The sequence below is a fragment of the Pelorhabdus sp. sgz311001 genome, from assembly GCF_055901755.1.
On record NZ_JBVXUT010000001.1, the window covers coordinates 1 to 112,740 of the forward strand.

Sequence of the window (112,740 nt, forward strand, 5' to 3'; positions counted from 1 at the left end):
ACGATAGCTATGGGGTTCCACCTGTTCCCATCCCGAACACAGAAGTTAAGCCCATATACGTCGAAAGTACTTGGCTGGCGACGGCCTGGGAGGATAGATAGTTGCTGATTTCAAAAAACCACTTCGTAATGAAGTGGTTTTTTGTTGTATAGAATTGGTCAATGACTATATGCAATCCTATATAAAGTTATAGTGATATAGTTTATACAGAGATATTCGATAGATATATAAATCAGATTTATTTAGCCTGATCTACAGATACGGTAAATTATCGTCTAATTTAGGTATAAAAAATTACCGTCAGCGATTTTTTTATCACTGACGGCTGTTTTTCTATTAGTTTCATAGTATATGTAGTTATCTACTATATCCGGTTAGAGCGTGATTGGAGACACCAATGAACAATACCTAGAACAAGCAAAGTTGCTAAGAAAATACTGCCGTCCTGCAAAGTCAATCCTTCCGAGCTTAGAATCAATAATTTGCGAACAATAGCGGCAATGGCTACTTCAATAAAAATAGTCGTTTTAATTTTTTCACCGCGCAAATGACGAATTTCCGAGTTCAGCAGTTCTGATAATGTCCATAAGATGAGTAGTGATCCTAATGAGTGAATTGCTGCCGTGCTAAGGTCGCCGCCGCCAAAAATATTAGATATCTCTGAGAAGAACATATACAGAGCAATAATAACAGTAATCACTAAAGCCAAACAAAAGAACATGTGCAACAGTAATGTAAATCGCTTCATATAATTTGCTACTAAACACTCAAAATGATTACTATTTTCTTGACAATTAGCTGGTTCAAAGTCTTTCAACAAATAAAAACAACTCCTTGTTGATAATATTTATTTTATTTGTTATTATAGCATAAAATGAAGTAAATAAAAAACCTCTAATACAAAATTTCAATTCTTTTTTGCATTAGAGGTCTTTCGTGCCCAATATAATTTAGTATGATATTACTTTACGCGGGAGAAAATACTAAGAACTTTTGCTCCAGTACTGCGAACGCGACGGAACGGAGTAATGCTTACTTTAATTTTTGGCTTCATGTCACGTTCAGAACCAAAATCTCCCCGCTTAATATTCGTTGTTTTTAGTTTATCAGGGTGAAGATATTCTTTCATTGTTTGAATGGCTCGGTCGGGACGGCTTTGTTCTTCACAAGTATAAATATCAATTGCGGCAAAGCCTCGATCAGGATAGGTGTGGACAGTCATATGACTTCCCGCGAGTAGCGCGAGAACAGTGAGGCCTTGGGGCTCAAAAGTCTTATGAGAAAAATCAAGTAATGTCAAATTGGCATTTTTCAGCGCGGCAAGTACTGCAGTTTGAATAAATTCAATACTGTTGAGATCTTTAAAACTGCAGCCATAGAAATCGGCAGTAATATGTCTTCCGATGGATTTCAACAATTGTCGCCCCCTTAGTCAGTCTCTAAAATAGTACATAATCCTATTATACAACTTTTCATTTTAAATCGCGAGTAAAAAAATGTCCAGTGATTTTTATTGGTAACTGGGAAAATAATTTCTGGTAAGAGCTGCAATTTTGCTGTAAAATAATAAGGCAAAATGAAAATTTTCACTAATGGTTTAGTAAGGAGTGACTTTTATGAATAAAGTACAATTGGCTTCTGGAGTATATTATGTAGGAGCAATCGATTGGAATCTGCGCGATTTTCATGGCTATACAACACCGCGCGGTGTAACCTACAATTCCTACTTGATTGTTGATGAAAAAATCTGTCTCATTGATAATGTCAAAGAGTACATGAGTGATGAACTGATTGCGCGTATTTCGGAAATTGTTGATATTGCCGATATCGACTATGTAGTTACAAACCATGTAGAGCCAGATCATTCCGGCTCTTTGCCGCGGATTATGGAACTGGCGCCAAAAGCAAAAGTTGTTTTGACAGCACAAGGCCGTCCGGAAGTGATCAAGCATTATGGCAAAGAATATGATTTTATGATTGTTAAGCAAGGGGATACTTTAGACCTTGGCAAAAACAAGCTGCATTTTATGCCACTTCCGATGTTGCATTGGCCTGATTCTATGGCCTGCTATCTTGACGGCGAAAAAATTCTCTTTTCAAATGACGCCTTCGGTCAGCATGTATGTTCCTCAAAATTGTTTGATGACGAAAATGACTTGACAGTAGCGCTAAAAGAAGCAGCTAAATACTATGCGAATATTCTTATGCCTTATACACGTTTGATTCCTAAAGCAGCAAAAGCAGTAAAGGAACTTGACTTGAAGATGATTGCGCCTAGCCATGGTTTAGTGTGGCGCAGTCATGTAGAAGATATTCTCACTAAGTACGAACAATGGGGAACAGGGCATAAAGAAAATAAAGTCATTATCGTGTATGATACCATGTGGGGCGCTACCGATAAAATGGCAAAGTATGTACTTGAAGGGATTGCTTCAACAGGTCTGCAGGTTAAACTTTATAAAACTTCCGTGGCAGATCGCAGTGATATTATGCTTGATCTCTTAGATGCAAAAGGTTTAGTTGTGGGATCTTCAACGCTCAATAATAGTGTCATTCCACTAGTAGGCGCTTTTTTAGTCTATTTGAAAGGCTTGAATCCATTTGGTAAGCGCTTAGCTGGATCTTTTGGCACTTATGGCTGGAACGGCGGCGCCCAGGGAGATATTAATGAATTTTTAGGAAAAACAAACTTTGATCGTTTTAATGAAGGCTTATTTGTAAAATGGAAGGCTGATCAAGCTGAGCTTGACCAATGCTTTGAATATGGCGTGGCCTTTGGGAAAAAGATACTAGAAGAGTACTAAGAAAAAGGGCTGAGAAGCCCTTTTTCAACTATAAAGGAGAAGTGTATGGGACAGAAAAAACGAAAAGAAGGGCAGCCTACGAATGGAATCTGCCGGGTAGTGTTACGTCGCGGCGGAACGCATCGAGTGGAGGAAGGACATCCTTGGATTTTTCAAAGTGAGATTGATTATATTGACGGCGAATTTGAACCAGGCGACATTGTTGATGTCTATTCTAGCAGGCAGTATTTTATTGGCCGTGGCTTTATCAATCCTCAGTCGCAGATTATTGTTCGGATTCTTAGCAGAGAACCAGAGACGATCGACTATGATTTTTTCAAAAAAAGGATTCAAACGGCTTGGCAGTATCGGCAGCAGTTTTTAGCAGAACCGGAATATTGTCGGTTAATTTACGGCGAAGCCGATTTTATGCCAGGTTTGATTATTGATAAATTTGGCGATATTTTTGTTCTACAGACTTTAGCCTTGGGAATTGATGTCCATAAGCAAACGATTCTTGCCGTTTTAGAAGAACTCTTTGCTCCGACAGGAATTTATGAGAGAAATGATGTGCCTGTTCGCAAGTTAGAGGGTCTCCCACTTCAGACCGGTTATTTGAAAGGTGATTTCCCTACGACGATTACAGTTAAGGAAAACGGCTTTACTTTTCAGGCTGACGTGGCTCAGGGACAGAAAACCGGTTTCTTTTATGATCAGCGGGAGAATCGGGCCTTTTTGCAACAGCTTGTAAAAGATCAGGATGTACTGGATTGCTTCTGTCACACAGGTTCTTTTGCCGTACATGCAGCGAGTTATGGGGCGAAAAGCGTAACGTCTGTTGACATTTCCGCTGAAGCAATTGAACTGGCCAAACAAAATGCCGCTTTGAATCAAGTAGAGGAAAAGTGTAATTTCGTAGTAGCCAATGCGTTTGATTATTTACGGACGATTTCCGATGAAAAGAAAACTTACGATGTGGTCATTCTGGATCCGCCAGCCTTTACCAAAAGTCGTAATGCCATTGACGGCGCAATCAGAGGATATAAGGAAATCAACTTGCGCGGGTTAAAGCTAGTTCGTCCCGGCGGTTTCCTTATTACTTGTTCTTGCTCATTCCATATGGAACGCGAACTCTTTCATGAGGTTGTGCTTGCTGCCGCTAATGATGCGAAACGTACAATTCGGGAAGTGGAATATCGCACGCAGGCTAAAGATCATCCGATTTTGCCAGCATCCCCAGAAACACATTACTTAAAGTTTCTTGTTGTACAAGTTTTTTAGCAAAATTTGAATTTTAACGATACAATGTATAAATTAAAGGATTTTGTAGCAAAACAAATATAAACGATCTAAAATGGACTATTTCTACGGAAATAGTCCATTGTTAAAAGTCAAAAGGTCAAATAAAATAAGGATAAAGGTCAGTAAAAGTCAAAGAGAAAAGCGAGGTGATTTTATGAGCAATGTAGCCGATATGATTGAACAGTTTATATTGCGAAAATTGTCTGGCCAAAAAGACGACATGCTGATTTTAAAACGTAATGAGCTGGCAAGCTGGATTGATTGCGCTCCGTCCCAAGTAAGCTACGTACTCAGTACGCGGTTTACGATTGATCGCGGTTATATCGTTGAGTCGCGGCGCGGCTCTGGCGGCTTTGTCCGTATCGCTCGCCTTCCCTTTGCTGAAATCGTTCATCATGAGACTAGAAGGATTGATGATGAGAATTTGTCGAAAGACGAAGCGATCGCTTTAATTGGCAGGTTAAAGGAACAGAATTTTATTACTCAGCGTGAAGCTGCTCTAATTGAATACTTTTTTACTATTTTTTATGATAAAGTCAGCTCGGCAGATCGGCCCCAACTAATTCGTTCCGTCTTATTAGTTCTCGCCAGACAGTCCGAGCGCAGCGGGGAGTGAATTCGATGTTATGTGAACGGTGTCAGAAACGACAGGCAAGTATGCATATTACAAAGATTGTTAATGGACAGAAACAAGAGCAGCATCTTTGCGAAGAATGCGCCAAAGAATCAGAAATGCTCGTTTTTGCCGTAACCCCTCATGTCTTTACTGTGCAGGATTTTTTGAAAGGTATGTTTCATCCTGTTAGCCATCAAGAGCCGAAATCAGCCGTGGCTTGCCCCGAATGCGGTATGACTTATCAGGATTTTAGCCGTAGCGGAAAAATTGGCTGCGGCACCTGCTATAAGGTTTTTGCCCAAGATTTAGAACCGGTGATTCGCCGGATTCATGGCACTAGCGCTCATACTGGCAAGGTGCCGCGGCGCAGCGGCGAAGTGTTGGAAGTTAGACAGAAGCTAAAACGACTTCGCCAATCCTTAGAAAAAGCTGTAGAGCGAGAAGAATATGAAGCTGCAGCGTCTTTCCGTGATGAAATTCGCGCCCTAGAAAGTGAGATCAATGCTTTTGAAGGAGGCGAACAGGCATGAGTGATTTTTCGCAGGAAATTCTTCAGCCGTGGATGCTCGGCGGCGGCCCGGAAAGTGATGTGATTTTAGCAAGTCGTATCCGCTTAGCTCGCAATTTAGCAGGCGTTCCCTTTCCAAATCGCAATGAGGCTGGCGAATTGCAGAAAGTAATGCAAACTGTTTGTGCTACGAAACAATCTTTAGAGCGATACGGACAACAATACCGAATTATCGCGATGGAAGGGCTTTCGCCGCTTGAACGCAGTATTTTAGTGGAGAAACATTTAATTAGTCCGCATCTTGTTGAAAATTTTTCAAATCGAGCAGCTCTTATTCGTTCTGACGCTTCTGTCAGTATTATGGTGAATGAAGAAGATCATCTACGGATTCAATGTATGGAACCAGGCCTTGATTTGACAAAGGCTTTGGCCAATGCCGATCAAGTCGATAATGTTCTCGAAGAAACATTAACCTTTGCGTTTAGTGAACAGTTAGGCTATTTAACGGCTTGTCCTACTAATGTCGGTACAGGGATGAGGGCTTCCTGCATGCTTCATTTACCAGCTCTTGTTCTAACCCAGCAAATCAATCGGATTATGGGCGCTGTTACACAGTTGGGGCTTGCTGTTCGCGGGATTTATGGCGAAGGCACGGAAACCATTGGCAATATTTTTCAAGTTTCGAATCAATTGACCTTAGGATATACAGAAGAGGAAATTGTTGACCGCTTAAGTGGTGTAGTATTACAGCTGGTTGGCCAGGAAAGAACGGCTCGGCAAATGTTGTTCAAACAATCAGAAGAGGCTTTGGCTGATCGGCTATGGCGAGCTTATGGTATTTTACGTTACGCTCGCACTATTACGGCAAAAGAAGCCTTGGCGAAACTCAGTGAAGTACGTCTCGGCGTCGATATGGGAATTATTAATGGGGTTGACCCGAGCATTTTTAACGAATTGCTTGTCTTTACACGACCAAATTATATGAGTAGAAAGTGCCAGGAACAGGGCGTTCCGGCCGAGGCTAGAGGTCAGCTGAGAGCAGCATTTATTCGCAATAGATTAGCACAAAATGAAGGAGGGAATCGATGATGTTGAATCGTTTTACTGAAAGAGCTAGACGGGTTTTATTATTAGCGCAGGAAGAAGCACAGAATTTTGGTCATCCCTATGTAGGCACAGAGCATTTGCTGCTAGGCCTTGTTGACGAGGGATCAGGGATTGCCGCGAAAGCTCTTGCTTCACTAGGTGTGCAGGCGGAAGCGATTCGCCAGCAGATTGAAGCGGTGATTGGCAGCAGCGGTGCGCAGCCAGCCAATGAAATTACTTATACGCCGCGAGCGAAGCATGTGCTAGAGCTTTCCTTCGAAGAAGCGCAGCAGTTTGGTCATAATTATATTGGGACGGAACATTTACTGCTTGGTCTGATCCGCGAGCAGGAAGGGATTGCCTCACAGGTTCTTGTCGGCATGGGGGCCGACCTCGCTGTCGTCAGAGAAGCTGTTTTAAAACTCTTAGGCGCCTATTCCATGGCTGGCCAGACGCCACAGCCGCAAGCGCCGAAAAGCAATAGCGCTGGCGGACAAACTCCTTCACTTGACGAATTTGGGCGTGATCTAAACAAGTTAGTGCAGGAAGGAAAAATTGATCCGGTTATTGGCCGCGACAAAGAAATTGAGCGAGTCATTCAAATTTTAAGTCGTCGGACTAAAAATAATCCCGTATTGATTGGCGAGCCTGGCGTAGGAAAAACTGCTATTGCTGAAGGATTGGCCGCTAAAATTATGGAAGGACGCGTACCGGAATTATTAAAAGATAAACGAGTCATTTCTTTAAATATTGCGTCCTTGGTAGCTGGATCTAAGTATCGCGGCGAATTTGAAGAACGGTTGAAAAAGGTAATGGAAGAAATTCGTCAAGCTGGTAATATTATCTTATTTGTCGATGAAATGCATACTCTTATTGGCGCTGGCGCTGCTGAGGGGGCTATTGATGCTGCTAATATTTTAAAACCGGCCTTGGCGCGCGGTGAACTGCAGGCAATTGGCGCGACAACACTTGATGAGTATAAAAAACATATTGAAAAAGATGCCGCCTTGGAACGACGTTTCCAACCGATTCAGGTGGGTGAACCAACTGAAGAAGACGCCATCGAAATTTTAAAGGGAATTCGCGACAAATATGAAGCGTTCCATCGCGCTAAAATTAGTGATGAAGCGATTATCGCCGCAGTCAAATTGTCACATCGCTATATTTCCGATCGCTTTTTACCGGATAAGGCCATTGACTTGATGGATGAAGCCGCATCACGTGTGAGAATTCAATCTATGTCGTTGCCGCCTGATTTATCTTCTTTGGAAAAACGTATCACCGCTATTCAGACGGAAAAAGAAGCGGCTATATCAACACAGGAGTTTGAACAAGCTGCTAAATTGCGTGATGAAGAGCAAAAACTAATCAAAGAGCTGGAACAGCGGCAAAAAGAGTGGAAGCAGCAGGGCAGCGGCCTAGTAGAGGTTACGGAAGACCATATTGCGGAAGTAGTAGCAAGTTGGACCGGGGTTCCCGTCAAAAAATTAACGGAAAGCGAGTCTGATCGTCTGCTACAGTTGGAAGAAATTCTTCATAAGCGCGTAATCGGTCAAGATGATGCAGTAAAAGCGGTTGCCAAAGCAGTACGGCGCGCCCGCGCTGGTCTTAAAGATCCGAAGCGTCCCATTGGTTCCTTTATTTTTCTTGGGCCCACAGGGGTTGGTAAAACGGAGCTAGCTAGAGCTTTGGCGGAAGCCATGTTCGGTGATGAAGAAGCGATGATTCGCCTGGATATGTCAGAGTATATGGAAAAACATACTGTATCACGGCTGGTAGGAGCGCCTCCTGGCTATGTAGGCTATGAAGAAGGCGGCCAATTAACAGACGCCGTGCGACGGAAGCCTTACTCGGTCATCTTACTCGACGAAATTGAAAAAGCTCATTATGATGTATTTAATATGTTGCTGCAGGTCTTAGAAGACGGACGGCTTACTGATAGTAAGGGGCGGACTGTTGACTTTAAAAACACAGTGATTATTATGACATCGAATGTGGGAGCGAAACATCTTAGAAAAGAAGGCTCCTCTCTGGGCTTTATGGCTGTGAAAGATGAGGCCAAAGAAAACGATCAGGCTAAAGCGCAGGTAATGGACGAAGTGAAACGGACTTTCCGGCCTGAATTTTTAAACCGTGTTGATGAAATGATTGTGTTCAGCAGTTTAAATGATCAAGATTTAGGCAAGATCGTTGATATTATGTTAGCTGATGTTGCAAAACGGTTGAAAGCCAGTGAGTTAGCTTTAGCGGTTGACGAAGCAGCGAAGCAGGAATTAATTAAAGAGGGACGCGATCACGCTTATGGCGCTAGACCGCTTCGCCGGGCGATTCAGAAGCTGGTAGAAGATGAAGTAGCGGAACTGATGCTCAAGGGGACAGTAAAGAGCGGCGATACGATTGCTGTTAGTGCTGATGAACAGCATAAACTGACCTTTGCGAAACAAGACTAAAGCAGGAAAGCGGCTTTGATAAAGCGAAAACAAGCACTCTAACGATCTTAGAGTGCTTGTTTCGCTCTACATGCATAGAAAGAGAGAGAAGGCGGAAAGTGGCTAAAAATAAAACAGTTTATGTTTGTCAGGAGTGTGGCCATGATTCTTTGAAGTGGCTGGGAAAATGTCCGGCTTGCGGCGCTTGGAACAGTATGGTAGAAGAGGTTGTCGTGAAGACAGCCGCTAAGGCTTTTCATGTGCCAGCAGCGAAGCCACAGCCGATTACAGCTGTCAATTCTGCCGCTCTACCGCGTTTTTCCATCGGTATGAAAGAATTTGATCGCGTTCTTGGCGGGGGGATTGTTCCTGGGGCATTGATTTTGCTCGGAGGCGATCCTGGTATCGGAAAATCTACTTTACTCTTGCAAGTAGCTGGTTTTGTTAGCCAGACGCAGGGGAAAGTTTTATATGTATCCGGTGAGGAGTCGGCAGCACAGACAAAGTTGCGGGCTGATCGATTAGGAACGCTGCAAGATCAGCTGCTAGTTATGACGGAAACGAATCTTACGGTTATTGAGACAGAAGCTGTAGCGATTCAACCGGCTCTACTAGTTATTGATTCGATTCAAACTATGTATAGTCCTGACCTTGATAGTGCGCCAGGCAGTGTCGCGCAAGTTAGGGAATCTACGGGCAAACTGATGCGATTAGCAAAGGAAAGTTCGATTCCTGTTGTGATTATTGGCCATGTCACTAAAGAGGGGAATATTGCGGGACCGCGTATGCTAGAACATATGGTGGATGTAGTTCTTTACCTGGAAGGCGAAAGAAACTATGCTTTTCGAGTACTTCGAGCCATCAAAAACCGCTTTGGCTCTACCAGTGAGAGTGGGCTGTTTAGTATGGAGGAAGAAGGCCTCGGGGAAGTGAAAAATCCTTCGTCGCTGCTCTTAGCCGAACGACCAGAAGATGCGCCAGGTTCTGTCGTCGTAGCTTGCCTCGAAGGTATTCGCCCGCTGCTAATTGAAGTGCAGGCGCTTGTGAGTACGACTGTGTTTGGTATGCCGCGACGGATGGCGGCGGGCTTTGATTATAACCGCTTAATCTTGCTAATGGCTGTTTTAGAAAAACGCTTGGGACTAAATCTCGGTAACCAAGATGCCTATGTCAATGCTGTAGGCGGCATTAAAGTCAATGAACCAGCAGCTGATTTGGCCATTGCGCTCGCTGTGGCCTCGAGTTTTCGGAATATCGCCGTTTCGCCACTCACTGTTGTCATGGGAGAAGTGGGGCTTACTGGCGAGGTGCGCATGGTTTCGCATATTGATCTTAGAATTCGCGAAGCGGCTAATCTGGGGTTTCAAAAATTTATTATTCCCCAGGGGAATGTAGACAGGGTGAAAGGCGACTATCATCTGATTGGCGTATCATCGATTCACCAGGCAATGGAGGCGGTATTTAGTGACTAAAGTGAAAGAAGAGCGCTTATGGGATGAACGTTTTATTGAAATCATGGGAAAACTAGCGCCAGGCACGCCGCTTAGAGAAGGGCTAGAAAGCATTCAGCGCGGTAAAATGGGCGCACTCGTACTGATCAATGATAATAAAGGCGCCATGGAGTTAGTGGATGGCGGCTTTGTGATTAATGCCGAGTTTACTCCTGCCGGAATTTATGAATTAGCGAAGATGGATGGTGCGATCGTGCTATCAGAAGATGGCAAAAAAATTTTAGTAGCCAATGCCCAGCTTGTACCAGAATACACGATCACTACAAGTGAAACAGGTACAAGGCATCGAACGGCCCAGCGCGTCGCTAGACAGACGGGCGCTTTAGTCATTGCCATTTCTCATCGGCGCAATATCATCACCGTCTATCTAGGAAATCGCCGTTATATTTTAAGTGAAATTTCCACGCTGCTCAATCGCGCCCATCAAGCTTTGCAAACGTTAGAGAAGTATCGTATTGTGCTCAATAAGGGATTATCGACACTGATCGCTTTGGAATTTGAGGATTTAGTCACATTAGGTGATGTGATTTCGCTTCTGATTCGCGCTGAGCATGTTAGTCGGATTGTACAGGAAGTGAAACGCTATATTGTCGAACTCGGTACGGAAGGACGCCTTGTGAGCATGCAGCTAGAAGAGCTGGAAGTGGAAAAAGATATCGTCGAAGTTTTACTGAAAGATTATGCGTTGCTAGAAGAAAATCAGACCGCCTGTCTTTTGCGCAAACAAATTGCTGAATTGCCGGAAGACCATTTGGAAGCGACTGTGTTAGGTCGGCTGCTTGGTTATAGTGTGACAGCCAATGCCTTAGATCTGCCAATGGTGCCGCGAGGCTATCGAATCTTAGCCCATATTCCTCGTCTGCCACAGCTTGTGATTCAAAATCTTGTGCAGCATTTTAACACCTTGCCCCGCATTGCTGGTGCAACGATTCAAGATCTTGATGATGTAGATGGAATCGGCGAATCGCGGGCTAAAATGATTAAAGACGGTTTGAAGCGAGTACGCGAGCAAGCGCTGTGGGAGCGACACAGCTAGGGACTTTTATATTTTGACATGTCGATATTTTCGATATAACGAGCGATCGCACGGTTCTCTTCAAGTCGGATAATGCGAAACCGCTGGTTTTGTTCCGTAATTACTTCATCGCCAACGGCAACGACAAGTGGTACATACATTAAAGTTTCGCCAGTTTGTTCGTGAATAATTAAGTAGTAGTCATAAACTTTTTGCGGCGGTTGCAGAGGTTTTGGTTGGATTCGAAGTAGCGGCCAAGGCGAAGCGGCATAGAATAAAACAGCGCCGCCGAAAAATACAAGAAAGCCGAGACAAAGATAAAGCAATAATTTTTTTTTCATGGCCGCCTCCTCGCCGCTTACGAGTCTTTCCTAGTTAGAATAGCCTTAAATTCTTGCCTTTATGTACTACAAGCGCGAGAAGATACTAAACGCGAGAAGACAATAAAAAAAGACGACAGGCTCTGTCGTCATTTGTTGCAAAATCACTATGATGTATGCCATTAGGTCAAGTTAAATACACCTAAAGTTTTTACATTTTTACACTCTTTCGTAATGACCTCATCTAAAGTTAGTCCAGTCAAATTGCAAAGGGCCGCTAAATAAAAGAGACTGTGGCCGATTTCTTTTGAAAGAATTTCCTGACAGGCAGGGCAGGGCGCTCCTGATAGATGGGTCTGCATATAATTTTTGAGTTCTTTAAATTCCGTATCTGCCGGAATTTGCTGTTTTTGAGCATGAATACTCACGCAGCCGCACTCGGTCACTGCTTTGGCTAGAGCACGATTCACGCGGGTCGTTGTTTCTTGATACTTTGTCATTACATCCATAACACTGCGGTGACGAATTAGGTATTCATCAACAACAGATTGAAAGTCTAAGCAATCATCTTCAGGCATGATTTGTGCACCTCACTTTGAAATCTATTATATAGAGGCCGCTAGGCAATTGTCAACAAAGAGCGTAATTTACAGAGAATTGACAAGTAGGGTCTCTTGTGCTACAATAGATAAATTTGACAATCAACCCTTCCTTTGTTATACTAAACTCATTATCTCTGTCTTTTCTGAAGGGATAAGGAGTATATATTTTTTCGGTTTTGGCAATACTATCCATTAGAAATTTGTTTTGAATTTTTTGGAAGAAAGGAGGTGCTAAGAGTTTGCTAGATAAGATTTTACGCTTTTCCTGTTCTTTGTTGGCCGCTGTTGGCGGTGTCGTTTTGACTGACAGGATTATGCCTTTTATTCAGGATTTGTTGAATGTGGATTTGCTCAATTATGGAATCTTCGGTATTACGCTGGCTACCTTGCTGCTTTTTATTCTAGGAGCAAGTATTGGCGCAATTATCGGATTTTTGCTGGCTCCTTACTTAATTAGTAATCTGTGGAAATTTACTTATTGGGTTGAAGCGCAATTGAACAAAATGCCTATGTATGATGTACTGGCCGGGTCCATTGGTTTGGCGATCGGTCTTATCATATCCAGTTTGCTTGGAGCGGCTTTTTTACCGTTGCCTATTGTCGGTAAATATATTCCTGGACTGCTTAGTATTATTTTAGGGTATTTGGGAATTAATGTGGCGATTCGCAAACGTGACGAGCTTGTAGCTCTGGTTACGGCGATTCCCTGGATGAATCGCGAGAAAACAAAAGAAAAGGCGGTTGCTGTATCATCAGCGAAAATTTTAGATACAAGTGTAATCATTGATGGTCGCATCGCTGATATTTGCAAAAGTGGTTTTATTGAAGGTACGTTGCTCATTCCTGGTTTTGTATTAGAAGAATTACAGCATATTGCCGATTCATCAGATTTGTTAAAACGAAATCGAGGACGGCGCGGCCTGGATATTTTAAATCGTATGCAAAAAGAATTAGGTCTGGTTGTTCAGATTGATTCCCATGATTTTGAAGATATTGCAGAAGTTGATGCTAAGCTAGTCAAGCTTGGCCAGTTATTAAACGCCAAAGTAATTACCAATGATTATAATCTTAACAAGGTTGCGGAACTGCAGGGTGTTTCTGTTCTTAATATTAATGAACTGTCTAATGCCGTAAAGCCTGTTGTACTGCCAGGCGAAGAGATGGTTGTGCATATTGTAAAAGATGGTAAAGAAAACGGTCAAGGTGTTGCCTATTTAGATGACGGCACGATGATTGTGGTTGATGGCGGTAAGCGTCACATGGGAGAAACAATTGGAGTTTTAGTTACATCGGTCTTACAAACGGCCGCAGGTCGGATGATTTTTGCCAAGCTTAAGGCAATGGAACGGGCCTTATAAATGACACTGGGAGGCTTATCAATGATAACGGCAATTATTGCCGCTGCCGGACAGGGAAAACGTATGGGGCTTAAGAGGAACAAGTTATTTGTTCCTCTTTTTCATGAGCCGATTCTAGTGCAAACTGCAAGAGTGTTGGCAAGTGTAGCTCTCATTGATTCCTTGGTGATTGTAGCGGAAAAAAATGAAATAGATGAAATTCACACGATGCTCCAGGAGGCGGCGCTCGCAAAACCCTGGAAAATCATTGCAGGCGGCAGTGAACGGCAGTATTCTATTGCCAATGCCTTAAACAGCCTTACTGATGACGGATTGGCAGTCATTCACGATGGCGCCAGGCCGTTAATTGATCCTGCCACGATTGTCAGTGCGATCGAACGGGCGAAAGTAGTAAAGGCTGTTGTGGTAGGCGTGCCAGTGAAAGATACGATTAAAGAAGTCGTTGCTGGTAAGATTCAGGAGACACCGGATCGGAAGCGCTTATGGGCGGTCCAAACGCCACAGGTTTTTGATACTGCCTTACTAAAAAAAGCTTATGAAGCCGCCGCAAGGGACGGAGTGCTTGGAACTGATGACGCTTCGCTTGTGGAACGATTGGGAGTGGCTGTAGAGATGGTGGAAGGCAAATACGAAAATATAAAAATTACTACGCCGGAAGATTTGACAGTGGCTAGGGCATTTTTGCAACAGCCAGTCTTGCCGCGCGTCGGCTTTGGTTATGACGTTCACGCCTTTTGTGAGGGGCGTCCGCTTATTTTAGGTGGTGTAGAAATTCCTTATCCGCTAGGTCTTAAGGGACATTCTGATGCGGATGTGTTGCTTCATGCGATTAAAGACGCTTTGCTCGGTGCCGCTGGGCTTGGTGATATTGGTCGCCATTTTCCTGATACAGATCCGCGGTATAAGGGGATTTCTAGTCTCATACTGCTAGAAGAAGTTTTTTCACTGCTAGAGCAGGAGGGGTATTACGTACATAATATTGATGCGACGATTATTGCGGAAGCACCCAAAATGGCGCCTCATATTGCGGCGATGAATCAAAAGATTGCTACAGCCCTACATACTGCCACAAAACAAGTCAATATAAAAGCAACTACAACAGAGAAACTTGGTTTTACCGGTCGCCAAGAGGGGATTGCCGCGCAAGCGATTGCTTCGATTATTCATGTATAAGCTGCTAAGCATTGCATATATTAGAAGCAAATGAATTTGCTTAGCGGAGGGATTTGCTGATGAGACGCAAAATACGCTTTCTTCTCATTCTGTTTAGTCTCACTCTTTTTGTCAGTCAGCCTTCAGTGGTTCAAGCAGCGGAAAATGGCTTTAAAGTAAATTTTTCTTTTGTCAGGCAAAATGACGGAACTACTTTGGGGGAAGTCTGGTATAATGATCAGATTTTTTGGCGGCTCGTCTGTTTGTCTGATGGCGTAAAAACAGCAGTTGGACAGGCTGAATCTCATACTACTTATATTGTGCCTGATATAAATAAAGGGTTTTTCTATCTGACGTTATATAGTCCTTGATTTTTTAAAAACTGAAAAAGGGCAAACTAACCGGGACAAAGGGGAAAAGTCCCGGTATTTTCCGTTTTTTTATTTTTTTTAGCAGGATGTTTTTGGCTAACAGCGAAGTAAAATAGTTCAGGAAGAGGAGGTTTCAATTGTGAATCAACAACAACCCATTCGCGTTCGGTTTGCCCCGAGTCCTACAGGACCCTTCCATATCGGCGGCGCCCGTTCGGCGTTATTTAATTGGCTACTAGCCAAACAAACCGGGGGCGTTTTTGTCCTGCGGATTGAAGATACTGACCTAGAGCGTTCGACCCGTGAATCGGAAGAAAATATTAAAGAAGCGCTCCGCTGGCTTGGTCTTACCTGGGATGAAGGGATTGATGCCGGCGGCGAGTATGGACCATACCGCCAGACCGAAAGACTTTCAATCTATCAGGAATATACGGAAAAACTTTTGGCAAGCGGCAAAGCCTACCACTGCTATTGCACTGATGCCGAGTTAGAAGAAGAGCGGCAAAAAGCAATGGAAAGCGGACAAATGCCGATTTACTCCGGTAAATGTAGTCATTTGACGCCCGAAGAAGAAGCGAAACTGGTCGCTGAAGGCCGTAAACCAGTCGTGCGGCTTCGCGTACCGGAAAATCAGCAGATTGTTTTTACTGATATGGTACGGGGAACAGTTTCTTTTGATTCGAATGGCGTCGGCGATTTTGTCGTTGTCAAATCAAATGGAATCCCTGTCTATAATTTTGCTGTTGTTCTTGATGATAGTCTGATGAAAATTACTCATGTTATTCGTGCCGAAGAACATTTATCCAATACGCCGCGGCAAGTTCTGATTTATGAAGCGTTAGGGTTACCTGTGCCAACTTTCGGCCATATTTCGCTCATTTTAGGTAAAGATAGAACGAAAATGAGTAAACGTCATGGCGCAACATCGGTGCAGCAGTACCGTGATCTCGGCTACTTGCCGGAAGCGCTTGACAATTTCCTTGCCTTACTTGGCTGGTCGCCTGTAGGCGAAGAAGAGTTTTTCTCTTTAGACGAACTTGTCAAAGCTTTTTCGATGGATCATGTGGCAAAGAATCCGGCTGTATTTGATATTGATAAGCTGAATTGGATCAATGCCCACTATATTCGTCAGGCAGCGCCAGAAAAAGTGCTCGAACTGGCTTGGCCGCATCTTATTGCCGCTGGTTGTGTGCAAGAAACCGTGAGTGAGACAGAAAAAGCTTGGCTCGTGAAAGTAACAGCTGTGCTGCAAGAATACATTAGTTATGGCGCTCAGCTTGTTGATCATATTGGCCTATTTTTAAATGATGAGTTTACCTTGGAAACGGAAGAAGCAAAAGCAGTTTTACGAGAAGAAACCGTTTCTAAAGTAATGGATTTGTTTGAAGCAAAACTGCTGGCTTTAGAGGAAGTCAATGAAAGTTCTGTGAAAGCTCTGATCAAAGCCTTGACGAAAGAGCTGAAATTAGGTGGGAAATTTGTCTATATGCCGCTGCGCGTAGCTTTGACAGGGCAGATGCATGGACCAGAACTGATCAGTGTGATTCCGCTATTAGGCAAAGAACGGACGCTACAACGAATGAAACGGACCTTGGCAACAGTCATTTGACATGACCAGACCTGTCGTATATAATTTTGGATAGAATCAACGGCTTTGAACAGGAGAGTAAGTACTAAAGTTTCTGCAGAGAGGCGAGGGCTTGGCTGTGAACCTTGCTGAAAGGATGGTACCGAAATGCACCTGGGAGCTGGAAAGCTGAAATCGAGTAGGCTTTCTCGGATTGCCCCGTTAACGGCGCTGCAAGGGTTTCTCTTAGAGAAACCAAAACAGAGTGGGACCACGGACCACCGTCTCTGTATGAGCCGGTGGTCTTTTTTTATGGCTTCAGACAAGTTTCTGAAGAAAGCGTAAAGGAGGAAGTCAATGTTTAATAGGCTGAGACGGGATATTCAGGTTGTGTTTGAGCGGGACCCAGCTGCACGCAGTGTAGTAGAAGTGCTCCTTTGTTATCCAGGATTGCATGCGATCTGGCTCCACCGGATTAGCCACAAGATGTATCGCCGCGGTTGGATTTTACTGCCTCGTATGATTTCTAATTTCGCCCGGTTTTTAACCGGAATAGAAATTCATCCAGGAGCAACGATTGGAGAAGGTTTATTTATTGACCATGGTACTGGCATAGTAATTGGCGAGACCGCGGAACTTGGTAAAAATGTTACTCTCTATCAAGGAGTCACCTTAGGGGGGACTGGCAAAGAAAAAGGGAAACGTCATCCGACGGTAGAGGATCATGTGATGGTAGCCAGCGGCGCTAAGGTGCTAGGTTCGATTCGAATTGGCGCTCATTCTAAGATTGGCGCAGGTTCCGTGGTACTCAAAGAGGTTCCGCCTCATTCGACGGTTGTGGGCATTCCTGGCATGGTTGTCTGTCGCTTTGGCGAGCGGATTGATAGTGAGTTTCCTTGTGAAGGAGTTTGTCCCAGAGAGAGTGATACGGACGAAGACGATGATGATGTAGATTTGAACCATAATGACTTACCAGACCCTGTAGCGGAAATGCTGCGTTGTATGCAGCAGCATATTGGGCGTTTGGAAAATCGAATTGAAGAATTAGAAGGAGCGTTGAAGAACGATGGCCATAAAAGTATTTAATACACTAACAAGACAAAAAGAAGAATTTGTCCCGGTTGAACCAGGCAAAGTTAAAATATATGTTTGCGGCATTACCCCTTATAATCATCCTCATATTGGCAATGCTCGTCCTTTTGTAACCTGGGATGTGATTCGTCGTTATTTTGCCTTTCGCGGCTATGAAGTAACTTATGTACAAAACTTTACCGATGTAGATGATAAGATCATTAACGCTGCCAATACGGAAAAGGTCTCCTGGGACACGATTGCGAATCGCTATATTGCATCTTATTTTGAAATTATGGATAGTTTGGGAATTCGGCGTGCCGATGTATATCCCCGTGTATCTGAGCACATGCCAGAAATTATTGCGGTAGTGCAAAAACTGATTGATAAAGGCTTTGCCTATGAGGTGGATGGCGATGTCTACTATAAGGTAGATCACTTTGATGACTATGGTAAACTGAGCGGTAGATCTCTTGATGACATGCAGGCAGGTGCTCGGGTCGATGTAGATGACCGCAAAGAAAATCCCATGGATTTTGCCTTGTGGAAAAAAGCAAAACCAGGTGAACCAGCTTGGGAAAGTCCGTGGGGGCAAGGGCGTCCTGGTTGGCATATTGAATGTAGCGCTATGTCAATTAAATATTTAGGTGAAACTTTCGATTTCCATGGCGGCGGTAGCGATTTGATTTTCCCGCATCACGAAAATGAAATTGCCCAGTCCGAAGCTTGCACCGGCCATTCCTTTGTGAATTATTGGTTGCACAATGGGTTTATTACAGTAAATGAAGAAAAAATGAGCAAATCCCTCGGTAACTTTTTCTTAGTACAGGATATTACGAAACACTACCGGCCAGAAGCGTTGCGCTTCTTTTTACTGGCGACGCATTATCGCAGTCCATTGGATTTCAGTGACGAACGCCTTGATGAAGCGACGCGCAGTTTGGAACGATTGGCATCGGCTTATCAGACGCTGCTCTATTTAGAAAGTACAGCAGCCAGTGCTGTAACGGAAGATTCCCATCAGATTACAGCTGCGGCTGAAACGGCAAAAGAAGAGTTTATCGCTGCTATGGATGATGATTTCAACACGGCTTTGGCTGTGAGCAGTCTTTTTGGTTTAGCCAAGGAAATTAATATTTATAATAGTAAAATTGCATCAGGAAAAATTTCCGGCGATCAGCAAGCGATTGCTGCCGTGAAAGCCATATACGAAGAATTAGCACAGGTCCTTGGGCTGCAAGAAGCTTTCGCGCAAAGCGGTCAAGTCGGCGAAGGCGAAAATGCTGAGCTGGTAGAGAATCTAATGGAACTTATTTTAACGATTCGTTCTGACGCGAGAAAAAATAAAGATTGGACTACAGCTGATCAGATTCGTGATCATCTGGCCAAGATTGGAATTACGGTGGAAGATTCACCGCAGGGAGCTAGGTGGAAGAAAGCGTGAAGTTTGAGCAGTTTTTAAAGCAGAAGCAAAGCACGCTAGTATTCGACGATGCTGGCGAACTGATAAAGCGCTATGATTATGACAAAACGGACGCCAAGAGTTTACCTCCCTTGATTTTGGCGTATATGGGAGATGCTTGGTTCGATCTTTTTGTGCGAACGAAGCTATTGTCTTTTGAACAAAGTAAGGTTCGCATTCTCCATGATTTTGACGCGGCGATTGTATCAGCGACGATGCAATCGCTCGCTCTTCACGCGTTAGAGAGGGAACTCACGGAAATAGAACAGAGTGTCGTTCGCCGCGGACGCAATGCGAAATCGACTGTGCCGAAAAGCGCTACGGTAAGAGATTATCGGGCTAGTACCGGTTTTGAAGCTTTATTAGGTTATTTATACATAACCAAGCAATTTGACCGGCTTACAGAAATGGGTGAAAAGGCTTTTGTAGTCATTGCCCGGGCAATGACTAACAGTAAAACCGAGCAAGATGAATGAAAGAGGTATAAAATAGTGAGTAAAGCAGATACAATTTTTATTGCCATGTGTCAAGATATCCTGCAAAATGGATATTCATCGGAAGGTCAAGAAGTAAGGGCAAAATGGGCCGACGGTGTGCCAGCTCATACCATTAAGCAGTTTGGTGTGGTGAATCGTTATAATTTAGCTGAGGAATTTCCGCTTCTGACGCTTCGACCAACGAATCTGAAAGCAGCGATTGACGAGATTCTCTGGATTTGGCAAAAAAAATCAAATTATATTCAGGATTTAAATAGTCATATCTGGGACAGCTGGGCCGATGAAACAGGCTCGATTGGCAAGGCCTATGGCTATCAGTTGAGTTTAAAGCATCAGTATAAAGAAGGCGAATTTGATCAAGTGGATCGCATTCTGTTTGATTTAAAGCATAATCCCTATAGTCGCCGTATTATAGCGAACATGTATAATCATAATGATTTACATGCCATGAATCTCTATCCTTGTGCCTACAGTATGACTTTTAATGTGACCGCAGGTAAGCTAAATGCGATTTTGAACCAGCGATCGCAAGACATACTAGTGGCGAATAATTGGAATGTAGCTCAGTATGCTATCCTTGTTCATATGTTTGCTCAGGCAAGCGGACTTAAAGTTGGTGAACTTGTTCATGTGATTGCTGATGCCCATATTTATGATCGTCATATTCCCTTGGTGGAGGAACTGATTGCACGCCCGACTTATGCGGCGCCAATTTTGCGGATCAATCCTGATATACAAGATTTTTATGCTTTTACAGTGGAAGATTTTGTTTTGGAAAATTATCAGAGCGGACAGCAAATTAAACAAATTCCTGTTGCGATTTAAAAAGGAGAAAAGCATGAAAGCAATTGTTGCGGCGGCTTCCGACTGGGGGATTGGCTATGAAGGTCAATTGCTGCAGTGGATTCCCGAAGATATGAAATTTTTTAAGGCAAAGACGCTGCAAAAGGTGGTTGTGATGGGACGGACGACCTTTGAGTCTCTGCCGGGAAAAGCCCCTTTGAAAGATCGAATTAATATTGTGTTAAGTAAACGTCAAGAGAAGCCTCATGATGCGGTGATTTTATGTCGGTCTCTGCCAGAATTATGGGAAGAGTTGAAGCAATATAATACGAATGATATTTTTGTGATTGGCGGCGCATCCGTATATCATTCGCTTCTGCCTTATTGCAGCGAAGCCTATGTAACTAAAATTTTTGCCGATTATCAGGCTGATAAGTATTTTGATAATCTTGATACGGCCCAAGAATGGAAGTTAGTTGAAACAAGTGAGATGCATGTTTATAAAGAACTTTCCTTTCAGTTTACGAAATATGAAAATCAACAGATTCTTGTCCCCCAATAAATGTTTGTGAACTTGTCATACATAATTTGATTTGCTTCGCGAAAAACTAAGAGGTGACAGCAAGTCGCTGAGGAGGAATAAAGTGTCACAGTCAGAGATTATTTGTGGCCGTAATAGTGTCAGTGAAGCCCTAAAAGGGCAGCGTTCCGTGAATAAAATTCTTGTTGCGAAAGGGGATCATCAAGGGTCCCTGAAGAGTATTATCGGACAAGCCTTAAAGCAGGGTATTATTGTACAAGAAATGGAATCAACTAAACTCACAGCGCTGGTTCCGGGAGAACAGCATCAGGGAATTGTCGCCTATGTGGCGCCGATTCAATACGTAGAAGTGGAAGATATTCTAGCGGCAGCTGCCGCTAAAGGCGAACCTCCCTTTCTCGTGATTCTTGACGAGCTGGAAGATCCCCATAACGTTGGCGCTATCTTACGTAGTGCTGATGCGGCAGGTTGTCATGGCATGCTTCTGCCAAAACGGCGTACGGCGCCGATTTCCGCAACTGTCGCTAAGACATCGGCCGGAGCGATTGAGTACGTGCCGATTGCGCGAATTGGTAATGTGGTACAAACTCTAGAAAAACTGAAAAAACAGGGGATTTGGATTGTCGGAGCTGATATGGATGGGGAAAAGAATTTTTATGAAGCGGATCTTACGGGGCCGATTGCTGTCGTTGTCGGCAGTGAAGGGCATGGCTTAAGCCGTTTGACGAAAGAAAGCTGTGACTTTCTTGTGAAAATCCCCATGAAAGGGCAAATGACGTCTTTAAATGCTTCAGTTGCTTGCTCTCTTCTGTTATATGAAGTATTAAGGCAGCGGGAGATGAAATAAGCGTGAAACAGCGGCGGAAAATTTTCTTTTTCCTTGCAGTGATAATCAGTGCGATTTGCGGCTATGCAGTTTTTGTTAATGCAGGCCTTGTTTATGCTGGTGTTACGGTAGAAGGTGTAGCTGTTGGCGGACTCACAGAAAGAGAAGTAGAGAATCTTGTACAGCTATGGCAGCAGGAAGATGAAAAGAAACCGCTGATGATTTCAGATGGCAGGTCTTCTTTTTTGCTCGAACGTAGTAAGGTTGATTTTTCTGTAGATGCGAAAGAAACGGCTGCTGCTGCCGCTGCGATTGGTCATGAAGGCGCTTATTGGGATCGAGTTCAAAAAATAAGTCAGGCTATTGTTTATGGTTGTCATATTCCGCTTAAAATTCATTATAATGAAAGTAAGCTCAATGATTTGATTGGACTTTGGCAACAGTCGATTGATAAACCGCCGCAAAATGCAGCAGTAAGCTTATTTCGGGGCGGGATTATTCCGGCGGAATCTGGTGCTCAGTTGGAGACTGAAGCGACGAAAAACTTAGTTCTTTCTAATCTACAGTCTGGCGGTGCTGTGGCCTTACCTGTTACGATCTTATCGCCCGCTATTACGGAAAAGGAAGTAGCTGCAGCTGGCTTTCATGAAGTGATCGGCTCCTTTCAGACCCAGTTTGATCCCGCTCAGAAAAATCGTAGTGATAACATTCGTTTAGCGGCGCGCCATTTAAACGGCAAAGTCCTTGCGGCAGGTGAAACCTTTTCCTTTAATGACACCGTAGGGCCGCGTGATAAAGAACATGGCTTTAAGGAAGCTTTAGAAATTGTCGGGAATGAATATGTTCCTGGGATTGGCGGCGGGATTTGCCAAGTTTCTTCTACTTTATACAATGCGGTTTTGCTGGCAAATTTAAAAATTGAAGAGCGTTATAATCATTCCAAGGCGCTAGGCTACGTGAAATTAGGCCGTGACGCTACGGTAGCCTATCAAGTCCTTGACTTTAAATTTACCAATACGACGGCAGAACCGCTCTTAATTACGGCCGAGGTAGTTGAAAACCGTTTGTCAGTCGGTTTGTTTAGCCGTATGAAACAGACTTGTCAGGTCGAAATTATTACGGAAGCGAAAAAAACACTTTTGCCTGGTGTTGTGCGAAAAGTAGATGAAAACCTTTTATTGGGAGAAACTGAGGTAGAGCGTCAGGGAACTCCCGGTTATGAAGTGACGACGCTGCGTCTTATTAAGAGAGAGAATGGAGAAGTGCAGCGCGAATTGATTGCTAAAGACCAGTATTTACCGGAGGATTCTATTGTTCGGATTGGATCTTGTCGGCCTGACTTTAGTAAGTGAAAAAGAGTGCAGGAGATTTGCTATGGGAAAGCGCCGCCAGGATTACTTACTTGTCGATGGATATAATGTCATTTTCGACTGGAAAGAGTTAAAAGATTATAAAGAGGATTTTGACCATGCCCGCGATCGTCTGGTGGATTGGCTAGCAAGTTATGGAGCCTTTAAGGGCTATAAGGTTCTTGTTGTGTTTGACGCCTATTCTTTTGTCGGACAAGAGCGCGTGTATCCTGTATATCCTAATCTTGAAGTCATTTTTACCAGCGAGAAAGAGACCGCTGACAGCTTTATTGAAAGAACGGCTTATCGCCTCGCTAAAGGGGGCATGACAGTCTACGTAGCGACGTCTGATGGGACGGAACAGCAGGTTATTCTTGGTGTCGGCGCTTATCGGATATCAGCTCGAGAACTGCGGCTTGATGTCTTAAAAACAGCAAAACGCATGAAAGAGCGCGCGAAAGGACAAGAACGGCAGACGGATCGCAATGAACTGGAAGGTCGGGTAAAGGACGAAGTGCGCGAAAAACTCAATGCGCTTCGATTGCAGCGCTGACAGGCCTTTCTTAAACAAGGCTTGACTAAAAACAGCTCCCTAAGGTATAATTTTTTTGTAGTAGCATGTACGAAAAGGTAGAAGCACTAAGAATTAGTGCATTTTCTTTTTTGCAGGTCAACTAGAAGAGTGGGGGCGATGGAATGCGGGCTAATACTCAACGCGATCTGTATGGTTGTTTTGAGAATATGACGGATGAAGATATTGTTATCGACGCCAAAGACAATAACAACTCAATCGCCCAGGAGTATTTGATAAACAAATACCGCAATTTCGTTCGAGCTAAGGCTAGGTCGTACTTTTTGATCGGTGCTGAGCGGGAAGATATTATCCAGGAAGGCATGATCGGCTTATATAAAGCAATTCGTGATTTTCGCAATGATAAATTGTCTTCTTTTCGGGCTTTTGCCGAGCTTTGCGTAACCAGGCAGATTATTACGGCAATTAAAACGGCGACAAGACAAAAGCATATTCCGTTAAATTCTTACGTTTCCTTAAATAAACCAATTTATGATGAAGATTCTGATCGTACGTTGCTAGATGTTTTGTCTGGATCGAAGATTTCTGATCCCGAAGAACTTGTAATTAGCCGGGAAGAATTTATTGATATTGAAGGAAAAATGTGCGAAATTCTCAGTGATTTGGAATGGAAAGTTCTCATGAGTTATTTAGATGGGAAATCCTATCAAGAAATTGCTGTTGAATTAGGACGCCATGTGAAATCTATCGATAATGCCTTACAGCGCGTGAAACGAAAATTGGAACGGTATTTAGACAATCGAAGTGACGATCCTGATGCGCGTAGCGTTTATAAAGGGTTGGCTGGGTTAAATAAAGAATTACAGGTTGAGTTGGCTGATTATAGCAGCGATCCAACGGATGATTAAAAGAGGGGCTCTTTGGGGAGTCTCTTTTTTTATAAGATTTTTAGATCTTTTTGAACCAAGTGAAGGATTTTCCTCTTAAACTGGCGAAACAGGTAAGGCATAAAAAGAGCATGGTGAGGGGGAGCTCAATGTCAGCCACATTGCGTGTGTTGGAATGCCTACGTGAAGTAGAAGCTACACCGAATAAGTTGGTCTTGATCGTGGGGAAGGCCGGTGCTGGTAAAAGCAAAATTTTACGAGAGTTAGGCGATACGAGAGGATTTCGTTACTTAGACTGCCGCTATCTGGTGACAGATGAGTTAATTGATCTTGTGCCGAAGGCGCGGCAAGAGCAGGCTGCAGGGATTATGGATGAGGTATTGCGCGGTTTTTCGGTTGAAACCTTTTTGCTAGATGGAATCGAATTGCTCTTTAAGCCAGTGCTTTGTTTAGAACCGCTTGCTATTTTGCGGCAACTCAGCCGGAAATATTCTTTAATTGTTGCTTGGCCGGGGGAATACAGTAATGGACAACTTATATTTTGTGACTGGCAGCTGAATAATCATTCTTTTGATGCCGCAAATCTTAGTATTATTGAATTGTAGTTTCCGGATTTTTGTAAAGAAGGGAAACGGCAAGAGATGCTTACATCTCCTGCCTTTTTTACTGTCTTTTTCGCAGATGATAAGAACATTCGGAGGTATTCGCTATGGTCCAACGCTATCATTTTTGCCCCTGGTGCGGCGGTTCGCTTCACTACCAGAAACAGCAAGAGCAAAATCGCCTTACCTGTGTACAGTGTGAAAAGATTTTTTATGAAAATCCGGTTGTTGGCGTAGCTGGTATCTTATTGAATGAGCAAGGGAGAGTGCTCTTAGGGCGCCGCAGTCTTACTAGTACTTACAGTGGTCTTTGGTGCATACCTTGCGGTTATGTCGAATATGATGAAGAGGTACGCGCGGCTTTGCAGCGAGAATTTCTGGAAGAAACAGGGCTGGTTGTAAAGCCTGGCCAAGTATTTACCGCTTTGTCTAATTTTCATAATCCGGCGCAGCATACGGTAGGAATTTGGTTTTGGGTAGAAAAATGTAGTGGTTTAGAGCAAGCGGGTGACGATTTGAGTGAAGTGGCTTATTTTTCGTTAGAGACCCTGCCGCCACTAGCATTTCCTACAGACCAACAGGTTCTTGCGATGCTGCTGAATCAAAGCAAGCAAAATAAGTGAAAGTTTATAGTTGAATGTAGGGGGATAAAGAAATCGTGCATGATATGATAATAGCAGTTATTTTAGGTATTGTAGAAGGAATTACGGAGTTTTTACCGATTTCATCGACAGGACATATGATTTTAACCGGTCATTTACTCGATTTTGATGGACCAGAGGCTAGTGTTTTTGAGGTCTTTATTCAGCTTGGGGCGATACTCGCTGTCGTTATGATTTATCGCGATCAATTTCGGCAGATGCTCACAAAATCTCACGGCGTAAGAAAAGGGCTGACTATAAAGCATGTAGCAGCCGGTATTTTGCCGGTTATGGCTGTAGGATATGTAGCCCATCACTTTATTAAAACGTACTTGTTTTCTACTGGCACAGTCATTATTGGCATGATTGTCGGCGCTTTATTTATGCTCTATGCGGAAAAACGCTCTGGCAGGCCTACTGTAACCAAAGCAGCAGATTTGACGATAAGACAGGCCATGGGAGTAGGGCTGTTTCAAATTTTAGCGCTTTGGCCGGGCTTTTCTCGCAGCGGCGCAACGATTGCCGGCGGCCTCTGTCTAGGTGTGAGTCGGATGGCTGCAGCAGAGTTTTCATTTATCATTGCTGTGCCGCTGATGATGGTTGCCTGCATTTATGACGTGCTCAAAGTATGGCAGTCTCTTTCGATGGAAAATATTCAGATGCTCGCAGTAGGCTTTGTTGTATCTTTTGTGGTTGCTTGGGCGGCCGTACTGTGGCTGCTTAAGTTTTTGAACCGTTCTAGTTTAGCCGCTTTCGCCTACTATCGCTTTTTATTAGCCGCTGTGTCGACTTGGTATTTCTTTTTCTAATTTTTTTTCAAAAAAGGCTTTACAAGTCATTTTGAGTATGGTATTATTTATTCTTGTCGGGGCAAGCAAACGACGACAGCGAAAAACGGTTTTATAACACAAAATAAAGTTTTGAAAAAAACTTAGAAAAAAGTGTTGACAAAGAAAACCGAAAGATGTATAATAAATCTTGTCGCTGAGAGCGAAAGCTTGAACGATGAACTGAAGATGCTGGTGTAGCTCAATAGGTAGAGCAGCTGACTTGTAATCAGCAGGTTGTGGGTTCAATTCCTATCACCAGCTCCAGCGTGGGTAGGTGGCCGAGCGGCTAAAGGCAGCAGACTGTAAATCTGCCTCTTAACGGATACGGTGGTTCGAATCCACCCCTGCCCACCACTTAAAATAATATCGTCGCGGGGTGGAGCAGCTGGCAGCTCGTCGGGCTCATAACCCGAAGGTCACAGGTTCAAGTCCTGTCCCCGCAACCATGAAGTTGACTGCTGGTGTAGCTCAGTCGGTAGAGCGTATCCTTGGTAAGGATAAGGTCACCGGTTCAATCCCGGTCATCAGCTCCAGATATATTTATTTGGCGGCGTAGCTCAGTTGGCTAGAGCATGCGGTTCATACCCGCAGTGTCCGGGGTTCAAATCCCTGCGCCGCCACCAAGTACACATAAAAATTCCCCGCTCAATGCGGGGTTTTTAATTTATATTATACATAAAACGGCAGGAATTTATCAAGGATAGTAGAAAAGTAACAATATTACTTTTTAGGGGGCACAAAGAAACTATGGCTAAGAAAAAGTTTGAAAGAACAAAACCGCATGTTAACATTGGAACCATTGGACACGTTGACCATGGTAAAACATCCTTAACAGCAGCAATCACGATGACGCTGGCAAAAGCAGGCGGCGCAGAGTTCATGGCATATGACATGATCGATAAAGCTCCTGAAGAAAGAGAACGCGGCATCACAATCAACACAGCTCACGTAGAATATGAAACAGAAAAACGCCACTATGCCCACGTTGACTGCCCAGGCCATGCTGACTATGTAAAAAACATGATCACCGGCGCAGCGCAGATGGACGGAGCAATCTTGGTAGTAAGTGCAGCTGACGGCCCGATGCCTCAGACTCGCGAACATATCCTTCTTTCCCGTCAGGTAGGCGTACCGGCAATGGTCGTATTCTTGAACAAGATGGACCTTGTAGATGACGCAGAACTGATCGAACTCGTAGAAATGGAAGTTCGTGAACTTCTCTCCAGTTATGAATTCCCTGGCGATGACATCCCTGTAATTGCAGGTTCTGCAGTAAAAGCTCTGGAATGCGCTTGTGGCAAACGCGATTGCGAATGGTGCGGCAAAATCCATGAACTGATGGATGCAGTAGATGAATACATTCCTACCCCTGTTCGTGATACGGACAAAACGTTCTTAATGCCAGTCGAAGACGTATTCACGATCACTGGTCGTGGTACAGTAGCAACAGGCCGTGTAGAACGTGGCGTAGTAAAAGTTGGCGATACAATTGAAATCGTCGGCATGCAGGAAAAAGCAAAATCTACGGTTGTAACAGGCGTAGAAATGTTCCGCAAACTTCTTGACAGCGCTGTAGCAGGCGACAACATCGGAGCACTGCTGCGTGGTGTTGAAAGAAAAGATATCGAACGCGGTCAAGTACTTGCCAAACCAGGTTCGATCAACCCTCATACGAAATATGCTGCTGAAGTATATGTACTGAGCAAAGAAGAAGGCGGCCGTCATACACCGTTCTTCAATGGTTACCGTCCACAGTTCTACTTCAGAACAACCGACGTAACTGGAGTTGTTACGCTTCCAGAAGGCGTAGAAATGGTAATGCCTGGCGACAACATTCGCATGAATATTGAACTTATTACCCCAATTGCAATGGAAGAAGGCCTTCGCTTTGCAATTCGTGAAGGCGGCCGTACGGTCGGCGCCGGTGTTGTTACTGCCATTAACGCGTAATAAATCGGACAAGACACGAAGCGGGGAAAGAGCCGCTTTGTGTCTTTCTTTTGCCTGGAAATAGTGTCGAGTGTATATTTTTGCTGAATTTGGCAATTGCTAAAGCAATAATTGCCTTCGCTTTCGCAAGAGGACTATTGACAGGCCATATGAATTATGCTAAATTATATTAGCGACATTTTGAAGTCTTATTCCATTTACTAGGTAAGAGAGGTGTAGAAGATGCGCAACGCAGTAACATTGGCCTGCACTGAATGCAAACAACGCAATTATCAGACCAATAAAAACAAGAAAAACGATCCGGATAGATTGGAACTGAACAAATACTGCAAGTTCTGTAAAAAACAGACTTTACACAAAGAAACAAAATAACTTATAATAGTTAGAGTGTTTAGTAGGGGTATAGCTCAATTGGTAGAGTAGCGGTCTCCAAAACCGTTGGTTGAGGGTTCAAGTCCTTCTGCCCCTGCCAAGTGTAATGCCGGATGTGTTAGGTAGTAAAGACGGGATGTGAATCATATGGCGATGCAAGAGGCGGCGGAGCCGCAAGGAGCTTCTCGTTTTAAAAAATTTTTAAGGGAAGTTAAGTCCGAACTTAAAAAAGTGTCGTGGCCCGATAAACAAGAACTTATTTCATATACAGGTATTGTATTTATTTCTGTTGTGGTAGTCGCTCTAGTTATTTGGGCGGTAGATAATGTTTTTAACGAAGTGCTGCGACTGATACTTAAGTAGGGGGTGGGGGACTGAATTGTCCCTTGGTAACGATGGAATCAGAAAAACATTGGTATGTCATTCATACTTATTCTGGCTATGAAAATAAAGTAATGGCCAATTTGGAACGAAAAGTTCACTCCATGGGAATGGAAAATGAGATTTATCGCATTCTTGTTCCGATGGAAGATGAAGTGGAAGTAAAAGACGGTCAGAAAAAGGTATCCAAGAAAAAAGTATTCCCAGGTTATGTACTTGTGGAAATGATCGTAACGGATCGCTCTTGGTATGTTGTCCGCAATACTCCAGGCGTTACCGGTTTTGTCGGTTCCGGAACCAAACCAATCCCTCTCAGCAACGCCGAAGTGAAGCATATCCTAAAATCAATGGGAATTGAAGAGCTTAAACCGAAACTCAATATAGAGTTGAATCAACGTGTGCGCATTACATCTGGCGCCTTTGAGAATTGGACTGCTACGGTGGTTGAAATTTACCCGGAACGTTCTAAGTTGAAACTTTTAGTAGATATGTTTGGGCGTGAAACTCCGGTTGAATTAGACTATACACAAGTGGAAAAGCTGTAACAAGACGGCTTCGGCTGTTTTGCAAGTGGGAGGATCTTTGATCCGGTGACCACATTTGTTATGTAAGGAGGTGTAACCATGGCTAAAAAGGTAATTAAATTAGTAAAATTACAAGTTCCCGCAGCGAAAGCGACTCCGGCGCCTCCGGTTGGTCCTGCTCTCGGTCAAGCTGGTGTCAATATTATGGCGTTTGTTAAGGACTTTAATGAAAGAACAGCCAAACAGGCCGGTCTAATTATTCCGGTTGAAATTACTGTTTTTGAAGATAGATCCTTTACGTTTATTACAAAAACTCCTCCGGCCGCAATTCTGTTGAAGAAAGCAGCTGGTATTGAAACCGCTTCCGGTGAACCGAACAAGAAGAAAGTAGCCAAGGTTTCTCGTACGAAAGTTCGCGAAATCGCTGAAAGCAAAATGGCTGACTTAAATGCTGCCTCGATCGAAGCTGCAATGCGTATGATCGAAGGTACTGCCCGTAGCATGGGTATTGATATTATTGATTAATGTTTGGTGATTGTGGGAGGATTTTCCGCTAAAACCACAAGGAGGTAAAGCGAATGCCGAAATTTGGTAAAAAATATCAAGAAGCTGCTAAGCTGATTGATGAAACAAAAGTCTATGAAGTAGAAGAAGCTGTTGAATTAGCAAAGAAAACAGCAACAGCAAAATTTGACGAAACTGTTGAATTAGCTGTAAAACTCGGCGTAGATCCTAAATACGCTGATCAACAGGTCCGTGGCGCAGTTGTTCTGCCGCATGGTACTGGTAAAAGCAAACGCGTACTCGTTTTTGCAAAAGGCGAGAAAGCAAAAGAAGCTGAAGCTGCTGGCGCTGACTTTGTTGGAGCTGAAGAGCTTGTAGCTAAAATTCAAGGCGGCTGGGCTGATTTTGATGTAGCTGTAGCAACGCCTGATATGATGGGAACAGTTGGTCGACTTGGTAAAATCCTCGGACCTCGCGGTTTAATGCCGAATCCGAAGGTTGGCACAGTCACTTTAGATGTTACCCGAGCTATTAATGAAATTAAAGCTGGTAAAATCGAGTATCGTACCGATAAAGCCGGAAATATACATGCACCGATTGGCAAAGTTTCCTTTGACAATTCGAAACTTGTGGAAAATCTTACAACTCTCATTGATACACTGGTGAAAGTGAAACCAGCAGCTGCTAAAGGGCAGTACTTGCGGGCCATCACTCTCAGCACGACAATGGGTCCTGGCATTAAAGTCAACCCGCTGAAGGCTTCCGGCAAAAAAGAATAGTTCTCGATTGGCTGTAGACTGCAGGTCCTCTGAAATGAGGGTAATATTGCCTGCTGAGGCCGGAATCCGTAACGCTTAATTACGTAAGTTACGACCTCCGGATCTACGCCGAGAGGTCTTTTTGTTTGTCTTTTAAGGGTTGATTGATTATGAAGGAGGTGTACAGATAAGTGGCAGTAACAAATGAAAAAAAGCAAGTTGTAGCTGAACTGAAAGAAAAATTAGCCGCTACGAAAGGCGCCGTGTTAGTAAACTATCGCGGTTTGACTGTAGCTCAGGATACAAAGCTTCGTCGGAAATTCCGTGAAGCAGGTGTAGAATACTTTGTTGCTAAAAATACAATGCTTCGCTTGGCAGCAGCTGAAGCTGGCATTGAAGGTCTTGATTCTCATCTGGAAGGACCTAGCGCAATTGCAATTTCTACAACGGATCCTGTGGCTCCGGCTAAAGTCGTTGCTGAGTTTTTGAAAGAAAACAAAGTAATGGAAATCAAAGCCGGCCTTGTAGAAGGTCAGGTTATTGACGCAGCAGGCGTAAAAGCGCTGGCAGATCTTCCTTCTCGCGAAGTTCTTCTTTCTCGCGTTTTGGCTGGTATGCAATCGCCAATCGTTGGCTTTGTCAACGTACTTCAAGGCAGCATCCGCAATCTCGTGTATGCGCTTGAAGCCGTTCGTCAACAGAAAGAATCAGCTTAAGATTTCTTAAGCCGTAGTAAGTAAGTAAAAAAACAAAACAAATAACGGAGGGTTTTTATAATGACTAAAGAACAAATCATGGAAGCTATTGAATCTATGACAGTATTGGAACTGTCCGAGCTTGTTAAAGCTTTAGAAGAAAAATTCGGTGTATCCGCAGCTGCTCCTGTAGCTGTTGCAGCTGCTCCTGCAGCTGGCGGCGCTGCTGCTGCTGAAGAAAAAACTGAATTCGACGTAATTTTGGCTAGCGCTGGCGCTTCCAAAATCAACGTAATCAAAGTTGTTCGCGAAGTAACTGGTCTTGGCCTCAAAGAAGCTAAAGAATTAGTTGATGGCGCACCTAAAGCTATTAAAGAAAAAGTTGCTAAAGCTGACGCTGACGCTCTGAAAGCTAAATTAGAAGAAGCTGGCGCAACTGTAGAAGTTAAATAATTTTGCAAAAGTCAGACGCCCGGAATTCTGGGCGTCTAATTTTTTTCATAATTATCTTGACTAATTCAACAAAACGTGATAACATTTTAAATTGCGATACGTAAATGTATTTTATCAAGATTTACGTTGCGAAAATGTATAAATTTTATATTGGCAGGAAATAGTAATATGGTGGAAGCTAAAGAACATTTCACCAATTAAAACAAGCAAGGTCCTTATGATGAAAGTTGAACCTTGCTTCTTTTTCGTATTTCTTGTTCTTAAGGCAGGATGTAATTCTGATTCGGTCTTAAGGTGAAAGATTTGTATGTTGAGTCAAAAAGGGCTAAGGGGTGAAGGATTTCATGTTCAATCCTGTTCCGGTGGGCAAGAGAGAAAGGTACAGTTATGCAAAAATTAATGAAGTGCTGGATATGCCCAACCTGATCGAACTTCAGAAGAATTCTTACCAATGGTTTTTGCGCGAAGGTTTACAAGAAATTTTTCATGATGTATCACCAATTCAAGATTTTACGGGAAACCTCGTATTATCCTTTGAAAATTTCACCTTGGGCGAACCAAAGTATGATGTGGAAGAATGCAAGGAGCGCGACGTAACTTATTCAGCGCCGCTTCGAGTCAATGTTCGCCTAATCAATCGTGAAACAGGCGAAATTAAAGAACAAGAAGTATTTATGGGCGATTTTCCGCTGATGACCGAAACGGGTACATTTATTATCAATGGGGCGGAACGTGTTATTGTTAGTCAGCTCGTTCGTTCGCCTGGCGTTTATTATGGTGAAACCATTGACACAAGCGGCAAAAAACTCTACAACGCCACAGTCATTCCTAATCGCGGAGCTTGGCTGGAGTTTGAAACAGATGCAAATGACGTGCTTTCCGTGCGGGTGGACCGTACGCGTAAGCTTCCTGCGACGATTTTGATTAGAGCGCTCGGTTATACGTCGGGCGTAGCGATTAATGAACTTTTCTATGATGACGCGCGGATTCGCGCGACGCTTGAACGCGATAATACAGATTCCAAAGAAGAAGCTTTAGTCGAAATTTACAAGCGTCTCCGTCCTGGCGAACCGCCAACGGTAGAAAATGCAACACAGCTTTTGGAATCGCTTTTCTTTGATCCGAAGCGCTATGACTTAGCGACGGTCGGTCGTTATAAATTAACTAAGAAATTAGGCTGGCGCCGCCGGCTTTATGGGAAAACCCTATATGAACCACTTGTAGATCGCGCTAGCGGCGAAATTATTTTGCCTGCTGACACGATTATGGATGAGACTGCTTGTGATACAGTGGAAGAAAGCGGTATTTTTCACAGTGAAACGTTGGAAGGTCGCTTAGTTGAAGTGAAAATTAAGCAAAAAGACGGAACGCCACTGAAAGTAATCTGCAATACGGGGCTGCCTTATCAGCACCGTACGATTACGAAGGAAGATATTCTTGCTTCTATCAGCTATTTGCTCAATCTAATGGAAGGCGTTGGCACAACGGATGATATTGATCATCTGGGCAATCGTCGTCTCCGTTCGGTTGGTGAATTGCTGCAGAATCAGTTCCGCATTGGCTTGTCTCGTATGGAACGCGTTGTAAAAGAACGTATGACCATTCAAGACGTTGATGTGATTACACCACAGGCTTTGATTAACATTCGACCTGTTGTAGCGGCAATTAAAGAATTTTTCGGTTCCAGCCAGTTGTCACAGTTTATGGATCAGACGAATCCACTGGCAGAACTTACCCATAAACGGCGTTTAAGCGCCTTGGGACCTGGCGGCTTAAGTCGTGAACGAGCTGGCTTTGAAGTCCGCGACGTTCACCATTCTCACTATGGTCGCATGTGTCCGATTGAAACGCCAGAAGGTCCGAATATCGGTCTGATTGGTTCTCTTTCTACGTTTGCCCGAATTAATGAATTCGGCTTTATTGAGACTCCTTACCGGAAAATCGATAAAGTAAATCGTAAAGTAACGGAAGATGTTTACTATCTGACTGCTGACGAAGAAGATGAAATGATTGTTGCTCAGGCCAACGAAGCGTTAGGCGACGATGGTTGGTTTAAAGAAGAAAGAGTAACAGCCCGTTCGAAACATGATACCCTCATTGTTCCGGCGGAAAAAGTAGATTATATGGACGTATCGCCAAAACAGGTGGTTTCCATTGCAACAGCGATGATCCCCTTCTTGGAAAATGATGATGCTAACCGTGCCTTAATGGGTGCGAACATGCAGCGTCAGGCTGTTCCTCTATTAAAAACTCAGGCGCCGCTTGTTGGTACTGGGATGGAGTATAAAGCAGCTTGTGACTCTGGTGTTTGCGTTCTAGCGAAACGGCCAGGCGTAATTGAACGTGTTACGGCCAATGAAGTTCATATTCGCACCGAAAGTGGCGCACTTGATACATACAAGCTCTTAAAGTATTTGCGTTCCAATCAGGGAACTTGTATCAATCAAAAGCCGATTGTATATCGCGGCGAAAAAGTAGTAAAAGGACAGGTACTTGCTGACGGACCGTCGACCGATAAAGGCGAGCTGGCTCTTGGTTATAATGTGCTTGTTGCGTTTATGCCTTGGGAAGGCTATAACTACGAAGATGCTATTCTTTTAAGTGAAAAACTTGTCAAAGAAGATATCTTTACATCCATTCATATTGAAGAATATGAATGCGATGCTCGTGATACAAAACTTGGACCGGAAGAAATTACTCGTGATATTCCTAACGTAGCCGAAGAAGTGTTGCGTGATCTTGATGATCAAGGGATTATCCGCGTTGGCGCTGAAGTACGGCCTGGCGATATTCTCGTTGGTAAGGTAACGCCGAAAGGGGAAACCGAATTAACTGCTGAAGAACGACTGCTTCGGGCAATTTTCGGTGAAAAAGCTCGCGAAGTGCGTGATACGTCACTTAGAGTACCTCATGGCGAAGCTGGTAAAATTGTTGACGTTAAGGTATTTACGCGAGAAAATGGCGATGAATTGCCACCAGGCGTCAATGAACTTGTCCGCGTTTATATTGCACAGAAACGTAAGATTTCTGAAGGCGATAAAATGGCCGGTCGTCATGGTAACAAAGGGGTTGTTTCCCGGATTATGCGGGAAGAGGATATGCCATTTTTACCAGACGGCACACCAGTACAGATTGTGTTAAATCCGCTCGGCGTACCATCTCGTATGAACATCGGTCAGGTTTTGGAAACACATTTAGGCTGGGCGGCTCACGTAATTGGTCTTAAAATTAAAGCTGGCGATTTGAATATTGCGGAAAAGCTAAAAGAAGTCAATTACGACGTTGATACGTATGGTCTGCCAAAACCCGATAAAGCGGGCGTTCATTTGGCAACACCTGTTTTCGACGGTGCAACCTATCAGGATATTTTAAACACGCTCCATGTTGCTGGCGCATCAGAAGATGGTAAAACCATTCTATATGATGGCCGTACGGGCGAACCTTTTGATAATAAAGTTACTGTTGGCTATGTGTATATGCTGAAATTAGCTCACTTAGTTGATGATAAAATTCATGCGCGTTCCACTGGTCCGTACTCACTTGTTACGCAGCAGCCGCTCGGCGGTAAAGCGCAATTTGGCGGCCAGCGCTTCGGCGAAATGGAAGTTTGGGCCCTGGAGGCCTATGGCGCCGCTTATACGCTGCAAGAGCTCTTGACAGTGAAATCTGATGACGTGGTTGGTCGTGTAAAAACATACGAAGCCATTGTCAAAGGCGAAAATGTACCGGAACCAGGCGTGCCTGAATCCTTTAAAGTACTAATTAAAGAACTCCAAAGTATTGGTCTCGATATTAAGATTCTTACAGAAGATGCTAAAGAAATTCAGATTCGCGACACCGATGATGATGTGCATGAAACAGCTCAAGAGCTGGAACTGAATCTGACCGGCGATGATATTAGCCATAGTTCCCACGGCTTGGCTAATAATGAAATGGTCGATGAAAATGCTGACGAACTGGAAGCAGGCGATCATTTAGGGCCGATTGAAGAAGAGCTTGATATTATTGCTGAAATCGGTGAAATGGATCATGACAGCGATTTGAAGCTGCCGCCGCGGGATGACGAAGACGATTTATAAGATTCATTCGTCGAAAAAACGAGGAAAAAGATCATCAGAACTTTGAGTAAGCTATGAAGGGAGCGATCCTCCTTGTTGGATGTAAACAATTTTGATTCGATGCGTATTGGATTAGCTTCACCTGATCAAATCCGCAAATGGTCTCACGGCGAAGTCAAAAAGCCGGAAACTATTAACTATCGTACCTTAAAACCCGAGCGGGAAGGCCTCTTTTGCGAAAAGATATTTGGACCAACACGCGATTGGGAATGTCATTGCGGCAAGTATAAGCGCATTCGCTATAAGGGCATTGTCTGCGATCGCTGCGGCGTCGAAGTAACCCGTTCGAAAGTTCGTCGGGAACGCATGGGCCATATTGAACTGGCTGCCCCTGTTTCGCATATTTGGTATTTTAAAGGAATTCCGAGCCGTATGGGGTTGATTCTTGACATCTCCCCGCGGTCTTTGGAAAAAGTTCTTTACTTTGCTTCTTATATCGTATTAGATCCTGGTGACACGCCGCTCATGAAACGGCAACTGCTGAATGAAAGCGAATACCGTGAGTATCGCGATAAATACGGCAGTGCCTTTAAAGTTGGCATGGGCGCTGAAGCGATTAAAAAACTTCTCGAAGAGCTTGATCTTGAGAAAATGAGTCGCGAGCTTCGCCAGGAACTGAAAGAAGTCAGCGGGCAGAGAAAGATCCGGGCGATTCGTCGCTTGGAGGTTTCCGAAGCCTTCAGAAAGTCAGGCAATCGTCCGGAGTGGATGATTATGGATGTTGTTCCGGTTATACCACCGGAACTGCGTCCGATGGTACAGCTTGACGGCGGACGTTTTGCCACTTCCGACCTCAATGATTTGTATCGTCGCGTGATCAACCGGAATAATCGATTGAAACGTTTGTTAGACCTCGGTGCGCCTGATATTATTGTACGCAACGAAAAACGGATGCTCCAGGAAGCTGTCGATGCTTTGATTGACAATGGCCGTCGCGGTCGTCCGGTTACCGGACCTGGCAATCGTCCGTTAAAATCTTTAAGTGATATGCTGAAAGGCAAACAAGGTCGTTTCCGTCAGAATCTACTGGGAAAACGTGTTGACTATTCTGGTCGTAGCGTTATCGTTGTCGGTCCGGAACTGAAACTCCATCAGTGCGGTCTGCCAAAAGAAATGGCTCTTGAGCTCTTTAAGCCTTTTGTTATGAAAAAACTGGTCAATGCCGGTCATGCTCATAATATCAAAAGCGCTAAACGGATGGTAGAACGCGTTCGTCCAGAAGTATGGGATGTCTTAGAAGAAGTTATTAAAGAACATCCTGTTCTCTTGAACCGTGCGCCAACACTTCATCGTCTGGGTATTCAGGCCTTTGAACCGGTTCTTTCCGAAGGCCGCGCCATCAAACTTCATCCGCTTGTTTGTACGGCTTATAACGCCGACTTCGACGGTGACCAAATGGCAGTTCACGTACCTCTTTCCGCTGAAGCGCAGTCAGAAGCCCGCCTACTCATGCTAGCGGCTCACAATATCTTGTCAACGAAAGACGGCAAGCCTGTTGTAACTCCGACGCAGGATATGGTTCTTGGCGCTTATTATTTGACGATTGAACGCCCTGGCGCTTTGGGAGAAGGAACTATTTTCTCCAATTCGACTGAAGCGTTACTGGCTTATCAGCAGAAAACGACGCATTTGCAAGCGCCTGTTAAAGTGCGTATGCCAGGTCATGGTCTTGTCAATACGACAATCGGTCGCTTGATCTTCAATGAAGCATTGCCAGAAGAACTTCGCTATTATTATCAAAAAGATGGCGAAACTTGTCTTGGTATCTTGATGGATAAAAAACAGCTTGGTAAACTTGTTGCGGAATGCTACCGTGTATTTGGCAATACGAAAACAGCTGATGTAATTGATAATGTAAAACGTCTCGGTTATGCTTTTGCTTGCCGAGCTGGTATGACAATTGCAATTTCCGATATTATTGTGCCAGAAGCGAAGAAAGATATTATTGCTGAGGCTGAACATGATGTCGACGTCATTGATAAGCAATTCCGTCGCGGCCTGATCACTGATGATGAACGTTATAAAAAAGTTATTACGCTTTGGACAAAAGCGACAGATGATGTAACACATGCTCTGATGAATTCACTTGATGAATTCAATCCTGTATACATGATGGCTACGTCTGGTGCTCGTGGTAACATTCAGCAGATTCGTCAGCTGGCTGGTATGCGCGGTTTGATGGCTGATCCTTCGGGACGTATCATCGATTTACCAATTAAAGCAAACTTCCGTGAAGGTCTTACCGTGTTAGAGTACTTTATTTCGACACATGGTGCTCGTAAAGGTTTGGCTGATACGGCTCTTCGTACGGCTGACTCCGGGTATCTTACCCGCCGTCTTGTTGACGTAGCGCAGGATGTAATTATCCGGGAAGAAGACTGCGATGTCATCGGTATCAATCTTGTTAGAGAACGGGCTCGACTGGCGCAAACAAGTGCTAGCGCTATTCACATGCTGAAAGACGCATTACTTGGCCGTGTCGTAGCTGAAGATATTGTCAGTCCGAAAGACGATAGCCTGTTAGTGGCTCATGATACAGTCCTTGCTGAAGCGCATCTTGATGTAATTGGCGAAAATGCCGTTGCTGAAATTAAGTTGCGCGGCAGAGAAGACGAATCAGAAGATATGAAAAACTCGGCTGAAATCGAAACGATTACCCTCGGTGAACCAGAAGAGCATACGCGTCAGCACCTGAAACAGGCGATGATTCGCGAAATGCTGGGCAAAAATACCACTGCTGCTGTAACAACAAATAGTGGCGAAGAAATTGTTCCCGCTGATACGCCGCTACTGGAAGAGCATATTGAAGCGATTCTAGCTAGCGATGTTAAAGAAGTTAAAGTGAGAAACAATAATATTCAAGGTATTTATGTAGAAGATATTACCGAAGGCAACAGCGTTATTGAAAAACTGAGTGATCGTCTGATTGGTCGTGTCGCAGCGGAAGATATTATTGATGAAACTACTGGCGAAGTACTTGTGCCGCTTAATGGCATGATGGACGAACTTCTGGCTGAAAAAGTAGCTAAGGTCAAAAAACGCGTTAAAATCCGTTCTGTTCTCAATTGTAAATCACGCTACGGCGTCTGCATTAAATGCTATGGCCGTAACTTGGCTACAGGCCATACGGTAGATGTAGGCGAAGCAGTTGGTATTATTGCCGCTCAGTCAATCGGCGAACCGGGCACACAGCTTACAATGCGTACATTCCATACCGGCGGTGTTGCCGGTGACGATATTACGCAGGGTCTGCCTCGTGTCGAAGAACTGTTCGAAGCGAGAAAGCCAAAACGGCAAGCGATTATTACCGAAGTGGACGGAACGGTTGAAGTTAAAGAAGTCAAAGGACAGAGAAAAGTTACGATTATTCCGTCTGGTGGCGGCGAAGAGCATATTTACAGCATCCCTTACGGCGCTCGTATGACAGTCCGCGATGGAATGACCGTAGAAGCTGGCGATCGCTTAACAGAAGGCGCAGTAAATCCTCATGATATTTTACGCGTCAGCGGTTTAAGAGCAACACAGCGCTACCTTGTCCATGAAGTACAGAAAGTTTATAAATCTCAAGGCGTTGAAATCAACGACAAGCATTTGGAAGTTATGGTTCGCCAAATGATGCATAAAGTCAAAGTGGAAGAAGCCGGTGATACGGAACTTCTGCCAGGCGAATATATCGATATTATTACTTTTGAAGAAGAAAACGCCAAAACCATGGAAAGCGGTGGCGAACCGGCTATTGCTCGTCCGATTCTCCTTGGTATTACCAAAGCTTCCTTGGCTACTGACTCTTTCTTATCGGCAGCTTCCTTCCAGGAAACGACTCGTGTCCTGACTGAAGCAGCGATTAAAGGTAAAGTCGATCCGCTCTTGGGCTTGAAAGAAAATGTTATTATTGGTAAGCTTGTACCGGCAGGAACAGGCATGAGCCGTTATAGCAATATCAAAACAATTAAACCTGTATCATCAGAAGAAAGCAATTCTTAATAGCTGAGGCAGGAGTTTAACACAAGAAAGCGCAGGTTTATCTGCGCTTTCTTGTTAAAATGATACACACGGAAGCGTGGGCATAAAAAGTATTGATTTTATTAGAAGAATAGTTGACATTGACTACTGGTAGTGATAAAATATCAGAGTGCCCAGAAGAAAAAAATATTTTTTCCGATGGTTGCTTGTCGCAAAGGAGTGAATTACGGTGTTGCAAAACCTGAAAAATGCCAAGAAAGTGATTGGAATTAAACAAGTCACCAAAGCCGTGGAAAAAGGGTTAGCAAATCGTGTGTGGGTGGCGGACGATGCGGAAGAACGTCTCGTTGAACCGCTCAAAACTCTTTGTAAGAGTAAAGGAGTTGCTCTCGAAGCGGGAATGACAATGGCTGAGCTTGGAAAGGCCTGTGCAATTGAGGTCGGTGCGGCGGCTGTAGCAGTTGTTGCTGAAGGGTAAGTTAAAAAATTTCATGTTTTCTTAAAGGAAATATGAAATTCTTTATAACTATCAATCTAAATTTTGGGAAGGAGGTGCCAGGATGCCAACAATTAACCAATTAGTACGCAAAAGCAGACAAACAATGGAGCAAAAATCCACTGCGCCGGCTTTGAAAGAAAGCCCGCAAAAACGTGGTGTTTGCACAAGAGTATATACAACGACTCCGAAAAAACCAAACTCCGCATTGCGTAAGGTTGCTCGTGTACGTTTAACTAACGGAATCGAAGTAACTGCTTACATCCCCGGTATCGGCCACAACTTGCAAGAACATAGCGTGGTTCTGATTCGTGGCGGTAGAGTAAAAGATTTACCAGGTGTTCGTTATCACATTATCCGCGGTGCGCTTGATACTGCAGGTGTGCAAAAACGAGGTCAGGGTAGATCGAAATACGGTGCGAAACGTGCGAAGAAATAAGACGCGTAACTAGGTTTGAGTTTTGAAGAAGGAGGGAATGTTCATGCCGAGAAAAGGTGCAGTACCAAAGCGTGACGTGTTACCAGATCCAGTATACAATTCTAAAATTGTTACTCGGTTCATTAATAAAGTAATGCTTGATGGTAAAAAAGGCGTTGCAGAAAGCATCGTTTATAATGCTTTTGAAATCGTAAGAGCAAAGACCGGTAAGGATCCGTTAGAAGTATTTGATCAGGCAATGAAAAATGTTATGCCTGTACTAGAAGTAAGAGCTCGTCGTGTTGGTGGTGCTAACTACCAGGTTCCTGTGGAAGTTCGCAGCGACCGTCGACTGACTCTGGGAATTCGTTGGATGGTTGATTACAGCCGTAAACGCGGTGAAAAAACCATGCACGAAAGATTGGCTGCCGAATTGATGGATGCAGCAAATAACACAGGTGCAGCAATTAAGAAAAAAGAAGATACCCATAAAATGGCGGAAGCCAATAAGGCGTTTGCTCATTATCGGTGGTAACAGTGAGGAGTGAAAGATAGTGGCCAGAAAGTTTACACTTGAAAATACGCGTAACATTGGCATCATGGCTCATATCGACGCTGGAAAAACCACTACCACAGAACGTATTCTGTTCTATACAGGCAGAGTGCATAAGATTGGCGAAGTACATGATGGCGCTGCGACGATGGACTGGATGGTGCAAGAACAAGAAAGAGGTATCACGATTACCTCGGCGGCCACTACAGCCCAGTGGAAAGGCCATCGCATTAACATCATTGACACACCAGGACACGTGGACTTTACAGTAGAAGTAGAACGGTCCCTGCGCGTTCTTGATGGCTCGGTAGCTGTCTTCTGTGCAAAGGGTGGCGTAGAGCCTCAGTCTGAAACCGTTTGGCGTCAGGCTGATAAATACAGCGTTCCCCGCATGGCTTATGTAAATAAAATGGATATTATCGGTGCTGATTTCTATCGCGTTGTCGATATGATGAAAGACCGTCTCCATGCTAATGCGGTTCCTATTCAATTGCCAATTGGCTTTGAAGATACCTATGTTGGCCTGATTGACCTTGTAGAAATGAAAGCTCATATCTACACCGACGATCTTGGCAAAACAAATGAAGAAGCAGACATTCCGGAAGATATGAAGGAATTGACTGATAAATATCGTCAGAACTTGCTTGATGCAGTTGCTGAAAGCGATGACGAATTAATGATGAAATATCTCGAAGGCGAAGAGTTTACTGTTGAAGAGATCAAAGCAGGGATTCGTAAAGCAACGATCGCTTGCAAAATGACTCCTGTTCTTTGTGGTTCTTCCTACAAAAACAAAGGCGTTCAGCCGCTGCTTGACGCAGTTGTCGACTTTATGCCGGCTCCAATCGATATCCCGGCTATTAAGGGTGTAAACCCTGATTCGGGTGAAGAGGACGAACGTGCATCGAGCGATGAACTTCCTTTCTCAGCTTTAGCCTTTAAAATTATGGCTGACCCTTATGTCGGCAAACTTGCTTTCTTCCGCGTTTACTCTGGTAAAATTTCTTCCGGTTCTTATGTGTTCAATTCTACTAAAGGTAAAAAAGAACGCATTGGCCGTATCCTTCAGATGCATGCCAACCATCGTGAAGAAATTGACACAGTGTATACAGGCGATATCGCTGCAGCTGTTGGTCTGAAAGACACAACGACTGGCGACACGCTTTGCGATGATAAGAGCCCTATTATTCTTGAGTCTATGGTATTCCCTGAGCCGGTTATCTCTGTAGCCGTTGAACCGAAAACCAAAGCTGACCAAGAAAAAATGGGTATTGCTCTGGCAAGACTTGCAGAAGAAGATCCTACTTTCCGGATGAATACTGATCAGGAAACTGGTCAAACAATCATTTCTGGTATGGGTGAACTTCACTTAGAAATCATTGTTGACCGTATGCTGCGTGAATTCAAGGTAGAATGCAACGTGGGTAAACCGCAGGTTGCTTACCGTGAAACAATCCGCAAGCAGGTTAAAGCGGAAGGTAAATTTGTTCGTCAGTCCGGTGGTCGTGGTCAATATGGTCATTGCTGGCTTGAACTTATTCCGCAAGAACCTGGTACTGGCTTTAGCTTTGAAAGCAAAATCGTTGGTGGTGCGATTCCTAGAGAATACATTTCACCAATTGAAGCTGGTATCAAAGAAGCCATGGAAAACGGCGTTGTAGCTGGTTATCCAATGGTAGATATCAAAGTTCAAGTATTTGACGGTTCTTACCATGACGTTGACTCCTCAGAAATGGCCTTTAAAATTGCTGGTTCCATGGGCTTCAAAGCCGGTGCTCAAAAAGCAAATCCAGTACTGTTAGAGCCTTATGAAAAAGTCGAAGTCATTGTTCCTGAAGAATACATGGGCGACGTTATCGGTGATTTGAATTCTCGTCGTGGTCGCATTGAAGGTATGGAATCTCGTGCTGGTGCTCAAAGCATCAAAGCCTATGTTCCTCTTGCTGAAATGTTTGGTTATGCAACAGATCTTCGTTCTCGGACGCAAGGTCGTGGCAACTACTCGATGGAATTCCATCATTATGAAGATGTTCCCAAAAATATTTCCGAAGCTATTGTCACGAAAGTGAAAGGCTAAATCGGAGCAAAAAAATAAGTCTTAGGAGGCAAAACTAATGGCTAAGAAAAAGTTTGAAAGAACAAAACCGCATGTTAACATTGGAACCATCGGTCACGTTGACCATGGTAAAACATCCTTAACAGCAGCAATCACGATGACGCTGGCAAAAGCAGGCGGCGCAGAGTTCATGGCATATGACATGATCGATAAAGCTCCTGAAGAAAGAGAACGCGGTATTACAATCAATACAGCTCACGTAGAATATGAAACTGAAAACCGCCACTATGCCCACGTTGACTGCCCAGGCCATGCTGACTATGTAAAAAACATGATCACCGGCGCAGCGCAGATGGACGGAGCAATCTTGGTAGTAAGTGCAGCTGACGGCCCGATGCCTCAGACTCGCGAACATATCCTTCTTTCCCGTCAGGTAGGCGTACCTGCAATGGTCGTATTCTTGAACAAGATGGACCTTGTAGATGACGCAGAACTGATCGAATTGGTAGAAATGGAAGTTCGTGAACTTCTCTCCAGTTATGAATTCCCTGGCGATGACATCCCTGTAATCGCAGGTTCTGCAGTAAAAGCTCTGGAATGCGCTTGTGGCAAACGCGATTGCGAATGGTGCGGCAAAATCCATGAACTGATGGATGCAGTAGATGAATACATTCCTACCCCTGTTCGTGATACGGACAAAACGTTCTTAATGCCAGTCGAAGACGTGTTCACGATCACGGGTCGTGGTACAGTAGCAACAGGCCGTGTAGAACGTGGCGTAGTAAAAGTTGGCGATACAATTGAAATCGTCGGCATGCAGGAAAAAGCAAAATCTACGGTTGTAACAGGCGTAGAAATGTTCCGCAAACTTCTTGACAGCGCTGTAGCAGGCGACAACATCGGAGCACTGCTGCGTGGTGTTGAAAGAAAAGATATCGAACGCGGTCAAGTACTTGCAAAACCAGGTTCGATTAACCCTCATACGAAATATGCTGCTGAAGTATATGTATTGAGCAAAGAAGAAGGCGGCCGTCATACACCGTTCTTCAATGGTTACCGTCCACAGTTCTACTTCAGAACAACTGACGTAACTGGAGTCGTTACGCTTCCAGAAGGCGTAGAAATGGTAATGCCTGGCGACAACATTCGCATGAATATTGAACTCATCACCCCGATTGCAATGGAAGAAGGACTTCGCTTTGCAATTCGTGAAGGCGGCCGTACTGTTGGCGCCGGTGTTGTTACTGCCATTAATGCATAAGAGATTTACAACCAAGGCTGCTGAGAGTGCGCTATGCACTCTTGGCGCAAGCCTTATGGAACAAGGCGATGAGGTGGAAGGTTGCTGGAAACAGGGGAATTTCCACTGAGAACTGTCCGTTCAATGAAACTGGGCGATAAGGAGGCAATAAAAAATGGCGAAACAACAAAAGATTCGCATTCGTTTAAAAGCATATGATCATAAGGCTCTTGATCAAAGTGCAGTAAAAATTGTAGACACAGCTAAGAGAAGTGGTGCCATGGTATCTGGTCCTATTCCTCTTCCGACAGAAAAAAATATCTTTACGATTCTTCGTTCACCTCATGTTAATAAAGACTCGCGTGAGCAATTCGAAATGCGTACTCACAAACGTCTGATTGACATTTTGGAACCAACTGCAAAGACTGTAGACGCTCTCATGCGTTTAGATCTTCCAGCTGGTGTGGACATTGAAATCAAGCTGTAGGAAGGAGGATGTAGAATATGGCTAAAGCAATTATTGGTAAAAAGATTGGCATGACCCAAATATTTACGGCTGAAGGAAAAGTAATTCCTGTAACAGTATTGGAAGCGGGAAACAACGTTGTACTTCAAAACAGAACAATTGAAAACGATGGCTATAATTCAGTCCAACTTGGTTTTGGCACTGTGAAAGATAAACATGTAACGAAACCGATGAAAGGCCACTTCGAAAAAGCTGGCGTGAAACCGGTTAAGTTTATCCGTGAACTGCGTTTGTCCGATCCTTCTGAATATACAGTAGGTCAGAGTGTTGGCGTCGATACGTTTGCTGAAGGTGACCTTGTTGATGTTACCGGCGTAAGCAAAGGTAAAGGTTTTGCCGGCGGTATCAAACGCCATAATTTCAGACGCGGACCTATGGGTCACGGCTCGAAATCCCACCGCGAACCTGGTTCTATCGGACCTAGAATGAGCGGCGGCGGCGGTAAAGTTTTCAAAGGCAAAAAACTGCCAGGTCGTATGGGCGGACAGCAAGTTACAGTTCAGCGCTTAGCAGTTGTCCGGGTTGATGAAGCTCGCAATCTGCTTCTCATCAAAGGTGCAATTCCGGGCCCTAAAGGCGGCTTTATTGTAATTAAAAACACTGTAAAACCGGGGAAATAACCCTGGACTGTAAGAAAGGAGGATGTACTACATGCCGAAAGTAGCAGTATATAATATCGCTGGTGAACAGACTGGCGAATTGGAATTAAATGATAACGTATTTAGCGTAGAAGTTCTTGACGCAGTGATGCATCAGGCAGTTGTTATGCAGCTGGCTAATCAGCGTCAGGGCAATGCTTCTACGAAAACAAGAGGATTGGTTCGTGGCGGCGGCAGAAAACCTTGGAAACAAAAAGGCACTGGCCGTGCTCGTTCCGGCAGCACCCGTTCTCCCATCTGGGTTGGCGGCGGTACTGTATTCGGACCTCTGCCGAGAAGCTATTCCTTCTCCATGCCGAGAAAAGCCCGCCGTTTGGCGATCAAAGGTGCTTTGACGGCGAAAGTGCAGGAAGGCGAATTGACAGTTGTTGATGCAATCAACTTTGCTGAACCTAAAACGAAAAGCGTTGTATCCATGCTCGCTAACTTGAAATCAGATAAGAAATCTCTGATTATCACAGCGGAACAGGATGAAACGGTAGAAAAATCTTCTCGTAACATTCCCGGCGTAAAAACGATTACGTCGAAAAGCTTAAATGTCTATGATATCCTCTATCATGACAAAGTAGTTATTACGAAAGATGCAGTCGCCAAGATTGAGGAGGTGCTTGCATAATGTCTAACGCACGCGATATCATCATCCGTCCTCTGATTACGGAAAAAACAACTGCTATGATGCAAGAAAACAAATTCACTTTTGTGGTTCGTTTAACTGCTAATAAAGTTGAAATCCGTCAGGCGATTGAAGAAGTTTTCAATGTAAAAGTATTAAAAGTTAACACGGTGCGCGTTCTTGGCAAAACCAAACGCATGGGCCGTACGCAGGGCAAACGCTCTGATTATAAAAAAGCGATCGTCACACTCGCTGCTGGCGAAACGATCCCATTCTTCGAAGGTGTTCTGTAAGTAAAATTTTAATGTAAAGGAGGGACACTTATGGCAACAAAAAGTTTTAAACCTTACGCTCCTGGTCGTCGTTTTATGACCGTTGCTGATTTTTCCGAAATTACAACGAATAAACCAGAACGTTCTCTCGTAGAACCTCTGAATAAATATGCCGGTCGTAATAATCAAGGTCGTTTGACAGTTCGTCATCAAGGCGGCGGTCATAAACGTTTATATCGTATCATCGATTTCAAACGTACGAAAGACGGCATTCCTGCCAAAGTGGCTACCATAGAATATGATCCTAACCGTTCTTCTCGCATTGCTCTTTTGAACTATGCAGACGGTGAAAAACGCTATATTATCGCACCGAATGGTTTGAAAATCGGCGATACTGTAGTAAGCGGTTCTGAATCCGATATTAAGACAGGCAACTGCCTGCCGCTGAAAAACATTCCAGTTGGTACTTTAGTACACAACATTGAACTCAAAATTGGCAAAGGCGCTCAGCTCGCTCGTTCCGCTGGTTCTGTAGCTCAGCTCATGGCTAAAGAAGGCGATCATGCATTGCTTCGTTTACCTTCTGGTGAAATCAGAAAAGTGCATGTAAACTGCCGGGCCACTGTTGGTCAGGTCGGCCATTTAGAACATGAAAACATTACGATTGGTAAAGCTGGTCGTTCTCGCTGGCTTGGGATTCGTCCTGCTAACCGCGGTGTTGCAATGAATCCTTGTGACCATCCACATGGTGGTGGTGAAGGTCGTTCGCCAGTCGGCCGCAAACATCCTGTTACTCCTTGGGGTAAACATGCGATGGGTGCTAAAACCCGCGTGAAGAAAGCTTCCGATAAGCTGATCGTGAAAAGACGTACGAAATAGATCGTAGAGAAGGGAGGCCAAAATAGGTGTCCAGATCCATTAAAAAAGGACCTTTTGTCCATGCCAGCTTGCTCAGCAAGATTAACGGCTTAAACGAAAAGAACGAAAAGAAAGTCATCAAAACCTGGTCGCGCGCTTCTACAATTCTGCCAAGCTTTGTAGGACATACCATTGCTGTACATGACGGTCGCAAACATGTGCCGGTTTATGTAACAGAAGATATGGTCGGCCATAAACTGGGTGAATTTGCACCGACTCGTACCTACAAAGGGCATGCAGGCAGCGAAAAATCATCCGGATTGAAGTAAGCCGAGAGGGGGATAAACTATGGAAGCCAAAGCAGTGGCGAAGCACATTCGAATTGCTCCTCGCAAAGTTCGCATCGTAATTGATTTAATTCGCGGTAAGAATGTTGGCGAAGCCTTCGCAATTTTGAAGCACGTGCCTAAAGTAGGATCCGAAGTGATCGAAAAAGTATTGAAATCAGCAGTTGCTAATGCTGAACACAATTGTGATATGAACGCTGACAATCTTTATGTAGCAGAAGCTTTTGTTGATCAAGGGCCAACACTAAAAAGAATCCATCCTCGTTCCAGAGGACAGGCGTTTAAAATTTTAAAACGTACGAGCCATGTTAGCATCGTCGTAAAAGAAAGATAAAAGGCGAAGGAGGGAAATAGAGTGGGTCAAAAAGTTAATCCGCATGGTCTTCGCCTTGGTATCATTAAAACGTGGGATGCGAAATGGTATGCCGGCAAAGACTTTGCAAAAAACTTACACGAAGATTTGAAAATTCGTAAATTCTTAAAACAGAAACTTTATGCTTCGGGAGTTGCTCTGATTGAAATCGAACGGGCGGCTAATCGGACGAAAGTTACGATTCATACAGCTAAACCGGGCATGGTAATTGGCCGCGGTGGCAGCGGAATTGAAGAAATCCGTAAAAATCTTGCAGCACTCACAGGCAAATCGATTGATGTAAATATTGCAGAAATCAAACATGCCGAATTAAGCGCAACGCTTGTTGCTGAAAATATTGCTTCCCAGCTTGAAAGACGTATTGCTTTCCGTCGGGCTATGAAACAGACCATCGGACGCACGATGCGTATGGGAGCAAAAGGTATTAAAGTTATGGTAGGCGGCCGTTTGGGCGGTGCAGAAATTGCCCGTAGTGAAAGCGTTCGTGAAGGAAGTATTCCTCTGCACACGCTTCGCGCCGACATTGATTATGGAACAGCTGAAGCTCATACTACTTATGGTCGTATCGGCGTAAAAGTCTGGATCTATAAAGGTGAAGTATTGCCTGAAGCAAAAAAGGCAGTCGCTACCGTTGAGGAAGGGAGCGAAAACTAATGCTGATCCCGAAAAGAGTGAAACATCGTAAACAGTTTCGCGGACGCATGAAAGGTCGCGCCAACAAAGGCAACACCGTAAGCCATGGCGAATTTGGCTTGGTTGCTTTAGAACCGTCCTGGATTACGAACCGTCAAATCGAAGCAGCCCGTATTGCTATGACTCGTTATATCAAACGTGGCGGTAAAGTTTGGATCAAAATATTCCCGGATAAACCCATCACGGCAAAACCGGCTGAAACCCGCATGGGTAGTGGTAAAGGTTCGCCTGAATACTGGGTAGCTGTTGTAAAACCGGGCCGCGTCATGTTCGAAATGGCTGGCGTACCGGAAGAAATTGCACGCGAAGCAATGCGTCTTGCGGCACATAAACTGCCGATCAAATCGAAATTTGTGACACGTGAAGAAACAGCAGCGCCGGAACAAGAAGTGGGTGGTGACGAATAATGAAGGTTAAAGACATCCGCGAATTCAGCGCAACTGAATTGGAACAAAAATTAGCTGGGCTTAAAGACGAACTTTTTAACCTCAGATTTCAGCACGCAACCGGTCAGCTCGAAAATCCGGTTCGCATTCGTGAAGTGAAAAAGACGATCGCCCGCATTAAAACAATTCAACGGGAACGTGAATTGAAAGCATAAAGCCTTAATTGATAGAACTCTTCAAGGAAGGGGGACGCTAGAACGTGTCTGAAATTAGAAACGATCGTAAAGTAAGAATTGGCAAGGTTGTCAGCGATAAAATGGATAAAACTGTTGTTGTTGCCGTAGAACGCCTTGTACAACATGCTCTTTATAAAAAATCGGTGAAACAAACCGTGAAATTTAAAGCCCATGACGAAAACAATGAAAGCCATATCGGCGACACTGTTAAGATTATGGAAACTCGTCCGTTATCAAAAGACAAACGCTGGAGAGTCGTGGAGATTCTGGAAAAAGCGAAATAATCTTATCTTAAAAGACTCGTCGATAAGGAGGGAAAACGATGATCCAACAACAAACCATTATGAACGTGGCTGATAACACTGGCGCGAAAAAACTGATGTGTATCCGCGTACTTGGCGGTTCTTACCGTAAATACGGCAACATCGGTGATGTGGTCGTCGCTGCTGTAAAAGATGCTGCACCAGGCGGTGTTGTAAAAAAAGGCGACGTTGTAAAAGCTGTTATTGTTCGTTCGCGTAAAGGTCTGCGTCGTCCCGACGGATCTTATATCCGTTTTGATGAAAATGCAGCAGTCGTAATCAAAGATGATAAGAGCCCCCGCGGCACTCGTATCTTTGGACCAGTAGCCAGAGAACTTCGTGAAAAAGATTTCATGAAAATCATCTCGTTGGCACCGGAAGTTATCTAGTACTAGTATAGGAGGTGTCCTGTTTTGTCCGAGACTGTGAAATTGCACGTCAAAAAAGGCGATACTGTAAAAGTATTGTCTGGTAAAGATAAAGGCAAACAGGGGAAAGTCATTGAAGCGCAGCCGAAAAAAGGCAAAATCGTTGTTGAAGGCGTAAGCAAAGTAAAACGCCACACGAAACCAAGCGCTAAAATGCCCCAGGGCGGCATTCTGGTAAAAGAGGCTGCTATTCATTCAGCCAAAGTAATGCTCGTTTGCCCAGCTTGTAACGAACCAACTCGCATCAAAAAAACCGCTCTTTCTAGCGGCGTTTTTGCGCGTACTTGCAAAAAGTGCGGCGAGATTATTGATAAAGATAAATAAAGCGGAAAGGAGGTATTCGTAAATGGCCCGCTTAAAAGATAAGTTTGTGAGCGAAATCGCTAAGGAAATGATGACAAAGTTCGGTTATAAGAACGTCATGGAAATTCCTAAAGTTGAAAAAATCGTAATTAACATGGGTGTTGGTGAAGCTGTCGGTAATCCGAAAGTTCTCGACGCAGCTGTAGCTGACCTTACGCAGATCGCTGGTCAGAAACCGGTTGTAACTCGTGCAAAAAAATCAATCGCTGCTTTTAAAATTCGTCAGGGTATGCCGATCGGAACGAAAGTCACCCTGCGCGGCGACAGAATGTACGAATTCCTTGATAAATTAATCAATGTTTCATTACCTCGCGTACGTGACTTCCGCGGCATTAGCCCGAAAGCATTTGACGGTCGTGGCAACTATACGCTCGGCGTAAAAGAACAATTGATTTTCCCGGAAATTGATTATGATAAGATCGATAAAATCCGCGGAATGGATATCATTATCGTAACGACAGCAAAGACGGACGAAGAAGCCCGTGAATTGCTCCGTTTGATGGGGATGCCGTTCAGCGCATAAAGGAGGGACACTCGTGGCCAAAAAGGCATTGATTGAAAAATGGAAACGCGAACCGAAATTCAGCGTTCGTAAATACAATAGATGCAAAGTTTGCGGTCGTCCGCACGGCTATATCCGCAAATTTGAATTGTGCCGTATCTGCTTCAGAGAATTGAGCTACAAAGGTGCTATCCCTGGAGTAACTAAAGCAAGCTGGTAAGCCATTGAGAAAGGAGGAAATCTGAAATGGTAATGACTGATCCTATCGCCGATCTACTGACTCGCATCCGTAATGCTAACTCGGTATATCATGATAAAGTTGAAATTCCTGCGTCGAATATTAAACGCGCTGTTGCCGAAATTCTAAAATCTGAAGGTTTTATTAAAGATTTTGAGTGCATTTCTGACAACAAGCAGGGCGTCATTCGCGTTAGCTTAAAATATGGCCCGAATCGGGAAAAAGTTATTAACGGAATTAAACGTATTTCTAAACCCGGACTTCGCGTATATGTGAAGAGCACTCACCTGCCTCGCGTATTAGGTGGTCTCGGAATTGCAGTAATTTCCACATCTAAAGGAATTATGACTGATAAACAAGCACGTAAAGAAGGCCTTGGCGGCGAAGTTATCGCGTACGTCTGGTAATCATTTTTTGACTAGGAGGTGCAAATATGTCTAGAATTGGTCGCATGCCTATTACCATTCCTAGCGGTGTAACCGTAAAGATGGAAGGCAATGTGGTGTCGGTAAAAGGCCCGAAAGGGGAACTTACTCGTACATTCCATCCTGATATGGCTCTTAAGATGGAAGAAAACACCATTATTGTAGAGCGTCCCAGTGACAATAAAACGCATAGATCCTTGCACGGCTTAACCCGTACGCTGTTAAACAACATGGTTGTAGGCGTAACTGCAGGATTTACGAAGACATTAGAAATTGCCGGTGTCGGCTATAGAGCAGCAAAAGCAGGTAATAAATTGAACCTTACATTAGGTTTCTCTCATCCTGTTGCGGTAGAACCGCCTGCAGGAATTACGATTGATGTTCCTGCTCCGAATAAAATCATTGTATCTGGTATTGATAAAGAAGTTGTTGGCGCAATTGCTGCTAACATTCGTTCCTTCCGTGAACCTGAACCTTACAAAGGCAAAGGCATCAAATATGAAGGCGAAAGAATCCGTCGTAAGATCGGTAAAGCCGGCGGTAAAGGTAAGAAATAAACGCGAAAGGAGTGACTACCTTGTTTCGTAAACAGAACAGCAAGAATGATGCTCGTTTAAAACGTCATTACAGAATGCGTAAAAACGTTGTTGGTACTGCTGAAAAGCCGCGCCTCAATGTATTTCGCAGCTTGAACCATATTTATGCACAGATCATTAACGATGAAACTGGCGTAACACTCGTATCAGCCAGCACGGTTGATAAAGAACTCAGCGCTTCCATCGAAAAAAGCGGCAATGCAGCAGCAGCTAAGCTTGTCGGCGCTGCAGTAGCAAAACGCGCTTTGGCAGCAGGTATTACGAAAGTTGTTTTTGATCGTGGCGGTTATATTTATCATGGTCGTGTTGCAGCATTAGCTGAAGGCGCCCGTGAAGCTGGTTTAGAGTTTTAGAAGAAGGAGGGACACCAGTGGCTAGAATAGATTATGCAAGTCTTGATTTAAAAGAAAAAGTGGTTTTCATTAACCGTGTAGCCAAAGTCGTAAAAGGCGGTCGTCGTTTTTCGTTCAGCGCACTCGTTGTAGTGGGCGATGAAAACGGTCATGTTGGTATGGGCCTTGGTAAAGCTGGCGAAGTACCGGAAGCAATTCGTAAAGGTATCGAAGACGCTAAGAAAAATCTGATTCAGGTTCCTATGGTAAATACAACCATTCCTCACCAAATTATTGGTGAATTCGGCGCCGGTCGTGTTTTATTGAAACCTGCTTCCGAAGGTACTGGAGTTATTGCCGGAGGTCCTGTCCGTGCCGTTCTTGAACTTGCCGGTATTCGCGACATCCTGACAAAATCGCTTGGATCTTCCAATGCAAATAACATGGTTCGCGCTACGCTAAAAGGCTTAGAACAATTGAAACGGGCCGAACGAGTTGCAGAACTTCGTGGCAAAACAGTCCAGGAACTTTTGGGTTAAGGAGGAATTGAAAGTGGCAAACATTAGCGTGACTCTTACCCGAAGCCTGATTGGCCGACCAGAAGACCAAAGAGCTACTGCAAAAGCTTTGGGACTGACGAAAATGCATAAAACTGTAGTAAAACAAGATACTCCGGCGATCAGAGGCATGATTCGCAAAATCGAGCATCTCGTTACAGTAGAAGAAGTACAAGACTAAACGAGGAGGTGTTACTGATGAAATTACATGAATTATCTCCTGCACCGGGATCGAAAAAAACTCGTACTCGCGTAGGTCGTGGCTTAGGTAGCGGTCTTGGCAAAACGAGTGGTAAAGGTCATAAAGGTCAGAATTCTCGGAGCGGCGGCGGTGTTCGCAGCGGTTTTGAAGGCGGTCAGATGCCTCTTTATCGTAGATTACCGAAACGCGGTTTCACAAATATTCATGCGCTTAAATTCGTAGAAGTAAATGTAGCACAGCTAAATCGTTTTGAAGATGGCGCTGTTGTTGATTATGTTGCTTTAATCGAAGCTGGCGTAATTAAAAATGTGTTGGACGGAGTTCGTATCCTCGGCAATGGTGAATTGACGAAAGCGTTGACTGTTAAAGCTCATGGCTTTAGTAAATCCGCTGTTGAAAAAATTCAAACTGCCGGTGGTAAAGTTGAGGTGATCTAGGTGCTAGAGGCCTTGTCCAATATCGTCAAGATTACCGAACTCAGACAAAAAATCGTTTTTACGCTTCTCATGTTCTTGGTGTTTCGGGCAGGAACGCATATTCCCGTTCCCGGTGTGAATGCTTCAGTTATTGAACAGCTTTTCACTTCAGGAAACTTGTTCGGTTTATTGGACCTATTCTCAGGCGGCGCCTTGAGCAAATTCTCGATTTTTGCCATGAGTATTACTCCTTATATTAATGCTTCCATCATCATGCAGCTTTTAACTGTTGTTGTGCCCACTTTTGAACAGTGGTCAAAGGAAGGCGAAGAAGGACGGAAAAAGATTACACAAATCACCCGTTACGGGACGGTGGTTCTTGGATTTATCCAAGCAATCGGTATGGCTTTTGGTTTAAAGCAGGCTATAATTGATCCTGGTATCGGTTCCATTTTTCTAATTGCACTAACCCTTACAGCAGGCACTACATTTTTGATGTGGCTCGGTGAGCAAATCACTGAAAAAGGAATTGGCAACGGAATTTCGCTGATTATTTTTGCTGGTATCGTATCAAGACTTCCTGATGGTATTCAGACCATCTATCAATATCTCTCAGCAGGCAGTATCAGCTGGTTCAATGTATTGCTCTTCGCTGTTATTGCGATTGCTATGATTGTGTTTGTTATTTTGATTCAACAAGGCCAGCGTAAAATTCCCGTGCAGTATGCAAAACGGGTTGTAGGCCGCAAAATGTATGGTGGTCATTCCACTCACATTCCGCTGAAAGTAAATCAAGCGGGTGTTATTCCAATAATCTTTGCGTCATCCGTGCTCATGTTCCCGGTAACCATTGCCCAGTTTATTGATGTTCCCTGGGTAAAAACCGTGGCAGGATATTTTGCGTGGGGCACGCCGCTGCAAACTAGTTTGTATGCACTGCTCATTATTTTCTTCACGTATTTCTATACTGCGGTTACCATGAACATATCGGATATGGCAGAGAACATGAAAAAATACGGTGGTTTTATTCCAGGATTACGCCCGGGGAAACCGACCGCTGATTATTTAGACCGCGTGATGACCAGAATTACTCTTGCCGGTTCAATTTTCTTGGCACTCATTGCGATACTGCCGAATTTCCTCGTCGCAGCAACCAATATTCAAGGAGTATATTTTGGCGGCACTGCCCTACTCATCGTCGTCGGCGTTGCGCTGGATACGATGAAGCAAATCGAGTCGCTCGTACTCGCGCGGCACTATCAAGGCTTCATGAAGTAGGAGGGGACGCAAAATGTATATCTTGTTAATGGGACCGCCTGGCGCCGGAAAAGGCACGCAAGCGGCTAAATTAGTAGAAAATATGGGCCTTGCTCATATTTCTACAGGCGATATGTTTCGTCAAGCAGTAAAAGAAGGAACGCCGCTTGGGCTTCAAGCGAAAGAATGCATGGATTCAGGCAAACTTGTTCCCGATAGCGTGACGATTGGTATCGTAAAAGAGCGGCTTGCCAAAGACGATTGTAAAAAAGGATTCATTCTTGATGGATTCCCGCGGACAATCGAACAAGCAGAAGCTCTGGGTCAGATTTTAGAGGAACTCAAGATCGCCTTGACCCGCGTGGTAAATATTAATGTTCCTCATCAAGAACTGGTTGGAAGGGTTACAGGACGGCGGATTTGCAAGGCTTGCGGCGCCACGTTCCATGTAACATTCAATCCTTCCACAAAAGGAGAGCTTTGCGATCAATGCGGTGGCTCCTTATATCAGCGGGCTGACGACAGTGAAGCAACGGTAACGAACCGCTTAGCTGTGTATGATGCGCAGACGCAGCCGCTTATTTCCTACTACGCCAATAAAGGCTTGTACAGTGAAATTGACGGACGCCAAGAAATTGACAAAGTCTATGCAGATGTACTTGCTAGTTTGAAGGTTGATCAGGCATGATTATTCTTAAATCAGAACGGGAGATCGCTTTTATGCGGGAAGCCGGCCAGATTGTAGCAGGAACTCTTGCGGCGATGCGCAAAGCGGCTGGTGTCGGAATTACGACCCTGGAACTGGATCAAATTGCCGAAAAATATATTAGAAGCTGTGGCGCTCTGCCGGCCTTTAAAGGCTATCAAGGCTTTCCTGGCACGATTTGCGCTTCAGTAAACGAAGAAGTTGTACATGGAATTCCGGGATTAAAAAAGTTAAAAAATGGCGATACTGTAAGTATTGATGTCGGCGCAGTCATCAACGGTTATAACGGCGATGCTGCGATTACATTGCCGATTGGCGATGTAGACGAAGACGTACTGAAACTGCTTAAGGTTACGGAAGAGTCGCTCTATAAGGGGATTGAACAGGCTAACGTCGGCAATCGCCTGAGCGATATCTCCCATGCCGTTCAGCAGCATGCAGAAAGTCATGGCTATGGTGTGGTACGTGATTTGGTTGGGCATGGCATTGGTCGAAAGATGCATGAAGATCCTCAAATACCGAATTATGGTATTCCTGGTCGCGGCCCACGGCTGAAATCTGGTATGACGCTTGCGATAGAGCCAATGATTAATTTAGGCACTCATGAGGTAAAAACTCTTGGCGATGGTTGGACAGTGGTTACCAGTGACAGCAAGTGGTCAGCGCACTTCGAACATACGATTGTGCTGACTGATCAGGGACCAGAAATCTTGACAAAATTATAGGAGGCGGCTGTGACTAAAACTCCTATAATTGGTCAAATCGTCGTATCACAAGCGGGGCGTGATCAAGGCCAAATTTATCAGGTGGTAGCAATCACAAAAGAAGGTAAACTTCTTTTGGCTGACGGACGGAAACGCGGTCTTGATCATTTAAAACAAAAAAATCCCCGGCACGTAAGAATAGTTCATTCTATTGCCACTGGCGAAGCGACGCAAGGTTCCTTTTCGGACCTCACTGTCCGCAATGCCATTGCCACATTATTACCAGATAAGCTGTAAAGCGGACGAGGAGGAAGATCTCGTGTCCAAACAAGACGTTATAGAGGTTGAAGGCAAAGTTATCGAAGCATTGCCGAATGCTATGTTCCAGGTAGAACTAGAAAATGGCCATGTCGTACTTGCTCATGTTTCGGGAAAGATCCGTATGAATTTCATCCGGATTTTGCCGGGAGATAAAGTAACGGTTGAGCTTACGCCTTATGATTTGAAACGCGGCCGGATTACCTACCGTTTTAAATAAGTTGTAACTTGACTTTCGACGATAGAAGACGTAGCCACATGACGAAGGAGGTTACCATAGTGAAAGTTAGACCGTCGGTCAAACCGATTTGCGAGAAATGCAAAGTTATTAAACGTAAAGGCCATGTTATGGTAATTTGCGAAAATCCGAAGCATAAACAAAAACAAGGATAGGAGGTGCAATCTCTATGGCACGTATTGCCGGAGTAGACTTGCCGCGCGATAAGCGAGTAGAAATCGCGTTAACTTATATTTATGGTATTGGTCTTACACTCTCAAAAGAAATTTTAGCAGCTACTGGCATTAATCCTGACACGCGAGTTCGCGATCTGACAGAAGAAGAAGTATCGAAGATCAGAGAAGCGCTTGATAAAGGATATAAAGTAGAAGGCGACTTACGCCGTGAAGAATCATTAAATATTAAACGTTTGATTGAAATCGGTTCTTACCGTGGCAAACGTCATCGTATGGGTCTTCCTGTACGCGGTCAGAAAACGAAAACAAACGCAAGAACTCGTAAAGGCCCGAAACGCGCAGTGGGCATGAAAAAGAAGAAGTAAAGGAGGGATAACACCGTGGTTGCTAAAAAAGTAGTAAGAACGAAAAGAAGAGAACGTAAAAACGTAGAATACGGCATTGCCCATATTCGCTCGACTTTTAACAATACAATTGTTACAATTACTGATACGAAAGGCAACGCTCTTTCATGGGCTAGTGCTGGCGGTCTGGGCTTCCGTGGCTCCAGAAAAAGCACTCCTTTCGCTGCTCAGATGGCTGCTGAAACAGCTGCTAAAGCAGCAATGGAACATGGTCTTAAACATTGCGAAGTCTATGTAAAAGGACCAGGATCCGGTCGTGAAGCAGCAATTCGTTCGCTTCAGGCTGCTGGTATTGAAGTTTCCAGCATTAAAGACGTGACTCCCATTCCGCATAACGGCTGCCGTCCGCCAAAACGTCGGAGAGTTTAATTAATCATAGGAGGTGTTACATTTAAATGGCAAGATATACAGGACCTGTTTGTAGATTATGCCGCCGCGAAGGCGAAAAATTATACTTAAAAGGCGATCGTTGTTACAGCGATAAATGCGGTATAAGCAAGCATGCTTATGCCCCTGGCCAGCACGGTCAAGGTCAAGGCCGTAAAAAAGTCTCTGAATATGGTATCCAGCTCAGAGAAAAACAAAAAACACGCCGCGTGTATGGTTTATTGGAACGTCAATTCCGTTCCTATTTTGACAAAGCCGACCGTCAAAAAGGCAACACTGGTGAAAACTTATTGGTGCTCTTAGAAAGACGTCTCGACAATGTTGTATACCGTATGGGTATGGCAGTAGGCCGCGTACAGGCGCGTCAGCTTGTTCGTCATGGTCACTTTACTGTTAACGGCAAAAAAGTTGACATTCCTTCTTTCCTTGTGAAAGCAGGCGATGTAATCCAAGTAAACGAAAGCAGCAAAGAATCTCCGCTGATTAAAGAAATTGGCGAAGCTTTGGCTAGCAAAACTGTTCCTGCCTGGATTGAAGCAAATGCAGCTGATTTCAGCGGCAAAATTACGCGCTACCCCAACAGGGAAGAAATCGACATTCCTATCCAAGAGCATTTGATTGTTGAGTTGTACTCTAGATAATTTGCCCTCGTAGTGGAGATGGCGTAACTCTAAAGAAGTGCGCAAGGAGGAGGGTTTTTTCGGATGATCGAAATCGAAAAACCGAAGATCGATATTGTAGAAATCAGTGAAGACGGTCGTTATGGCAAATTTGTATGGGAACCTTTGGAAAGAGGCTATGGAATTACCATGGGCAACAGTTTGCGCCGGGTGCTTTTATCGTCTCTTCCCGGGGCCGCTGTTACATCGGTCAAAATCGAAAATGTGCTTCATGAATTTTCTACCATTCCCGGAGTTCGGGAAGATGTGACCGTTATCATTTTGAATTTAAAAGAGCTGTGCCTGAAAATGCACACAGACGAGCCTAAAATCTTACGATTGGAAGCAAACGGTGAAGGAGAAGTTCTTGCAAGCGCGATTCAAGCGGATCCCGATGTAGAAATTCTCAATCCTGATTTGCATTTGGCAACCCTTGATGCGGGCGGTTCTTTAGTCATGGAGCTCAATGTAGAACGCGGTCGCGGCTATACGAGAGCAGACAAAAATAAGAAACCGGATCATGTCATTGGTATTATTCCAGTCGACTCGATTTTTACCCCCATCCCCAAAGTAAACTATAGTGTTACTCCCACCCGCGTTGGCAATGTGACTGACTACGACAAATTGACCTTGGAAGTCTGGACTAATGGCAGCATGAGACCGGAAGAAGCTGTCAGTAAAGCTGCCGGAATTATGGTAGCTCATCTGAAGTTGTTCCAAAACATGGCCGGAGCTCCAGTCGATGAGGATCATGTCGAGGGAACATTTAGCGAACCACCGGAAGATACGACGCCGAAAACAATGGATATGACCATTGAAGACCTCGATCTTTCCGTTCGTTCCTACAACTGCCTGAAACGGGCTGGGATTAATACGATTGCTGAACTTGTTCAGAAAACGGAAGATGATATGATGAAAGTGAGAAATCTTGGCCGTAAATCCATGGAAGAGGTCAAGAAAAAACTCATTGAATTGGGTCTCTCACTGGCAGAAAGTGAAGAATAAGGAGGGAAGAAAATGGCCTACAGAAAGTTAGGACGTGATTCCAGTGCTCGCAAAGCACTATTTCGCAGTATCGTAACTTCCTTCTTTGCACAGGAACGCATTGAAACGACCGAAGCTAAAGCAAAAGAAATGAGCAAACTGGTTGACCAGATGATTACTTTAGCAAAACGCGGCGATTTACATGCTCGCCGTCAGGTTCTAGCGTTCATCATGGACGAAGAAGTGACAAAAAAATTATTTGATACGATTGCACCGAAATATGCCGATCGTCAAGGCGGTTATACTCGGATGTATAAGCTCGGACCTCGTCGCGGTGACGCAGCTCCGATGGCAATCATCGAATTAGTATAAAGCAGCAGAGGCGGCCGAGAGGTCGCCTTTCATTCTATTTATTTTGGGAGTAAGGCGGTTTCGAATCATGGGAGAGTTTATTGAAGTCATTCATTTGAGCCATACTTACGAGGATCAAAATCAGCAAGTTTATACGGCTCTTGATGATTTGACTCTATCGATCAAAGCGGGAAGTTTTGTTGCCATCATCGGTACCAATGGTTCCGGTAAATCAACCCTTGCTAAACATTTTAACGGGCTCTTACTACCGTCAAGCGGAGCGTGTTTGATCGACGGAGTGAGTACAGCAGAACCTGAGGCGCTTTGGCCGATCCGTCAGAAGGTTGGCATGGTTTTTCAGAATCCTGATAATCAGATCGTAGCTGCCGTCGTCGAAGAAGATGTAGCTTTTGGCCCTGAGAATCTTGGCGTTCCATCGCCAGAAATCAGACAGCGAGTCGATAAGGCTCTAGCTGATGTGGCAATGACTGATTATGCCCACCATGCGCCGCATCTCTTGTCTGGCGGACAGAAGCAGCGCGTCGCTATTGCGGGAGTTCTTGCGATGGAGCCAAAATGTATCGTTTTAGATGAACCAACAGCCATGCTTGATCCATTAGGCCGCCAAGAAGTCTTGAAAACGGTGAAAGAACTGCATCAAACGAAACAGATGACCTGTATTTATATTACGCATTTTATGGAAGAAGCCATGGAGGCAGACCGTGTCATTGTTATGAAAGATGGCAAAATTGTCATGGATGGCGAACCTCATCAGGTCTTTCATCAAGTGGCGCTGTTACAGGAAATGGGGCTTGATGTACCCGTAGCGGCTCAAGTAGCCGAAGGTCTGCGGCAGAAGAAACATGCGATTCCGTCGCATATCATTAAAAGTGATGAACTTGCGGAGGCCCTATGTCCATCAACTTAACGAATATTACCTATACTTATATGGCTGGAACGCCCTTTGAACAGACAGCGTTAAAAAACGTGAATTTAACGATTGAAAAAGGCGAATTTATTGGAATCATTGGCCACACTGGTTCCGGTAAATCTACGCTGATTCAACATATGAATGGTTTATTAAAGCCGACAGGCGGTACCGTTACGCTTGACGGTATTGATATTCATCAAAAAAGCAAAGAAGCTAAAGCGGCAAAACGGCGGATTGGTATGGTCTTTCAGTATTCAGAGCATCAGTTATTTGAAGAGACTATTGCGGCTGATATTGCTTTTGGTCCTCGTAGTCAGGGACTCAGTGAGGAAGAAGTAGACCAGCGTGTTCGTCAGGCTATGGAATTTGTTAACCTTGATTATGATACCTTTGCCAACAGATCGCCTTTCCAACTTAGCGGCGGTCAAATGCGGCGTGTATCGATTGCGGGTATTGTGGCTTTGCAGCCTGATTATCTTATTCTTGACGAACCGTCAGCCGGTCTTGACCCTGGCGCTAGGCGGGAAGTTTTTGCAGAGATTGTCAAATACCATGAAACGATGCAAAGCACCATTATTCTTGTGTCACACAATATGGATGAAGTTGCTCAAGTAGCAAAACGTCTTATTGTGATGGATCAAGGGACGATTTTGATTGATGGACCAACGCGGGACGTCTTTATCAAACATCAGGAAGAATTGAAAGCAGTTGGTGTTGATGTACCGCCCGTTACGGCACTTATGGGAACGCTAAAAAGTAAGGGCCTTTCGGTGGATACATCGCTGCTGCTCGTGGAAGAGGCCATAGCTAGTGTGCATGAATCTCTCAGAAGGAGGGAGCGCCATGCTGACTGATATTACGTTAGGTCAATATTTCCCAGGAAATTCCTTTTTGCATCGTCTCGATCCACGGACAAAACTGTTGGGAACGCTAGTCTATATCATACTAGTGTTCACAGCCGATGCACCGATTGCCTACGGACTTCTTAGTGGTTTTGCTCTTATTGTTGCTTGGATTTCTGGTGTATCCTTTACGGTTCTAGTAAAATCGGTGAAACCTTTATGGATTATTATTCTACTCACTATGGCCGTTCATTTTTTTATGACGCCAGGACGGCAGATTTTCCAATACGCTTTTTTGACGATTACGGAAGAAGGCTTGCGCCAAGGGATTTTTATGGCGCTACGATTATTACTGCTCATTATTATGTCGTCGCTATTGACACTGACCACATCGCCGCTAGTGCTTACTGACGGCATTGAGCGACTGTTGCGTCCCTTTAAAGTCGTAGGCTTGCCAGCCCATGAATTGGCCATGATGATGACGATTGCGCTGCGCTTTATTCCTACGTTATTGGAAGAGACTGAGCGAATTATGAAAGCGCAAATGTCGAGAGGCGCTGAATTTGACTCAGGCAATTTAATCAAACGGGCGAAAAATCTCGTACCGCTGTTAGTACCACTCTTTGTGAGTGCCTTTCGACGGGCTGATGAACTTGCGACCGCCATGGAAGCTCGTTGCTATCGCGGTGGCGATCAACGGACTCGACTAAAAGAATTGCAATTGACAGGGCGAGATTGGCTAGGCATGGTGGCGCTGCTGCTCTTTAGCGGCCTCATCTTATCCCTGAAGCTGTTATAGGCGGGGAGGTCTTTATGCGTACGTTAAAACTAACCATTGCCTATGATGGTACAGCCTATCATGGATTTCAGCGTCAGCAGAATGCTGTGGCTGTGCAACAAGTACTGGAAAAAAAGTTAGAGCCGCTGTTTGGCCATAGCCTCGTGCTTCATGGTGCTGGCAGAACTGATGCGGGCGTTCATGCTGCCGGACAGGTTGTAAGCTTCACAACAACGGGAACGATTCCCGCAGAAAAAATTTGTCGAGCCGCTTCTTCCTTATTGCCTGCTGATATTGTGGTGATTGCAGCTGAGGAAGTAGCTGATTCGTTTCATGCCAGAAAATCGGCTGTAGCAAAAACCTATTTGTATCGCCTGTATCAAGGGGCGTTTGCCAATCCTTTTTGCCGCAACTATACCTGGCATATTCGTCACCCTCTGGCAGTTGACGAAATGCGCGAGGCCCTGCAACGGATTGAAGGGACCCATGATTTTTCTTCGTTTCGAGCGACTGGCAGTGTCATGACTGATCCGGTACGAACCATTTATGAAGCGAAGTGCATTGTCGAGAACGGTGGCATTTTTACCCTTTCTTTTACGGGAAACGGCTTTTTATATCATATGGTGCGTAATTTGACAGGCACGCTCGTGAATGTGGGGCTGGGGCGTTATCCGGGAGCCAGGATTACTGAAATTATGGCGGCAAAAGATCGTAAAGCTGCCGGAGTTACGGCGCCGGCGCAAGGATTATGCTTATTTCGGGTTTATTATGATCAAAAGCAAAGTTTTTCCGAAAATAATTCAGCTTTTCTTCCTGAGCCGCTTGACATTTAAGTTACAAAACAGTAAAATAATTTTATGAGATTTTTGCCATGTCTTCCATTAGCCCCGGAATTCAGGGAACCAAAAAAATTTCAGAGCAATTTGTTTGTGAGGAGGGATACAGCATGAAAACAACTTTTATGGCCAATGCAGGCAATATTACCCGCAAATGGTATGTTGTTGACGCAGAAGGTAAAACTTTGGGACGTCTTGCTGCAGAAGTAGCAAAAGTATTGCGTGGTAAGAATAAACCAACCTATACTCCCCATGTTGATACCGGCGATCATGTCATTATTATAAATGCAGAAAAAGTAGTATTAACTGGTAAGAAATTAATCCAGAAAACTTATTTCCGTCATTCCGGCTATGTAGGAGGTACAACCTTCGTAACAGCAGGAAGAATGCTTCAAAACCAACCGGCTAAAGTTTTAGAACATGCCATTAAAGGCATGTTGCCGAAAAACCGTTTGGGAAGCGACATGTATCGTAAATTGTACGTATATAGTGGATCTGAGCATCCTCATGCGGCTCAGCAGCCTGAAACTTTAGAATTCAACATTCGGTAAGAACTGGAAAGGAGGAACAAAAGAATGGCACTTGTAAGCTACTACGGCACAGGCCGCAGAAAAACCTCGGTTGCCAGAGTTCGTCTGGTTCCGGGAGAAGGAAATATTCTTGTGAACGAACGTCCGCTCAATGAATATTTCGGTCTTAAAACATTAGAACTCATCGTAAAACAGCCGTTAAATATTACTGATGTAATTGGTAAATATGATGTTCTGGCAAAAGTAGAAGGCGGCGGTATTTCTGGACAAGCTGGAGCAATCCGTCATGGTATTGCCCGCGCGCTCTTGAAAGTAGACGGTGAATTCCGTCCTGCTTTGAAAAAAGCTGGTCTTTTAACTCGCGATCCTCGCGAAAAAGAACGTCGGAAGTACGGTCTCAAAAAAGCCCGCAAAGCTTCTCAGTTCTCAAAACGTTAATATTTTCGAAACGACAAACCCGCGACAGCCAAGTGCTTCGCGGGTTTTCTTTATGAATCTGTCTTTTTACGTAAGACCGCCGTTGGTGCGCAGAACCGTTACGGCCTGTTCTACCATAGCTTCCGGTACAAAAGTGACAAGCGTAAATGGATGACTTCCTGCTAGGTCATTGCCACTGCGGCTGAAGCCGCTTACTGAGGGATCAGCGCCAAGGAGAACTCGGCGGGACTGGTTAGATTGGTTGGATTGATTTTCTGAAAACAACGTTAGGCCTGTAAGCGTTTCGGCTGAGGCGATGGCGCTGTCAATTGTGTAATTTTCACTTTCGCCGAAGCGGCTGTTACGTTTTATGTGCGTATCATGAAGTCCTAGCTTACTCAAAGCGGCCACTGCCTGTTCCGCTCTTTGTTTGGATGGGAAGAAGGCGATGACAGTTTGTTCTTGTTTAGTCATAGCTTTTCACTCCTTAAAGATATTGTGCCAGTTTGGTTGTTGACATCTTTCGCGTTTCGTAGAATAATAAAAAGTCTAACAACAGAAAACTGGAACCTGTTAAAGGATGTGCATTTATGCGTAGAGTTATGAAAAAAACTGTGAATACTTTCATCATTTTTTCCTGTTTATTACTTGCAGCAATTTATGTTGCTTTAACGTATTTTCAAGGCGTACCTGTCTTAAATTATCATCAGATCAATGACCGCGACCATAATGCGCTTACTGTAAGCAGCAGTGAGTTTGAGGCACAGATGGCTTATTTGGCGGATCATGGTTATCAAACTATTACACCTGATGAACTGGCTGATTATTTGCAGCTTGGTAAGCCCTTACCGCGAAAACCCATACTGATTACCATGGATGACGGCTATGAAGATAATTATCAAGTAGCTTATCCTATTTTGCAAAGATATCAGGCGAAAGCAACCATTTTTATTATTACTGATTTTGTAGGACGTTATGACCGTTATTTGACGTGGGAACAGATTGCGCAGATGAGCGCCCACGATATTGATTTTGAGAGCCATACTTTGAGCCATGTGGATTTAGCAACCGTATCGCCGACAGAAGCTCAAAAGCAGCTTACGGCTTCCAAAGCGGCCCTAGAATGGCATTTAGGCCGCCCAGTTAACTATTTAGCATATCCTGGCGGCGAATATAGTCAGCAAATTATTGATATGACGAAAGCGGCAGGCTATCGCGCGGCTTTTACGGTACACTTTGGCCGTGATCGTATTCACTCCACTTTATATACGCTTAATCGGATTCCTATTTTTGGCGGCAATAACCATACCTTTTGGCATTTTTGGCTGAGACTTAAGTTTACCGAAGTATTTACAGCTTTGGGAAATTTCAAAGCATATTTGTTGCAAGAAGGCGATCAAAGAATCGCTGGATTAATCTATATTCCTTAAACTCTATTAACAGCAAGAAAGACTGCCCAGCAATATGATTGCGGGCAGTCTTTTTGCTGTCTTATTTTTTTTGTAAGCCGTCTGTTGGTGCCAAGGAATCTTCGTAACAGAGCGCCAGCATATCAAATAAGATTTGGATCGATTTCGTATAGTTTTTGCCAGACACTCCGATGACAAATTGACAATCTGTGCTTTTGCAAAGCGATTCGCCACTGCAGTATTTCGTGAGCAGGGCACTTTCCATATGGCTTTCTTCACTGAGACAGTAGCCGGAAAGTTCCTGAGCTACTTCCTTGCCTGTGAGGGTACAACGACCAACTCGGTTCATAGTAATCGTTTCTCGCATATACAAAACCTCCCTAGAGGCAGGATACAGGAAAAATACTGCTATTTCTACCGTGATTTAGTTAATTTTTTCTTAATATTTGGTAAAGACGCTACATTATTCATGAGAAGAATTGAGATGTAGCGGTGCAGCAAGGGCCTCTTGGGCCATAGAAGGGCCGATATAGCCGTTTTTTGCCATAACATTTAATACGACAGCCTGGCGCTGTTTCGCTGCCGTAAAGTCCACGAAAGGCGAATAGAGTGACGGCGCGTTTGGCAGACCGGCCAATAAAGAGCTTTGGGCTAACGTCAAATCCGCTGGAGGCCGATCAAAATAGATTTTGGCGGCGCTTTTGATTCCATAAGCGCCAGAACCGAAGTAAATGGTATTCGCATACATCTCCAATATTTCTTCTTTCGAATAACGCAGTTCCATATCAATAGCAAGAATAAATTCTTCGGCTTTGCGGCCAAAGTTTTTATCTTGATTTAAAAACAAGTTTTTTATCAATTGCTGCGTAATGGTACTACCACCTTCGGTATAATTTCCTGTCTGAATATTGACTAGGGTGGCGCGCAGAATTCCTTCAATGTCGAAGCCATAGTGCCGATAAAAACGATTGTCTTCCACGGCAATCAGAGCTTGCTGAAAAGACAGGGGCATTTCTTGGATCTTTATATAATTTTTCCGATCTAATTTTGCTTCGACAGCTTGTTTTAACGCGAAAATGCGATACAGGCGATGATACAGACTGCTGCCTTGTTCGATTAGACGGCGGGATGAATCGGTATTTTCCTTCGTTTCTTCTGGCGATGCGGCCGAGGCGCCTATGCCGAACAGCGAGGTTGGATGAGATAAAGCACTCGGCAAGGTCGTTTTTTGCCACTGTTTTGGAATGAGGTTTGCGCCGCCAGCCCAGAAAAAAGCACCTAAAAAAGCAAAACATACGAGGAGTACAAACCGTTTTCTTGTCATAACTGCCTCCTTTCGGCTTGTCCTCTTTCTATTTTACATGAAGCGGAAGTCTTTGACCAGACTGAGACATAGCGGCCTTTTTTGCTGCATAGGGTGATACATAGGAGGGATCGCCATGATCGTATTGTTACGGCGGAAAAAGATTTTACAGGTCACCTTATGCGGTGTATTGGCATTGGCTTTACACTTTTTAGGGGTTTATCTGGCGGCAGATGAATTAGAGCAAGTTGATTTGACTAAACTCGCAGGTCATACTGTCATTATTGATCCTGGTCATGGCGGGATTGATAGCGGCGCCAGCGGTAACGGTATTGTAGAAAAAGAAATTAATCTAATTTTAGCGCAAGAAATGGCGCAAGTTCTGGCAAATTACGGCGCTGTTGTTACCCTAACCCGGGCGGAAGATGTAGATTACTATACGAAAGGGCGCGGCGGTAAGCGCCATGATTTGAAGGTTCGGATGAATATGATGGATCAAAGCGGCGCAGAACTCTTTATCAGTATTCATTTAAATGCTACGCCCTATAAAGAGGCCGAAGGAGCGCAGGTTTTTTATGGCGGGACTCTGCCAGAAAGCAAAGAATTAGCCGAAAATTTACAGAAAGCTCTTAAAATATTCCCGCCAGGCAACCGGCGCGAAAGTAAGCAGGATTTAGATATTTTAGTGTTGAATGGAACTCACATACCTGGTGTTTTGGTAGAATGCGGTTATGTAACGAATCAGGCGGAAGCCCATAAATTGAAAATGCAGGAATATCAACAAAAACTAGTTTGGCAAATTGCCAAAGGATTGGCGTATCATTTTACGCGAAAAGAAGCAAGATAATTTAGCTATAGAAATATTTTTTCAAGAAAACTATTGCATTATTATACATGAGTGGCGTATAATTATCAAAACGAGATAATTCAGGTACAGTGAACTTTTAGGAGGAATAAGATGTTTACCGAAAAAGAAGGAACTATTACATATCCGACTGGCTTTACAGCATCTGGCGTCAAAGCTGGTGTAAAGCAAAGCGGTAAGGAAGATATCGCCGTTATTTATAGCTCCGTTCCTGCGCAAGCAGCAGCGGTATTTACACAAAATTTGATGGCTGCAGCGCCTGTCATTGTGTCGAAGGAAACACTAGCATCAGGAACGGCCCAGGCGATTGTCGTCAATTCCGGTTGCGCCAATGCTTGCTCTGGGGAACAAGGACTGGCTGATGCGAAAGAAATGGCGCAGCTTACTGCGGAAAAACTGGGAATTGCAGCGAGCGAAGTTTTTGTCGCTTCTACTGGCGTAATTGGCGTAGCCATGCCGATGGATAAAATTAGAACAGGAATTACGGCAGCTGTCGGTTCCTTAGCCGAAAGCGGCGGCGAAAATGCTGTAAAAGCAATTATGACAACAGATACTTTTGCCAAATCAATCGTCTATGACCTGACTTTGGGTGGCAAAACGGTTAAAATTGCTGGGATAGCCAAAGGCGCTGGCATGATTCATCCTAATATGGCGACTATGCTTGGCTTTATTACGACCGATGCGGCTATTGCTGCGCCTGTATTGCAAGCGGCTCTAAAAGCGGCCGTCCAAGTGTCCTTCAATATGGTTTCTGTGGATGGAGATACAAGTACCAATGATATGGTTATTCTTCTCGCTAACGGACTGGCGGAAAATGGGCTTATTGATAGCGTAGATCATGCTGATTTTGCGGCATTCCAGGAAGCCTTAACAAGTCTTTGCACCTATTTGGCTAAACAAATTGCTCATGACGGAGAAGGCGCTACTAAATTTTTGGAACTTACCGTGAAGGGCGCCAAAGATTTTGCCGAAGGCAAACAAGTTGCTATGGCTGTGGCTAAATCGCCACTCGTAAAAACTGCTTTTTTTGGCGAAGATCCGAACTGGGGACGGATTCTTTGCGCGGTAGGTTACTCCGGCGTACCGCTTGATCCTACGAAAGTATCGCTAGCCATTGGTGGCGTCCCCATTGTAAAAGCCGGCCTTGGCGCTGCCTATGATGAAAAAGCCTTGCGCGATATTATGGCGGAAAGTGATATTCAAGTGGAAATTGATTTGGCACAAGGTGATACAGCCGTTACCGTTTGGAGTTGTGATTTCTCCTATGAATATGTGAAAATTAACGGTGAATATCATACCTGATACAATCAGGCTAGGTTTTCTTATTACAAGGAATCAGGCACGCCTTTGGGTGTGCCTCTTCCGTTAGAAAAGGATGGGGAACGATGAATATTGACAACGCAGCTGCGAAAGCGGCCGTACTTATTGAGGCTCTGCCTTATATGCAGCAATTTTTTGGTAAAACCATTGTCATTAAATATGGCGGTAACGCTATGATCAACCCTGAGCTAAAACACAGCGTCATGCAAGATATTATTCTCATGAAATATGTGGGCATGCGTCCTGTTGTAGTTCATGGCGGCGGCCCGGAAATTACGGCAACTTTAACTCAGCTCGGTAAAAAAAGCGAATTTGTCAGCGGTCTTCGCGTGACTGACGCCGAAACAGTGGGCATTGCCGAAATGGTACTTGTCGGCAAAATCAATACAGAAATCGTTACAATGCTGAATCAGCAGGGCGCAAAAGCAGTAGGCTTAAGCGGTAAGGACGCTAAATTGATGGTTGCCGAAAAGCATTTGGCGGAAGTCCATGAAAATGGAAAAACCAGTCTTGTTGATATTGGTTTTGTCGGTAATGTCAAAAAAGTGAATCCAGAATTATTACATACGCTATTAGATCAGAACTTTATTCCCGTTATTGCGCCGATTGCTGTGGGCGAAGATGGCGAGACTTATAATATTAATGCCGACTATGTAGCAGGCGAAATTGCTGGCGCCTTGAGGGCCGAAAAATTGATTCTGTTAACCGATGTAGAAGGTATTTACCGCGATTTTTCTGATAAGGATTCTTTAATTTCTACCTTGACGCGTCAGGAGGCGGAATCAATGGTTCGTAACCGCTCCATCGATGGCGGCATGATTCCGAAAGTAGAAACCTGCCTCAAGGCGCTCCGACAATGCGTGCCGAAAACGCATATTTTAGATGGTCGGGAAAAACATTCTATTTTGCTAGAAGTATTTACAAAAAATGGCGTAGGCACAGAAGTTGTGCAAGATGAAAGGGGACTTGACTTATGTCAAATACCAAGCAAGAAGTAATTACGAAAGATAAACAGTATTATATGCCTGTTTTCAATCGTTATCAGATGGTTATCTCCCATGGCGAAGGTCCTTATGTCTATGACAATGAAGGCAAAAAATATATCGACTTTCTCGGCGGTATTGCCGTAAATCTTCTAGGCCATGGTCACAAAGGGCTGGTAAAGGCTATTGCGGACCAAGCAGCTAAAGTGATTCATTGTTCTAATTTATATTACACGGCCGAACAAGCGCAGCTTGTAGAAGAGATTGCGAAACGGAGCGGTTTTGATAAAGTATTTCTGGCCAACAGCGGCGCTGAAGCCAATGAAGGCGCTTTAAAGCTGGCTAGAAAATATGGTAAAACCATCAGCTCTGACAAATATGAAATTATTAGCGCCGAACATTCTTTTCATGGTCGGACGCTGGCAACGCTTACAGTAACTGGCCAGCCGCATTATCAACACGGTTATGAGCCACTGCCTCAGGGTTTTGATTACGTTCCTTACAATGATCTTGCAGCGCTCGAAGCAAAAATTAGTGAAAAAACCTGTGCCGTTTTACTTGAGACCATTCAAGGCGAAGGCGGCGTACACGTACCAGCTCCCGGTTACTTGGAAGGCGTAAGAAAACTTTGCGATAATTATGGCGCTTTACTAATCTTCGATGAAATTCAATGCGGCATGGGCCGGACTGGCGAACTTTTTGCCTATCAGTATTACAAAGTACAGCCAGATATTGCGACTTTGGCAAAAGGGCTGGGCGGTGGCGTACCTATGGGCGCTTTTATGACGACAGATAAAATCGCTGCTGCGTTTACGGCAGGCGATCATGGTACGACTTTCGGCGGAAATCCTTTAGTCTGTGCTGCTAGTTTGGCTGTATTTAAAGCCATTGATGAAGAACATATTTTAGACAACGCCAAAAAAGTAGGCGCCTATATGAAAGCACAGCTCTTAGAACTCAAAAAAGCTTATCCGAAGTTGATCAAAGAAGTACGCGGCGAAGGCTTAATGCTGGGGGCTGAACTGACGAAACCAGGTAGAGAAATTGTAGAAGCTTGCCTTAATAAAGGCGTTATTATTAATTGTACAGCTGGAAATGTATTGCGTTTTGTACCACCTTTAATTATTACGGAAAGTCATGTTGATGAAGTTATGACCGTTTTAAAAGAAGTGCTGCAAAGTGAACCGGCTTAAAATATTGGAGGAAAGAGTATGTCTTTAGGAGGAAAGGATTTACTTTCGCTGCATGATCTGACTGTAGCAGAGATGCAGGAAATTTTTGATCTTACAGCTAAATTGAAGCAAGAACAAAAAGCAGGGATTGCCCATCCCATTTTAGAGGGCAAGACACTTGCGATGATTTTTCAAAAATCTTCAACGAGAACGAGAGTCTCTTTTGAAGTGGGCATGTATCAGCTTGGCGGTAGCGCTCTCTTTTTAAGCGCTAAGGATTTGCAGATTGGCCGCGGTGAGCCTGTAAAAGATACAGCTCGCGTTTTATCGCGCTATGTTGATGGCATCATGGTTCGTACCTATTCCCATGAACGGGTACAAGAACTGGCTGAATACGCTTCGGTGCCAGTCATCAACGCTTTAACGGATCTGATGCATCCTTGCCAGGTGCTTGCAGACTTATTTACAGCTATTGAGCATAAAGGGGATTTAAAAGGGAAAAAGCTTGCTTATATTGGCGATGGCAACAATATGGTCAACTCGCTGCTGCATGGCTGCGCCAAACTGGGTATGCATATTTCCGTCGCTTCCCCAAAAGGGTATGAGGCCGATCCTGTTTGCATTGAAGAAGCCAAAAGCGATGCCGCCATCAGCGGTAGCCAAATTGTCTTTACGCAAAGCCCGGCCGAAGCGGCCAAAGATGCTGATGTTATCTACACCGATGTATGGGCAAGTATGGGACAGGAAGCCGAACAAGAAAAGCGTGTAAAAGACTTTGCCGGCTTTATTGTGGATGAAAAGCTGCTTGCTGTTGCTAAGTCTGATGTGATTGTCATGCATTGTCTCCCAGCGCATCGCGGTGAGGAAATTAGCGAGGGTGTTATGGAAGGCCCTCATTCCGTAATTTTTGATGAAGCGGAAAATCGTCTGCATGTTCAAAAAGCAGTTATGGCCTTAACCATGGGTTTTGTGTCATAATAAGAGAGAAGTCTCGATAGAGGTTATTTTAAGGAGGACGTATTTCATGAGTGATGTAAAAAAAGTAGTATTAGCGTATTCCGGCGGTCTTGACACGTCGGTTATTATTCCCTGGCTGAAAGAAAACTACAATGGCTGCGAAGTTATTGCTGTTTGCGCTGACGTAGGACAAGGCGATGAACTTGATATTGTTCATGACAAAGCCTTAAAATCAGGCGCCAGCAAGGTCTATATTGAAGATTTGAAAAAACCGTTTGTGGAAGAATATATTTGGCCGACTTTAAAAGCCGGTGCCGTATACGAAGGAAAATATCTGCTTGGAACTTCTTTCGCTCGTCCGCTTATTGCGAAAGCTTTAGTGGAAATTGCTAAAAAAGAAGGCGCTGATGCAATTGCTCATGGCGCTACCGGCAAAGGCAACGATCAGGTGCGGTTTGAACTCAGCGTGAAAGCGCTGGCGCCGGAACTGAAAATCATTGCTCCTTGGCGGCTTTGGGACATTCGTTCCCGTGAAGATGCTATCGATTATGCAGAAAAACATAATATTCCCGTACCTGTTACGAAAAAACGCCCTTACAGCATGGACCGCAATATGTGGCATTTAAGCCATGAAGGCGCTGACCTGGAAGATCCTTGGAATGCACCGCAGAACGATTTATACATGATCTGCAAATCGCCGGAAGAAGCACCGGATCAAGCGGAATATGTAGAAATTGAATTTGACAAAGGCGTTCCTGTAACCTTAAATGGTGAAAAACTTGACGCAGTTGCTTTCATTGAAAAACTCAATGAAATTGGCGCTGAACACGGCATTGGTATTACTGATATGGTAGAAAATCGTCTTGTTGGCATGAAATCCCGCGGCGTTTATGAAACTCCTGCTGGTGCTATTTTGTTCTACGCTCATCATGAATTAGAGCTTCTGACGCTAGATCGCGCTACGCTTCATTACAAACAGCAGGTTGCGAATCGTTATGCTGAACTTGTTTATGACGGCATGTGGTTCTCACCGCTCAAAGAAGCACTCGATGCTTTCGTAGAATCAACGCAGCAGACTGTAACAGGCTTGATCCGTTTGAAACTCTACAAAGGCAATATTATTAGCGCTGGTTCGAAATCGCCTTACTCACTCTATCATGAAGGCTTTGTTACTTTTGGCCGTGATGAAGTGTACAACCAGCAAGATGCCGAAGGCTTCATCAACCTCTTCGGACTTCCCTTAAAAGTCAGAGCGTTAATGCAAAAGGAGAGTAAGTAAGCATGAAGCTTTGGGGCGGTCGTTTTTCTAAAAATACGGACGTCTTGGTGGAGGAGTTTACCTCCTCCATTTCTTTTGACTGCCGTATGTATAAAGAAGATATTGCTGGTAGCATTGCTCATGCGACGATGCTGGCCAAATGCAATATTTTAACTCAGGAAGAAGCCGATACGATTATTGGCGGCTTAAAAGTAATCCTTGCTGATATTGAAGCAGGGAATTTTTCCTTTGAAGTGAGTCTCGAAGATATTCATATGAATATTGAAAAGCGTCTCACTGACCGGATTGGACCTGTCGGCGGCAAGCTGCATACGGCAAGAAGCCGTAATGATCAGGTGGCCCTTGATACGCACCTCTATTTAAGAGGCCAGATTGAAGTAATCGGCAAGCTCATTGTTGATTTGCAGAAAGCTTTAGTCGAAGTGGCGGAAAAGAATAAAGATGTTATTATGCCTGGCTACACTCACTTGCAGCGGGCGCAGCCGATTCTGTTTGCTCATCACATGCTGGCTTATTTTTATATGCTTGTTCGCGATTTTGATCGTTTGACGATGGTCCATAAGCATACTGATATGATGCCGCTTGGCGCTGGCGCTCTGGCTGGTACGACTTTCCCGATTGATCGCCACTTTGTGGCTGAGCAGCTTGGGTTTGGCGCTGTCTATGATAACAGTATGGATGCCGTAAGCGATCGGGATTATATTCTTGAATTTTTAAGTTTTGCTTCGATTTTGATGATGCATTTGAGCCGGATTAGTGAAGAAATTATTCTCTGGTCTTCGGCAGAATTCCATTTCATCGAACTAGATGATGCACACTGCACCGGCAGCAGCATTATGCCACAAAAGAAAAACCCTGATGTGGCCGAACTGGTTCGTGGTAAAACAGGTCGCGTCTTTGGTCACTTAATGGCAATGCTGACTGTATCGAAAGGTCTGCCGCTTGCTTATAACAAAGATTTGCAAGAAGATAAAGAAGGCCTCTTTGACACGATTGATACAGTGAAATTCAGCTTGACTGTCTATGCTTCGATGCTGCGGGCGATGCGCTTGCAGAGTGATACTATGACCAATGCGCTCAAAACAGATTTTTCTAATGCGACTGATATGGCCGACTATCTCGTGCGAAAAGGTCTGCCCTTCCGCCAAGCTCATGAAGTAGTTGGTAAAAGTGTGGCTTATGCTATTGCCGAAAATAAAGTGCTTGCTGATATGACGCTAACAGAATTTCAGCAATTTTGTCCTTTATTTGAGAGCGACATTGTCGATGCCATACAAATCGAACGCTGCGTAAGTGCTCGGAATTCCTTTGGTGGTACATCGTACTCTGAAGTAGAACAATCGTTTACTAGAGCGAAACATAACCTAGCCGTAGAAGAAGGCGAACTTGACAAGTATACAAAAAACGTTCTATAATTTGGGAAGCTAAAGAATATTTTTGTATTTTGTTGAGGAGGGTTTTTGTTATGCAGGAAATCAGTATGCAGTTGGTAAAAGAACGACAGCCATTGCCGGAGGCGGATAAACTCGGCTTTGGCAAAATTTTTACGGATCATATGTTCTGTATGGACTATGAAGCAGGGAAAGGCTGGATTAATCCCCGCATTGAGCCTTATCGCGAGTTTGATATTGCCCCGGCGGCTATGGTGCTTCATTATGGCCAGGCGATCTTCGAAGGCATTAAAGCATTTCGGACTGAAGATAATCGAATTGTCGTGTTCCGTCCGAAAGACTATTTAGCCCGTTTTAACCGTTCGGCTGATATTCTTTGCATTCCTCAAATGAATGTAGAAGAAGTTTATGCTGGATTAATGAAGCTACTAGAAGTGGAAAAAGAATGGGTTCCCAATAAAGTGGGTACTGCTCTTTATATTCGTCCTTTCGTCATTTCGAATGACTCTTACCTCGGTGTCGGCGTAGCCAAGACCTATAAATTGATGATCATTCTGTCACCAGTAGGCGCTTACTATGCCAATGGCTTTAAGCCTGTTAAGCTGAAGGTTGAAGATCATTTCGTCCGCGCTTGTCCTGGCGGCGTTGGTGAAGCTAAGACGCCAGCTAATTATGCGGCAAGTCTTCGAGCTGGTGAAGTAGCGGAAAAAGAAGGCTTTTCCCAGGTGCTTTGGCTAGATGCGGTGGAACGGAAAAATATCGAAGAAGTCGGCGCAATGAATATATTCTTTAAAATCAACGGTGAACTGATTACGCCTGCATTAACTGGCAGTATCCTCGGTGGTATGACGCGTAAAACGGTGCTTGAACTTGCACCGGAACTGGGTCTCAAAGCAACCGAACGGGTCATTTCTATTGATGAAGTATATGAAGCTTATGACAAAGGACAGCTAGAAGAAATTTTCGGAACGGGTACAGCAGCTGTCATTTCTCCTGTCGGTTCTTTAACCTGGAAAGGTAAAACGATTACCGTTAATAATAATGAAACAGGCCCGATTGCTCAGCAACTTTTTGATATGGTAACAGGTTTGCAATATGGCAAACGCCAGGATAAACATGGCTGGGTCGCAACTGTTACGACACTCTAAGATCTTTTCTTAGAGTGTATCGAAAGAATTATCAGACAAAGGTCCTTAAAGTGCCCTCTGCTAAAGCAGAGGGTGCTTTTTTTGTATTTCTGAAAAGGTTTTTGCGGCGATTGGGTAGAATAAAAATAAAGACTAACATTTGAGGTTGGGATCGTATGTTACTACAAATTCGCGGCATTTTAGCTACGATTACACTGCTTGATATAGTGGATATATTAATAGTTGCTTTCTTCTTGTATAAATTTTATTCTATGATGAAAGATACGCGGGCTGTTGCGTTACTTAAAGGCCTTATCGTTCTATTAGTTGCCACTCTTGTCAGCAAATGGCTGGGGCTGAATGTCATCAACTGGATACTACAGAAAACGATGACAGTGGTGCTTGTTGCCTTGCCTGTTGTGTTTCAGCCCGAACTTAGACGGGCCTTAGAACAACTAGGGCGGGGCGGGATATTTAAAAAGAACATTTTTCTAAATGCCGAAGAGACAGAATCCTTTCTCGATGAAATTACGAAAGCTACCGTGGTTTTATCACAAAATAAAATTGGTGCTTTAATTATTTTTGAACGAGAGACGGGTCTTACGGATTATATTGAAACAGGCATAAAAGTGGGCGGTCTCGTATCAAGTGAATTTTTAATCAATATTTTTATACCCAATACGCCAATGCATGATGGCGCTGTTATTATTCGCGGCGACAGGGTAATGGCGGCTGGGTGTTTATTGCCATTAACAGATGACCGAACATTAAATAAAGAGCTTGGTACAAGGCATCGGGCCGCTATTGGCATTAGCGAGCAGGCTGATTGCGTTGTAGTGGTGGTCAGTGAAGAAACAGGTACGATTTCGATTGCTAGAGGCGGTCAGCTTATTAGACATCTTGATCAGGAGTCTCTGAAGAATATGTTAAGGCCGATATTTGTGGGCAAAACCTTGTCACTAGGCGACCTCTTTAATAGGAGGGCCACATCATGAATGGATTAAAAGACAAGAATATTGCTGCTAAAATTTTCTGCCTCATCATGGCTGTAGTGCTCTGGCTTTATGTAATGAATGAACAAAACCCTTCGATTGAAGCAAGCTATACCATTCCACTCGAAGTAAAGAATTTGTCGGCAGGCTATACACTGATTGATGCGCCTGAATCGGTTCGCGTTAAAGTCAGAGGCGCCCGCAGTACTATTGCCGCCATATCGGCTAGCGATATTGGGGCTTATGTGGATCTTAAAGGCGTCACCGAAGGACGTCATACTATTAAAATTAATGCCGTTGTTCCCACTTCCTTGGAACTGGTAGAAGTCAATCCTGACAAGGTGCCGCTGCGTATTGATACCGCTATAAGCCGCAGCTTGCCTGTGGAGATTAAATATACGAGCAGTCTGCCGCCTGGTCTTACCTTGGGAAAAGTAACAGTAAATCCTGAAATCGTTACTGTAGAGGGGCCGCGCAGCTTGCTTGATCAAATGGATCGTGCTATTATACAGATTGATCTGAGTAATCGCACCGTTGATTTTTCAGGAACCTTTAATGTGTTGATTGTTAATAAAGACGGACGGGAAGTCGAAGGGGCTGCGCCACATCCGGGGCAGGTTACTGTTGAGGCGCAACTGATTCAGGATAATAAAAAGACTGTCGATGTGAAACCGGCGTTTAGCGGTCAATTACCGGCAGGCTATGTATTTAAGCAGATTCAAGTGATTCCGGCCAAAGTAGAGTTGTCCGGTACGAAGAATCTCATTGATCCGATTGAATATGTGACGACAGAGCCGATTACGATCGGTACCGATACGAAAGAACAAACCCGTGAAGTCAAAGTGTGGGTGAAAGACGGAATAACAGCTACTCCCACGACGGTGACTGTGAAATTTACTGTGGCTTTAAACCACTAAAGGAGATTCTTTTTTTGCTTAAAATTAGTAATTTTCGAATAGCCCTTACAGATGACAGGCCGCTGAATGAGCAGGCAGCCAAACGTCTCAAACTTCCTGTAAAGGCCGTTCGCTCTGTGCAGATTTTGCGGCGGGCTGTAGACGCCAGACGCAAACAGAATATTACTTTCGTTCATACCTTATTAGTAGATACGACAATTGCACCAGGGCAGGTACTAGCGAAGCTGCGTCATGACAAAGATGTGACGATTCAAAACCCGCTTGTCGCAGAACAGGTGGTAAAAGGGACGCAACCGCTCAAGGAACGTCCGGTTATCGTTGGTTTTGGACCGGCTGGTATGCTGGCTGCTTATACATTGGCGAAAGAAGGCTATGCGCCGCTTGTCTTAGAACGCGGTGGCGATATGGATCGCCGTACGGCTGCTGTGGAGCGGTTTTGGGCGAAAGGGGAGTTTTCGCCAGAGTCGAATGTTCAGTTTGGTGAAGGCGGCGCGGGGACGTTTTCTGATGGCAAGCTCACTACGAGAGTCAGTGACAAGCGGATGAGCGAAGTACTGGAACTCTTTGTAGAGTGCGGTGCACCGCCTGATATTTGCTATACCCATAAACCTCATATTGGAACTGATATTTTAAAAAGAGTTGTCAAAAATTTGCGCCAAAAGATCATTGACTTAGGCGGGGAAGTGCGTTTTTTTAGCCAAGTTACGAATTTGGAAAAAGACGCTTTCGGCGCCGTTAAATCGGTTACGATTGGTCAGCATGAAAAAATCCCTGCGTCGGTTGTGTTGCTGGGAATTGGTCATAGCGCTCGCGATACTTACGAGATGCTCAGCACTTCTGTCGCCATGGAAGCGAAGCCTTTTGCCATTGGCTTGCGTATTGAGCATCCGCAAAGTTTGATTGATCAGGCGCAGTACGGCAGCTTTGCCGGTCATCCCAAACTCGGGGCAGCCGACTATGCGCTTGTTTATCATGATAAACAAGCGAGCCGTACGGCTTATTCGTTTTGCATGTGTCCTGGCGGCATTGTTGTGGCCGCTGCCTCAGAATTAGGCGGTGTTGTCACGAATGGTATGAGTCATCACGCTCGTGCGTCTGGCATTGCTAACAGTGCCCTTGTGGTCAATGTAGAACCGCGTGACTTCGGACCTGGCGTCTTAGCGGGGATTGCTTTTCAGCGCCGTTATGAACAATTAGCTTATGCTGTGGCTGGATCGAATTATCAGGCGCCGGGTGAAAGCGTTGCTTCCTTCTTAGGTCTTGACGGCACGTCCTTTTCTTTGTCGCCTACGTATCGGCCTGGCGTTGTAGCGGCGCCATTAAGTGAGTGCCTACCAGCTTTTGTAACTGATACGCTGCGAGCAGCCATTACTGATTTTGGCCGGAAGATCAAAGGCTTTGATGATGGCGGCGCCCAACTCACTGGTGTCGAAACGCGTACATCCGCTCCCGTCAGAATACGCCGTAGTGCGAATTTCCAATCAGAAAATACGCCTGGGTTATATCCGATTGGTGAAGGTGCTGGCTATGCCGGGGGAATTATGAGCGCTGCTTTAGACGGAATGAATGCGGCTTACGCCGTAATTGCCGCATATGAGCCCTGTAGCTAGGGTATCTTATTATAGAGATCCGGAAGGAGATTGACATTTTGGGAAAGTTATTTGGAACAGATGGAGTAAGAGGTCTTGCTAATGAACAGTTGACACCGGAGCTGGCTTTTGATTTAGGTCGAGCCGCTACGTATTATTTTGGGAAACACGGCGAGAAACAGCCGGTGATTTTAATTGGTCGTGATACGAGAATATCTGGTCAAATGCTCGAATCAGCTTTGGCGGCAGGCATTTGCAGCGCTGGCGGTAAAGCTTTGTTGGCCGGTGTGATTCCGACGCCCGCGATTGCTTTTTTAACGAAACAAATCGGCGCGCAGGCTGGTGTCGTAATTTCCGCCTCACATAATCCCTATCCTGATAATGGGATTAAGTTTTTTGCTGGCACAGGCTTTAAGTTGCCTGATGCCGTAGAAAATGAATTAGAAGAATTGATATTTGATCTTGGTTCCTTGGAACGGCCTATTGCCAACGGGGTAGGTACGATCGAATACCGTCATAATCTGATTGAAGACTACATCGCTCATGCGTTAACAACAATTGATGTATCTTTGGCAGGCCTTCATGTCGTACTTGATTGTGCCAATGGCGCGGCCTTTGAAGTATCGCCGCGTATCTTGACGCTAGCTGGCGCAAAAGTGACTGTGCTTCATAATGAACCGAATGGTATCAATATTAATGATCATTGTGGTTCGACCCATCTACAGAGTCTGCAAGAAGCAGTTCGCATGCAACGCGCCGATGTGGGCATTGCTCATGATGGCGATGCGGATCGCTGTCTGGCTGTGGATGAACGCGGTGAAATTATTGATGGGGATCATATGATGGTTATCTGTGCGAATATGTTCCATCAGGCTGGGCGGTTACAGCAAGATACACTTGTTACAACTGTCATGAGTAATATTGGTTTGCATCAAGCTATGAAACGCTCGGGGATTGCCATAGAAATTACGCCGGTTGGTGACCGCTATGTGCTCGAACGGATGCTGGAAAAAGGCTTTAATTTCGGCGGTGAGCAATCAGGCCATATTATTTTTAGCGACTATGCTACGACAGGCGATGGCATGATTACGGCGTTGCAGCTTTTAGCAGCGAAAGTAAAAGCGAAGAAGCCTTTTTCAGAATTAAGTGCTTCCATGACCACTTTTCCCCAGCTGTTAGTGAACGTACGCGTGGCAAGCAAAGACGGTTGGGAAGAGAATAAAGCAATTGCTGCTGCGATTACTGCTGGCGAAGAGCTTTTAGGAGATAGCGGGCGGATTCTTGTTCGTCCTTCTGGTACAGAGCCCTTAATCCGTGTTATGGCGGAAGGACCGACTATGGCTAAACTAGAAAAAATTGTGACCGAAATTGCCGCTGTTGTAAAAGTAGAGCAGGGGCAGGCTGAGTAAAGGATTCCGAAAGGTTGACTAGAAGAATAAAGTAGTTTAAAATAGGAAAATAGTGCAAGGGAGCACCCAAGGTGCTCCCTTGCCTATATAATGTAGTGAAAGGTGGTGAAAGGGGAAAAGTTAAGAAAGATAAGCGTCAAAGAGTGAAGTTAAAAACTAAAGCGCTGGTGCTTGCCTCGGAGCGGAAGAGAGAGCAAGCAGACGAGGAAGAGGTTTATCGAAAAGTCAGCGGATGCCTCTCGGCGACTGCCGTCGTTAGCAGTTTTCCCAAAACCTCCGGGTAACCGGACCGACAAAAGAAACTGCGGCAGATTCATTTATTATTATTTTAGGAGGAATAGCCTGTATGTGCGGAATCGTTGGCTATATTGGACCGAAAGAAGCGGCTCCATTTTTATTGCAAGGACTATCAAAATTAGAATATCGCGGTTATGATTCAGCTGGAATCGCTGTATTTGACGGCAATCACATTAATGTATTAAAAAGTGTAGGTCGTTTGGCCGCTTTAGAAAAGAAAGTAGAGCAGTCTATGCCTAAAGGGCATCTCGGCATTGGGCATACTCGTTGGGCTACCCATGGTCGTCCGTCTGATAGTAACTCGCATCCTCATACGGATTGCACCGGTGATTTCGTTGTCGTTCATAACGGCATTATCGAGAATTACCTAAATTTGAAAGAGCAGCTCGCAGCGAAAGGCCATGTGTTTTCGTCAGAGACTGATACAGAAGTCGTTGCTCATTTATTAGAAGAATATTATGAAGGCGATTTTGAAGCGGCTGTCAAAAAGGTATTGTCAGTCATTTCCGGGTCTTATTCGCTCGTATTCATGACGAAACATGATCCCGATAAAATTATTTGCACTAAGCAGGATAATCCGCTTGTTATCGGCCTGGGACAAGGCGAAAACTTTATTGCTTCTGACATTCCTGCCATTATCAATTACACGCGTCGCACTTATATCTTAAGCGACGGTGAAATGGCGATTGTATCGAAAGATTCTGTATGGGTGCAGAACCGTCAGGGCGTGCCGATTAATAAAAAAGTTTTCGAAGTCAATTGGGATGCGGAAGCAGCTGAAAAAGGCGGCTATGAGCATTTCATGATTAAAGAAATTTACGAACAGCCAAAAGTAATTCGTGAAACCATGACAAGTCGTTTGGCCAAAGATGATAGTCATATCATTTTTGAAGAACTGAAATGGACGAAAGATGACTTTGCTGGCGTGAAAAAGATTCTGATCACTGCCTGCGGTACGGCTTACCATGCTGGCGTCGTAGCGAAATATTATATTGAACAATTGGCGAGAATTCCCGTAGAAGTTGATATTGCTTCGGAATTCCGTTATCGGACGCCGCTCGTTGACGAATCGACGTTGGCGATTGTAATCAGCCAGTCTGGTGAAACAAGTGATACTTTGGCGGCGTTAAAAGAAGCGAAACGTCTTGGCGCTCGTACTTTGGCTGTTACCAATGTTGTTGGTTCTTCCATTGCCCGCGAAGCCGATCAAGTTGTTTATACTTGGGCCGGTCCGGAAATTGCTGTTGCTTCGACGAAAGCTTATACAACGCAGCTTGTCAGCCTCTTTATGTTAGCTCTGTATATGGCTGATCTCAAAGACAGCTTAAAGCCAGAACGAATGAAAGAACTGATTTCCGGTCTGCGTAATATTCCGGCGCAAGCCCATGAAATGCTAGAAGATGTAGAACCAATTAAGACTTTTGCTGAAAAATACGGTTTTAGTGAAGATGTGTTCTTTATTGGCCGTTCGCTTGATTATGCCGTAGCTTTGGAAGGTTCTTTGAAACTGAAGGAAATTTCCTATATTCATGCCGAAGCCTATGCAGCTGGTGAATTGAAGCATGGTACGCTGGCCCTCATTATTGAAGGCGTGCCTGTTATCGCTATGGCTACGCAGATGGATGTCTATGAAAAGACTTTGAGCAATATTAAAGAAGTTAAAGCTCGTGACGCTGTAGTAATTGGCCTAGGCTTTATCGGTGACGAACAGCTTGGTAAATATGTGGATCATACGATTCTCATTCCGAAAACCGAAAAATACTTGGCGCCGATCCTCTCCGTCATTCCGCTCCAATTGCTCGCTTACTATGCAGCAATTACGCGCGGTTGCGACGTAGATAAACCGAGAAATCTGGCAAAATCTGTAACTGTTGAATAAAACGGTTAAGTAAAGAAAAAAGCTTGTATATAAAAATAAAGTTATTAAATGAAAACCGACTTTATGGAAGAGTAAGAATCCATAAAGTCGGTTTTTTGTCGTTATCTAAAGACAAGGGTATTAATACTATGATGAGAAATAGTGGTATAAAAGATGACCGCAATAATGATAGGTACGCTAATCGAAGGCCAGGAGTATTCCTGGTCTTTTGCCTTTCTATCCAACTTTTAGGACTTACTATAGCTTCGCCCACTGAGGTCAGTGCATAGAATGGAGTAAACTAGAATAAAGGGCGTGATATAGTGGTCACGAGTCGCGATTTATATGATTTACCTTTTGTAATGCGGCAGGGGGTAAAATATTTTGAACTTGTTGCCCAGCCGGTGGAACAAGAATTGCTGCCTGGGTTTTTTATTCGAGGCTGGGGCTATAATGGGAGTATTCCAGGGCCGACCATTCACGTATACCCAGGAGATTACGTGAATATCAGAGTATATAATGCTTTACCGGAAGCGACTAGCGTTCACTGGCATGGTTTAGATGTGCCTAATAATATGGACGGCGTGTCGGAAGTTGAGCCGACGCCACTCATTAAACCAAACAGTTATTTTGATTATCATTTTCAAATTAACAATCCGCCGGGGACACATATGTATCATACGCATCATCGCGTCGCAAGGCAGGGCATGATGGGTCTGGCAGGGGGCCTCGTAATATTAGACCCTGATGACCGACGGAAGGAGTGCGATTACTTTATTATGTTGCAAGAGTTTGCCGTAAAAGGTTTACCGATGGGGATTCTAAAATCAGGCAGCTATGAAGTGAATCCGATGAGTGACGATTTGCAATTTTTTACTATGAATGGGCGTTGCTTTCCGGCAACGACACCGCTCGAAGTATCGTTTGGTGAACGAGTTCGCATTCGTTTTGCCAATCCAGCCATGATGGAACATCCGATTCATTTACATGGCCATCAGTTTATCGTGACTGCCGCTGATGGCAATCCAATTGGAGAATGCGCCAGAATGAAAAAGAATACCATTGCTGTAGCTTCAGGAGAAACTTGGGATATTGAATTTATGACGAATAACCCGGGCAATTGGCCCCTTCATTGTCATATTCCGCATCATACCGCTAATAATATGATCAAAGAATTAGGTGGTATGTTTACCGTTATACAATATCGTTAAAAATCCTATAAATCCAGAAAAGCTGCCAGAGTCGGCAGCTTTTTTTTATAAATTGGTTTATTCTCTTACCGTATAACCTGCATCTTCTAGGATATGGAGGCGGCTCATCTGGTGGTGGAGGTGCTGATCGGAAATGGTAGTTTATCAAATGCTTAGAAACAATGTTGACAGCAAAGTGAAAAAGCAGAAGTTCTTCAATAGTTCTTCATAGTTTCTTCATAAAGGTTTGGTATGATAAAAGCAATCCAAGTGCAGTAGCAAGCAGAGAGAGGGATGCATCATGGAACCGAATAAACAATTGGATATGCCAGAAGAAGTGAAAGAAACTTATACGCCAGGGCAACAAGTGGTTTTGAAAATATTGCAATGGGGAGCATGGACACTCGCGTTTGCAGCGATGCTGTATGTTATGCACGCATAGCCAAGGAGGAATCAAAGATGGGATGTTGTAAACAATCTCAGCCTAGCAACACTACTCAAGGGCTGCAACAAAACTGCGGCAACAGCCTAAAACATATGCTCATGATGTTTGTCTGCTGCTTGCCCCCTATAGCAGCGGTTCTGTTATTAAAGATAAGCGGTTATGAAGGGACGGCCAGTTACCTAGTATTTCTTTTATGCCCGTTGATGCATCTGTTCATGATGAAGGGAATGGGACATAAAAAGCAAGAGCAGGTGGATGATCCCAAGGCGGCAAAATAAAGAGGTCATGCCTCATATATAGGGATTGCTGCTGTTAAGGTAAAGCGTATACTTAAACGATGTGAACTGGTATTTGATATGAGTGAGTGGGAGTTTTGTATAAAAGAAAAAATAAGTCAAATAAAAATAGGAGTGAAAAAAATGATGAAAAATAAAATGGCAAGCTTGATGATTGGCGGATTGATTACGGTATCGGTATTAGGCGTGACTTTCGGGATCAATTCGATTGGAAATACAGCGCAAAAGGCGGAACCCGGAACCGAATCGAGCATGATGATGCAAAGCGGGGCCATGAGTCCAGACATGATGAATTCACCGGATATGCAAAAGCAGTGCGGTGAAATGATGGCAAGCCCGGAAATGCAACAAACGATGAAAGCCATGATGAAACAGCCTCAAATACAAACTATGATGAAACAAATGCTGGCAAGTGATCCAGAATTTAAACAGATGATGTCTGATTTAGTGAATAACGCAACTGATGAAATAAAAGTAGATGGTACGCAAGCGCCATCGACAAATCAAACGCCTGCAACAATGGATCACAATGCGCATCACGCAGCGCAGTAGTGCCCCTCCATCTCTGGGGAAGCGCTAGTTTTCCCAGGGTTTATATAAAAGGGTTGCCTAGTGTCGTGTGATGCTAGGCAACCTTTATACTCGTTGCTTAGATTTGAGCCTTTTAGTATAAAGTTTTGGAAAAATAAAGAAACAAAAATTTTGTTGAAATAACATGTTTATTATTATAATAAAGATAAGTGCGATTACCAAATAAAAAGGAGTGATACACATGATGTATGGCAGCATGATGGGTGGATTTGGATTCGTTTTTATGGTGATTTATCTGGTAATAGTGATATATTTCTTTTATTTGTTGACTAGCATTACCAAGTCAGTAAAGCGGATTGCAGATAAACTGGATAGAATGCCTGTACCATCTTTCAATAGTGAGCAGGAAAAGTCAAAAATAGAGTAAAAGTAGTAAGCAAATCGTAGGTAGGGGAGGAGGACAGGAAAGTGAGAGGCTGGATGAATTGGAGAAAACAGGTTGTTACGACAGCACTGACAGTATTCATAGCGACAGCTACGGCACAAGCGGCTGACGTAAGACTAGAACTCAAAGAAGCCAATTGGGAACTAAGACCGGGACTGTCTACACGGGTATGGAGCTATAACGGCAGTGTGCCGGGAACGCCGATTATAGTACAGGAAGGAGAACGAGTTGTCGTGGAAGGTGTAAATCACCTTCCAGTTGTCACGAATATTCATTGGCATGGGCTATTGGTGCCAAATGATCAAGACGGACCCAGCCGGGTCATTAAGCCAGGCGAGCCCTTCCGTTATGAGTTCACCGCGAATGAGTCAGGTACATATTGGTATCACTCGCATTATCGCCCAGTAGTGACTCAAGTAGATATGGGGCTGTATGCACCTTTTATTGTGAAGACAGCAGCGGATCGTAAATATAGCGGTGACCATATCTTGGTTTTGGACGATTGGTACCTAGATGCGAATGGCAAGCGCTTAGATGGTACCGCGCGGGGCGACATGGAACGGTATGGCAATATAGAGACCGTGAATGGCAAGACCGGAGATGCGATTCCTCCTTTAGTCTTTCGTCAGGGAGAACTCCATAAATTACGGCTCATTAATGCATCGACAGCTGCCTATCATACCCTTCAACTGCCAGGGCATCGTTTTAGAGTGACCCATACGGATGGACATCCTTTAGTGGATCCTTACATGACAGATACCGTCACGCTAGCCCCTGGTGAGCGGATAGACGTGGAAGTGGCAGCGGTAGGAATAGCTGGTCAGCAATATCGCTTGATTAGTGAACGCCCCGAACTAGGCATGATTGTGCCGATTGTCTACGAAGGGAAGGCGGTAGCACCAGTAATATCTCCCTTTGTGCCGCCTGTATCGCGAGCGTTTGCTGGTATGCAGGATGAATCGCCTGACTTTACACTGGAATTAGGTTCAAGGATGGATATGGCTAGCATGACAGGTGGCAGTATGGCTGGAATGCAGCATGCGGGACATGCTATGGCGATGTCTATGCCCCAAGATGGGGCGAGTAAGATGCAGTGGACCATCAACGGAAAAGTGTTTCCCAATACAGATCCAATAAAGGTAACGGTGGGCCAAGTAGTCAAAGTGCGATTTTGGAATAAAGACACCCAGGGAATGCACCTGATGGATCACCCTATCCATGTTCACGGCGCCTATTTCCAAATCGTGTCACAGAATGGACAGGTGCCAGACCGAGAAATGTGGAAGGATACGGTGAATGTCCCAGCTGGACAGTATGTAGATGTGGCTTTTGTCATGAAAGAGGCAGGAAATTGGATGCTCCATTGCCATATCTTAGACCATGAAGATGGTGGAATGATGACAGAAGTTGTGGCGCAGCCTGCTAGCGAACCATAAACGAGACAGTAAGTCCTCCTCCAGCAGATACGCAGCAAGATGGTAATAACGAACATGCAGGACACCATAGCTCTAATAAGTAACGAAACGTATACGAGAGCAGCCCTTTTCTTTAAGGGGCTGCTCTTTATCGTTCAATTCTTAGGAAATATCTTTTAAATAGCATGAGTTATTCATCGTTTCTTCAATATTCCTTGAAAGAGAGTACCCCTATCCAATAGTATCAAGTTGGATAGGGGTACTCTCTTTTGTCATAGCATTTTTTATAAATTTTAAGACTGAATTTAGTTAGAAAAATTCGAGCGGAGGCAGAAGATCACTGGCACCTAATAGGAAGATTGTACCTACTGCAATACTATATAAAGATGTAGCAATCGCTAATCCCTTATAAACTTTGGGGTTCCTAGTTGCTTGTCCGTAGCCATTTAGCAAAAATAAAACCATTATAATTTGACAGGAAAATAAACCTGATATAAAGGCAAAGACGGCTGTTAGTCCAAGGGTAAGTGTTCCTGCACCAGCAGCGGTGGTAAATAATAAAATTTGCGAGGCGGTTTCTCCTCCGATACCATGGATGATCCCGACACCGCAAGCACTACCAGGTCCTAGAGCAATTGGTTGCATGTCTCTTTCAGTAGCTTTTCCGGTTATTTTAACCTTTAGCCAGTAGTAGACTTTTTGTAGGACATTGAATAATAGCTGCCATCTATTAATGAAAATAGATTCTTTTCTATTTTGAATAAGAATCACAATCAGCCATAATCCCAAAGTAATTAATGTTACTCCAACAACTCGTTCCATTACTGTATCTATCCATGATGGAACTGATTGGCCTAATACAATGGCAGCTCCACCAAAAAACAAATTCACTAAAGCATGACCAATTATATAGTATAACGACAAAAGAAATCCCTTTTTTTTAGATTTCTCAGCACCAACAAAGTCGGTAATAGCAGCAATGTGATCCCAATCAATCGCGTGTCTTGCTCCGAGAACAAAACCCAGCGAGATAATTGCAAGGACTTCCAAATTCATTCAATGTAACCTCCCGATTTTTTCGAGCGAATAATAGTAAAAAAACACTCTTGCTATAAGGAAAGAGTGTCAACTTGCTGAATAGAAAAAAGTGCAAATCGCCTCCCCATCGCTCGTGGGTAAAACGGTGACTATAAAATAGGCAGTTCTTCTGACTTCGGTTCATCGTATTCTACGCCTTCCCAGAAATCTTTTTCCAGTGGCTAAATTGTAGAATAGCTCCCCATTACAGCGGCGGGACCGTGTTGGCATTGCACCAATCTTCCCTATTAAGCCCGAGTGGGCACCTATTAAGACGATATGGAATTCTGTTACAGAATAAACCAAACCATTAGCGATGTCAACAAAGAACTGCGAAAAGCGCAAATTATTCAACAGTTTGATCTTAGCACCGGCCGTATACAAAAGAATATCAAAATAAAGAGAAAACATGGCAAGTGTAGTGGACGAAAGGGAACTAGTTTGGTTGTTTTGATTTTCAAATAGCACGAGAAGTTCACAATACATTCATAAGAAATTCATAATTGATAGATATAATAGGGGCAGTAAGAATGCGGATAACGAGTGAATCAAAAGTCATTGTTTATTAATCAGTCACGTGGAGGAAAGTTTTTTATGAAAAAGTTTTATGTTGTAAGCGCCGTATTAGTTTTTACTTTAGGATTCTTTTTAGCGGGATGTGGAAATTCAGCAAGCAATCAAATGCCGGCAACGAATCAGAGCACGACGCAGCAAGTCGATCACAGTAATATGAATCATAACTCAATGGACCACAGCACAATGCAAAAGACTGAATAACGATGATAGGCATTGAATGCTATGAATGAGGAGGTTTGTTAATTGATTAATATATTTAAAAGACGGGGTAGTTTTTTGGTAATTAGTTTTGCAACCTTACTTCTGCTTGGTATGTCTACGATGAATACTTTTGCTGCAACTAGTGTGGAGCAACCAAAGCATGAGATGGGGAACATGACGCAAGATTCGATGAGCGGTCATGATATGAACTCCATGACGCATGAGTCACAAGGTAGTCACAATATGGGGACTATGTCACCCAATGACCATAATGGTCATGATATGAATTCTATGACATCTGATTCACAAAATAGCCATGATATGAACAACATGAATCATAATGGACACGGCAAAAAGGAGGCTGAAAACGACAATCCTTGGCCTGTTCTCTATGGATTTGGTGGAGCTATTTCAGCAGTCATCCTTGTTGCTGGAATTATGAAATATACTAAGCTGAAAGGCCAGGGAGTGTGAGATAGATGGAGACGAAAATACCTGAAACCAAAGGCAATAACTTGTTAAAAGCCATATTAAAAAGCAAATGGTACCCAGGAATTTTTCAAATTCCTGTTGTGATTATTTTTGCTTTTATCACATATGAATTGTTTTTTGGCCCTGTCAGCGCCCATGAAAATTTTGGCACTGCATTAACCTGGGTACTGTGGTGGCCACTGATTCCGCTGATTTTTCTTTTGATGGGACGATTCTGGTGTGCTATTTGCCCTTTTGCGACAGTGAGTGATTTTGTGCAAAAGATTGTAGGGAATAATCGGCCTGTTCCCCAGTTTCTTAAGAAATATGGGATCTGGATTATTGATGCTTTTTTTATCATGATTACCTGGGGTGATCATGTTTATGGAATTGTAGAGTCGCCACGCGGCTCAGGGGTTATGATGCTGATTATTGCGCTAGGAGCCATTACGGCAGGGGCCTTTTTTGAACGCCGGGCTTGGTGCCGCAATTTATGCTTCTTAGGTGGGGTCGCCGGTAACTATTCTCGGACAGGGGCATTGGAACTGAGAGGAACGCCGGAAAAATGCAGTAAGTGTACGGTAGCCGCTTGTTACAAGGGCGGTGAAAAAGCACCAGGCTGTCCGATGTTTGAGTTCCCGAAAACCATGGATAACAGCGCTCGCTGCAATCTATGCGGTTATTGTGTAAAGAACTGCCCCAATGATTCTATTACCATTTCTGTTCGTCCGCCTTCTCGTGAACTTTGGTTTATTAAGAAGCCCAAATTTGAAGAGTCTGTTTTGGCTACCGTCATTATGGGAATCGTGTTTGTCCAAAATATTACCATGCTGGAGATTTGGACTAAGGCCCAAAGTTTTCTAGAAAATATTTTAGGCACGCAGGAGTATGCTATCACATTTACGGTTATCTTTCTCATTGCTATGGCCATTCCAGTGTCTTTATTGTATATTAGCAGTTGGGTGGCTGGAAAAAGTAATGGAGAGTCAGCTCATTTAAACTTTGCTCGCTTTGGATATGCTTTGATTCCGCTGGATTTATCAGCCCATCTGGCTCATAATTTGTTTCATTTATTAGCTGAAGGAAAATCTATTTTATTTACCGGTATGTCAGTAATCGGAATGAAAGTATCTGAACAATCAACCGCGCTGGTGAGTGTGGATACTATTCAAATGTTACAATATGCCTTGCTAGTTATTGGTGCTCTAGGCTCAATATATACAGCATATCGAATTGCTAAATCACAATATTCTTCAGAAAAAGTTACTGGATCTGCTTTGCCCTTTACTATACTGATCATCGTTTTGACAGTAGCAAATATTTACTTCTTTATGCTGCCTATGATGCATCGTATGTAATGCTTTGCTAGCCACAAGACGACGATAGTGAGTTAAGACAATAGTTACTAATATATTAAAAAGGCTAAGAAAAATCGCTTGCTGCGAATTCTTCTTAGCCTTTTATTTTATTGATTTAGCAATGAGTTTCCCAGTTTGAGGGATTGTTCAGCCAGATTGTTCGTATAGTTACTCAGAAATTGAATAGCTTGCTTCTTGTCTTGTCCATAAATTTGCAGGGCTTCTTTTTCTATGTCATCTTGAGCTGTGAATTCTTTTTTTTCAAAGAAATCAATTTGTCTATGAATATTGCCGATTACATTTTGATAGCGTACATCTGCATAGCGTGATAGGTCTCTAAAGGTCCAATAGGCGGAGTCGGGGGAATATTGGTTTGTTCCAGTTTGGAAAGCGGCAGGAATCTCAGAATTGCCGAAATACCATGGCGTAAATACGCTGGTGCAAGGCGTCGCCATAGCTCGCCAAGTTACGGCGCCTATTTCTGACGGTAGCCACGGTCGTGATTGGCAGACTAAACTTATTTCAGTATTGATACTGCATAGGGTTCTTTCATCTGTCTGGTGCGGAGAACCTTTTTTGTACCCATTCGTTAAATCATAAGGTGTTCCCTCATAATGGTCACGCAATATCCTGATTATATCAATCGGGGTAATGGTTGCAATCTGTTCTTTCAGTAATTCTTCGGCCCGCCATTGGCGGCGGGTATTATAGGGATCATTTAGTTTTTCTGGCGCAGCATATACTTTGGCAAAGTTAAAAGGCTCTTTTCCATCATACCAACCCATTTTTTTTGCATAATCAACTACATCACTTGAGTACATAAAATTATCAGGATTGGCAAAGTCAATTTGGCCAATTCGAAAGATATTAGCTCTAACTCCAAAGGAATCATTGGGAACCCGTTGCGCAACCCACTGTCCTTCTAGAGTAACTTCAACCCACCAGCCCTCGTTGCCATCTGTGACCGCAAAGATCGCGCCAGAATCACTACCCAGTTTATAAGTATGTACTAGGTCACCAATGACTTCGACTGCTTCACGCGCGGTTTTGGCGCGTTCCAGGGCGAGCTGGGTGAGTTCTGTCCAGATAATTCGTCCAGTAGTTGGTAGTTCGGTTGGTGCATCTCGACGATAAGACATATTATTGGCTACAGCTACCTGATGTTCGTTAACTCCGCTCGTTATATCCCCAGGAGAATAGGCCTTGTCAAAAATCTTGGTAGCAGAGTACCCATATGTCTCTGCTACTTGAGGAATTTTTGCCCCCCAGAAGGTGGTTATTATATCGCCTGATTCATGTTTGGCAGGAGGAATATACACGTAATGTTGTGCACAATAATTTGTTAAATCTTCGTTATGAGCTAGAAGCGTCGACCCATCTTTAGTCGCTTGTTTGCCAATAATGATGGATGAACAACGTTCGACGACTGCCGTTGGACGTACTTGATTGTCTGCCGCCCAAGCCTGCTGCATGGAAGTTCCTAGGGTGATGAAGCAGGTTATTACAATTGAGAAAACAGACAGGAAAGTACGATAATAGCTAGTTGCTGTTTTCAAATTATCACCTCTTAAGTTCATTAATCAAGGCTTATAATTTCATCAGGATTGTAGGGGGAAGTAATCGGCTTAGTCATAATTATGCCAACCTGAGTTAGAACCTCGTTGCTGAAAGAATCATAGTCGTGCCAGCGTGATATAAATTCTGCTGTAGGAATGTAAGTGTAGTGTCCTAGGGTAGAAGGATCCATAAAATAAAAATATTTGTCATCATAGCCAATCGCAACAACGTAATGGCCATCTTCATTTTTGTTAGGTGCATAATTGGACTTTGAATCGTCCCAAGCTTGAATTACTACAAGTACCGGTTGTTTTTTGTCAATATACCCTTTGAGTTCTTCTAAACTCATATTCGTCCGGGTGGTAACGTTAAATCCTAGTGATTTGGCATAATTTATAATATTCATATAGCCCGTGCCATTCTCAGGATCTGGTTTGACTGCATCGGATAGTACGTCTAAGCGCTTATCAAAACCGTAATAGCCGAGTATGGATTGCAGTGCAGCTACACCGCAGGTGTAATCGGTATTTTGCCTTGCCAGTGGTACTTGAATGAAGTTCTTGACCATAGAGACAGAGTGTTCGGTCTTTGCTGTAGCATAGGTGTTGCCAAAGCAACCAAGCGTTAAAGTAAGCATCAGTAATCCGGCGAAAAAATATCGCATTTTCATAGAAGCCTCCTTTTATACAATTTTTGTGTCTAGGATCTTACTGCTTGTAGTTTTCCTCAATGTAGAAGCAGTTTCCTGCTCGCAATGCTCTTTTCAAGCTCAGAAACTTGCGAGAAAATATTTTATGGCTGATTACTTAACTTTTTTTATGAAGCGAGAAAATTACTTTTTTCATTTGGATGAGGGGGGAGTATGTTAATTGTCAACGATAGAATGTTATTTTGTTCCGTTCTTGTTTGCTGATGTAAAGAGCGTTATCGGCTAATTCAACGAGTTGCCGTTTTGATGTACTATCCGTTGGAAATGATGCGATTCCAATACTTACAGTGCAGCCACTTAAGAGGCTTTCTGCATCGGATCTTATTTTTTCTGCAATGCTGCTAATTTCTTCATAGTCTTTTTCTTCGAAGATAATGGCAAACTCGTCGCCGCCAAACCGAAATACATGCCATTTATCTACGGCAAAATATAGAATACTAATAAATGTTTTAAGTATTTCGTCGCCGGCACTATGTCCCTGAGTATCGTTAATACTTTTAAAATGATCTAGATCTACTAAGGCAACGCTGAAACAACTCAAATTTTCCGCTTTATAATCTTTTTCTAATTCAGCTAATTTTTTATAAAAGGATCGCCGATTATACGCACCTGTTAATAAGTCTGTTTCAGCTGCTTCTTTTAACTCTTCATGGTTGATCTTTAAAATATTGACGGTGCTATTATAAATATCACCTATTTCATGGAGTTCTTTCGGCAGGCGATTGGTATTCAGTAATTCATATTTCCCTTTTTTCAATGTTTTAAAGGCTTGCATTAGTTCTTCAAAAGGTCGTAAACTGCGTCTGACAGAATACACACCAACCAAGGTGATTAAGCCGATTCCTAAAATCGATAATATGGTAATTTCAAATACAATAATATTTCTTGCTGCTTTAATTTCACTAGTCGATGTGTTTACTGTAACCAGCCAATTTAAACCAGGAACTTTATGATAACCAGTATACTGTTCAGAATTTGTAAAATCAGTTAGCACTGCCACACCGGTATCACCTGTCAGGTTTTCAAAACAATGTGTTTTTTGACCAATACGTTCTTTATTTTGATGATAGACAACATAGCCTTGGCTATCAATAATAGAAATATAGCCATTTTCTCCAAAGGATTTATTATCGAACATCGAAGCTAAGGCGTTACCGTGTAATTCGATATAGGCAATCACAGCGCCGTCAATTGCATGATTGTTTTTAATGGGAACGGCGATGGCAACGACTTTTTTTCCTGAGGCTGAGGTAAAAACATTGGTAATCCATTTATTCCCTTGCATTGCTTGCAGATAATATTCTTTAGAGGATAAATTGGATAAAACAGGACTTTTCTTATTATCGCTTATTTTTATGATATCGCCTTGCTTATTAAGAATGACTAGCCGGTTGATTTCAGGGAGCATTTTGTTTATTTCATCCAATAAAGTCTGATCTTCTTGAATGCTTTTATTGGAAGCAATGACTTCAAGGGCATTTTGCACTTTCGTAAAATAGGCTGAGATTTGATCGCTTACATATGCGGAAGCTTGTTGATTCAGATTTAATAAAGTAGAGTCTGTTTCAGTGACAAAATATTTATCAAAAACTAGAATTTGGATAAATCCGCCTAGGACAACAAATAAAATAAATAAAGCTGTAATTTTATAGAAAAAGCGCATTTAATCAATCCTGCCTTAAGATATATTTAAGCTTTATTATAACAAACTTACCTTTGCTGAGCTATCATTGACCGAGAGGGCGAGCGAAAGGTGTGAAAAGTCGAAAGAACGTATAAAGTAGTTCTTTTTGTAGGATTTAAAGATCGGTTTGGCGAATCTATCATTTATCATTGCAATTTTATAGACAAAAGGAGTAGCTATTATGATCTCAAGAACTTGGCATGGTATAGTTCCTTTAACAATGAAAGAGTGGTTTGAATCCTACGAGTATGAAACTGGTGTAAAAGATGCGCTCGCAACAAAAGGAAACTGCGGCGCTTACTTAAAAGTAGTTGAGCAAGGGGACTATGCGCATTTCTTTCTCTGCACAAAATGGTGGTCAATGGAAAGTATGCTTGCTTTTGCTGGAAATGATCCAAGACGTGCAGTCGATTATCCCGAAGATGAAAAATATAGATTGATTTCCGATCCGATTGTGGTGATTCAAGAAGTTACTGATGTCGGCAATCCTTTCGAAGATTAACTACAAGGGCAATGAAAATACAATTGCATATAAGGTAGTATAGCAACACCTCTTGTTATTCGTTACCATAAGATATATTGGAAACGATTACAGGAGGTGTTTTTTTTTGAAACCGAAATTTTTTGATGATGACTATCCTTGCTTCCCCATGGAGGAAGAAAAAGATCCTTGTGATTGTCCCAATCATCCGGATCTTTATTTGTTGCGTGATGCAGCGGCTGATGAGCGCGGCGCTATTGCCGATTATTTAGAATGTGCTTTCGAAAATCCTTGTTTTGCCGATCTGTTTTTAGATGCAGCTGAAGATGAAATGCAGCATTATGTGGAAATCATGCGTTTGATTTCTCTGCTCGACTCGGTTCAATATGACATGCTTAAAAAAGATTTAAAGTTTTTAACAACGAAGCGGCTTGCGACGAAACCGAAGGCTTGGAAAAAGTATCAAGTTGAGGAGGAGGAAGACGCTCAGGTAGAACTTCCCAAAAAGAAGGATCTTTGTTTAATTCGCTGTCTTACAAAAGCAATTCAAGATGAACTTCATGCGATTAATAAGTATCAGCGATATATGAATAAAGCGGAAGAATCCATCGTGAAAGAGCTTTTTTGCGACCTAATGAATGAAGAAAAAGAGCATGTGGCCGAATTCACGGCAGCCCTGTTTTCGGTAACGCGGGAGCCTTTAGAAGAAAAAGATTGATCATTTTTCAGATAAAGTGATGTATGAAGCCTGACGGTTTACCTCTGGTCATGAGGTACTTTGTCTGGCTTTTTATTTGTGAAAGAGCCGGAAATACAATTGAATCAATTTGCATATGTTATTTTTGCATTAGATTAATAACAATAATGCATTGGTAACATAAAATAGAATAAACTATACTACTGTTATAAGTTCTAGTCTCTATGCAACCAAATGGAGCAAATGATGATTTTACTTGTATTAAAAAGTTGAATTATCGGTAATTTTGCAGATTTTTTATGAACTGCAAGAAAATATTTTGAACAATTTGGCTAATTTGTGGAATTTTAACAATGCAAGTTAGATCCCAAATATGCAATTTTATGTATGAGTTTTGTTATTTCATGTTCAAAATAATTTTATTGATTTTAAAATTAGCTATAATTCAAGTAAAATCTAAAAATTTTGGGGGCAGAGAGCTAGTATGGCTACAATTCAAGAAAAAATTCAAGATTTAAAAAAACGCCAGGAAGAAATTCTGCTAGGCGGCGGTAAAAAATCCATTGAAAAACAGCATGCCAAAGGAAAGTTGACTTCAAGAGAAAGAATCAATCTTCTCTTAGATACCGGTTCTTTTGTGGAGCTTGATCAATTTGTAACGCATCGTTGCGTAAACTTTGATATGGCTGGCAAAGCAGCTCCTGGTGAAGGCGTAACGACTGGCTATGGTACAGTGGATGGTCGTCTCGTTTACGTATTTGCGCAAGATTTCACGGTTATTGGCGGTGCTCTCGGCGAAATGCATGCAGCAAAAATTGCTAAAGTGCAGAGCCTTGCTCTGAAAATGGGCGCACCAATCATCGGTCTTGCTGATTCCGGCGGTGCTAGAATTCAGGAAGCTGTTGACGCTCTGTCCGGTTATGGCCGCATTTTCTTCAATAACACCATGGCTTCCGGCGTAATCCCGCAGATCTCTGTAATCATGGGACCAAGTGCGGGCGGCGCAGTATATTCTCCGGCATTAACTGACTTTATCTTCATGGTTAAAAATACAAGCCAGATGTTCTTAACAGGCCCTGCTGTTATTAAATCCGTTACGGCGGAAGAAGTTACAGCAGAAGCTCTGGGCGGCGCTATGACTCATAATCAGACTTCCGGCGTAGCGCAGTTTGCTGCAGAAAACGACGAAGACGCTCTTAATCAAGTTCGTTATCTCTTAAGCTTCTTGCCAAACAACAACATGGAAGAAGCTCCGATCGTAGAAACTGGTGATGATCCGGCTCGTGTCGATTCAGCCCTTGATTCTTTGTTACCGGACAACCCGAACATGCCTTATAACATGTATGATGTCATTAAATCGATTGTTGACAATGGCGAATTTTTTGATGTAGCAACGCATTTTGCGAAAAATATGATCACTTGCTATGCTCGCATTGACGGTCAATCTGTTGGTATTGTTGCCAACCAGCCAGCTGTTATGGCAGGCTGCCTTGATATCAATGCTTCTGATAAAGCAGCTCGCTTCGTTCGGACTTGTGACGCTTTCAATATTCCAGTTGTAACAATTGTCGATGTTCCTGGCTTCTTGCCTGGTACGCAGCAGGAGTACGGCGGTGTTATCCGTCATGGCGCTAAAATGCTTTATGCTTACTCCGAAGCGACTGTACCTAAGATTACGGTTATTACTCGTAAAGCGTATGGCGGATCTTATATTGCTATGTGCTCGAAAGAGTTGGGCGCTGATCAAGTTCTTGCTTGGCCTTCCGCTGAAATTGCGGTTATGGGACCTGCTGGTGCAGCCAATATTATCTTCCGTGGCGATGCTAATATCAAAGAAAAGACGGAAGAATATATCAGAGATTTTGCAAATCCCTACTATGCAGCAGAACGCGGCTATGTGGATATTGTCATTGAGCCAAGTCAGACAAGACCGGCTGTTGCCAATGCCTTAAACATGCTGGCGATGAAACGGGAAGATCGCCCGAAGAAAAAACACGGCAATATTCCTTTATAAGTTTCAGTTATTTTTACTGGGGTAATAACGAGCTTGGCGAGATTTTTAGCTGAGATCTTCTGCCAAGCTTGTTGTTATATATAAATTAATTATCGCTAGAAAGGAGAATATACATGACAGTACCTGATACAGTTGAAGGTTCCATCTTACTTAGCGTCATTGACTTCATTTTGAGCTTCGTTATTATTTGGGGTATCGGCCTTGTGTTATACTTGTTCCCTATCCTAAATAAATTTGGCACAATCAATGAAGAAAAGTTAAAAGGCGGTCACTAAGAATTATATTATTTAATAGGAGGTAAATACGTACATGTTTGAACAAATTGGATCACTGATGCTGGACATGGTCAATCAGACCGGTTTAATGCATCTATGGTATGGCAACATTATTATGATGATTGTCGGCATTGTTTTCGTTTTCTTAGCAATTGTGAAAAAATACGAACCATTACTCTTAATCGGTATCGGCTTTGCTTGTATCGTAACAAACGCTCCAGGATCGGGATTAGCAGACCCAGGCGGATTATTCTGGTATGCTTACCAAGGTGTTGCTCTTATTATTATTCCTCCATTGATTTTCCTTGGCGTTGGCGCAATGACTGACTTTGGACCGATGATTTCGAATCCAAGTGTTATTATTTTGGGAGCTGCAGCTCATTTAGGTATCTTTATTGCATTAATTGGCGCTAAAATGCTGGGCTTCTCCTTGGCAGAAGCTGGTGCAATCGGTATTATCGGCGGCGCTGACGGCCCAATGGCTATCTTCGTTACGATGAAACTTGCTCCGCATTTGTTACCACAGATTTCCGTAGCAGCTTATTCCTACATGGCGCTGATGCCACTCATTCAGCCGCCAATCATGAAACTGTTCACAACGAAAAAAGAACGTATGGTTATTATGACGCAGGTTCGTCCTGTAAGCCGTTTAGAAAAAATCGTATTCCCAATGGTAATCGCGGTTATTGTTGACTTGTTACTCCCTCCAGTTGCTCCGCTCATTACGATGCTGATGCTTGGCAACTTGCTTCGTGAATGCGGCGTGGTTGATCGTTTGGCTCAAACAGCAGCAAATGATTTGATCAATATCATCATCATTACGTTGACGGTTGCTATCGGTTCCACCATGAATGCTGATACTTTCTTGACTTTCGAAACGATTGAAATTATCGTTCTTGGTTTGATTGCTTTTGCTGGCGGTACTTTCTCCGGTATTATCGGCGGACGTATCATGTACAGAGTTTCCGGCGGCAAAATCAATCCGTTGATCGGTTCAGCTGGTATTGCTTCGGTACCTATCGCAGCGCGTGTTGCTCACGTAGTTGCTTTAAAAGAAAATCCATACAACTTCTTGATTATGCATGCTATGGGACCAAACCTTGCTGGTGTATTTGGTACGGCTATTTCCGGTGGTATCATGCTGGCGCTCCTAGGCGTTCACTAATTAAAGGAGGAAATACCTCATGTTGACATTTTTTATAGCCTTGATTGTGATTCTTATCGTTTGCTATATTTGGAAAGTAACATCAGAAGCGCAAGAAAAAAAGGAAGAGCAGAATCAGCCGACTACTCCTGCAGCTATGGCGGCAACGCCTGCAACTCCAGCAGTTGCTACGGCTTCGGTACAGCAAGAAGATGATAGTGAGCTGATTGCCGTGATTACGGCAGCGATTGCCGCTATTTCTGGTAGCGCTTCTGTAACTATCGTAAGTATTCGGCGTGGCAGCGATGCGTGGGTAACCGCTGGCCGCCAGGATGTTATGAACGGTTTTTGAGCAGTAAACAATGATTGTATGACACCAAAGGGGGATTTATTATGAAAAACTATTCAATTACAGTAAATGGTCAGACCTATGAAGTTGCTGTAGAAGAAATTGGCGGCGTGGCAGCACCTGCAGCTCCTAAAGCAGCAGCTCCTGTAGCAGCACCGAAAGCAGCTCCTGCTCCTGTAGCAGCAGCTCCTGCACCAGCACCGAAAGCAGCACCAAAAGCTGGCGGCCCTGGCACGAAAGTTGCTTCGCCTATGCCTGGTAAAATTATTAGTGTTAAAGTCAATGTTGGCGATGCTGTAAAAAATGGTCAGGAACTGATCGTTATGGAAGCTATGAAAATGCATAATCCTGTTCTTTCCAGCGCTGATGGCGTGGTAAAAGAAATTCTAGTCAAAGCTGGCGATCCTGTACAGGCTGGTACTCCGCTTGTTGTAGTCGGCTAAGCAAGGTTATAATATAGGCAAAAGAAACAGGCTAGGTTCTGCGGAATCTAGCCTGTTTGCGATAGTTTCATCTAGTAATAAAAAGGACGCTAGGACTATTTTTATCAATTTGACAAAAATGGGTAATGTTGTTATTATAAAATAAAAAATTTATTAATTAAATAATTTTTAGGATAGGTGCCGCAAGGCTTAATAGGGAAGACCGGTGAAATACCGGCGCGGTCCCGCCACTGTAATGGGGAGCAATCTCAAGATATGCCACTGGAACATATTGTTCTGGGAAGGTTTGAGGGCGCGATGATCCAGAGCCAGGAGAACTGCCTGTTCAATAATCACCATTTTTACCTACGAACGATAGGGAGGGGATTTTGCTACAATAACTTAGCTTCTTTTTTTGCTATGGCTATGACTTGAGCGCTTACACTTCCTAATCTCATTAGGAAGTGTTTTATTTTTTCTCACCCACGAGTGATGGGGAGGTGATTGCGCTCTGTTCTTGCCCTAAGCAGTATAGAGGATTTTGCGCTAGCTCCTGCCCTTTTGGCAGGAGCTTTTTTATTGCGGCGGCATGAGTATATTAAACAATTTAGTACAGGGGGAGTTTAAAGGGTGGAAGAAAAGCAAATTTTAGTACGACCAGTTTTAGCGGAAGAAATTTTAAAGGTACAGAGCTTTTTGGAAAGTCAGCTAGTAGAACTGTTTTGTCATAAGGGGAAACGTGTAAATATGACTGATGTAGCAGCTTTGCAGCGCACTTATATTCAACCTGAAGATTGTAATTTATGGGGAGCTTTTTTGTCGACAGGAGAATTGATTGGCACCGGGGCTGTGTGTAGGTATAATGATCGAATTGCCTTATTGAAAAATTTGTATCATTTACCGACAACTGCTGAGTTTGGTCGTTGCTATGTATCACAAAATTTTCGACGCCAAGGGATTGGTGCGCAATTGGTACAGACTATGTCATCTTTTGCAAGTGACCAAAACTATACAAAAGTTTACCTTCATACACATCATTTTTTGCCAGGCGGTTTTAATTTTTGGAAAAAACAGGGGTTCAAGATTATCTTAGAAGAAGATGGGCCTGAACAGATTGTACATATGGAAAAAGGACTAGCATAATCTTGAAATGATACTTGAGGAGGATTTTCGTTTGAAGCAAAAGATATTAGGAATTACAACTTTCACTTTATTATTGGCTATGAACCAAGCGGCTGCTGCCGCCCAACCAGATGGTGTGCAATTTGACGGAAATCTAGTGGTGCATGCTCGTTCTCAGCATGATGAAAATCCAGGGAATCGGAGTCGCACTGGCATAAAAACAACTTTGACCTTAAATGCGACTCTTCCGGTTGCAGAAAATGTATCGGCTTATACAAGGTTTACTTATCAGAGATTAAATAATAATTATGGCGTCTTTTCAGCTGACTATTTTTGCAATACGAAGCAAGAGAATAGTGCTTTAGATGCTTTCGGTATCAAATATCAAAATGCTGGTTATAAATATGTGCTCGGGTTGCAAGGCCTTACTTTAGGCGGCGGTCTTGTTTATGATAATACGTATATTGGCCGTCATGCTTTACCTTATGCTATGTCTGTTTCGAAACAAGTTGGTGCAGTGAATCTGAATTTTATTGGTGCAAAGACGAACTATCAAGGCAATCTTTCGAATGATAAATTTTATGTATTGCAAGGGACCTATGCGCCAGATGGACAATCTTCTCTTGGGGTGATGTTGGCAAGAACTTCTTACGGGAGTGATACGCGATCACGCTATGCTTTCGCAGATAGTACGGTTAATTATGTGAGCGTTTATGGCAGTAGAGCTGTGAATGATAAAGTGGGAATTTCGGCAGAACTTTTGAAATCAAGTGCTAAGACTGAAAATCAGGCAATGCAAATGTCGCTGAAGTATACATTAGATGCTAAAAATACCTTGACTGCCAGCTATTATTACGTGGAAGATCAGGCAGTTATGACGGATTATAATGCTACAGAAATGAGCGCCTATCCTAATAGCAATGCCCAGGGTTATTCGATTGCCTGGATTCATAAATTCGATAAGAATATTTCGCTGAAGATTGGCGATTATGATTATAAAAAAATTAAAGCGGTGAATCATTCCGGGGCGTCTACTGACAGAAACCGCTTTACGACTACTTTAACCGCAAAATTTTAAAGTGGGGGTCTTGGAAAGTTCCTTTATGGTTTCCTCTTGTTCATTTTAGGACAATGTGGTATAAAGACAGATAATGGTACTATACCATGAAGCGAAAGAAGGTGGATCAGCTGTGAGGGGCTATGTCCAAATTTATACAGGTGATGGTAAAGGAAAAACAACTGCGGCAATTGGTTTAGCCATTCGTGCTTTAGGAGCGGGAAAACGGGTGCTTTTCTTGCAGTTTATGAAATCAAAAAGTTATAGTGAACATCTCGTATTGAAAAATCTAGCACCGAATTTGACTGTTGAAACAATAGGAAAGCCCTTTTTTATTGCGAAGGAGGGAAGCTTAAGTCCGGAAGAATTAGCCCAATGGAGTGATGAAGTCGTTGTTTTTCCACAGGGAAAGCCGCCAGAGGAATATAAAGCGCTTGCAGAACAAGGTGTGAAACGAGCCGAGACGGCAGTAAGTAGCGGTGAATTTGATATTGTAATACTTGATGAAATTGTTGTGGCTAATTATTTCGAATTAATCAGCGATCAGCAGTTACAGTCAATATTAGCGAAACGATTAGAAACAGTAGAACTAATTCTTACGGGGCGAAAAGCTTGTAAGGCACTTATGGAACAAGCCGATCTTGTGACAGAAATGACAGAAGTTAAGCATTATTATCAGCAAGGTGTTGAAGCTCGAAAAGGTATTGAAAATTAGCATAAGGGGAGACGAAGCATGGCAGCTGTAAAGTGCGCAAAATGTGGCAAGGTGTTTAATACGGAGGGGGCGATACTGAAACCGACAGGTGATGGTGCCTATGCAGAATGTTGTCCGCAATGTGGCAGCACGAACGTATATGGTGTTGATGATTTTCAAAATAACGACGATCGATTGTGGAAATGTTTTTAGGGCAAGAGATGAGTGAACTTTGGTGGATTTGTCAGATACTTTCCCAATGCAATTGATTGAATATTACGATTTGACAAAACAACTTTAACATGGTATCGTAAGGACGTAGAATTTGTAGCAAAACTGAATAGCGATAGAATAGGTGCCGTAAGGCTTAATAGGGAAGTCCGGTGAAATACCGGCGCGGTCCCGCCACTGTAATGGGGAGCAAACTCAAGAAATGCCACTGGAACTTTTGTTTTGGGAAGGTTTGAGCGAGCAATGATCCAGAGCCAGGAGAACTGCCTGTTTAATAATCACCATTTTTACCTACGAGCGATGGGGAGGGGATTGTAGCAGGTCTCTTGGCTATTTACAAGCTAAGAATTGAACGTTTACTACTTCCTAATTCATTTAGGAAGTTTTTTTATTTTATGCAATTTTATATTTTAGGAGGAGTATTTGTGAAAAATTGGAAGAAAATGCTTGCGATCTCTTTGGCTTGTGCAACCTTTATGGGGGCAAGTGCTGCCCCCACCTATGCTGCCTATGAACTGAATCCAGAAGTGAAGACGGCAACACCAGCGCTAAAACATGCTGCTCAAATTGGTGTAAATGTAGCGGAAAACCCGGCTATGCAGAATCTCGAAAATAAAGATGCAATTTTGGTGATGAGTTTTGGTACTACTTATGCAGAGTCGCGTAAACTCACAATAGAACAAACCGTAGCCGATATTCAAGCAGCACATCCTGGTCAAAAAGTCGTTTTGGCTTTTACTTCTCACATTATTATTGATCGGATTCAGCAAAAAGAAGGCATCAAAATTCCTACACCGGAAGAAGCTTTAGCGGAGCTGAAAGCGGAAGGTTATACGCGAGTTGCTCTTACTTCACTTGATGTAATTCCTGGTATGGAGTATGCTTACGATAAAGCAATTTTTGACATGTATAAGAATCAATTTAAGAAAATGACACTGGGAACGTCTTTGATTTATTGGATGGGACAGGAGAAACAGCGTGATGACGTTACCGATACGTTGAAAGCAATCCAAACGGAGTTTCCTAAAACCGGTAAGAATGATGCGATTTTATTGATGTATCATGGAACGCCTCATCCGGCTAATGCCTATTATTCAGTAATCCAAGCTCGTTTACAAGATATGGGGCTCAATAATGTTTATACTTATACGGTAGAAGGCTGGCCTAATCTGGAAACGGTCATTCCTAAGTTGAAAGCAAATGGAGTCAAAAATGTTACATTGATTCCGATGATGATGGTTGCTGGGGATCATGCGAACAACGATATGGCTGGCGATGAACCAGATTCCCATAAATCCATTTTAAAGAAAGAGGGTTTCTTCGTAACGACTTACATTCATGGCTTAGGTGAGAATGAAAATGTACGAAAGCTCTTTGTAGATCGTGCTAATGAAGCTTGGGATGCATTGCAAAGTGCCTCGCAGCCTGAAAAAAAGCATATGACGAAAAAGTAATTCTCAAATAGTTGAACATAATCACCATTTTGCCTACGAGAGATAGAAAAGGGGATTAAAGTTATTATTTTGTGATTCCAGGGCCTTTCTATTGCAGAAAGGCTCTTTATTTTGTTATGAAGGGAAGTTTTCATAGATGAAAACAGGAAAAAAACTTACTAGGAAAGCATTACTTTATACTATAATCAGTAGTGCTATACTAGTGCAAACAACAGGATTTTCTTGGGCTGCTGAAGCGAATGATTATTCCTTGGATCAGGTAGAAGTGACAGCAAATCGTATGCCGATAAAAGTAGCAGAGACAGCAGCGAATGTTTCTGTGATTACTCATGCTGATATAGAAAAAAATCATTATCGAGATTTAGGCGAAGCTTTGCAACAGGTTACAGGCGTGATTGTGACCAAACAAGGAGCGGCTGGCAGTGAGCAATATGTCAGTTTAAATGGTGATCCTCATGTCGTTATTATGATTGATGGGCGCCGGATGAATCTCAGAAAATTGCCGGGAGCTTTTGGCGGACGAGCAACCTTTGACATGAGCTCTTTTCCTTCGCTGACGATGATCGATAAGATCGAAGTGGTAAAAGGGGCGGCTTCTGCTTTATATGGCTCTGATGCAACTGGCGGGGTTATTAATATTATTACTCGTAAAGGCAGTAAAAGTGAATCAACGCTTGATATCAATACAGGATCATGGGGAACAAGAAATTATACTTATACCAATCAAGGTACGGATCAAGGCTGGAGTTGGTTTTTGACAGCAGGTAAGAGTAATCAGGATCACTTTGCCTATAAAGATTCCATAAGTGGGCAAACAAAAACGATGGAAAACAGTGCTTTTGACCAGAAAAATTTAACTTTCCGGCTCGATAAGGAACTTGATTCAGACCATTCTTTGACACTTAATTTTGAGCATATGAATAATCACAAAGGACAGCCTTATATGGCAGCCGGACGGACTTTATGGGGAGCTTCACTGCATTATCCCTATGACTATTTGAATACAGTGACCAATAATTGGGCGATTACCTATAATACTAAAAAGGATCAGTTAGCCGATAGTTATGTTCGCGTTTATCAAAATTATTACTCCTATAATATGAATCAATATGTTGCTAGTAAATGGTCTGCATCAAAATATAATAATAATCAACAGGGCCTGGAATGGAAAGATGGTTGGCAGCTTGGCGATAATCAGACTTTAGTCGGCGGCGCGGAGTGGATCAAAACAAAAGTGGATTATCCTGGTTACTTCACCAATAAGAGTATCGACAACAAGGCCGTTTATTTAGAAGATCGCGTGGCTTTATCGGATAAGTGGACGTTTACGCCAGGCGTGCGTTATGATCATCAAAATATGTTCGGTTCGAAAACTACGTCTCGCGCTGCTGTCAATTATGCCATGGATGCTGCGACCAATTTGTATTTGACTTGGGGGCAGGTCTTTAATGCACCGACGGTGGATGACTTATACTGGCCAGCAGGCGGCGGTGTGGCAGGCAATCCCAATTTGAGGCCAGAAACAGGCTATACCACAACAATTGGCGTGAATCATAAGTTAAGTGATACGGCAGAAGTGAAAGCCAGTGTATTTAAAACACAATTAAATGATGCGATTAACTGGGCGCCTGATGCTAGCGGTGTTTATGTTCCTTCTAATGTAGACAAGCAACGTAAACGTGGCTTAGAATTGGAATTTAGACAAAGTTTCTCACCAAACTGGAGTGTTATGACTGGCTATTCTTATGTGAAAGTGGAAAATAAATCAGGCGATTCTTATGTCAGTGACATAAAAAATTCAGCACCAAATGGATATCGCTTGGGGGTAACTTATACTGATCCTGTTTGGGCGGTTACGTTAAATGGAACTGGCGCTTCTGGGAGAAATACAACGGCCTTTACTTCAGCTCATTACTGGGTATGGGATGCGGCGGTAAATTATAAAGTAAATCAGGCGACAACTGCTTACGTTAAAGTGAATAACTTGACAAATAAAGCCTATGAAACGGTATATGCTTCTTCTGATCAAGGAGCGGGAGGATTCCCCATGCCGGGCAGAAACTATCAATTTGGTATCCAATATCGTTTTTAGGTAGAAAGGAATTAGATTTTATGGATAGTTTAATGACAGGTTTGGCTTTTTTTCAAAAAGGCGGCTTCGCCATGTATTTGATTTTACTTTGTTCGTTCGTGGTTTTAGGTATTGCCATTGAACGGTTTACTTTCTATCGCAAAATGCAGCCTAAACAACGTGATTTTTCTGAGCAAGCAAAAGCGCTGATTGCTAAGGAGGATTGGTCGAAACTATTAACACTTTGCCAAAGTTCAGATGGAATTGTGGCGAGAGTGCTGGCTAAAATTGTTGTCTATCGTAAGGAACGGCTGGAGGTATATAAAGAGCTGATGGAAGGTGAAATCACTTTAGCTGTGGCCAAGCTTGGTGAAAATCTAAATCATCTCGAATCCATAGTAACAGTAGCGCCGCTATTGGGGTTGCTAGGAACCGTTCTTGGTATGATTCACTCGTTCAGTGTGTTGAATCTCAAAAGCGGACAGCCTCTAGCGATTACTGGCGGGGTTGGAGAAGCTTTAATCGCTACGGCGGCAGGGCTTTGTGTGGCGATTGTATCCATGTTTTGTTATAGCTACTTTTCCCATCGATTAGATCGTATTTTGACGGAATTTCAAGAGTTTAGCTTATTGCTGTTAGCAAAACGGACTGAGGGCGATTGTCATGAAAATTCATGAACTGCGGCACAGGCGTTCACCTAAATTAATGATTATTCCGATGATTGACATTATTTTTTTTCTGCTGGTTTTTTTTATGATGAGTACGCTCTATATGGTAGATCAGCAGACCATTTCGGTACGATTGCCACAGGCGCAGACGGCGAAATCCGATCGGCCTCATAGTGTAGCAGTTACGGTGACCGCTGATAATAAAATTCTTTTTGACAAAGAAGAAATACCTTTTTCGCTGCTAGGACAAAGAACGAGAGCGCTGCTTGCGGCCCAAGCGTCTGACGATCTAGTGATTATACTGCGATCCGATAAGTCTTTGGAATATGGTAAGGTTGTTGCTGTGCTTGATGAATTGAAAAGTGCCGGCGCGCAACGGATTGCTATTGCTACAGATCGAAAGGGGGAATAACTGCTATGAGACAGAAGAAACGCTGGCAAAAGGCTTTTGGTCTTTCGCTTATTATTCATGCTGTCATAGTACTGGGAATCGGTTATTTTTCTCCCTTGACGGAAGGCAAGGAACCGGAAGAAAGTTATGTAGAACTTGCTTTAACGGATGCTCCCTTTGAGCGGGAGTTTTATCCTGCTGTTTCTAATGCGGCCGCAGGCGATGCTTTGTCAGCGACTCAAGCGACGGTAGCGACGACCGCGCTGCCAAACAACATAGCCTCTTCTGCGCCTGCCGCTAATGATGCACCTACTGTAGCGGCGACTGGTTCTCTATCCGTATTATCAACGGAAGGAACTGTCGCTGGCGCGTCTGGCAGCAGTTCCAGTGGAGCTGGCGAAGTACAGGGTACGGTGAGTCAGGGAACTGGCAGTTCCGAAACAGCTGGTGCGAGCAGAGGAACTGGTAGCGGAGGCGGCTATAGTCGGCCAGGCGTTTTAGAAAGGGTTTTGCCGCGTTATCCCGAAAATCTAAGAAGACAAGGTGTGGAAGGAACTGTAATATTAAGAATTAAGATTATGACTGACGGCTCGCCAGGCGATGTCACTGTGTCGGCATCAAGCGGCCATGAGGAACTTGATGAAGCGGCGGTGGCTGCAGTATGGCGTTGGCGCTTTACTCCTTCCTATGATCGCGGCAGTGGTGAACCGGTTGTTTGTACGACCTCGCTGCCTGTAAGATTTAGTCTGCATTAAAGCCGAAAGAAGGGGATTACGTTGCAGCGTGCTTTCTATTATATATTGCTGATTTGCTTAATTGTTTTATCTGTGGGGTGTGGCAAAGCGCCTGCCGTTGAATCGCAAAATACAGCGGACGCTTATTCGGTAACCGATAGTACTGGTTATGTTCTTACTCTGCAGCATAAACCTAAGCGGATTGTTTCGCTTACCTTAGGCACCGATGAGATTCTGACGAGTCTAGTTAGCTCTGATCGAATTGCTGCTTTGACTTACTTGTCTGATGATCCTGAGATTTCCAATGTAAGCGGGGCAGCAAAAAATGTTTCCGTAAAAATTAAAGATGCTACGGCAGAAACAATCTTAGCGTTGCAGCCTGATTTAGTGATTATTGCGGACTGGATGCGTCCCGATTTGATTCAGACGATGCGGGAGCTTCATGTTCCGCTCTATGTGTATCATACGCCTGATTCTGTTGCTGAGGTAAAAGCATCCATTCAAAATATTGCCGCAGCAGTGCAGGAACCGGAAAAAGGTCAGGAAATTACGGGAAAAATGGATCGGGATATAGAAAAAATTCAAGGAATTGTTGCTGCTATACCGGAAAATCAGCGGCAAGTCGTTATTTGGGGTTCAATTATGGGGACATCAGGCGGACAAGGGAGCTTATTTGACGATATGTGCCGCTTGGCTGGTGTTCAAAATGGTGCGACACGAATTGGTCTTGGTAAGAATGATTCTTTATCTAAGGAAAGTATGGTTAAAGCGAATCCTGACTTTATTTTGTTGCCTAACTGGAACTTTTCAGGAAAATGGGATGTGAATCAATATCGCTCTGAACTCGAGAATGATCCAGCGCTGCAACCCATTGCTGCGATTAAAAATCATCGGTTAGAACAGGTGCCAGACCGCTATTTATTTACTTCGTCACAGTATGTAATAGATGGAATTCGTGGTATTTTTAAAGCGGCTTATCCGGCTAAACAAGATTCGATTTAACAGCACCAAGCTGGTCAGGCGAAGGGAGAAACTATGAATCGGAGAAAAACTTGTTGTTTGTTTATTGGTCTTATCTTCTTATTGGGAATCGCTTTTATAATATCTTTAATAAGTGGACAAATTGATGTCTCTTTCGCCTCTTTGTTTCATTTGACAACCGAGCAAAGCTCCGTTTTATTTTATATTCGTTTGCCTCGAACTCTGCTCGCCGGTTTAGTTGGGGCTGCGTTAGCTGTATCCGGTGCAGTACTACAAGGTGTCTTTGGCAATCCCTTGGCAGATCCCGGTATGCTTGGCGTATCAGCAGGCGCTTCTTTAGGTGCTGTCATTGCGGTAGCCTTGGGACTGACTGGCGTAAGTTTATTTTACATGCCCTTATTCGCTTTGGCAGGAGCGCTCTTAACTGTGAGTATCATTGTATTTTTAGCTTTTCGTGAAGGTAGAACTTCCGTTATGGTGCTGCTCTTATCGGGAGTTGCTGTAAGTATTTTTCTCAGCGCCTTTACCTCAGGCATTTTAACGTTTATGAACGAGTATCGGCTAAGAGAATTTCTTTTTTGGATGGTTGGCGGTTTGGATTATCGACGCTGGGAGCACGTCTATTTAGCGGTAGGACCGATTTTATTAGGAATCGGCGTCTTATGCCTGATGGCGCGACATTTAAATCTTTTGGTACTAGGTGATGATGAAGCTCGTTCTGTCGGCGTTTCTGTGGCGAAGCTGCGGCTTTTCTTTCTGTTTACTGCTGCGTTTACGACAGCGGCTGCTGTTTGTGTGAGTGGAAATATCGGGTTTGTCGGACTGGTTGTGCCTCACATCATGCGTCTTTTATTGGGGGCGGAACATCGTGTTCTTCTACCGGCATCGGCGCTAGCGGGGGCCTTTTTCTTGATTTTTTGTGATACACTAGGGCGAGTTATCATTCCGCCGATAGAAATTCGTGTTGGCATTATGACAGCACTCCTAGGCGCACCTTACTTTTTGTATCTTTTGCGTCAGACCCAAAAGAAAGGCGGGCTTTTATAATGAATCAAGGGGAAAGAGTTTTACAAGTCCGCGATGTATCGGTAGCACTAACGGGAAAAGCTATTTTATCAAAGATTTCTTTTGCCGTTTCACCAGGAGAATTTATTGCCATTGTTGGACCAAACGGCGCCGGAAAAAGTACTTTGCTTCGAACGCTTCGCCGATTTTACAAAATGCAAGCTGGCGAGATTCTGCTTTTCGACAGTGCACTTGAAAGTTTATCGGAAAAAAAACTTGCTGCTTCTATTGCCTATATGCAGCAAGAGCTTCATTTGGGTTTTGGTTTTACTGTAAAACAAATTGTTTTAACCGGACGGTATCCCTATCTTGCTTGGTGGCAGAACGAAGGCAAGCAAGATCATGAGATTGCCGAAAAATATATGGAGTTTATGGGCGTGAGGCAATTTTCCGATCAACCGATGCAATCCCTGTCAGGCGGAGAACGACAGCGCGTCTTATTTGCGAAAGCATTAGCTCAGGAAACTCCGCTAATTTTTCTTGATGAGCCGACAGCAAATCTGGATTTATTATATCAGGAAGAATTATTTCATTATTGTCAAAGGCTTTGCCAGCAAGGTAAGACGATTCTGCTTGTGGCGCATGATTTGAAGCTCGCGGCTAAGTATTGTTCGAGAATGCTGCTTATGGAAAAAGGCGAGATCATTGCTGATGGAGTACCTGAGACGGTTATTAATGCACATAATCTAGAGGCTACTTACGGTATTCACTCTGCGGTGTTTAAAAATAAGATTACAGGCCATCTCGATATTCACACTTATGCGGCGCCAGCGAAGCGGAACAAAAAAACGGTTCATGTGATTGGCGGCGGCGGTGCTGCAGCGGAAATTATTCGAGCCTTATATGAAGCCGGTTTTTCTATTAGCAGCGGCGTGCTCCATGAGGGCGATACGGATGCCGAAGTATCACAAGCCTTTCACATCGATTGTCTTACCATACCGCCATTTTCCCCCATTGATTCAGAGATGGCTGAACAAAATAAACAAAAAGTTTTAGCAGCAGATGTGGTGATCTTGGCGGATATTTGCATTGGCAAGCAGAATCTAGAAAATCTAAAAGCTTGTTTTTGGGCGCAGGCACTGCTCATTGTCAATGATACGCCC

At 43.6% G+C, this 112,740-nt stretch carries 130 protein-coding genes, 6 tRNA genes, 1 rRNA gene, 1 pseudogene, 3 riboswitches and 1 other annotated feature (1 of these 142 only partly in view); of the genes and pseudogenes, 127 read left to right on the forward strand and 11 right to left on the reverse strand.

The genetic code is table 11. The features are described from left to right. Positions 1–110: ribosomal RNA gene (gene rrf, locus AC0MXB_RS00005) — 5S ribosomal RNA — on the forward strand; the annotation flags it as partial. Between the two features lie 254 nt (positions 111–364). On the opposite strand, the gene AC0MXB_RS00010 is transcribed toward rrf, so the two are convergent. Then, entirely contained in the window at positions 365–820 is a 456-nt protein-coding gene (locus tag AC0MXB_RS00010; RefSeq protein ID WP_474037343.1) for a phosphate-starvation-inducible PsiE family protein, read from the reverse strand. 141 nt (positions 821–961) lie between these two features. Next, positions 962–1,414 (reverse strand): adenosylmethionine decarboxylase, encoded by a 453-nt coding sequence (gene speD, locus AC0MXB_RS00015; protein ID WP_474037345.1) that lies wholly within the window; start codon positions 1,412–1,414, stop codon positions 962–964. A gap of 202 nt (positions 1,415–1,616) precedes the next feature. Here speD and AC0MXB_RS00020 point away from each other — a divergent pair, with 202 nt between their 5' ends. The 8 genes from AC0MXB_RS00020 (at position 1,617) to disA (ending at position 11,271) form a co-directional block, all read left to right on the forward strand. Next, positions 1,617–2,804, forward strand: a complete 1,188-nt coding sequence (locus AC0MXB_RS00020) for an FprA family A-type flavoprotein (RefSeq protein ID WP_474037347.1) — start codon at positions 1,617–1,619, stop codon at positions 2,802–2,804. 45 nt (positions 2,805–2,849) lie between these two features. Further along, positions 2,850–4,064, forward strand: coding sequence for a class I SAM-dependent rRNA methyltransferase (locus tag AC0MXB_RS00025; RefSeq protein WP_474037348.1), 1,215 nt, complete (start codon positions 2,850–2,852; stop codon positions 4,062–4,064). A gap of 175 nt (positions 4,065–4,239) precedes the next feature. Then, entirely contained in the window at positions 4,240–4,701 is a 462-nt protein-coding gene (locus AC0MXB_RS00030; RefSeq protein WP_474037349.1) for a CtsR family transcriptional regulator, read from the forward strand. A 5-nt stretch (positions 4,702–4,706) separates the two neighbouring features. Then, complete coding sequence (locus AC0MXB_RS00035) at positions 4,707–5,231, forward strand: UvrB/UvrC motif-containing protein (protein ID WP_474037350.1); 525 nt, start codon at positions 4,707–4,709, stop codon at positions 5,229–5,231. Further along, positions 5,228–6,298: a protein arginine kinase gene (locus AC0MXB_RS00040; RefSeq protein WP_474037351.1), complete on the forward strand. Its 1,071-nt coding sequence runs from the start codon at positions 5,228–5,230 to the stop codon at positions 6,296–6,298. The genes AC0MXB_RS00035 and AC0MXB_RS00040 overlap by 4 nt, the downstream gene beginning before the upstream one ends. Then, positions 6,298–8,745 (forward strand): ATP-dependent Clp protease ATP-binding subunit, encoded by a 2,448-nt coding sequence (locus AC0MXB_RS00045; RefSeq protein WP_474038715.1) that lies wholly within the window; start codon positions 6,298–6,300, stop codon positions 8,743–8,745. The genes AC0MXB_RS00040 and AC0MXB_RS00045 overlap by 1 nt, the downstream gene beginning before the upstream one ends. 98 nt (positions 8,746–8,843) lie before the next feature. After that, positions 8,844–10,196, forward strand: coding sequence for a DNA repair protein RadA (gene radA / locus AC0MXB_RS00050; protein ID WP_474037352.1), 1,353 nt, complete (start codon positions 8,844–8,846; stop codon positions 10,194–10,196). Next, the gene (gene disA / locus AC0MXB_RS00055; protein WP_474037353.1) at positions 10,189–11,271 is read left to right on the forward strand and encodes a DNA integrity scanning diadenylate cyclase DisA; all 1,083 of its coding nucleotides are present in this window, start codon (positions 10,189–10,191) and stop codon (positions 11,269–11,271) included. The genes radA and disA overlap by 8 nt, the downstream gene beginning before the upstream one ends. Here disA and AC0MXB_RS00060 read toward each other — a convergent pair. Together AC0MXB_RS00060 and AC0MXB_RS00065 are read right to left on the reverse strand one after the other, a co-directional pair. Beyond that, entirely contained in the window at positions 11,268–11,591 is a 324-nt protein-coding gene (locus AC0MXB_RS00060) for a stage II sporulation protein P (RefSeq protein ID WP_474037354.1), read from the reverse strand. The genes disA and AC0MXB_RS00060 overlap by 4 nt on opposite strands. Positions 11,592–11,752: 161 nt before the next feature. After that, positions 11,753–12,148: a nucleoside triphosphate pyrophosphohydrolase family protein gene (locus tag AC0MXB_RS00065; RefSeq protein WP_474037355.1), complete on the reverse strand. Its 396-nt coding sequence runs from the start codon at positions 12,146–12,148 to the stop codon at positions 11,753–11,755. 263 nt (positions 12,149–12,411) lie between these two features. Here AC0MXB_RS00065 and AC0MXB_RS00070 point away from each other — a divergent pair, with 263 nt between their 5' ends. The 76 genes and pseudogenes from AC0MXB_RS00070 (at position 12,412) to rpsI (ending at position 64,985) form a co-directional block, all read left to right on the forward strand. Next, positions 12,412–13,530: a PIN/TRAM domain-containing protein gene (locus AC0MXB_RS00070; RefSeq protein ID WP_474037356.1), complete on the forward strand. Its 1,119-nt coding sequence runs from the start codon at positions 12,412–12,414 to the stop codon at positions 13,528–13,530. A 21-nt stretch (positions 13,531–13,551) separates the two neighbouring features. Next, positions 13,552–14,205 (forward strand): annotated as a pseudogene (gene ispD / locus AC0MXB_RS00075) (2-C-methyl-D-erythritol 4-phosphate cytidylyltransferase); the annotation flags it as partial. A 21-nt stretch (positions 14,206–14,226) separates the two neighbouring features. Next, positions 14,227–14,703 carry a 2-C-methyl-D-erythritol 2,4-cyclodiphosphate synthase gene (gene ispF / locus AC0MXB_RS00080; protein ID WP_474038716.1) on the forward strand — a complete coding sequence of 159 codons (477 nt, stop codon included), beginning with the start codon at positions 14,227–14,229 and terminating at the stop codon, positions 14,701–14,703. A gap of 59 nt (positions 14,704–14,762) precedes the next feature. Further along, positions 14,763–15,053: a hypothetical protein gene (locus AC0MXB_RS00085; protein ID WP_474037357.1), complete on the forward strand. Its 291-nt coding sequence runs from the start codon at positions 14,763–14,765 to the stop codon at positions 15,051–15,053. A gap of 139 nt (positions 15,054–15,192) precedes the next feature. Next, the gene (gene gltX / locus AC0MXB_RS00090; protein WP_474037358.1) at positions 15,193–16,662 is read left to right on the forward strand and encodes a glutamate--tRNA ligase; all 1,470 of its coding nucleotides are present in this window, start codon (positions 15,193–15,195) and stop codon (positions 16,660–16,662) included. A 36-nt stretch (positions 16,663–16,698) separates the two neighbouring features. Continuing rightward, positions 16,699–16,912, forward strand: a binding site (T-box leader). A gap of 65 nt (positions 16,913–16,977) precedes the next feature. Then, positions 16,978–17,706: a serine O-acetyltransferase gene (gene cysE, locus AC0MXB_RS00095; RefSeq protein ID WP_474037360.1), complete on the forward strand. Its 729-nt coding sequence runs from the start codon at positions 16,978–16,980 to the stop codon at positions 17,704–17,706. Beyond that, a complete protein-coding gene (gene cysS, locus AC0MXB_RS00100) occupies positions 17,687–19,135 on the forward strand; it encodes a cysteine--tRNA ligase (RefSeq protein ID WP_474037362.1) in 1,449 nt (482 codons plus the stop codon). The genes cysE and cysS overlap by 20 nt, the downstream gene beginning before the upstream one ends. Beyond that, a complete protein-coding gene (locus tag AC0MXB_RS00105) occupies positions 19,132–19,629 on the forward strand; it encodes a Mini-ribonuclease 3 (protein ID WP_474037363.1) in 498 nt (165 codons plus the stop codon). The genes cysS and AC0MXB_RS00105 overlap by 4 nt, the downstream gene beginning before the upstream one ends. A 15-nt stretch (positions 19,630–19,644) precedes the next feature. Continuing rightward, positions 19,645–20,475 (forward strand): thymidylate synthase, encoded by an 831-nt coding sequence (gene thyA / locus AC0MXB_RS00110; RefSeq protein ID WP_474037364.1) that lies wholly within the window; start codon positions 19,645–19,647, stop codon positions 20,473–20,475. Between the two features lie 13 nt (positions 20,476–20,488). Continuing rightward, positions 20,489–20,995, forward strand: a complete 507-nt coding sequence (locus tag AC0MXB_RS00115; protein WP_474037365.1) for a dihydrofolate reductase — start codon at positions 20,489–20,491, stop codon at positions 20,993–20,995. Positions 20,996–21,077: 82 nt separating this feature from the next. Continuing rightward, the gene (gene rlmB, locus AC0MXB_RS00120; protein ID WP_474037366.1) at positions 21,078–21,821 is read left to right on the forward strand and encodes a 23S rRNA (guanosine(2251)-2'-O)-methyltransferase RlmB; all 744 of its coding nucleotides are present in this window, start codon (positions 21,078–21,080) and stop codon (positions 21,819–21,821) included. 2 nt (positions 21,822–21,823) lie between these two features. Then, positions 21,824–23,152 carry a VanW family protein gene (locus AC0MXB_RS00125; RefSeq protein ID WP_474037367.1) on the forward strand — a complete coding sequence of 443 codons (1,329 nt, stop codon included), beginning with the start codon at positions 21,824–21,826 and terminating at the stop codon, positions 23,150–23,152. A gap of 22 nt (positions 23,153–23,174) precedes the next feature. After that, positions 23,175–23,702 carry an NYN domain-containing protein gene (locus AC0MXB_RS00130; protein WP_474037368.1) on the forward strand — a complete coding sequence of 176 codons (528 nt, stop codon included), beginning with the start codon at positions 23,175–23,177 and terminating at the stop codon, positions 23,700–23,702. 143 nt (positions 23,703–23,845) lie between these two features. After that, a complete protein-coding gene (sigH, locus tag AC0MXB_RS00135; RefSeq protein ID WP_474037369.1) occupies positions 23,846–24,589 on the forward strand; it encodes an RNA polymerase sporulation sigma factor SigH in 744 nt (247 codons plus the stop codon). A 128-nt stretch (positions 24,590–24,717) separates the two neighbouring features. Further along, positions 24,718–25,173, forward strand: coding sequence for a BREX-3 system P-loop-containing protein BrxF (gene brxF / locus AC0MXB_RS00140; protein WP_474037370.1), 456 nt, complete (start codon positions 24,718–24,720; stop codon positions 25,171–25,173). A gap of 104 nt (positions 25,174–25,277) precedes the next feature. Beyond that, on the forward strand, positions 25,278–25,793 hold the full coding sequence (locus AC0MXB_RS00145; RefSeq protein WP_474037372.1) for an NUDIX domain-containing protein: 516 nt from the start codon (positions 25,278–25,280) through the stop codon (positions 25,791–25,793). A 44-nt stretch (positions 25,794–25,837) separates the two neighbouring features. Next, the gene (locus AC0MXB_RS00150; protein WP_474038717.1) at positions 25,838–26,620 is read left to right on the forward strand and encodes an undecaprenyl-diphosphate phosphatase; all 783 of its coding nucleotides are present in this window, start codon (positions 25,838–25,840) and stop codon (positions 26,618–26,620) included. Positions 26,621–26,829: 209 nt separating this feature from the next. Then, positions 26,830–26,905: transfer RNA gene (locus AC0MXB_RS00155), tRNA-Thr, on the forward strand. 4 nt (positions 26,906–26,909) lie between these two features. Next, positions 26,910–26,995, forward strand: a tRNA-Tyr gene (locus AC0MXB_RS00160). A 16-nt stretch (positions 26,996–27,011) separates the two neighbouring features. Then, a tRNA-Met gene (locus tag AC0MXB_RS00165) sits at positions 27,012–27,087 on the forward strand. A gap of 11 nt (positions 27,088–27,098) precedes the next feature. Then, positions 27,099–27,174, forward strand: a tRNA-Thr gene (locus AC0MXB_RS00170). 13 nt (positions 27,175–27,187) lie between these two features. Further along, positions 27,188–27,264, forward strand: a tRNA-Met gene (locus AC0MXB_RS00175). Between the two features lie 124 nt (positions 27,265–27,388). Further along, positions 27,389–28,591: an elongation factor Tu gene (gene tuf, locus AC0MXB_RS00180; RefSeq protein ID WP_474037373.1), complete on the forward strand. Its 1,203-nt coding sequence runs from the start codon at positions 27,389–27,391 to the stop codon at positions 28,589–28,591. Positions 28,592–28,813: 222 nt separating this feature from the next. Further along, positions 28,814–28,963 carry a 50S ribosomal protein L33 gene (gene rpmG / locus AC0MXB_RS00185; RefSeq protein ID WP_474037374.1) on the forward strand — a complete coding sequence of 50 codons (150 nt, stop codon included), beginning with the start codon at positions 28,814–28,816 and terminating at the stop codon, positions 28,961–28,963. A gap of 24 nt (positions 28,964–28,987) precedes the next feature. Continuing rightward, positions 28,988–29,063 (forward strand) — tRNA-Trp (locus AC0MXB_RS00190). Between the two features lie 47 nt (positions 29,064–29,110). Beyond that, positions 29,111–29,326, forward strand: a complete 216-nt coding sequence (gene secE / locus AC0MXB_RS00195; RefSeq protein WP_474037376.1) for a preprotein translocase subunit SecE — start codon at positions 29,111–29,113, stop codon at positions 29,324–29,326. A gap of 32 nt (positions 29,327–29,358) precedes the next feature. Then, a complete protein-coding gene (gene nusG / locus AC0MXB_RS00200) occupies positions 29,359–29,889 on the forward strand; it encodes a transcription termination/antitermination protein NusG (protein WP_474038718.1) in 531 nt (176 codons plus the stop codon). A gap of 78 nt (positions 29,890–29,967) precedes the next feature. Then, the gene (rplK, locus tag AC0MXB_RS00205) at positions 29,968–30,393 is read left to right on the forward strand and encodes a 50S ribosomal protein L11 (RefSeq protein WP_474037377.1); all 426 of its coding nucleotides are present in this window, start codon (positions 29,968–29,970) and stop codon (positions 30,391–30,393) included. A 53-nt stretch (positions 30,394–30,446) separates the two neighbouring features. After that, the gene (gene rplA, locus AC0MXB_RS00210) at positions 30,447–31,151 is read left to right on the forward strand and encodes a 50S ribosomal protein L1 (protein WP_474037379.1); all 705 of its coding nucleotides are present in this window, start codon (positions 30,447–30,449) and stop codon (positions 31,149–31,151) included. Between the two features lie 170 nt (positions 31,152–31,321). Next, positions 31,322–31,846, forward strand: a complete 525-nt coding sequence (rplJ, locus tag AC0MXB_RS00215; RefSeq protein WP_474037381.1) for a 50S ribosomal protein L10 — start codon at positions 31,322–31,324, stop codon at positions 31,844–31,846. Between the two features lie 60 nt (positions 31,847–31,906). Further along, positions 31,907–32,278, forward strand: coding sequence for a 50S ribosomal protein L7/L12 (gene rplL, locus AC0MXB_RS00220; RefSeq protein WP_474037383.1), 372 nt, complete (start codon positions 31,907–31,909; stop codon positions 32,276–32,278). A gap of 344 nt (positions 32,279–32,622) precedes the next feature. Then, positions 32,623–36,357, forward strand: coding sequence for a DNA-directed RNA polymerase subunit beta (gene rpoB / locus AC0MXB_RS00225; protein ID WP_474037384.1), 3,735 nt, complete (start codon positions 32,623–32,625; stop codon positions 36,355–36,357). 72 nt (positions 36,358–36,429) lie between these two features. Then, complete coding sequence (rpoC, locus tag AC0MXB_RS00230; RefSeq protein WP_474037385.1) at positions 36,430–40,380, forward strand: DNA-directed RNA polymerase subunit beta'; 3,951 nt, start codon at positions 36,430–36,432, stop codon at positions 40,378–40,380. Between the two features lie 208 nt (positions 40,381–40,588). Beyond that, the gene (locus AC0MXB_RS00235; RefSeq protein WP_474037386.1) at positions 40,589–40,837 is read left to right on the forward strand and encodes a L7Ae/L30e/S12e/Gadd45 family ribosomal protein; all 249 of its coding nucleotides are present in this window, start codon (positions 40,589–40,591) and stop codon (positions 40,835–40,837) included. 82 nt (positions 40,838–40,919) lie between these two features. Further along, complete coding sequence (gene rpsL / locus AC0MXB_RS00240) at positions 40,920–41,294, forward strand: 30S ribosomal protein S12 (protein ID WP_474037387.1); 375 nt, start codon at positions 40,920–40,922, stop codon at positions 41,292–41,294. Positions 41,295–41,337: 43 nt separating this feature from the next. Continuing rightward, positions 41,338–41,808, forward strand: a complete 471-nt coding sequence (gene rpsG / locus AC0MXB_RS00245) for a 30S ribosomal protein S7 (RefSeq protein WP_474037388.1) — start codon at positions 41,338–41,340, stop codon at positions 41,806–41,808. A 19-nt stretch (positions 41,809–41,827) separates the two neighbouring features. Further along, positions 41,828–43,903: an elongation factor G gene (fusA, locus tag AC0MXB_RS00250; RefSeq protein WP_474037390.1), complete on the forward strand. Its 2,076-nt coding sequence runs from the start codon at positions 41,828–41,830 to the stop codon at positions 43,901–43,903. 37 nt (positions 43,904–43,940) lie between these two features. Continuing rightward, entirely contained in the window at positions 43,941–45,143 is a 1,203-nt protein-coding gene (gene tuf / locus AC0MXB_RS00255) for an elongation factor Tu (RefSeq protein ID WP_474037391.1), read from the forward strand. Positions 45,144–45,297: 154 nt separating this feature from the next. Continuing rightward, positions 45,298–45,609 carry a 30S ribosomal protein S10 gene (gene rpsJ / locus AC0MXB_RS00260; RefSeq protein WP_474037393.1) on the forward strand — a complete coding sequence of 104 codons (312 nt, stop codon included), beginning with the start codon at positions 45,298–45,300 and terminating at the stop codon, positions 45,607–45,609. Positions 45,610–45,626: 17 nt separating this feature from the next. Further along, on the forward strand, positions 45,627–46,268 hold the full coding sequence (gene rplC / locus AC0MXB_RS00265) for a 50S ribosomal protein L3 (protein ID WP_474037394.1): 642 nt from the start codon (positions 45,627–45,629) through the stop codon (positions 46,266–46,268). A 31-nt stretch (positions 46,269–46,299) separates the two neighbouring features. Beyond that, positions 46,300–46,923: a 50S ribosomal protein L4 gene (rplD, locus tag AC0MXB_RS00270; protein ID WP_474037395.1), complete on the forward strand. Its 624-nt coding sequence runs from the start codon at positions 46,300–46,302 to the stop codon at positions 46,921–46,923. Beyond that, complete coding sequence (gene rplW, locus AC0MXB_RS00275; protein WP_474037396.1) at positions 46,923–47,213, forward strand: 50S ribosomal protein L23; 291 nt, start codon at positions 46,923–46,925, stop codon at positions 47,211–47,213. The genes rplD and rplW overlap by 1 nt, the downstream gene beginning before the upstream one ends. 30 nt (positions 47,214–47,243) lie before the next feature. Beyond that, positions 47,244–48,071 (forward strand): 50S ribosomal protein L2, encoded by an 828-nt coding sequence (gene rplB, locus AC0MXB_RS00280; protein ID WP_474037397.1) that lies wholly within the window; start codon positions 47,244–47,246, stop codon positions 48,069–48,071. Positions 48,072–48,097: 26 nt separating this feature from the next. After that, on the forward strand, positions 48,098–48,379 hold the full coding sequence (rpsS, locus tag AC0MXB_RS00285) for a 30S ribosomal protein S19 (RefSeq protein ID WP_474037398.1): 282 nt from the start codon (positions 48,098–48,100) through the stop codon (positions 48,377–48,379). Between the two features lie 19 nt (positions 48,380–48,398). Then, positions 48,399–48,731, forward strand: a complete 333-nt coding sequence (gene rplV / locus AC0MXB_RS00290; RefSeq protein ID WP_474037399.1) for a 50S ribosomal protein L22 — start codon at positions 48,399–48,401, stop codon at positions 48,729–48,731. A 21-nt stretch (positions 48,732–48,752) separates the two neighbouring features. Continuing rightward, entirely contained in the window at positions 48,753–49,424 is a 672-nt protein-coding gene (gene rpsC / locus AC0MXB_RS00295; protein ID WP_474037400.1) for a 30S ribosomal protein S3, read from the forward strand. Next, a complete protein-coding gene (rplP, locus tag AC0MXB_RS00300; RefSeq protein WP_474037402.1) occupies positions 49,424–49,870 on the forward strand; it encodes a 50S ribosomal protein L16 in 447 nt (148 codons plus the stop codon). The genes rpsC and rplP overlap by 1 nt, the downstream gene beginning before the upstream one ends. Further along, complete coding sequence (gene rpmC, locus AC0MXB_RS00305; protein WP_474037403.1) at positions 49,870–50,064, forward strand: 50S ribosomal protein L29; 195 nt, start codon at positions 49,870–49,872, stop codon at positions 50,062–50,064. The genes rplP and rpmC overlap by 1 nt, the downstream gene beginning before the upstream one ends. 44 nt (positions 50,065–50,108) lie before the next feature. Further along, entirely contained in the window at positions 50,109–50,369 is a 261-nt protein-coding gene (rpsQ, locus tag AC0MXB_RS00310; protein ID WP_474037404.1) for a 30S ribosomal protein S17, read from the forward strand. A 38-nt stretch (positions 50,370–50,407) separates the two neighbouring features. Then, positions 50,408–50,776, forward strand: coding sequence for a 50S ribosomal protein L14 (gene rplN, locus AC0MXB_RS00315; protein ID WP_474037405.1), 369 nt, complete (start codon positions 50,408–50,410; stop codon positions 50,774–50,776). Positions 50,777–50,800: 24 nt separating this feature from the next. Further along, positions 50,801–51,139, forward strand: a complete 339-nt coding sequence (gene rplX / locus AC0MXB_RS00320) for a 50S ribosomal protein L24 (protein WP_474037406.1) — start codon at positions 50,801–50,803, stop codon at positions 51,137–51,139. A 22-nt stretch (positions 51,140–51,161) separates the two neighbouring features. Next, a complete protein-coding gene (gene rplE / locus AC0MXB_RS00325; RefSeq protein ID WP_474037408.1) occupies positions 51,162–51,701 on the forward strand; it encodes a 50S ribosomal protein L5 in 540 nt (179 codons plus the stop codon). Between the two features lie 13 nt (positions 51,702–51,714). Next, entirely contained in the window at positions 51,715–51,900 is a 186-nt protein-coding gene (locus AC0MXB_RS00330; RefSeq protein ID WP_474037409.1) for a type Z 30S ribosomal protein S14, read from the forward strand. Between the two features lie 26 nt (positions 51,901–51,926). Further along, the gene (gene rpsH / locus AC0MXB_RS00335) at positions 51,927–52,325 is read left to right on the forward strand and encodes a 30S ribosomal protein S8 (RefSeq protein ID WP_474037410.1); all 399 of its coding nucleotides are present in this window, start codon (positions 51,927–51,929) and stop codon (positions 52,323–52,325) included. A gap of 26 nt (positions 52,326–52,351) precedes the next feature. Beyond that, positions 52,352–52,900: a 50S ribosomal protein L6 gene (rplF, locus tag AC0MXB_RS00340; protein ID WP_474037411.1), complete on the forward strand. Its 549-nt coding sequence runs from the start codon at positions 52,352–52,354 to the stop codon at positions 52,898–52,900. 20 nt (positions 52,901–52,920) lie between these two features. Further along, positions 52,921–53,292: a 50S ribosomal protein L18 gene (rplR, locus tag AC0MXB_RS00345; RefSeq protein ID WP_474037412.1), complete on the forward strand. Its 372-nt coding sequence runs from the start codon at positions 52,921–52,923 to the stop codon at positions 53,290–53,292. 17 nt (positions 53,293–53,309) lie between these two features. Continuing rightward, positions 53,310–53,810, forward strand: a complete 501-nt coding sequence (gene rpsE, locus AC0MXB_RS00350; protein WP_474037414.1) for a 30S ribosomal protein S5 — start codon at positions 53,310–53,312, stop codon at positions 53,808–53,810. Positions 53,811–53,823: 13 nt separating this feature from the next. Then, positions 53,824–54,009: a 50S ribosomal protein L30 gene (gene rpmD, locus AC0MXB_RS00355; RefSeq protein ID WP_474037415.1), complete on the forward strand. Its 186-nt coding sequence runs from the start codon at positions 53,824–53,826 to the stop codon at positions 54,007–54,009. Between the two features lie 17 nt (positions 54,010–54,026). Then, on the forward strand, positions 54,027–54,467 hold the full coding sequence (gene rplO / locus AC0MXB_RS00360) for a 50S ribosomal protein L15 (RefSeq protein ID WP_474037417.1): 441 nt from the start codon (positions 54,027–54,029) through the stop codon (positions 54,465–54,467). Next, on the forward strand, positions 54,468–55,724 hold the full coding sequence (gene secY / locus AC0MXB_RS00365) for a preprotein translocase subunit SecY (protein ID WP_474037419.1): 1,257 nt from the start codon (positions 54,468–54,470) through the stop codon (positions 55,722–55,724). A 13-nt stretch (positions 55,725–55,737) separates the two neighbouring features. Further along, a complete protein-coding gene (locus tag AC0MXB_RS00370) occupies positions 55,738–56,391 on the forward strand; it encodes an adenylate kinase (protein WP_474037420.1) in 654 nt (217 codons plus the stop codon). Continuing rightward, positions 56,388–57,134, forward strand: a complete 747-nt coding sequence (gene map / locus AC0MXB_RS00375; protein ID WP_474037421.1) for a type I methionyl aminopeptidase — start codon at positions 56,388–56,390, stop codon at positions 57,132–57,134. Before AC0MXB_RS00370 ends, map begins: the two co-directional genes overlap by 4 nt. A gap of 9 nt (positions 57,135–57,143) precedes the next feature. Continuing rightward, positions 57,144–57,410: a KOW domain-containing RNA-binding protein gene (locus AC0MXB_RS00380; RefSeq protein ID WP_474037422.1), complete on the forward strand. Its 267-nt coding sequence runs from the start codon at positions 57,144–57,146 to the stop codon at positions 57,408–57,410. 22 nt (positions 57,411–57,432) lie between these two features. Next, entirely contained in the window at positions 57,433–57,651 is a 219-nt protein-coding gene (infA, locus tag AC0MXB_RS00385; protein ID WP_333523472.1) for a translation initiation factor IF-1, read from the forward strand. Positions 57,652–57,710: 59 nt separating this feature from the next. Further along, the gene (gene rpmJ, locus AC0MXB_RS00390; protein ID WP_004092858.1) at positions 57,711–57,824 is read left to right on the forward strand and encodes a 50S ribosomal protein L36; all 114 of its coding nucleotides are present in this window, start codon (positions 57,711–57,713) and stop codon (positions 57,822–57,824) included. 14 nt (positions 57,825–57,838) lie between these two features. Then, a complete protein-coding gene (gene rpsM, locus AC0MXB_RS00395; protein WP_474037425.1) occupies positions 57,839–58,210 on the forward strand; it encodes a 30S ribosomal protein S13 in 372 nt (123 codons plus the stop codon). A gap of 15 nt (positions 58,211–58,225) precedes the next feature. Then, positions 58,226–58,618, forward strand: a complete 393-nt coding sequence (gene rpsK, locus AC0MXB_RS00400; RefSeq protein ID WP_474037426.1) for a 30S ribosomal protein S11 — start codon at positions 58,226–58,228, stop codon at positions 58,616–58,618. Between the two features lie 26 nt (positions 58,619–58,644). Then, positions 58,645–59,277 carry a 30S ribosomal protein S4 gene (gene rpsD, locus AC0MXB_RS00405; protein ID WP_474037427.1) on the forward strand — a complete coding sequence of 211 codons (633 nt, stop codon included), beginning with the start codon at positions 58,645–58,647 and terminating at the stop codon, positions 59,275–59,277. A gap of 63 nt (positions 59,278–59,340) precedes the next feature. Next, complete coding sequence (locus AC0MXB_RS00410; protein WP_474037429.1) at positions 59,341–60,300, forward strand: DNA-directed RNA polymerase subunit alpha; 960 nt, start codon at positions 59,341–59,343, stop codon at positions 60,298–60,300. A gap of 12 nt (positions 60,301–60,312) precedes the next feature. Beyond that, entirely contained in the window at positions 60,313–60,651 is a 339-nt protein-coding gene (gene rplQ / locus AC0MXB_RS00415; RefSeq protein ID WP_474037431.1) for a 50S ribosomal protein L17, read from the forward strand. 67 nt (positions 60,652–60,718) lie between these two features. After that, complete coding sequence (locus AC0MXB_RS00420; RefSeq protein WP_474037432.1) at positions 60,719–61,558, forward strand: energy-coupling factor transporter ATPase; 840 nt, start codon at positions 60,719–60,721, stop codon at positions 61,556–61,558. Continuing rightward, a complete protein-coding gene (locus AC0MXB_RS00425; protein WP_474037433.1) occupies positions 61,543–62,415 on the forward strand; it encodes an energy-coupling factor transporter ATPase in 873 nt (290 codons plus the stop codon). The genes AC0MXB_RS00420 and AC0MXB_RS00425 overlap by 16 nt, the downstream gene beginning before the upstream one ends. After that, positions 62,405–63,202 carry an energy-coupling factor transporter transmembrane component T family protein gene (locus AC0MXB_RS00430; RefSeq protein WP_474037435.1) on the forward strand — a complete coding sequence of 266 codons (798 nt, stop codon included), beginning with the start codon at positions 62,405–62,407 and terminating at the stop codon, positions 63,200–63,202. Before AC0MXB_RS00425 ends, AC0MXB_RS00430 begins: the two co-directional genes overlap by 11 nt. Before the next feature lie 14 nt (positions 63,203–63,216). Further along, positions 63,217–64,014: a tRNA pseudouridine(38-40) synthase TruA gene (truA, locus tag AC0MXB_RS00435; protein WP_474037437.1), complete on the forward strand. Its 798-nt coding sequence runs from the start codon at positions 63,217–63,219 to the stop codon at positions 64,012–64,014. A 113-nt stretch (positions 64,015–64,127) separates the two neighbouring features. Further along, entirely contained in the window at positions 64,128–64,568 is a 441-nt protein-coding gene (rplM, locus tag AC0MXB_RS00440) for a 50S ribosomal protein L13 (protein ID WP_474037438.1), read from the forward strand. 24 nt (positions 64,569–64,592) lie between these two features. Beyond that, positions 64,593–64,985 (forward strand): 30S ribosomal protein S9, encoded by a 393-nt coding sequence (rpsI, locus tag AC0MXB_RS00445; RefSeq protein ID WP_474037439.1) that lies wholly within the window; start codon positions 64,593–64,595, stop codon positions 64,983–64,985. Positions 64,986–65,051: 66 nt separating this feature from the next. On the opposite strand, the gene AC0MXB_RS00450 is transcribed toward rpsI, so the two are convergent. Next, positions 65,052–65,438: a hypothetical protein gene (locus tag AC0MXB_RS00450; protein WP_474037440.1), complete on the reverse strand. Its 387-nt coding sequence runs from the start codon at positions 65,436–65,438 to the stop codon at positions 65,052–65,054. A 116-nt stretch (positions 65,439–65,554) separates the two neighbouring features. Between AC0MXB_RS00450 and AC0MXB_RS00455 the strand changes: the two genes are divergently transcribed. After that, complete coding sequence (locus tag AC0MXB_RS00455) at positions 65,555–66,394, forward strand: polysaccharide deacetylase family protein (RefSeq protein WP_474037441.1); 840 nt, start codon at positions 65,555–65,557, stop codon at positions 66,392–66,394. A 61-nt stretch (positions 66,395–66,455) separates the two neighbouring features. On the opposite strand, the gene AC0MXB_RS00460 is transcribed toward AC0MXB_RS00455, so the two are convergent. Together AC0MXB_RS00460 and AC0MXB_RS00465 are read right to left on the reverse strand one after the other, a co-directional pair. After that, a complete protein-coding gene (locus AC0MXB_RS00460) occupies positions 66,456–66,740 on the reverse strand; it encodes a hypothetical protein (protein WP_474037443.1) in 285 nt (94 codons plus the stop codon). 96 nt (positions 66,741–66,836) lie between these two features. Continuing rightward, entirely contained in the window at positions 66,837–67,697 is an 861-nt protein-coding gene (locus tag AC0MXB_RS00465; protein WP_474037444.1) for a transglycosylase domain-containing protein, read from the reverse strand. Positions 67,698–67,812: 115 nt separating this feature from the next. On the opposite strand from AC0MXB_RS00465, the gene AC0MXB_RS00470 reads away from it, so the two are divergent. The 19 genes from AC0MXB_RS00470 to AC0MXB_RS00560 all read left to right on the forward strand — a co-directional run bounded on the left by AC0MXB_RS00470 (position 67,813) and on the right by AC0MXB_RS00560 (position 88,175). Further along, positions 67,813–68,523 (forward strand): N-acetylmuramoyl-L-alanine amidase family protein, encoded by a 711-nt coding sequence (locus AC0MXB_RS00470; RefSeq protein ID WP_474037445.1) that lies wholly within the window; start codon positions 67,813–67,815, stop codon positions 68,521–68,523. A gap of 111 nt (positions 68,524–68,634) precedes the next feature. Next, positions 68,635–69,843, forward strand: coding sequence for a bifunctional glutamate N-acetyltransferase/amino-acid acetyltransferase ArgJ (argJ, locus tag AC0MXB_RS00475; RefSeq protein ID WP_474037446.1), 1,209 nt, complete (start codon positions 68,635–68,637; stop codon positions 69,841–69,843). Between the two features lie 83 nt (positions 69,844–69,926). Beyond that, positions 69,927–70,859, forward strand: coding sequence for an acetylglutamate kinase (gene argB, locus AC0MXB_RS00480; protein WP_474037447.1), 933 nt, complete (start codon positions 69,927–69,929; stop codon positions 70,857–70,859). Next, positions 70,835–72,037, forward strand: a complete 1,203-nt coding sequence (locus tag AC0MXB_RS00485) for an acetylornithine transaminase (RefSeq protein ID WP_474037448.1) — start codon at positions 70,835–70,837, stop codon at positions 72,035–72,037. The genes argB and AC0MXB_RS00485 overlap by 25 nt, the downstream gene beginning before the upstream one ends. An 18-nt stretch (positions 72,038–72,055) precedes the next feature. Next, positions 72,056–72,994, forward strand: a complete 939-nt coding sequence (gene argF / locus AC0MXB_RS00490) for an ornithine carbamoyltransferase (protein ID WP_474037449.1) — start codon at positions 72,056–72,058, stop codon at positions 72,992–72,994. Positions 72,995–73,040: 46 nt separating this feature from the next. Further along, entirely contained in the window at positions 73,041–74,252 is a 1,212-nt protein-coding gene (locus AC0MXB_RS00495; protein WP_474037450.1) for an argininosuccinate synthase, read from the forward strand. A gap of 2 nt (positions 74,253–74,254) precedes the next feature. Next, positions 74,255–75,667, forward strand: a complete 1,413-nt coding sequence (gene argH, locus AC0MXB_RS00500) for an argininosuccinate lyase (protein ID WP_474037451.1) — start codon at positions 74,255–74,257, stop codon at positions 75,665–75,667. Positions 75,668–75,717: 50 nt separating this feature from the next. Then, positions 75,718–76,791 carry a branched-chain amino acid aminotransferase gene (locus AC0MXB_RS00505; RefSeq protein WP_474037452.1) on the forward strand — a complete coding sequence of 358 codons (1,074 nt, stop codon included), beginning with the start codon at positions 75,718–75,720 and terminating at the stop codon, positions 76,789–76,791. A 155-nt stretch (positions 76,792–76,946) separates the two neighbouring features. After that, on the forward strand, positions 76,947–77,765 hold the full coding sequence (cdaA, locus tag AC0MXB_RS00510) for a diadenylate cyclase CdaA (RefSeq protein ID WP_474037453.1): 819 nt from the start codon (positions 76,947–76,949) through the stop codon (positions 77,763–77,765). Continuing rightward, the gene (locus AC0MXB_RS00515) at positions 77,762–78,679 is read left to right on the forward strand and encodes a CdaR family protein (RefSeq protein ID WP_474037454.1); all 918 of its coding nucleotides are present in this window, start codon (positions 77,762–77,764) and stop codon (positions 78,677–78,679) included. Before cdaA ends, AC0MXB_RS00515 begins: the two co-directional genes overlap by 4 nt. Positions 78,680–78,693: 14 nt before the next feature. Further along, positions 78,694–80,289: an NAD(P)/FAD-dependent oxidoreductase gene (locus AC0MXB_RS00520; protein WP_474037455.1), complete on the forward strand. Its 1,596-nt coding sequence runs from the start codon at positions 78,694–78,696 to the stop codon at positions 80,287–80,289. 38 nt (positions 80,290–80,327) lie between these two features. After that, positions 80,328–81,677, forward strand: coding sequence for a phosphoglucosamine mutase (gene glmM, locus AC0MXB_RS00525; RefSeq protein WP_474037456.1), 1,350 nt, complete (start codon positions 80,328–80,330; stop codon positions 81,675–81,677). A gap of 346 nt (positions 81,678–82,023) precedes the next feature. Continuing rightward, entirely contained in the window at positions 82,024–83,853 is a 1,830-nt protein-coding gene (gene glmS, locus AC0MXB_RS00530; RefSeq protein WP_474037458.1) for a glutamine--fructose-6-phosphate transaminase (isomerizing), read from the forward strand. Positions 83,854–84,155: 302 nt separating this feature from the next. Next, the gene (locus AC0MXB_RS00535) at positions 84,156–85,043 is read left to right on the forward strand and encodes a multicopper oxidase family protein (RefSeq protein WP_474037460.1); all 888 of its coding nucleotides are present in this window, start codon (positions 84,156–84,158) and stop codon (positions 85,041–85,043) included. A 280-nt stretch (positions 85,044–85,323) separates the two neighbouring features. Continuing rightward, entirely contained in the window at positions 85,324–85,464 is a 141-nt protein-coding gene (locus AC0MXB_RS00540; protein ID WP_474037462.1) for a hypothetical protein, read from the forward strand. A gap of 17 nt (positions 85,465–85,481) precedes the next feature. After that, positions 85,482–85,745 (forward strand): DUF2933 domain-containing protein, encoded by a 264-nt coding sequence (locus AC0MXB_RS00545; protein WP_474037463.1) that lies wholly within the window; start codon positions 85,482–85,484, stop codon positions 85,743–85,745. A 141-nt stretch (positions 85,746–85,886) separates the two neighbouring features. Beyond that, positions 85,887–86,315, forward strand: a complete 429-nt coding sequence (locus tag AC0MXB_RS00550) for a hypothetical protein (protein ID WP_474037464.1) — start codon at positions 85,887–85,889, stop codon at positions 86,313–86,315. 220 nt (positions 86,316–86,535) lie between these two features. Then, on the forward strand, positions 86,536–86,721 hold the full coding sequence (locus AC0MXB_RS00555) for a hypothetical protein (RefSeq protein ID WP_474037465.1): 186 nt from the start codon (positions 86,536–86,538) through the stop codon (positions 86,719–86,721). Positions 86,722–86,762: 41 nt separating this feature from the next. Further along, positions 86,763–88,175 carry a multicopper oxidase family protein gene (locus AC0MXB_RS00560; protein WP_474037466.1) on the forward strand — a complete coding sequence of 471 codons (1,413 nt, stop codon included), beginning with the start codon at positions 86,763–86,765 and terminating at the stop codon, positions 88,173–88,175. Positions 88,176–88,463: 288 nt separating this feature from the next. On the opposite strand, the gene AC0MXB_RS00565 is transcribed toward AC0MXB_RS00560, so the two are convergent. Beyond that, on the reverse strand, positions 88,464–89,210 hold the full coding sequence (locus AC0MXB_RS00565; RefSeq protein ID WP_474037468.1) for a HoxN/HupN/NixA family nickel/cobalt transporter: 747 nt from the start codon (positions 89,208–89,210) through the stop codon (positions 88,464–88,466). A 124-nt stretch (positions 89,211–89,334) separates the two neighbouring features. Next, positions 89,335–89,516, reverse strand: a riboswitch (cobalamin riboswitch). A 309-nt stretch (positions 89,517–89,825) separates the two neighbouring features. On the opposite strand from AC0MXB_RS00565, the gene AC0MXB_RS00570 reads away from it, so the two are divergent. The 3 genes from AC0MXB_RS00570 to AC0MXB_RS00580 all read left to right on the forward strand — a co-directional run bounded on the left by AC0MXB_RS00570 (position 89,826) and on the right by AC0MXB_RS00580 (position 91,837). Then, positions 89,826–90,008: a hypothetical protein gene (locus AC0MXB_RS00570; protein WP_474037469.1), complete on the forward strand. Its 183-nt coding sequence runs from the start codon at positions 89,826–89,828 to the stop codon at positions 90,006–90,008. 174 nt (positions 90,009–90,182) lie between these two features. Further along, a complete protein-coding gene (locus tag AC0MXB_RS00575; protein ID WP_474037470.1) occupies positions 90,183–90,482 on the forward strand; it encodes a hypothetical protein in 300 nt (99 codons plus the stop codon). Positions 90,483–90,487: 5 nt separating this feature from the next. Continuing rightward, positions 90,488–91,837, forward strand: coding sequence for a 4Fe-4S binding protein (locus AC0MXB_RS00580; protein ID WP_474037471.1), 1,350 nt, complete (start codon positions 90,488–90,490; stop codon positions 91,835–91,837). A gap of 107 nt (positions 91,838–91,944) precedes the next feature. Here AC0MXB_RS00580 and AC0MXB_RS00585 read toward each other — a convergent pair whose 3' ends face one another. The 3 genes from AC0MXB_RS00585 to AC0MXB_RS00595 all read right to left on the reverse strand — a co-directional run bounded on the left by AC0MXB_RS00585 (position 91,945) and on the right by AC0MXB_RS00595 (position 95,766). After that, complete coding sequence (locus AC0MXB_RS00585; RefSeq protein ID WP_474037472.1) at positions 91,945–93,393, reverse strand: dipeptidase; 1,449 nt, start codon at positions 93,391–93,393, stop codon at positions 91,945–91,947. A 20-nt stretch (positions 93,394–93,413) separates the two neighbouring features. Continuing rightward, complete coding sequence (locus AC0MXB_RS00590; RefSeq protein WP_474037473.1) at positions 93,414–94,058, reverse strand: C39 family peptidase; 645 nt, start codon at positions 94,056–94,058, stop codon at positions 93,414–93,416. Positions 94,059–94,266: 208 nt separating this feature from the next. Beyond that, on the reverse strand, positions 94,267–95,766 hold the full coding sequence (locus AC0MXB_RS00595; protein WP_474037474.1) for a sensor domain-containing diguanylate cyclase: 1,500 nt from the start codon (positions 95,764–95,766) through the stop codon (positions 94,267–94,269). Positions 95,767–95,968: 202 nt separating this feature from the next. Between AC0MXB_RS00595 and AC0MXB_RS00600 the strand changes: the two genes are divergently transcribed. The 19 genes from AC0MXB_RS00600 to AC0MXB_RS00690 form a co-directional block, all read left to right on the forward strand. After that, positions 95,969–96,289, forward strand: a complete 321-nt coding sequence (locus tag AC0MXB_RS00600) for a hypothetical protein (protein WP_474037476.1) — start codon at positions 95,969–95,971, stop codon at positions 96,287–96,289. 106 nt (positions 96,290–96,395) lie between these two features. Then, positions 96,396–96,986: a hypothetical protein gene (locus AC0MXB_RS00605; RefSeq protein WP_474037477.1), complete on the forward strand. Its 591-nt coding sequence runs from the start codon at positions 96,396–96,398 to the stop codon at positions 96,984–96,986. Between the two features lie 463 nt (positions 96,987–97,449). Next, entirely contained in the window at positions 97,450–98,979 is a 1,530-nt protein-coding gene (gene mmdA / locus AC0MXB_RS00610) for a methylmalonyl-CoA decarboxylase subunit alpha (RefSeq protein WP_474037478.1), read from the forward strand. Between the two features lie 113 nt (positions 98,980–99,092). Continuing rightward, positions 99,093–99,254 carry a hypothetical protein gene (locus AC0MXB_RS00615; protein WP_474037480.1) on the forward strand — a complete coding sequence of 54 codons (162 nt, stop codon included), beginning with the start codon at positions 99,093–99,095 and terminating at the stop codon, positions 99,252–99,254. 34 nt (positions 99,255–99,288) lie between these two features. Continuing rightward, positions 99,289–100,419, forward strand: a complete 1,131-nt coding sequence (locus AC0MXB_RS00620) for a sodium ion-translocating decarboxylase subunit beta (protein WP_474037481.1) — start codon at positions 99,289–99,291, stop codon at positions 100,417–100,419. A gap of 19 nt (positions 100,420–100,438) precedes the next feature. Beyond that, positions 100,439–100,750 carry an OadG family transporter subunit gene (locus tag AC0MXB_RS00625; protein ID WP_474037483.1) on the forward strand — a complete coding sequence of 104 codons (312 nt, stop codon included), beginning with the start codon at positions 100,439–100,441 and terminating at the stop codon, positions 100,748–100,750. Between the two features lie 41 nt (positions 100,751–100,791). Continuing rightward, positions 100,792–101,190, forward strand: a complete 399-nt coding sequence (locus AC0MXB_RS00630) for a biotin/lipoyl-containing protein (protein WP_474037485.1) — start codon at positions 100,792–100,794, stop codon at positions 101,188–101,190. A gap of 158 nt (positions 101,191–101,348) precedes the next feature. After that, positions 101,349–101,529: riboswitch (cobalamin riboswitch) on the forward strand. A gap of 270 nt (positions 101,530–101,799) precedes the next feature. Then, positions 101,800–102,312, forward strand: a complete 513-nt coding sequence (locus AC0MXB_RS00635) for a GNAT family N-acetyltransferase (protein WP_474037486.1) — start codon at positions 101,800–101,802, stop codon at positions 102,310–102,312. A gap of 31 nt (positions 102,313–102,343) precedes the next feature. Beyond that, complete coding sequence (locus AC0MXB_RS00640; RefSeq protein ID WP_474037488.1) at positions 102,344–103,369, forward strand: hypothetical protein; 1,026 nt, start codon at positions 102,344–102,346, stop codon at positions 103,367–103,369. Positions 103,370–103,481: 112 nt separating this feature from the next. Beyond that, the gene (locus AC0MXB_RS00645) at positions 103,482–104,063 is read left to right on the forward strand and encodes a cob(I)yrinic acid a,c-diamide adenosyltransferase (RefSeq protein ID WP_474037490.1); all 582 of its coding nucleotides are present in this window, start codon (positions 103,482–103,484) and stop codon (positions 104,061–104,063) included. Between the two features lie 18 nt (positions 104,064–104,081). Continuing rightward, a complete protein-coding gene (locus AC0MXB_RS00650; protein WP_474037491.1) occupies positions 104,082–104,255 on the forward strand; it encodes a hypothetical protein in 174 nt (57 codons plus the stop codon). Between the two features lie 123 nt (positions 104,256–104,378). Further along, a riboswitch (cobalamin riboswitch) is annotated at positions 104,379–104,558 on the forward strand. Positions 104,559–104,668: 110 nt separating this feature from the next. Next, a complete protein-coding gene (locus tag AC0MXB_RS00655; RefSeq protein WP_474037492.1) occupies positions 104,669–105,727 on the forward strand; it encodes a sirohydrochlorin cobaltochelatase in 1,059 nt (352 codons plus the stop codon). 136 nt (positions 105,728–105,863) lie between these two features. Continuing rightward, positions 105,864–107,819 carry a TonB-dependent receptor plug domain-containing protein gene (locus AC0MXB_RS00660; RefSeq protein ID WP_474037493.1) on the forward strand — a complete coding sequence of 652 codons (1,956 nt, stop codon included), beginning with the start codon at positions 105,864–105,866 and terminating at the stop codon, positions 107,817–107,819. A 20-nt stretch (positions 107,820–107,839) separates the two neighbouring features. Continuing rightward, a complete protein-coding gene (locus tag AC0MXB_RS00665; protein WP_474037494.1) occupies positions 107,840–108,475 on the forward strand; it encodes a MotA/TolQ/ExbB proton channel family protein in 636 nt (211 codons plus the stop codon). Beyond that, complete coding sequence (locus AC0MXB_RS00670; protein WP_474037495.1) at positions 108,462–108,878, forward strand: ExbD/TolR family protein; 417 nt, start codon at positions 108,462–108,464, stop codon at positions 108,876–108,878. Before AC0MXB_RS00665 ends, AC0MXB_RS00670 begins: the two co-directional genes overlap by 14 nt. A 5-nt stretch (positions 108,879–108,883) precedes the next feature. Then, complete coding sequence (locus AC0MXB_RS00675) at positions 108,884–109,612, forward strand: energy transducer TonB (protein WP_474037496.1); 729 nt, start codon at positions 108,884–108,886, stop codon at positions 109,610–109,612. 21 nt (positions 109,613–109,633) lie between these two features. Continuing rightward, on the forward strand, positions 109,634–110,593 hold the full coding sequence (locus AC0MXB_RS00680) for an ABC transporter substrate-binding protein (protein WP_474037498.1): 960 nt from the start codon (positions 109,634–109,636) through the stop codon (positions 110,591–110,593). A gap of 33 nt (positions 110,594–110,626) precedes the next feature. Further along, positions 110,627–111,619 (forward strand): FecCD family ABC transporter permease, encoded by a 993-nt coding sequence (locus AC0MXB_RS00685; protein WP_474037500.1) that lies wholly within the window; start codon positions 110,627–110,629, stop codon positions 111,617–111,619. Next, positions 111,619–112,740: the 5' portion of an ABC transporter ATP-binding protein gene (locus tag AC0MXB_RS00690; protein ID WP_474037502.1), read on the forward strand. Its footprint extends 135 nt past the window's final position; 1,122 of the gene's 1,257 nt are visible here — the first part of the coding sequence; the start codon lies at positions 111,619–111,621; its stop codon lies off the right edge, out of view. Before AC0MXB_RS00685 ends, AC0MXB_RS00690 begins: the two co-directional genes overlap by 1 nt.

What these genes read in the sequence shown, in the direction of transcription:
- AC0MXB_RS00020 (WP_474037347.1), top strand. Translation starts at nt 1,617, where the DNA reads ATGAATAAAGTACAATTGGCTTCTGGAGTATATTATGTAGGAGCAATC.
- AC0MXB_RS00025 (WP_474037348.1), top strand. Translation starts at nt 2,850, where the DNA reads ATGGGACAGAAAAAACGAAAAGAAGGGCAGCCTACGAATGGAATCTGC.
- AC0MXB_RS00030 (WP_474037349.1), top strand. Translation starts at nt 4,240, where the DNA reads ATGAGCAATGTAGCCGATATGATTGAACAGTTTATATTGCGAAAATTG.
- AC0MXB_RS00035 (WP_474037350.1), top strand. Translation starts at nt 4,707, where the DNA reads ATGTTATGTGAACGGTGTCAGAAACGACAGGCAAGTATGCATATTACA.
- AC0MXB_RS00040 (WP_474037351.1), top strand. Translation starts at nt 5,228, where the DNA reads ATGAGTGATTTTTCGCAGGAAATTCTTCAGCCGTGGATGCTCGGCGGC.
- AC0MXB_RS00045 (WP_474038715.1), top strand. Translation starts at nt 6,298, where the DNA reads ATGTTGAATCGTTTTACTGAAAGAGCTAGACGGGTTTTATTATTAGCG.
- AC0MXB_RS00060 (WP_474037354.1), bottom strand. Translation starts at nt 11,591, where the DNA reads ATGAAAAAAAAATTATTGCTTTATCTTTGTCTCGGCTTTCTTGTATTT.
- AC0MXB_RS00065 (WP_474037355.1), bottom strand. Translation starts at nt 12,148, where the DNA reads ATGCCTGAAGATGATTGCTTAGACTTTCAATCTGTTGTTGATGAATAC.
- AC0MXB_RS00085 (WP_474037357.1), top strand. Translation starts at nt 14,763, where the DNA reads ATGAGACGCAAAATACGCTTTCTTCTCATTCTGTTTAGTCTCACTCTT.
- cysE (WP_474037360.1), top strand. Translation starts at nt 16,978, where the DNA reads ATGTTTAATAGGCTGAGACGGGATATTCAGGTTGTGTTTGAGCGGGAC.
- cysS (WP_474037362.1), top strand. Translation starts at nt 17,687, where the DNA reads ATGGCCATAAAAGTATTTAATACACTAACAAGACAAAAAGAAGAATTT.
- AC0MXB_RS00115 (WP_474037365.1), top strand. Translation starts at nt 20,489, where the DNA reads ATGAAAGCAATTGTTGCGGCGGCTTCCGACTGGGGGATTGGCTATGAA.
- AC0MXB_RS00130 (WP_474037368.1), top strand. Translation starts at nt 23,175, where the DNA reads ATGGGAAAGCGCCGCCAGGATTACTTACTTGTCGATGGATATAATGTC.
- sigH (WP_474037369.1), top strand. Translation starts at nt 23,846, where the DNA reads ATGCGGGCTAATACTCAACGCGATCTGTATGGTTGTTTTGAGAATATG.
- brxF (WP_474037370.1), top strand. Translation starts at nt 24,718, where the DNA reads ATGTCAGCCACATTGCGTGTGTTGGAATGCCTACGTGAAGTAGAAGCT.
- AC0MXB_RS00145 (WP_474037372.1), top strand. Translation starts at nt 25,278, where the DNA reads ATGGTCCAACGCTATCATTTTTGCCCCTGGTGCGGCGGTTCGCTTCAC.
- AC0MXB_RS00150 (WP_474038717.1), top strand. Translation starts at nt 25,838, where the DNA reads ATGATAATAGCAGTTATTTTAGGTATTGTAGAAGGAATTACGGAGTTT.
- tuf (WP_474037373.1), top strand. Translation starts at nt 27,389, where the DNA reads ATGGCTAAGAAAAAGTTTGAAAGAACAAAACCGCATGTTAACATTGGA.
- rpmG (WP_474037374.1), top strand. Translation starts at nt 28,814, where the DNA reads ATGCGCAACGCAGTAACATTGGCCTGCACTGAATGCAAACAACGCAAT.
- secE (WP_474037376.1), top strand. Translation starts at nt 29,111, where the DNA reads ATGGCGATGCAAGAGGCGGCGGAGCCGCAAGGAGCTTCTCGTTTTAAA.
- nusG (WP_474038718.1), top strand. Translation starts at nt 29,359, where the DNA reads ATGGAATCAGAAAAACATTGGTATGTCATTCATACTTATTCTGGCTAT.
- rplK (WP_474037377.1), top strand. Translation starts at nt 29,968, where the DNA reads ATGGCTAAAAAGGTAATTAAATTAGTAAAATTACAAGTTCCCGCAGCG.
- rplA (WP_474037379.1), top strand. Translation starts at nt 30,447, where the DNA reads ATGCCGAAATTTGGTAAAAAATATCAAGAAGCTGCTAAGCTGATTGAT.
- rplL (WP_474037383.1), top strand. Translation starts at nt 31,907, where the DNA reads ATGACTAAAGAACAAATCATGGAAGCTATTGAATCTATGACAGTATTG.
- rpoB (WP_474037384.1), top strand. Translation starts at nt 32,623, where the DNA reads ATGTTCAATCCTGTTCCGGTGGGCAAGAGAGAAAGGTACAGTTATGCA.
- rpsL (WP_474037387.1), top strand. Translation starts at nt 40,920, where the DNA reads ATGCCAACAATTAACCAATTAGTACGCAAAAGCAGACAAACAATGGAG.
- rpsG (WP_474037388.1), top strand. Translation starts at nt 41,338, where the DNA reads ATGCCGAGAAAAGGTGCAGTACCAAAGCGTGACGTGTTACCAGATCCA.
- tuf (WP_474037391.1), top strand. Translation starts at nt 43,941, where the DNA reads ATGGCTAAGAAAAAGTTTGAAAGAACAAAACCGCATGTTAACATTGGA.
- rpsJ (WP_474037393.1), top strand. Translation starts at nt 45,298, where the DNA reads ATGGCGAAACAACAAAAGATTCGCATTCGTTTAAAAGCATATGATCAT.
- rplC (WP_474037394.1), top strand. Translation starts at nt 45,627, where the DNA reads ATGGCTAAAGCAATTATTGGTAAAAAGATTGGCATGACCCAAATATTT.
- rplD (WP_474037395.1), top strand. Translation starts at nt 46,300, where the DNA reads ATGCCGAAAGTAGCAGTATATAATATCGCTGGTGAACAGACTGGCGAA.
- rplW (WP_474037396.1), top strand. Translation starts at nt 46,923, where the DNA reads ATGTCTAACGCACGCGATATCATCATCCGTCCTCTGATTACGGAAAAA.
- rplB (WP_474037397.1), top strand. Translation starts at nt 47,244, where the DNA reads ATGGCAACAAAAAGTTTTAAACCTTACGCTCCTGGTCGTCGTTTTATG.
- rplV (WP_474037399.1), top strand. Translation starts at nt 48,399, where the DNA reads ATGGAAGCCAAAGCAGTGGCGAAGCACATTCGAATTGCTCCTCGCAAA.
- rplP (WP_474037402.1), top strand. Translation starts at nt 49,424, where the DNA reads ATGCTGATCCCGAAAAGAGTGAAACATCGTAAACAGTTTCGCGGACGC.
- rpmC (WP_474037403.1), top strand. Translation starts at nt 49,870, where the DNA reads ATGAAGGTTAAAGACATCCGCGAATTCAGCGCAACTGAATTGGAACAA.
- rplN (WP_474037405.1), top strand. Translation starts at nt 50,408, where the DNA reads ATGATCCAACAACAAACCATTATGAACGTGGCTGATAACACTGGCGCG.
- rplE (WP_474037408.1), top strand. Translation starts at nt 51,162, where the DNA reads ATGGCCCGCTTAAAAGATAAGTTTGTGAGCGAAATCGCTAAGGAAATG.
- rpsH (WP_474037410.1), top strand. Translation starts at nt 51,927, where the DNA reads ATGGTAATGACTGATCCTATCGCCGATCTACTGACTCGCATCCGTAAT.
- rplF (WP_474037411.1), top strand. Translation starts at nt 52,352, where the DNA reads ATGTCTAGAATTGGTCGCATGCCTATTACCATTCCTAGCGGTGTAACC.
- rplO (WP_474037417.1), top strand. Translation starts at nt 54,027, where the DNA reads ATGAAATTACATGAATTATCTCCTGCACCGGGATCGAAAAAAACTCGT.
- AC0MXB_RS00370 (WP_474037420.1), top strand. Translation starts at nt 55,738, where the DNA reads ATGTATATCTTGTTAATGGGACCGCCTGGCGCCGGAAAAGGCACGCAA.
- map (WP_474037421.1), top strand. Translation starts at nt 56,388, where the DNA reads ATGATTATTCTTAAATCAGAACGGGAGATCGCTTTTATGCGGGAAGCC.
- rpsM (WP_474037425.1), top strand. Translation starts at nt 57,839, where the DNA reads ATGGCACGTATTGCCGGAGTAGACTTGCCGCGCGATAAGCGAGTAGAA.
- rpsD (WP_474037427.1), top strand. Translation starts at nt 58,645, where the DNA reads ATGGCAAGATATACAGGACCTGTTTGTAGATTATGCCGCCGCGAAGGC.
- AC0MXB_RS00410 (WP_474037429.1), top strand. Translation starts at nt 59,341, where the DNA reads ATGATCGAAATCGAAAAACCGAAGATCGATATTGTAGAAATCAGTGAA.
- rplQ (WP_474037431.1), top strand. Translation starts at nt 60,313, where the DNA reads ATGGCCTACAGAAAGTTAGGACGTGATTCCAGTGCTCGCAAAGCACTA.
- AC0MXB_RS00420 (WP_474037432.1), top strand. Translation starts at nt 60,719, where the DNA reads ATGGGAGAGTTTATTGAAGTCATTCATTTGAGCCATACTTACGAGGAT.
- AC0MXB_RS00425 (WP_474037433.1), top strand. Translation starts at nt 61,543, where the DNA reads ATGTCCATCAACTTAACGAATATTACCTATACTTATATGGCTGGAACG.
- AC0MXB_RS00430 (WP_474037435.1), top strand. Translation starts at nt 62,405, where the DNA reads ATGCTGACTGATATTACGTTAGGTCAATATTTCCCAGGAAATTCCTTT.
- truA (WP_474037437.1), top strand. Translation starts at nt 63,217, where the DNA reads ATGCGTACGTTAAAACTAACCATTGCCTATGATGGTACAGCCTATCAT.
- rplM (WP_474037438.1), top strand. Translation starts at nt 64,128, where the DNA reads ATGAAAACAACTTTTATGGCCAATGCAGGCAATATTACCCGCAAATGG.
- rpsI (WP_474037439.1), top strand. Translation starts at nt 64,593, where the DNA reads ATGGCACTTGTAAGCTACTACGGCACAGGCCGCAGAAAAACCTCGGTT.
- AC0MXB_RS00450 (WP_474037440.1), bottom strand. Translation starts at nt 65,438, where the DNA reads ATGACTAAACAAGAACAAACTGTCATCGCCTTCTTCCCATCCAAACAA.
- AC0MXB_RS00455 (WP_474037441.1), top strand. Translation starts at nt 65,555, where the DNA reads ATGCGTAGAGTTATGAAAAAAACTGTGAATACTTTCATCATTTTTTCC.
- AC0MXB_RS00460 (WP_474037443.1), bottom strand. Translation starts at nt 66,740, where the DNA reads ATGCGAGAAACGATTACTATGAACCGAGTTGGTCGTTGTACCCTCACA.
- AC0MXB_RS00465 (WP_474037444.1), bottom strand. Translation starts at nt 67,697, where the DNA reads ATGACAAGAAAACGGTTTGTACTCCTCGTATGTTTTGCTTTTTTAGGT.
- AC0MXB_RS00470 (WP_474037445.1), top strand. Translation starts at nt 67,813, where the DNA reads ATGATCGTATTGTTACGGCGGAAAAAGATTTTACAGGTCACCTTATGC.
- argJ (WP_474037446.1), top strand. Translation starts at nt 68,635, where the DNA reads ATGTTTACCGAAAAAGAAGGAACTATTACATATCCGACTGGCTTTACA.
- argB (WP_474037447.1), top strand. Translation starts at nt 69,927, where the DNA reads ATGAATATTGACAACGCAGCTGCGAAAGCGGCCGTACTTATTGAGGCT.
- AC0MXB_RS00485 (WP_474037448.1), top strand. Translation starts at nt 70,835, where the DNA reads ATGTCAAATACCAAGCAAGAAGTAATTACGAAAGATAAACAGTATTAT.
- argF (WP_474037449.1), top strand. Translation starts at nt 72,056, where the DNA reads ATGTCTTTAGGAGGAAAGGATTTACTTTCGCTGCATGATCTGACTGTA.
- AC0MXB_RS00495 (WP_474037450.1), top strand. Translation starts at nt 73,041, where the DNA reads ATGAGTGATGTAAAAAAAGTAGTATTAGCGTATTCCGGCGGTCTTGAC.
- argH (WP_474037451.1), top strand. Translation starts at nt 74,255, where the DNA reads ATGAAGCTTTGGGGCGGTCGTTTTTCTAAAAATACGGACGTCTTGGTG.
- AC0MXB_RS00505 (WP_474037452.1), top strand. Translation starts at nt 75,718, where the DNA reads ATGCAGGAAATCAGTATGCAGTTGGTAAAAGAACGACAGCCATTGCCG.
- cdaA (WP_474037453.1), top strand. Translation starts at nt 76,947, where the DNA reads ATGTTACTACAAATTCGCGGCATTTTAGCTACGATTACACTGCTTGAT.
- AC0MXB_RS00515 (WP_474037454.1), top strand. Translation starts at nt 77,762, where the DNA reads ATGAATGGATTAAAAGACAAGAATATTGCTGCTAAAATTTTCTGCCTC.
- glmS (WP_474037458.1), top strand. Translation starts at nt 82,024, where the DNA reads ATGTGCGGAATCGTTGGCTATATTGGACCGAAAGAAGCGGCTCCATTT.
- AC0MXB_RS00540 (WP_474037462.1), top strand. Translation starts at nt 85,324, where the DNA reads ATGGAACCGAATAAACAATTGGATATGCCAGAAGAAGTGAAAGAAACT.
- AC0MXB_RS00545 (WP_474037463.1), top strand. Translation starts at nt 85,482, where the DNA reads ATGGGATGTTGTAAACAATCTCAGCCTAGCAACACTACTCAAGGGCTG.
- AC0MXB_RS00550 (WP_474037464.1), top strand. Translation starts at nt 85,887, where the DNA reads ATGATGAAAAATAAAATGGCAAGCTTGATGATTGGCGGATTGATTACG.
- AC0MXB_RS00555 (WP_474037465.1), top strand. Translation starts at nt 86,536, where the DNA reads ATGATGTATGGCAGCATGATGGGTGGATTTGGATTCGTTTTTATGGTG.
- AC0MXB_RS00565 (WP_474037468.1), bottom strand. Translation starts at nt 89,210, where the DNA reads ATGAATTTGGAAGTCCTTGCAATTATCTCGCTGGGTTTTGTTCTCGGA.
- AC0MXB_RS00570 (WP_474037469.1), top strand. Translation starts at nt 89,826, where the DNA reads ATGAAAAAGTTTTATGTTGTAAGCGCCGTATTAGTTTTTACTTTAGGA.
- AC0MXB_RS00575 (WP_474037470.1), top strand. Translation starts at nt 90,183, where the DNA reads ATGACGCAAGATTCGATGAGCGGTCATGATATGAACTCCATGACGCAT.
- AC0MXB_RS00580 (WP_474037471.1), top strand. Translation starts at nt 90,488, where the DNA reads ATGGAGACGAAAATACCTGAAACCAAAGGCAATAACTTGTTAAAAGCC.
- AC0MXB_RS00590 (WP_474037473.1), bottom strand. Translation starts at nt 94,058, where the DNA reads ATGCGATATTTTTTCGCCGGATTACTGATGCTTACTTTAACGCTTGGT.
- AC0MXB_RS00595 (WP_474037474.1), bottom strand. Translation starts at nt 95,766, where the DNA reads ATGCGCTTTTTCTATAAAATTACAGCTTTATTTATTTTATTTGTTGTC.
- AC0MXB_RS00600 (WP_474037476.1), top strand. Translation starts at nt 95,969, where the DNA reads ATGATCTCAAGAACTTGGCATGGTATAGTTCCTTTAACAATGAAAGAG.
- mmdA (WP_474037478.1), top strand. Translation starts at nt 97,450, where the DNA reads ATGGCTACAATTCAAGAAAAAATTCAAGATTTAAAAAAACGCCAGGAA.
- AC0MXB_RS00615 (WP_474037480.1), top strand. Translation starts at nt 99,093, where the DNA reads ATGACAGTACCTGATACAGTTGAAGGTTCCATCTTACTTAGCGTCATT.
- AC0MXB_RS00620 (WP_474037481.1), top strand. Translation starts at nt 99,289, where the DNA reads ATGTTTGAACAAATTGGATCACTGATGCTGGACATGGTCAATCAGACC.
- AC0MXB_RS00625 (WP_474037483.1), top strand. Translation starts at nt 100,439, where the DNA reads ATGTTGACATTTTTTATAGCCTTGATTGTGATTCTTATCGTTTGCTAT.
- AC0MXB_RS00630 (WP_474037485.1), top strand. Translation starts at nt 100,792, where the DNA reads ATGAAAAACTATTCAATTACAGTAAATGGTCAGACCTATGAAGTTGCT.
- AC0MXB_RS00650 (WP_474037491.1), top strand. Translation starts at nt 104,082, where the DNA reads ATGGCAGCTGTAAAGTGCGCAAAATGTGGCAAGGTGTTTAATACGGAG.
- AC0MXB_RS00655 (WP_474037492.1), top strand. Translation starts at nt 104,669, where the DNA reads ATGCAATTTTATATTTTAGGAGGAGTATTTGTGAAAAATTGGAAGAAA.
- AC0MXB_RS00660 (WP_474037493.1), top strand. Translation starts at nt 105,864, where the DNA reads ATGAAAACAGGAAAAAAACTTACTAGGAAAGCATTACTTTATACTATA.
- AC0MXB_RS00665 (WP_474037494.1), top strand. Translation starts at nt 107,840, where the DNA reads ATGGATAGTTTAATGACAGGTTTGGCTTTTTTTCAAAAAGGCGGCTTC.
- AC0MXB_RS00670 (WP_474037495.1), top strand. Translation starts at nt 108,462, where the DNA reads ATGAAAATTCATGAACTGCGGCACAGGCGTTCACCTAAATTAATGATT.
- AC0MXB_RS00675 (WP_474037496.1), top strand. Translation starts at nt 108,884, where the DNA reads ATGAGACAGAAGAAACGCTGGCAAAAGGCTTTTGGTCTTTCGCTTATT.
- AC0MXB_RS00685 (WP_474037500.1), top strand. Translation starts at nt 110,627, where the DNA reads ATGAATCGGAGAAAAACTTGTTGTTTGTTTATTGGTCTTATCTTCTTA.